This window comes from Aeromicrobium sp. 636 (genome assembly GCF_024433585.1).
GTDB classification, from domain to species: Bacteria; Actinomycetota; Actinomycetes; order Propionibacteriales; family Nocardioidaceae; genus Aeromicrobium; species Aeromicrobium senzhongii.
In genome coordinates this window covers 57672-168862 of the sequence record NZ_WNJU01000003.1, presented here as the reverse complement: position 1 = coordinate 168862, position 111191 = coordinate 57672, and the positions used below count along the sequence as shown (strand labels likewise).

At 69.7% G+C, this 111191-nt stretch carries 112 protein-coding genes and 1 riboswitch (2 of these 113 cut by a window edge); of the genes, 57 read left to right on the top strand and 55 right to left on the bottom strand.

What is annotated here, in order from left to right; all coding sequences use genetic code 11:
- From recF to dnaA, 4 genes are all read right to left on the bottom strand, one after another.
- A protein-coding gene (gene recF, locus GL325_RS11580; RefSeq protein ID WP_187769666.1) for a DNA replication/repair protein RecF crosses the window boundary here: on the bottom strand, positions 1 to 636 show its 5' portion. It extends 492 nt beyond the left edge of the window; only the first 636 of its 1128 coding nucleotides appear in the window; its start codon is at positions 634 to 636; the stop codon falls past the left edge of the window.
- Between the two features lie 117 nt (positions 637 to 753).
- Positions 754 to 1656: a phosphogluconate dehydrogenase (NAD(+)-dependent, decarboxylating) gene (gene gnd / locus GL325_RS11575; protein WP_187769665.1), complete on the bottom strand. Its 903-nt coding sequence runs from the start codon at positions 1654 to 1656 to the stop codon at positions 754 to 756.
- 27 nt (positions 1657 to 1683) lie between these two features.
- Positions 1684 to 2829, bottom strand: coding sequence for a DNA polymerase III subunit beta (dnaN, locus tag GL325_RS11570; protein ID WP_187769664.1), 1146 nt, complete (start codon positions 2827 to 2829; stop codon positions 1684 to 1686).
- A gap of 330 nt (positions 2830 to 3159) precedes the next feature.
- Positions 3160 to 4629 (bottom strand): chromosomal replication initiator protein DnaA, encoded by a 1470-nt coding sequence (gene dnaA / locus GL325_RS11565; protein ID WP_373681481.1) that lies wholly within the window; start codon positions 4627 to 4629, stop codon positions 3160 to 3162.
- A 440-nt stretch (positions 4630 to 5069) separates the two neighbouring features.
- Between dnaA and rpmH the strand changes: the two genes are divergently transcribed.
- The 8 genes from rpmH (at position 5070) to GL325_RS11525 (ending at position 9810) form a co-directional block, all read left to right on the top strand.
- Entirely contained in the window at positions 5070 to 5207 is a 138-nt protein-coding gene (rpmH, locus tag GL325_RS11560) for a 50S ribosomal protein L34 (protein ID WP_187411626.1), read from the top strand.
- A gap of 18 nt (positions 5208 to 5225) precedes the next feature.
- Positions 5226 to 5564 carry a ribonuclease P protein component gene (gene rnpA, locus GL325_RS11555; RefSeq protein ID WP_255467099.1) on the top strand — a complete coding sequence of 113 codons (339 nt, stop codon included), beginning with the start codon at positions 5226 to 5228 and terminating at the stop codon, positions 5562 to 5564.
- Positions 5564 to 5812, top strand: coding sequence for a membrane protein insertion efficiency factor YidD (yidD, locus tag GL325_RS11550; RefSeq protein ID WP_154597537.1), 249 nt, complete (start codon positions 5564 to 5566; stop codon positions 5810 to 5812). The genes rnpA and yidD overlap by 1 nt, the downstream gene beginning before the upstream one ends.
- The gene (gene yidC, locus GL325_RS11545; protein ID WP_154597278.1) at positions 5797 to 6813 is read left to right on the top strand and encodes a membrane protein insertase YidC; all 1017 of its coding nucleotides are present in this window, start codon (positions 5797 to 5799) and stop codon (positions 6811 to 6813) included. Before yidD ends, yidC begins: the two co-directional genes overlap by 16 nt.
- Positions 6806 to 7270, top strand: coding sequence for a R3H domain-containing nucleic acid-binding protein (locus GL325_RS11540; protein WP_187769662.1), 465 nt, complete (start codon positions 6806 to 6808; stop codon positions 7268 to 7270). The genes yidC and GL325_RS11540 overlap by 8 nt, the downstream gene beginning before the upstream one ends.
- On the top strand, positions 7267 to 7878 hold the full coding sequence (rsmG, locus tag GL325_RS11535) for a 16S rRNA (guanine(527)-N(7))-methyltransferase RsmG (protein ID WP_187769661.1): 612 nt from the start codon (positions 7267 to 7269) through the stop codon (positions 7876 to 7878). The genes GL325_RS11540 and rsmG overlap by 4 nt, the downstream gene beginning before the upstream one ends.
- 85 nt (positions 7879 to 7963) lie before the next feature.
- Entirely contained in the window at positions 7964 to 8908 is a 945-nt protein-coding gene (locus GL325_RS11530) for a ParA family protein (RefSeq protein ID WP_373681482.1), read from the top strand.
- A complete protein-coding gene (locus GL325_RS11525; protein ID WP_154597280.1) occupies positions 8905 to 9810 on the top strand; it encodes a ParB/RepB/Spo0J family partition protein in 906 nt (301 codons plus the stop codon). The genes GL325_RS11530 and GL325_RS11525 overlap by 4 nt, the downstream gene beginning before the upstream one ends.
- A gap of 72 nt (positions 9811 to 9882) precedes the next feature.
- On the opposite strand, the gene trxA is transcribed toward GL325_RS11525, so the two are convergent.
- The 6 genes from trxA to GL325_RS11495 form a co-directional block, all read right to left on the bottom strand.
- Positions 9883 to 10209, bottom strand: coding sequence for a thioredoxin (gene trxA, locus GL325_RS11520; RefSeq protein WP_187769660.1), 327 nt, complete (start codon positions 10207 to 10209; stop codon positions 9883 to 9885).
- Positions 10210 to 10235: 26 nt separating this feature from the next.
- Positions 10236 to 11210 carry a thioredoxin-disulfide reductase gene (gene trxB / locus GL325_RS11515; RefSeq protein WP_154597282.1) on the bottom strand — a complete coding sequence of 325 codons (975 nt, stop codon included), beginning with the start codon at positions 11208 to 11210 and terminating at the stop codon, positions 10236 to 10238.
- 75 nt (positions 11211 to 11285) lie between these two features.
- Positions 11286 to 12857 (bottom strand): protein kinase family protein, encoded by a 1572-nt coding sequence (locus tag GL325_RS11510; RefSeq protein WP_154597283.1) that lies wholly within the window; start codon positions 12855 to 12857, stop codon positions 11286 to 11288.
- A 75-nt stretch (positions 12858 to 12932) separates the two neighbouring features.
- Positions 12933 to 14576 (bottom strand): murein biosynthesis integral membrane protein MurJ, encoded by a 1644-nt coding sequence (gene murJ, locus GL325_RS11505; protein WP_187769659.1) that lies wholly within the window; start codon positions 14574 to 14576, stop codon positions 12933 to 12935.
- The gene (locus GL325_RS11500; RefSeq protein WP_154597285.1) at positions 14569 to 16623 is read right to left on the bottom strand and encodes a DUF6049 family protein; all 2055 of its coding nucleotides are present in this window, start codon (positions 16621 to 16623) and stop codon (positions 14569 to 14571) included. The genes murJ and GL325_RS11500 overlap by 8 nt, the downstream gene beginning before the upstream one ends.
- 44 nt (positions 16624 to 16667) lie before the next feature.
- The gene (locus tag GL325_RS11495; RefSeq protein WP_255956122.1) at positions 16668 to 18092 is read right to left on the bottom strand and encodes a CCA tRNA nucleotidyltransferase; all 1425 of its coding nucleotides are present in this window, start codon (positions 18090 to 18092) and stop codon (positions 16668 to 16670) included.
- A 152-nt stretch (positions 18093 to 18244) separates the two neighbouring features.
- Between GL325_RS11495 and GL325_RS11490 the strand changes: the two genes are divergently transcribed.
- Together GL325_RS11490 and GL325_RS11485 are read left to right on the top strand one after the other, a co-directional pair.
- The gene (locus tag GL325_RS11490; RefSeq protein WP_255499531.1) at positions 18245 to 19405 is read left to right on the top strand and encodes an FAD-binding oxidoreductase; all 1161 of its coding nucleotides are present in this window, start codon (positions 18245 to 18247) and stop codon (positions 19403 to 19405) included.
- A 99-nt stretch (positions 19406 to 19504) separates the two neighbouring features.
- Positions 19505 to 21073, top strand: a complete 1569-nt coding sequence (locus GL325_RS11485) for an ABC-F family ATP-binding cassette domain-containing protein (protein ID WP_187769658.1) — start codon at positions 19505 to 19507, stop codon at positions 21071 to 21073.
- 58 nt (positions 21074 to 21131) lie between these two features.
- On the opposite strand, the gene GL325_RS11480 is transcribed toward GL325_RS11485, so the two are convergent.
- The 6 genes from GL325_RS11480 to GL325_RS11455 all read right to left on the bottom strand — a co-directional run bounded on the left by GL325_RS11480 (position 21132) and on the right by GL325_RS11455 (position 28027).
- Positions 21132 to 22430, bottom strand: coding sequence for an ABC transporter substrate-binding protein (locus GL325_RS11480; RefSeq protein ID WP_230081692.1), 1299 nt, complete (start codon positions 22428 to 22430; stop codon positions 21132 to 21134).
- A gap of 66 nt (positions 22431 to 22496) precedes the next feature.
- Entirely contained in the window at positions 22497 to 23636 is a 1140-nt protein-coding gene (locus GL325_RS11475; RefSeq protein ID WP_154597288.1) for a branched-chain amino acid ABC transporter permease, read from the bottom strand.
- Positions 23633 to 24529, bottom strand: a complete 897-nt coding sequence (locus tag GL325_RS11470) for a branched-chain amino acid ABC transporter permease (protein WP_154597289.1) — start codon at positions 24527 to 24529, stop codon at positions 23633 to 23635. Before GL325_RS11470 ends, GL325_RS11475 begins: the two co-directional genes overlap by 4 nt.
- Positions 24526 to 26397, bottom strand: coding sequence for a long-chain fatty acid--CoA ligase (locus tag GL325_RS11465; RefSeq protein WP_154597290.1), 1872 nt, complete (start codon positions 26395 to 26397; stop codon positions 24526 to 24528). The genes GL325_RS11470 and GL325_RS11465 overlap by 4 nt, the downstream gene beginning before the upstream one ends.
- Positions 26394 to 27200, bottom strand: a complete 807-nt coding sequence (locus GL325_RS11460) for an ABC transporter ATP-binding protein (protein WP_187411623.1) — start codon at positions 27198 to 27200, stop codon at positions 26394 to 26396. Before GL325_RS11460 ends, GL325_RS11465 begins: the two co-directional genes overlap by 4 nt.
- Positions 27201 to 27247: 47 nt before the next feature.
- The gene (locus GL325_RS11455) at positions 27248 to 28027 is read right to left on the bottom strand and encodes an ABC transporter ATP-binding protein (protein WP_154597292.1); all 780 of its coding nucleotides are present in this window, start codon (positions 28025 to 28027) and stop codon (positions 27248 to 27250) included.
- A gap of 148 nt (positions 28028 to 28175) precedes the next feature.
- Here GL325_RS11455 and GL325_RS11450 point away from each other — a divergent pair, with 148 nt between their 5' ends.
- Positions 28176 to 28760, top strand: coding sequence for a TetR/AcrR family transcriptional regulator (locus tag GL325_RS11450; protein ID WP_154597293.1), 585 nt, complete (start codon positions 28176 to 28178; stop codon positions 28758 to 28760).
- 12 nt (positions 28761 to 28772) lie between these two features.
- Here GL325_RS11450 and ppgK read toward each other — a convergent pair whose 3' ends face one another.
- On the bottom strand, positions 28773 to 29522 hold the full coding sequence (ppgK, locus tag GL325_RS11445; protein ID WP_154597294.1) for a polyphosphate--glucose phosphotransferase: 750 nt from the start codon (positions 29520 to 29522) through the stop codon (positions 28773 to 28775).
- Between the two features lie 99 nt (positions 29523 to 29621).
- Here ppgK and GL325_RS11440 point away from each other — a divergent pair, with 99 nt between their 5' ends.
- Positions 29622 to 30557 (top strand): DUF808 domain-containing protein, encoded by a 936-nt coding sequence (locus tag GL325_RS11440; protein ID WP_154597295.1) that lies wholly within the window; start codon positions 29622 to 29624, stop codon positions 30555 to 30557.
- 138 nt (positions 30558 to 30695) lie between these two features.
- Here the strand turns inward: GL325_RS11440 and GL325_RS11435 are convergent, their stop codons facing one another.
- Together GL325_RS11435 and GL325_RS11430 are read right to left on the bottom strand one after the other, a co-directional pair.
- A complete protein-coding gene (locus GL325_RS11435) occupies positions 30696 to 31796 on the bottom strand; it encodes an inositol-3-phosphate synthase (RefSeq protein ID WP_154597297.1) in 1101 nt (366 codons plus the stop codon).
- 7 nt (positions 31797 to 31803) lie between these two features.
- On the bottom strand, positions 31804 to 32385 hold the full coding sequence (locus GL325_RS11430; protein WP_154597298.1) for a PadR family transcriptional regulator: 582 nt from the start codon (positions 32383 to 32385) through the stop codon (positions 31804 to 31806).
- A 166-nt stretch (positions 32386 to 32551) separates the two neighbouring features.
- On the opposite strand from GL325_RS11430, the gene GL325_RS11425 reads away from it, so the two are divergent.
- From GL325_RS11425 to GL325_RS11415, 3 genes are all read left to right on the top strand, one after another.
- Positions 32552 to 34789: a transglycosylase domain-containing protein gene (locus GL325_RS11425; RefSeq protein ID WP_187769657.1), complete on the top strand. Its 2238-nt coding sequence runs from the start codon at positions 32552 to 32554 to the stop codon at positions 34787 to 34789.
- 193 nt (positions 34790 to 34982) lie between these two features.
- The gene (locus tag GL325_RS11420; protein WP_187769656.1) at positions 34983 to 35417 is read left to right on the top strand and encodes a hypothetical protein; all 435 of its coding nucleotides are present in this window, start codon (positions 34983 to 34985) and stop codon (positions 35415 to 35417) included.
- Between the two features lie 50 nt (positions 35418 to 35467).
- Positions 35468 to 35920 (top strand): hypothetical protein, encoded by a 453-nt coding sequence (locus GL325_RS11415; protein WP_187769655.1) that lies wholly within the window; start codon positions 35468 to 35470, stop codon positions 35918 to 35920.
- A gap of 3 nt (positions 35921 to 35923) precedes the next feature.
- Here GL325_RS11415 and GL325_RS11410 read toward each other — a convergent pair whose 3' ends face one another.
- Together GL325_RS11410 and GL325_RS11405 are read right to left on the bottom strand one after the other, a co-directional pair.
- Complete coding sequence (locus GL325_RS11410) at positions 35924 to 36958, bottom strand: alanine racemase (protein ID WP_187769654.1); 1035 nt, start codon at positions 36956 to 36958, stop codon at positions 35924 to 35926.
- A gap of 64 nt (positions 36959 to 37022) precedes the next feature.
- A complete protein-coding gene (locus GL325_RS11405; protein ID WP_187411621.1) occupies positions 37023 to 38135 on the bottom strand; it encodes a peptidoglycan bridge formation glycyltransferase FemA/FemB family protein in 1113 nt (370 codons plus the stop codon).
- 103 nt (positions 38136 to 38238) lie between these two features.
- Between GL325_RS11405 and GL325_RS11400 the strand changes: the two genes are divergently transcribed.
- The gene (locus GL325_RS11400) at positions 38239 to 39129 is read left to right on the top strand and encodes a siderophore-interacting protein (protein ID WP_187411620.1); all 891 of its coding nucleotides are present in this window, start codon (positions 38239 to 38241) and stop codon (positions 39127 to 39129) included.
- Between the two features lie 98 nt (positions 39130 to 39227).
- Here GL325_RS11400 and GL325_RS11395 read toward each other — a convergent pair whose 3' ends face one another.
- Positions 39228 to 39662: an HNH endonuclease gene (locus tag GL325_RS11395; protein ID WP_154597304.1), complete on the bottom strand. Its 435-nt coding sequence runs from the start codon at positions 39660 to 39662 to the stop codon at positions 39228 to 39230.
- A gap of 156 nt (positions 39663 to 39818) precedes the next feature.
- Here GL325_RS11395 and GL325_RS11390 point away from each other — a divergent pair, with 156 nt between their 5' ends.
- The 12 genes from GL325_RS11390 (at position 39819) to GL325_RS11335 (ending at position 51926) form a co-directional block, all read left to right on the top strand.
- Positions 39819 to 41309 (top strand): circularly permuted type 2 ATP-grasp protein, encoded by a 1491-nt coding sequence (locus GL325_RS11390; RefSeq protein WP_154597541.1) that lies wholly within the window; start codon positions 39819 to 39821, stop codon positions 41307 to 41309.
- Positions 41309 to 42235, top strand: coding sequence for an alpha-E domain-containing protein (locus tag GL325_RS11385; RefSeq protein WP_154597305.1), 927 nt, complete (start codon positions 41309 to 41311; stop codon positions 42233 to 42235). The genes GL325_RS11390 and GL325_RS11385 overlap by 1 nt, the downstream gene beginning before the upstream one ends.
- A gap of 76 nt (positions 42236 to 42311) precedes the next feature.
- A complete protein-coding gene (locus GL325_RS11380) occupies positions 42312 to 43154 on the top strand; it encodes a transglutaminase family protein (protein ID WP_187769653.1) in 843 nt (280 codons plus the stop codon).
- 42 nt (positions 43155 to 43196) lie between these two features.
- Positions 43197 to 44270: an L-glyceraldehyde 3-phosphate reductase gene (gene mgrA / locus GL325_RS11375; RefSeq protein WP_187769652.1), complete on the top strand. Its 1074-nt coding sequence runs from the start codon at positions 43197 to 43199 to the stop codon at positions 44268 to 44270.
- Positions 44271 to 44323: 53 nt separating this feature from the next.
- Positions 44324 to 45067 carry an ABC transporter ATP-binding protein gene (locus GL325_RS11370; RefSeq protein ID WP_154597308.1) on the top strand — a complete coding sequence of 248 codons (744 nt, stop codon included), beginning with the start codon at positions 44324 to 44326 and terminating at the stop codon, positions 45065 to 45067.
- 1 nt (position 45068) lies between these two features.
- Positions 45069 to 47627 (top strand): FtsX-like permease family protein, encoded by a 2559-nt coding sequence (locus tag GL325_RS11365; protein WP_187769651.1) that lies wholly within the window; start codon positions 45069 to 45071, stop codon positions 47625 to 47627.
- A gap of 135 nt (positions 47628 to 47762) precedes the next feature.
- On the top strand, positions 47763 to 48056 hold the full coding sequence (gene rpsF, locus GL325_RS11360) for a 30S ribosomal protein S6 (RefSeq protein ID WP_154597542.1): 294 nt from the start codon (positions 47763 to 47765) through the stop codon (positions 48054 to 48056).
- A gap of 76 nt (positions 48057 to 48132) precedes the next feature.
- A complete protein-coding gene (locus GL325_RS11355) occupies positions 48133 to 48705 on the top strand; it encodes a single-stranded DNA-binding protein (RefSeq protein WP_187769650.1) in 573 nt (190 codons plus the stop codon).
- A 36-nt stretch (positions 48706 to 48741) separates the two neighbouring features.
- Positions 48742 to 48978 carry a 30S ribosomal protein S18 gene (rpsR, locus tag GL325_RS11350; RefSeq protein ID WP_143914296.1) on the top strand — a complete coding sequence of 79 codons (237 nt, stop codon included), beginning with the start codon at positions 48742 to 48744 and terminating at the stop codon, positions 48976 to 48978.
- Between the two features lie 19 nt (positions 48979 to 48997).
- A complete protein-coding gene (gene rplI, locus GL325_RS11345; RefSeq protein WP_154597311.1) occupies positions 48998 to 49444 on the top strand; it encodes a 50S ribosomal protein L9 in 447 nt (148 codons plus the stop codon).
- 50 nt (positions 49445 to 49494) lie between these two features.
- Positions 49495 to 51147, top strand: coding sequence for an ABC transporter family substrate-binding protein (locus GL325_RS11340; protein WP_187769649.1), 1653 nt, complete (start codon positions 49495 to 49497; stop codon positions 51145 to 51147).
- Complete coding sequence (locus tag GL325_RS11335) at positions 51147 to 51926, top strand: siderophore-interacting protein (RefSeq protein WP_187769648.1); 780 nt, start codon at positions 51147 to 51149, stop codon at positions 51924 to 51926. The genes GL325_RS11340 and GL325_RS11335 overlap by 1 nt, the downstream gene beginning before the upstream one ends.
- Positions 51927 to 51948: 22 nt before the next feature.
- Here the strand turns inward: GL325_RS11335 and GL325_RS11330 are convergent, their stop codons facing one another.
- Positions 51949 to 53256 carry an MATE family efflux transporter gene (locus GL325_RS11330; protein ID WP_255956110.1) on the bottom strand — a complete coding sequence of 436 codons (1308 nt, stop codon included), beginning with the start codon at positions 53254 to 53256 and terminating at the stop codon, positions 51949 to 51951.
- 467 nt (positions 53257 to 53723) lie between these two features.
- On the opposite strand from GL325_RS11330, the gene dnaB reads away from it, so the two are divergent.
- Both dnaB and GL325_RS11320 read left to right on the top strand, forming a co-directional pair.
- Positions 53724 to 55061, top strand: a complete 1338-nt coding sequence (gene dnaB / locus GL325_RS11325) for a replicative DNA helicase (protein ID WP_154597315.1) — start codon at positions 53724 to 53726, stop codon at positions 55059 to 55061.
- Between the two features lie 268 nt (positions 55062 to 55329).
- The gene (locus tag GL325_RS11320; protein ID WP_154597021.1) at positions 55330 to 55689 is read left to right on the top strand and encodes a hypothetical protein; all 360 of its coding nucleotides are present in this window, start codon (positions 55330 to 55332) and stop codon (positions 55687 to 55689) included.
- 159 nt (positions 55690 to 55848) lie between these two features.
- Here the strand turns inward: GL325_RS11320 and GL325_RS11315 are convergent, their stop codons facing one another.
- The 4 genes from GL325_RS11315 to GL325_RS11300 form a co-directional block, all read right to left on the bottom strand.
- On the bottom strand, positions 55849 to 56289 hold the full coding sequence (locus GL325_RS11315) for a hypothetical protein (RefSeq protein WP_187769646.1): 441 nt from the start codon (positions 56287 to 56289) through the stop codon (positions 55849 to 55851).
- Positions 56290 to 56435: 146 nt separating this feature from the next.
- On the bottom strand, positions 56436 to 56837 hold the full coding sequence (locus tag GL325_RS11310; protein ID WP_187769645.1) for a VOC family protein: 402 nt from the start codon (positions 56835 to 56837) through the stop codon (positions 56436 to 56438).
- Between the two features lie 172 nt (positions 56838 to 57009).
- Positions 57010 to 57399: a hypothetical protein gene (locus GL325_RS11305; RefSeq protein WP_187769644.1), complete on the bottom strand. Its 390-nt coding sequence runs from the start codon at positions 57397 to 57399 to the stop codon at positions 57010 to 57012.
- 357 nt (positions 57400 to 57756) lie between these two features.
- A complete protein-coding gene (locus tag GL325_RS11300; protein WP_187769643.1) occupies positions 57757 to 58065 on the bottom strand; it encodes a hypothetical protein in 309 nt (102 codons plus the stop codon).
- Positions 58066 to 58362: 297 nt separating this feature from the next.
- Between GL325_RS11300 and GL325_RS11295 the strand changes: the two genes are divergently transcribed.
- Together GL325_RS11295 and GL325_RS11290 are read left to right on the top strand one after the other, a co-directional pair.
- Positions 58363 to 59763 carry an alpha/beta fold hydrolase gene (locus GL325_RS11295; protein WP_223111236.1) on the top strand — a complete coding sequence of 467 codons (1401 nt, stop codon included), beginning with the start codon at positions 58363 to 58365 and terminating at the stop codon, positions 59761 to 59763.
- A gap of 68 nt (positions 59764 to 59831) precedes the next feature.
- Entirely contained in the window at positions 59832 to 59981 is a 150-nt protein-coding gene (locus GL325_RS11290; protein ID WP_187769642.1) for a hypothetical protein, read from the top strand.
- Between the two features lie 145 nt (positions 59982 to 60126).
- Here the strand turns inward: GL325_RS11290 and GL325_RS11285 are convergent, their stop codons facing one another.
- Together GL325_RS11285 and GL325_RS11280 are read right to left on the bottom strand one after the other, a co-directional pair.
- Positions 60127 to 60630, bottom strand: coding sequence for an RNA polymerase sigma factor (locus GL325_RS11285; RefSeq protein ID WP_255956106.1), 504 nt, complete (start codon positions 60628 to 60630; stop codon positions 60127 to 60129).
- Positions 60627 to 61145: a hypothetical protein gene (locus GL325_RS11280; protein WP_187769640.1), complete on the bottom strand. Its 519-nt coding sequence runs from the start codon at positions 61143 to 61145 to the stop codon at positions 60627 to 60629. The genes GL325_RS11285 and GL325_RS11280 overlap by 4 nt, the downstream gene beginning before the upstream one ends.
- Before the next feature lie 677 nt (positions 61146 to 61822).
- On the opposite strand from GL325_RS11280, the gene GL325_RS11275 reads away from it, so the two are divergent.
- A complete protein-coding gene (locus tag GL325_RS11275; RefSeq protein ID WP_187769639.1) occupies positions 61823 to 63607 on the top strand; it encodes a CocE/NonD family hydrolase in 1785 nt (594 codons plus the stop codon).
- Between the two features lie 96 nt (positions 63608 to 63703).
- Positions 63704 to 63922, top strand: a complete 219-nt coding sequence (locus GL325_RS11270; RefSeq protein ID WP_187769638.1) for a hypothetical protein — start codon at positions 63704 to 63706, stop codon at positions 63920 to 63922.
- A 10-nt stretch (positions 63923 to 63932) separates the two neighbouring features.
- Here the strand turns inward: GL325_RS11270 and GL325_RS11265 are convergent, their stop codons facing one another.
- The 3 genes from GL325_RS11265 to GL325_RS11255 all read right to left on the bottom strand — a co-directional run bounded on the left by GL325_RS11265 (position 63933) and on the right by GL325_RS11255 (position 67654).
- The gene (locus GL325_RS11265) at positions 63933 to 64826 is read right to left on the bottom strand and encodes an SGNH hydrolase domain-containing protein (protein ID WP_187769637.1); all 894 of its coding nucleotides are present in this window, start codon (positions 64824 to 64826) and stop codon (positions 63933 to 63935) included.
- Between the two features lie 93 nt (positions 64827 to 64919).
- The gene (locus GL325_RS11260; protein WP_187769636.1) at positions 64920 to 65909 is read right to left on the bottom strand and encodes an SGNH hydrolase domain-containing protein; all 990 of its coding nucleotides are present in this window, start codon (positions 65907 to 65909) and stop codon (positions 64920 to 64922) included.
- 80 nt (positions 65910 to 65989) lie between these two features.
- Positions 65990 to 67654 carry an FAD-binding dehydrogenase gene (locus tag GL325_RS11255; RefSeq protein WP_187769635.1) on the bottom strand — a complete coding sequence of 555 codons (1665 nt, stop codon included), beginning with the start codon at positions 67652 to 67654 and terminating at the stop codon, positions 65990 to 65992.
- Positions 67655 to 67739: 85 nt separating this feature from the next.
- Between GL325_RS11255 and GL325_RS11250 the strand changes: the two genes are divergently transcribed.
- On the top strand, positions 67740 to 68918 hold the full coding sequence (locus GL325_RS11250; protein WP_187769634.1) for a CdaR family transcriptional regulator: 1179 nt from the start codon (positions 67740 to 67742) through the stop codon (positions 68916 to 68918).
- Positions 68919 to 68933: 15 nt separating this feature from the next.
- The gene (locus tag GL325_RS11245; protein WP_187769633.1) at positions 68934 to 69554 is read left to right on the top strand and encodes a GyrI-like domain-containing protein; all 621 of its coding nucleotides are present in this window, start codon (positions 68934 to 68936) and stop codon (positions 69552 to 69554) included.
- Positions 69555 to 69557: 3 nt separating this feature from the next.
- On the opposite strand, the gene thiD is transcribed toward GL325_RS11245, so the two are convergent.
- From thiD to thiM, 3 genes are all read right to left on the bottom strand, one after another.
- Positions 69558 to 70985 (bottom strand): bifunctional hydroxymethylpyrimidine kinase/phosphomethylpyrimidine kinase, encoded by a 1428-nt coding sequence (thiD, locus tag GL325_RS11240; protein WP_187769632.1) that lies wholly within the window; start codon positions 70983 to 70985, stop codon positions 69558 to 69560.
- Positions 70982 to 71623: a thiamine phosphate synthase gene (gene thiE, locus GL325_RS11235; RefSeq protein WP_187769631.1), complete on the bottom strand. Its 642-nt coding sequence runs from the start codon at positions 71621 to 71623 to the stop codon at positions 70982 to 70984. Before thiE ends, thiD begins: the two co-directional genes overlap by 4 nt.
- A complete protein-coding gene (thiM, locus tag GL325_RS11230) occupies positions 71620 to 72411 on the bottom strand; it encodes a hydroxyethylthiazole kinase (RefSeq protein ID WP_187769630.1) in 792 nt (263 codons plus the stop codon). The genes thiE and thiM overlap by 4 nt, the downstream gene beginning before the upstream one ends.
- Positions 72401 to 72497, bottom strand: a riboswitch (TPP riboswitch). (Overlaps the previous gene by 11 nt.)
- Positions 72498 to 72541: 44 nt before the next feature.
- On the opposite strand from thiM, the gene GL325_RS11225 reads away from it, so the two are divergent.
- Entirely contained in the window at positions 72542 to 73321 is a 780-nt protein-coding gene (locus GL325_RS11225; protein WP_187769629.1) for an inositol monophosphatase, read from the top strand.
- Positions 73318 to 74004, top strand: a complete 687-nt coding sequence (locus GL325_RS11220) for an NAD-dependent deacylase (protein WP_255956100.1) — start codon at positions 73318 to 73320, stop codon at positions 74002 to 74004. The genes GL325_RS11225 and GL325_RS11220 overlap by 4 nt, the downstream gene beginning before the upstream one ends.
- A 9-nt stretch (positions 74005 to 74013) precedes the next feature.
- Here GL325_RS11220 and GL325_RS11215 read toward each other — a convergent pair whose 3' ends face one another.
- Positions 74014 to 74856, bottom strand: a complete 843-nt coding sequence (locus GL325_RS11215; RefSeq protein ID WP_255956098.1) for an MOSC domain-containing protein — start codon at positions 74854 to 74856, stop codon at positions 74014 to 74016.
- A 37-nt stretch (positions 74857 to 74893) separates the two neighbouring features.
- On the opposite strand from GL325_RS11215, the gene GL325_RS11210 reads away from it, so the two are divergent.
- Complete coding sequence (locus GL325_RS11210; RefSeq protein ID WP_187769626.1) at positions 74894 to 76072, top strand: sensor histidine kinase; 1179 nt, start codon at positions 74894 to 74896, stop codon at positions 76070 to 76072.
- A complete protein-coding gene (locus tag GL325_RS11205) occupies positions 76069 to 76725 on the top strand; it encodes a response regulator transcription factor (RefSeq protein WP_154597335.1) in 657 nt (218 codons plus the stop codon). Before GL325_RS11210 ends, GL325_RS11205 begins: the two co-directional genes overlap by 4 nt.
- Before the next feature lie 233 nt (positions 76726 to 76958).
- On the opposite strand, the gene GL325_RS11200 is transcribed toward GL325_RS11205, so the two are convergent.
- A complete protein-coding gene (locus tag GL325_RS11200) occupies positions 76959 to 77432 on the bottom strand; it encodes an SRPBCC family protein (protein ID WP_187769625.1) in 474 nt (157 codons plus the stop codon).
- A 39-nt stretch (positions 77433 to 77471) separates the two neighbouring features.
- On the opposite strand from GL325_RS11200, the gene GL325_RS11195 reads away from it, so the two are divergent.
- Genes GL325_RS11195 through GL325_RS11185 form a run of 3 tightly spaced genes read left to right on the top strand, consistent with a single transcriptional unit; the run spans position 77472 to position 80032 of the window.
- Entirely contained in the window at positions 77472 to 78044 is a 573-nt protein-coding gene (locus GL325_RS11195) for a uridine kinase (RefSeq protein WP_187769624.1), read from the top strand.
- A gap of 53 nt (positions 78045 to 78097) precedes the next feature.
- On the top strand, positions 78098 to 78850 hold the full coding sequence (locus GL325_RS11190; protein WP_187769623.1) for an MFS transporter: 753 nt from the start codon (positions 78098 to 78100) through the stop codon (positions 78848 to 78850).
- 48 nt (positions 78851 to 78898) lie between these two features.
- Entirely contained in the window at positions 78899 to 80032 is a 1134-nt protein-coding gene (locus GL325_RS11185) for an aminotransferase class I/II-fold pyridoxal phosphate-dependent enzyme (protein WP_187769622.1), read from the top strand.
- Positions 80033 to 80041: 9 nt separating this feature from the next.
- Here GL325_RS11185 and GL325_RS11180 read toward each other — a convergent pair whose 3' ends face one another.
- The gene (locus tag GL325_RS11180) at positions 80042 to 81427 is read right to left on the bottom strand and encodes a hypothetical protein (protein ID WP_187769621.1); all 1386 of its coding nucleotides are present in this window, start codon (positions 81425 to 81427) and stop codon (positions 80042 to 80044) included.
- Positions 81428 to 81495: 68 nt separating this feature from the next.
- On the opposite strand from GL325_RS11180, the gene GL325_RS11175 reads away from it, so the two are divergent.
- Positions 81496 to 82137 carry a DedA family protein gene (locus tag GL325_RS11175; RefSeq protein ID WP_154597547.1) on the top strand — a complete coding sequence of 214 codons (642 nt, stop codon included), beginning with the start codon at positions 81496 to 81498 and terminating at the stop codon, positions 82135 to 82137.
- Between the two features lie 16 nt (positions 82138 to 82153).
- Here GL325_RS11175 and GL325_RS11170 read toward each other — a convergent pair whose 3' ends face one another.
- A complete protein-coding gene (locus GL325_RS11170) occupies positions 82154 to 83830 on the bottom strand; it encodes an alpha/beta-hydrolase family protein (RefSeq protein ID WP_187769620.1) in 1677 nt (558 codons plus the stop codon).
- A 53-nt stretch (positions 83831 to 83883) separates the two neighbouring features.
- Between GL325_RS11170 and GL325_RS11165 the strand changes: the two genes are divergently transcribed.
- On the top strand, positions 83884 to 85281 hold the full coding sequence (locus tag GL325_RS11165; RefSeq protein ID WP_154597342.1) for an NAD-dependent succinate-semialdehyde dehydrogenase: 1398 nt from the start codon (positions 83884 to 83886) through the stop codon (positions 85279 to 85281).
- Positions 85282 to 85296: 15 nt separating this feature from the next.
- Here GL325_RS11165 and GL325_RS11160 read toward each other — a convergent pair whose 3' ends face one another.
- The 7 genes from GL325_RS11160 to GL325_RS11130 all read right to left on the bottom strand — a co-directional run bounded on the left by GL325_RS11160 (position 85297) and on the right by GL325_RS11130 (position 92258).
- Positions 85297 to 86640 (bottom strand): hypothetical protein, encoded by a 1344-nt coding sequence (locus GL325_RS11160; protein WP_187769619.1) that lies wholly within the window; start codon positions 86638 to 86640, stop codon positions 85297 to 85299.
- A gap of 60 nt (positions 86641 to 86700) precedes the next feature.
- Complete coding sequence (locus GL325_RS11155) at positions 86701 to 88677, bottom strand: ABC transporter ATP-binding protein (protein ID WP_255956093.1); 1977 nt, start codon at positions 88675 to 88677, stop codon at positions 86701 to 86703.
- A gap of 5 nt (positions 88678 to 88682) precedes the next feature.
- Positions 88683 to 88976, bottom strand: a complete 294-nt coding sequence (locus tag GL325_RS11150) for a YbaY family lipoprotein (protein WP_154597344.1) — start codon at positions 88974 to 88976, stop codon at positions 88683 to 88685.
- A gap of 98 nt (positions 88977 to 89074) precedes the next feature.
- Entirely contained in the window at positions 89075 to 89491 is a 417-nt protein-coding gene (locus GL325_RS11145) for a hypothetical protein (RefSeq protein ID WP_154597345.1), read from the bottom strand.
- A gap of 60 nt (positions 89492 to 89551) precedes the next feature.
- Positions 89552 to 91729 (bottom strand): cation-translocating P-type ATPase, encoded by a 2178-nt coding sequence (locus tag GL325_RS11140; RefSeq protein ID WP_187769618.1) that lies wholly within the window; start codon positions 91727 to 91729, stop codon positions 89552 to 89554.
- A complete protein-coding gene (locus GL325_RS11135; RefSeq protein ID WP_154597347.1) occupies positions 91729 to 91959 on the bottom strand; it encodes a heavy-metal-associated domain-containing protein in 231 nt (76 codons plus the stop codon). The genes GL325_RS11140 and GL325_RS11135 overlap by 1 nt, the downstream gene beginning before the upstream one ends.
- Positions 91960 to 91964: 5 nt before the next feature.
- Positions 91965 to 92258 carry a metal-sensitive transcriptional regulator gene (locus GL325_RS11130; RefSeq protein ID WP_154597348.1) on the bottom strand — a complete coding sequence of 98 codons (294 nt, stop codon included), beginning with the start codon at positions 92256 to 92258 and terminating at the stop codon, positions 91965 to 91967.
- Between the two features lie 78 nt (positions 92259 to 92336).
- Between GL325_RS11130 and GL325_RS11125 the strand changes: the two genes are divergently transcribed.
- Positions 92337 to 92765 (top strand): PaaI family thioesterase, encoded by a 429-nt coding sequence (locus GL325_RS11125; protein ID WP_154597349.1) that lies wholly within the window; start codon positions 92337 to 92339, stop codon positions 92763 to 92765.
- 191 nt (positions 92766 to 92956) lie between these two features.
- Entirely contained in the window at positions 92957 to 94201 is a 1245-nt protein-coding gene (serA, locus tag GL325_RS11120) for a phosphoglycerate dehydrogenase (RefSeq protein ID WP_222865799.1), read from the top strand.
- Here serA and GL325_RS11115 read toward each other — a convergent pair.
- The 4 genes from GL325_RS11115 to GL325_RS11100 all read right to left on the bottom strand — a co-directional run bounded on the left by GL325_RS11115 (position 94149) and on the right by GL325_RS11100 (position 98097).
- On the bottom strand, positions 94149 to 94973 hold the full coding sequence (locus GL325_RS11115; protein ID WP_187769617.1) for a Sir2 family NAD-dependent protein deacetylase: 825 nt from the start codon (positions 94971 to 94973) through the stop codon (positions 94149 to 94151). The genes serA and GL325_RS11115 overlap by 53 nt on opposite strands.
- Positions 94966 to 95490 (bottom strand): DUF1697 domain-containing protein, encoded by a 525-nt coding sequence (locus GL325_RS11110; RefSeq protein ID WP_187769616.1) that lies wholly within the window; start codon positions 95488 to 95490, stop codon positions 94966 to 94968. The genes GL325_RS11115 and GL325_RS11110 overlap by 8 nt, the downstream gene beginning before the upstream one ends.
- Before the next feature lie 175 nt (positions 95491 to 95665).
- Entirely contained in the window at positions 95666 to 97687 is a 2022-nt protein-coding gene (locus GL325_RS11105) for an NADPH-dependent 2,4-dienoyl-CoA reductase (RefSeq protein ID WP_187769615.1), read from the bottom strand.
- Complete coding sequence (locus GL325_RS11100) at positions 97684 to 98097, bottom strand: nuclear transport factor 2 family protein (RefSeq protein ID WP_154597353.1); 414 nt, start codon at positions 98095 to 98097, stop codon at positions 97684 to 97686. Before GL325_RS11100 ends, GL325_RS11105 begins: the two co-directional genes overlap by 4 nt.
- 33 nt (positions 98098 to 98130) lie before the next feature.
- On the opposite strand from GL325_RS11100, the gene GL325_RS11095 reads away from it, so the two are divergent.
- Positions 98131 to 98361, top strand: a complete 231-nt coding sequence (locus GL325_RS11095) for an SCO4848 family membrane protein (RefSeq protein ID WP_223111234.1) — start codon at positions 98131 to 98133, stop codon at positions 98359 to 98361.
- Here GL325_RS11095 and GL325_RS11090 read toward each other — a convergent pair.
- Positions 98330 to 98869: a PadR family transcriptional regulator gene (locus tag GL325_RS11090; protein ID WP_187769614.1), complete on the bottom strand. Its 540-nt coding sequence runs from the start codon at positions 98867 to 98869 to the stop codon at positions 98330 to 98332. The two genes, GL325_RS11095 and GL325_RS11090, sit on opposite strands and share 32 nt — an antisense overlap.
- Positions 98870 to 98966: 97 nt before the next feature.
- Between GL325_RS11090 and GL325_RS11085 the strand changes: the two genes are divergently transcribed.
- Genes GL325_RS11085 through GL325_RS11075 form a run of 3 tightly spaced genes read left to right on the top strand, consistent with a single transcriptional unit; the run spans position 98967 to position 101426 of the window.
- Positions 98967 to 99833: an ABC transporter substrate-binding protein gene (locus GL325_RS11085; protein WP_230081694.1), complete on the top strand. Its 867-nt coding sequence runs from the start codon at positions 98967 to 98969 to the stop codon at positions 99831 to 99833.
- A 4-nt stretch (positions 99834 to 99837) separates the two neighbouring features.
- On the top strand, positions 99838 to 100701 hold the full coding sequence (locus GL325_RS11080) for an amino acid ABC transporter permease (RefSeq protein WP_255467086.1): 864 nt from the start codon (positions 99838 to 99840) through the stop codon (positions 100699 to 100701).
- A complete protein-coding gene (locus GL325_RS11075; RefSeq protein ID WP_187769613.1) occupies positions 100701 to 101426 on the top strand; it encodes an amino acid ABC transporter ATP-binding protein in 726 nt (241 codons plus the stop codon). Before GL325_RS11080 ends, GL325_RS11075 begins: the two co-directional genes overlap by 1 nt.
- On the opposite strand, the gene GL325_RS11070 is transcribed toward GL325_RS11075, so the two are convergent.
- The gene (locus tag GL325_RS11070; protein WP_187769612.1) at positions 101423 to 102376 is read right to left on the bottom strand and encodes a hypothetical protein; all 954 of its coding nucleotides are present in this window, start codon (positions 102374 to 102376) and stop codon (positions 101423 to 101425) included. The genes GL325_RS11075 and GL325_RS11070 overlap by 4 nt on opposite strands.
- 28 nt (positions 102377 to 102404) lie before the next feature.
- Complete coding sequence (locus tag GL325_RS11065; protein WP_187769611.1) at positions 102405 to 103244, bottom strand: alpha/beta fold hydrolase; 840 nt, start codon at positions 103242 to 103244, stop codon at positions 102405 to 102407.
- Positions 103245 to 103412: 168 nt separating this feature from the next.
- Between GL325_RS11065 and GL325_RS11060 the strand changes: the two genes are divergently transcribed.
- The 5 genes from GL325_RS11060 (at position 103413) to GL325_RS11040 (ending at position 108398) form a co-directional block, all read left to right on the top strand.
- On the top strand, positions 103413 to 104576 hold the full coding sequence (locus GL325_RS11060) for a CaiB/BaiF CoA-transferase family protein (protein ID WP_255956085.1): 1164 nt from the start codon (positions 103413 to 103415) through the stop codon (positions 104574 to 104576).
- Positions 104576 to 105718, top strand: a complete 1143-nt coding sequence (locus GL325_RS11055; protein WP_187769610.1) for an acyl-CoA dehydrogenase family protein — start codon at positions 104576 to 104578, stop codon at positions 105716 to 105718. The genes GL325_RS11060 and GL325_RS11055 overlap by 1 nt, the downstream gene beginning before the upstream one ends.
- A gap of 17 nt (positions 105719 to 105735) precedes the next feature.
- Positions 105736 to 106719, top strand: a complete 984-nt coding sequence (locus tag GL325_RS11050; RefSeq protein ID WP_187769609.1) for an alpha/beta hydrolase — start codon at positions 105736 to 105738, stop codon at positions 106717 to 106719.
- Between the two features lie 77 nt (positions 106720 to 106796).
- Positions 106797 to 107357: a hypothetical protein gene (locus GL325_RS11045; RefSeq protein WP_187769608.1), complete on the top strand. Its 561-nt coding sequence runs from the start codon at positions 106797 to 106799 to the stop codon at positions 107355 to 107357.
- A 105-nt stretch (positions 107358 to 107462) separates the two neighbouring features.
- Complete coding sequence (locus GL325_RS11040) at positions 107463 to 108398, top strand: adenosine deaminase (RefSeq protein ID WP_187769607.1); 936 nt, start codon at positions 107463 to 107465, stop codon at positions 108396 to 108398.
- Positions 108399 to 108599: 201 nt separating this feature from the next.
- Here the strand turns inward: GL325_RS11040 and GL325_RS11035 are convergent, their stop codons facing one another.
- Positions 108600 to 109343 carry a nitroreductase family protein gene (locus GL325_RS11035; protein ID WP_187769606.1) on the bottom strand — a complete coding sequence of 248 codons (744 nt, stop codon included), beginning with the start codon at positions 109341 to 109343 and terminating at the stop codon, positions 108600 to 108602.
- A gap of 469 nt (positions 109344 to 109812) precedes the next feature.
- Complete coding sequence (locus GL325_RS11030) at positions 109813 to 110979, bottom strand: nucleotide sugar dehydrogenase (protein ID WP_187769605.1); 1167 nt, start codon at positions 110977 to 110979, stop codon at positions 109813 to 109815.
- 148 nt (positions 110980 to 111127) lie between these two features.
- Between GL325_RS11030 and GL325_RS11025 the strand changes: the two genes are divergently transcribed.
- Positions 111128 to 111191, top strand: the beginning of a protein-coding gene (locus GL325_RS11025; protein WP_187769604.1) for a glycosyltransferase. It continues 1043 nt past the right edge of the window; 64 of the gene's 1107 nt are visible here — the first part of the coding sequence; it begins with the start codon at positions 111128 to 111130; the stop codon falls past the right edge of the window.

The window sequence follows — 111191 nt, the reverse complement described above, 5'->3', positions numbered from 1 at the left end:
GTAGGCCTCGGTGGCGTGGGGAGCCAATGCGTCCAGCAACGCCAGCCGTGCGGCGATCAGCTGGCCGCCGGTGCGCGCGAGGTTCTCGTCCCAGATGTCCAGGGTCGAGATCTCGACGTTGCTGCGTCGGCCGGCGGTCTTGAGCAGCGTGTTGCGCTGACGCAGGACGCGGTCGTAGTCGGCCTTGACGCCCGCCAGTCGCGGTGCCCGCATGACGATCAGGTGGTCGAGGAAACGCCGGCGGTCGGACGGGTCGCCCTTGACCAGGGCCAGGTCCTCGGGCGAGAACAGCACCGTCCGCGCGATGCCGACGATGTCACGGACCCGCGGCAGGGGATTGCCGTTGACCCGCGCGCGATTGGACTTGCCGGGCGTGATCTCGAGCTCGAGCAGGGCCGATCGGTCGTCGCGCTGGAGCTGCACCCGGACGATCGCCCGCTCGGTACCCGCACGCACGAGCGGGGTGTCGGACGAGACCCGGTGCGAGTCCAGCCCGGCGAGGTAGTCGATCGCCTCCACGAGGTTGGTCTTGCCCTGCCCGTTGGCCCCGATGAACGCCACCGGACCGGGCCGCAGGTCGATCCCGACGGACTCGTACGACCTGAAGTCGGTGAGTTCCAGCCGAGTGACGTGCATGCGCTCAGCCTACGGCCGACCAGATGTGTAGCGGTGTCCACCCGTTTGAACCGTTTTCGGCCCGAATCGGGTGGTTACCGCTACACATCTCGGGCGCGGGACGGGACTGCTCGAGGATCAGGCCGGCGGGACGTCCGGGCTCTCCTGCGTCGCACGGACGGCGTGGCCACCGAACTGCTGACGCATCGCCGCGACCGCCTGCATCGCCGGCGACTCGTCCTGGCGCGACACGAAGCGGGCGAACAACGAGGCGGCGATCGTCGGAGCGGGGACGGCGTTCTCGATGGCGGCCTCGACCGTCCAGCGTCCCTCGCCCGAGTCCTCGGCGTAACCGCGGATCTGCGAGAGGCCCGGGTCGTCCTCGAGGGCCTTGACCAGCAGGTCCAGCAGCCACGAGCGGACGACCGTGCCGACGCGCCACGAGTTGAGCACCTCGGCGACGTTGTCGACCATGTCGACCTTCTCGAGCAGCTCGTAGCCCTCGGCGTAGGCCTGCATCATGGCGTACTCGATGCCGTTGTGGACCATCTTGCTGAAGTGCCCGGCGCCGGTCTTGCCGGCATGGACGAAGCCGTTCTCGGCATCAGGGCGCAGGGCGTCGAACGCCGGCTGCACCTTGGCGATGTCCGCAGCGTCGCCGCCGGCCATCAGCGCGTACCCGTTCTCGAGGCCCCAGACGCCACCACTGACGCCACAGTCGACGAAGCCGATCTTCTTCTCGCCCAGCATCTCGGCGTGAAACTCGTCGTCGGTCCAGCGCGAGTTGCCGCCGTCGACCACCACGTCGCCCTCGGAGAGCAGCTCGTTGAGCTCGGCGATCGTGCTGTGCGTGGGCTCGCCGTGGGGCACCATCACCCAGACCACCTTGGGGCTGGGCAACTGCTCGACCAGCTCGGCCAGCGAGCCGACGTCACTGACGTCCGGATCGCGGTCGTATCCGACCACGGTCAGACCGGCGTTGCGCATGCGCGTACGCATGTTCCCGCCCATCTTCCCCAGTCCGACGAGTCCGATGTGCATGGCGCCTCCCGACGTCGTTGGCGCGATTCAGTTCTGGAGCCGTACCGGCATGATCAGGTAGCGGAACGCGCCATCGGGATCCGCTCCCACCTCCGCGACTCCGGACATCGCGGCAGGCTTGGTGTGCTGGGTGAACGACAGGTGCACGACCGGCTCGGTCATGACCGAGAGTCCTTCGAGCATGTAGTTCGGGTTGAAGCCGATCGAGATGTCGTTGCCGTCGATCGTGGCCTCGACGCTCTCGGAGGCCTGGGCCTCGTCACCGCTGCCGGCCTCGAGCAGGACCTGGCCCTCGGAGAACGTGAGCCGGACCGGGGTGTTGCGCTCGGCGACGAGGGCGACACGCTTGACGGCGTCGACCAGAGCGTGGGTGCTGACGTACGCGACCGTCTCGGCCTGGGCCGTGAACAGCTGGCGGACTCGCGGGAAGTCGCCCTCGAGCAGACGCGTGGTGGTGCGGCGCACGCCGCCGCCGACGGTGCCCTCGAAGCCGATGAGTCCGTCGCCGGTCTCGCTGGTGGAAACCGCGATCGTGATGTCGCCGCCCGCGGTCAGTGCCTTGGCGGTGTCGGACAGGACGCGCGCCGGGACGAGGGCGCGCGCCGAGATGTCGGAGGTCTCGGGGTACCAGGACAGGTCGCGCAGGCTGGCGCGGAACCGGTCGGTGGCCATCAGCGAGATCGTCGAGCCCTCGAGCTCGACCCGGATTCCGGTCAGCAACGGCAGCATCTCGTCGCGCGAGGCGGCGGCGCTGGCCTGGCCGACCGCCGTGGCGAAGTCGTCGGCCTTGACGGTGCCGGTGGAGGTGGGCATCGCTGGCAGCTGCGGGTACTCGTCGACCGGCATCGTCTGCAGGCTGAAGCGCGAGCTGCCGCACGTGACCTGGACCTTGGTGCCGTCATGGACGACGTCGACCGGCTTCCCAGCGGGGAGCGCGCGCACGATCTCGGCCAGGAGACGGCCCGAGACGAGCGCCTTGCCCTCGTCGTTGACCTCCGCGGGCAGCGATGCGCGCGTGGAGGTGTCGTAGTCGAAGCCCGACAGGTGGAGCTCGTCGCCGACGGTCTCGAGCAACAGCCCGGTCAGCACCGGCACGCTCGGGCGGGTCGGCAGGCTGCGGGCGGTCCATCCGACAGCGTCGGCAAGGGTGTCGCGATCGATGCGGAACTTCACGTTCTGGGGCCTCTCATTCGTCAGTCGAATCCTGCCACGGTGGGCGGTCATCCACACCTATGGGGCGTCGTGACTTCTACTCGGATTTGGCTCTTTGTACTTTCCGTCGTCGTAGTAGGGCCTGTGGATTCGGTGGACAACCCTTGTTTGTGCTGGTCAGCGGTGTTTTCTGCCTGTGGATGAAGTTGTGGTGGGCGCAGTGGGGGGACTCGGTCGGGCTGTGGACGAACGTTTGTCGTTCACATCGTGTTCACACCCTGAGAGCTCCGGTGCACCGATTCTGGCGGTTCATCCACACCCGTGTCCCCAGGTGGGGAAGAACAAAAGTCGTCAGGACTGCCGTGCCTGCTGGCGGATGCGTGCCGTGAGCTCGGTGACCTGGTTGTAGACGGCGTGCTTCTCGGCCATGAGCTTGCGGATCTTGCGCTCGGCGTGCATCACGGTGGTGTGGTCGCGCCCGCCGAACTCGCTGCCGATCTGCGGCAGGGACATCTCGGTGAGCTCGCGGCACAGGTACATCGCGATCTGGCGGGCGAGGACGAGGTTGCGCGAGCGGTTGGGGCCGCACAGCTCCTCGATCGTGTACTCCGAGTAGGCCGCGGTCTGCGCCATGATCATGCCGGCGGTGATCTCGGGGTCGTCGCCCTCGGCGATCAGGTCCTTGAGCACGATCTGCGCCAACTGCAGGTCGACGGTCGTGCCGTTGAGGTTGGCGAACGCGGTGGCGCGGATGAGGGCGCCCTCCAACTCACGGATGTTGGTCTGCACCTTGCTGGCGATGAACTCCAGCACGTCGGCCGGCGCGGTCAGCTTCTCGGTGGCGGCCTTCTTGCGCAGGATCGCGATGCGCGTCTCGAGGTCGGGCGGCAGCATCTCGGTCTGCAGGCCCCAGCTGAATCGGTTGCGCAGGCGCTCCTCCAGCGTCCGCAGCTCCGACGGCGGCCGGTCGGACGTCATGACGATCTGCTTGTTCTCGTTGTGCAGCGCGTTGAAGGTGTGGAAGAACTCCTCCTGCGTCGCGTCCTTGTTCTCGATGAACTGGATGTCGTCGACGAGCAGCACGTCGATCTCGCGGTACTTGCGGCGCAGCGCGGGGGTGCGGTTCTCGCCGATCGCGTTGATGACGTCGTTCACGAACTCCTCGGAGCTGACGTACCGGACGCGCGACGAGGGGTAGAGGTTGATGACGTAGTGCCCGATGGCGTGCAGGAGGTGCGTCTTGCCCAGGCCGGAGTCGCCGTGGATCACCAGGGGGTTGTACGCCTTGCCCGGTGCCTCGGCCGCGGCGACCGCGGCGGCGTGGGCGAAGCGGTTCGACGAGCCGATGACGAAGTTCTCGAACTGGTAGCGCGAGTTCAGTCGTGCCTCGGCGATGTTCGCGCGATGCGACGGGCCCGGCCCGCCCTTGGAGGCGGCCGGCCGGCTGACCCAGCTGGGGGTGAGGCTGTCGTCGTCCTCCTCGATCTCGTCATCCCTGTCGACAAATCGACTTGACGACTTGTCGATGTCTGTGGGCTCCTCGGCGACGGTGATCGCGGGGGAGAAGAGCTCGGGTGCGTCGTCGACGACCTCGGGGTCGATCGTCACCACGAGGCGGATGTCCTCGCCGGCCTGCGTCGTGAGCGCCTGTTCGAGGGCCGGGCGGACGCGCGATTCGAGCTGCGCGCGCGAGAGGTCGTCCTGGACGGCGACGATCAGGATGCCGTTGTGCAGCGAGAGAGGCTTGGCCCCGTAGACGAAGACCTTCGCCCCTGGCGACAAGGTGGCGACCGAATCGCGCCAGACGGACTCCAAGTCCACTTCAACCTCGTCGCGCACTGCACAGCCTTCCTTCCGCCACAGCGGGCGGGTTTCCCGGGATTTTTTCGTGAGCGGCCGAGAGCAGGGCGGGCCGCCCGAGGGGTTGTTCACACTGTTGTCCACACGTTGTGTACGAAACGGTTCGATCTGCCGCCGTCCCTGACGCGGCGCCTGTGGATATCCTGTGACGCTAGCAGCCGGTGCCGATCCGTCACAAGCGGATCCGGACATTTGTGGAGGCCGTTCGGCGTGTCGTGTGGACCCTGCCCCACACTCAGGATAAGACTTGCGGCTTTGGGTCGGTTTGACCACGTCAGGCCGCCCCCGTACCGTTGAGGGGTCGTCTCGAACGACGTCTGCCGCGTGCCCATGAACAGTTCCGGTCGTGGGCGAGCGGTGGCCCCTCCCCGTTGGGTCACGATCCGTAAGAAGGACCTCCTGTGAGCAAGCGCACTTTCCAGCCGAACAACCGTCGCCGCGCCAAGAAGCACGGCTTCCGCCTCCGCATGCGTACGCGTGCCGGTCGCTCGATCCTCGCGGCCCGTCGCCGCAAGGGTCGCGACAAGCTCTCGGCCTGATTCATCGTGCTGGCGCGCGTGCACCGCATGCGCGACGGTGAGGAGTTCCGCCAGGCGATGCGCCGTGGTGGCAAGGGTGTTCAACCCGACCTCGTCGTTCACGTGGGTGGGCCTGTCGAACCGGCGGACGTCACGTCCGTCGGTTTCGTCGTGTCCAAGAAGGTGGGCCGTGCCCACGAGCGCAATCTCGTGAAGCGACGCCTGCGCCACCTCATGCGCGACCGGATCGACGCGGTTCCCGCGGGATCTCGGGTCGTCGTGCGGGCCCTCCCCGGTGCGGCCTCCCGCCCGGCCGCCGCCCTGGCACCGCAATTGGACCAAGCACTGCACACGGCCGTGTCGCGGGTGCGACGATGATGCGTTGGATCGTGGCGAGTCTGCTGCGGGCCTATCGCTTCGCCATCAGCCCGATGTACGGGCAGGTGTGCCGCTACTACCCGAGCTGTTCGGCATACGCCCTGGATGCGGTCGAGACGCATGGCGCCCTGCGGGGTTGCTGGCTCGCGATCCGTCGCCTCGGCCGGTGCCACCCCTGGGCCGCCGGCGGGTACGATCCCGTGCCGTCCGGCGCCCGTGAACGAGGAGAAGCATGTTCGACTTCCTAGGCAGCATCGGTGGCGCCATCATGACGCCGCTGTACTACTTCACGTCCGGCATCGTGCTCGCGTGGCACTGGCTGTTCGAGCAGATCGGCATGAACCCGGACGGCGGCTGGACGTGGGCCCTGTCGATCGTCGGCCTGACGCTGACGATCCGCGCCATGCTGATCCCGCTGTTCGTCAAGCAGATCAACTCCAGCCGGAACATGCAGTTGATCCAGCCGCAATTGCAGGAGTTGCGCAAGAAGTACGGCCACGATCGTGAGCGCTTCGCCCAGGAGCAGATGAAGCTGTTCCAGGAGACGGGCACCAACCCGTTCTCCTCCTGCCTGCCGCTGCTGCTGCAGATGCCGATCTTCTTCGCCCTCTTCCGCGTCATCGACCAGGCGTCCCGCAACGGCGCCGAAGGTGCACGCGGCTTCCTGTCCGGTGCGCAGGCCGAATCCCTGGCCAACGCCGAGTGGCTCGGCGGCCGCATCGCCGACACCTTCATGTCGAGCGAGCACCTCGAGACCAAGATCATCGCTATGACCATGGTCATCGCGATGTGCGCCACCCAGTTCTTCACGCAGAAGCAGCTGATGGCCAAGAACATGCCGGAGTCGGCGCTCAACGGCCCGTTCGCCCAGCAGCAGAAGATCCTCCTCTACGTGCTCCCGGTCGTCTTCGCCGTCTCCGGCGTGGCGTTCCCCCTCGGCGTGCTCGTCTACTGGACCACGTCGAACCTGTGGACCATGGGCCAGCAGTTCTGGGTCATCCGCAACAACCCCGCGCCCGGCACGCCGGCCTTCAAGGCCAAGCAGGAGCGCGACCAGGCCAAGGGCAAGACGGTTCAGCCCGATCCGGCGCTCCCCGTCGAGACCGAGACCGAGGCTCAGCGCCTGAAGCGCCAGCAGCCGAAGAAGCAGACGCGCGACCAGCGCCGGAAGAGCGGCTCCCCCCAGCCGAAGCAAGCGAAGCCGAAGCCGAAGCCGAACAAGCCTGCCCAGGAGGATCCCGATGAGTGACAGCGATCTGGAACGCGAAGGTGACATCGCGGCCGACTTCCTCGAGGAGCTCCTCGACATCGCGGACCTCGACGGCGACATCGACATCGATGTCGACGGCGATCGCGCCGCGGTCGAGATCATCGGCGGCGATCTGCGTCACCTGGTCGGGCCGGACGGCGAGGTCCTCGAAGCGCTCCAAGAGCTCACCCGGCTGGCGGTCTACCGCGAGACCGGTGACCGCAGCCGTCTGATGCTGGACGTCGACGGACACCGGGCCGCTCGCAAGGCCGCGCTCGTCGAGGTCGCTGCCGGAGCGATCGAGCAGGTCAAGGCGGACGGCGAGCCGCTCGCTCTCGATCCGATGTCGCCCTTCGAGCGCAAGGTCATCCATGACGCGGTCGCCGATGCGGGACTGCGCAGCGAGTCGGACGGCGCCGGCCCGACGCGCCACGTCGTCGTGCTGCCGGCCGAGTGACTGTTTCACGTGAAACGGCAGCGTTCGGCGAGCGTCTTCCGCTCGCAGAACGCTATGCCGAGATCCTGGCCACGACCGGTGTCGAGCGCGGTCTGATCGGTCCCCGCGAGGTCGACCGACTGTGGGACCGACACCTGCTCAACTGCGCCGCCCCGGTGGTCCGCGTTCCTGAGAACGCCACCGTCGCGGACGTCGGCGCCGGCGCTGGACTCCCCGGCCTGGTCTGGGCCATCGCGCGTCCTGATCTGCACGTCACCTTGATCGAGCCCCTCCTGCGTCGAGCGACCTTCCTCGAGGAAGCCTCCGCGGAGCTGGACCTGGACAACGTGACGGTGCTGCGAGCGCGCGCCGAAGAGGTTTCCGAGAAGTACGACGTCGTCACCGCGCGTGCGGTGGCGGCCCTCGACAAGCTGGGACGCTGGTGCATGCCCTTGGTGAAGCCGGGCGGATTCCTGCTCGCGCTCAAGGGACGCAGTGCCGCAGAAGAGGTCGAATCCGCGCGCGCCACCCTCAAGCGTCTGAAGGCCGGCGATATCGTGGTGGCGACGTACGGGCAGGACTGGGGACTCGACGTTCCCACGACTGTCGTCGAAGTCCAGCGCAGATGAGCATCCGTGGAACGGCCTGACGTTCCACGTGAAACATGACGTGGGGCGCCCTGACGTTCCACGTGAAACATGACAGGGAGCCGTAGTGACGATTCCGACAGCCGCGGACTTTGCCGAGGAGCCGGTGGAGGCGTCCGCCTCCACCCCCCTCGCCGACCAAGCGAGCCAGCACGTCGAACTCATGGAGCGCCTTGCGCGCAGTGGCCGGTACGAACGCCCGTCCCACACCCGGGTGTTCGTCGTGGCGAACCAGAAGGGTGGCGTCGGCAAGACGACCACCTCGGTGAACTTGGCCGCGGCGATGGCCGCGCGCGGGTTGTCCGTCCTGTTGATCGACCTGGACCCGCAGGGCAACGCCTCCACGGCAGCGGCGATCCCGCACGCCTCCGGAACACCGGGCACGTACGAGGTCCTGCTCGACGAACTACCCATCGAGGACGCGGTCCAGGCAAGTCCTGACATCCCGGCATTGCGCGTCGTTCCAGCCACGATCGACCTCGCGGGCGCCGAGATCGAGCTCGTCGGACTAGAGCAACGCGAGCGTCGCCTGCGCACGGCCATCGACACGTACCTGGCCGGCCCGGGAGCCGACATCGACTACGTCTTCATCGACTGCCCGCCGTCGCTGGGACTGCTGACGATCAACGCGATGGTGGCAGCGCGCGAGGTGCTGATCCCGATCCAGTGCGAGTACTACGCCCTGGAAGGACTGAGCCAGTTGCTCGGCAACATCGGCCTGGTCCAGCAGCACCTCAACCAGGATCTCGACGTGTCGACGATCCTGCTGACCATGCACGACGCCCGGACGAACCTGAGTTCGAGCGTGGCGGCCGAGGTGCGCGGCCACTTCGGGGATCGGGTCCTCTCGACCGCGATTCCCCGCTCAGTGCGGATCAGCGAGGCGCCGGGCTACCAGCAGACGATCATCACGTACGATCCGAACTCGACGGGAGCGTTGTCCTACATGGAGGCGGCCCGTGAGATCACCCAACGCGGCGCGGCCCCGGCCGACCAAGGAGCATCGTCATGAGCACACCTCGCCCCGGCCTCGGCCGTGGACTCTCCGCCCTGATCCCCACCTCGCCGGCCCAGGCAAAGGAGTCGGGCCTCACCGAGGTCGCGGGTGCCCGACTGCGCGAGCTGCCGGTGGGCCAGATCTCGCCCAACCCGCGTCAGCCCCGCAAGGTGTTCGACGAGGAGGCGATGTCCGAGCTCGTCCACTCGATCAAGGAGATCGGACTGCTCCAGCCGATCGTCGTGCGATCGACCGGGCCGGATCGCTACGAGCTGATCATGGGGGAGCGGCGTTGGCGCGCCACCCAGAAGGCCGGCCTCGAGACGATCACCGCGGTCATCCGCGAGACGACGGACGAGGACCTGCTGCGTGACGCACTGCTGGAGAACCTGCACCGGTCGGAACTGAACCCGCTGGAAGAGGCAGCGGCGTACCAGCAGCTCCTGGAGGACTTCGGCTGCACGCAGGAGGAGCTCTCGGAGCGCATCGGGCGGTCGCGCCCGCAGATCACCAACACGATCCGGTTGCTGAAGCTCCCTCCGGCGGTCCAGCGACGCGTCGCGGCGGGCGTGCTGTCCGCCGGCCACGCACGGGCCCTGCTCGCGGTGCCGAACCCGGAATTGCAGGACAGATTGGCCTCGCGGGTGGTCGCTGAGGGGATCTCCGTGCGTCAGCTCGAGGAGATCGTCCGCTTCGGGGACGAGGACGCGACGCCTGCGGCACGCAAGCTGTCGACGCGTCCCACCTCGGCGAGGGTGGGCGAGTTGGCGCACCGGCTCTCCGAGCGTTTCGACACGCGGGTCAAGGTCGACTTCGGCAAGTCCAAGGGCAAGATCGTCGTCGAGTTCGCGACGATCGGCGACCTGGAGCGCATCGTTGAACTGATGGACCCCGCCTCCGCTCAGAAAGTCGACTAATCTACTGAACGACTTAACAACAAAGCCACTTGTCGATAAGTCGACAAGTGGCTTTGCTGGTTACAGCAGGTGTCAGGCGACGAACTCCGAGATCTCGGTGAGGATCGCCGACTTGGGACGGACGCCCACGATGGAGCGGACGAGCTCGCCCTGGTAGTAGAGGTTGATCGTCGGCAGGCCGGTGACCCGGTAATGCGCCGGCGTGACGGGGTTGGCGTCGGCGTCCATCTTGACGACGGTCAGCGCGCCTTCCTTCTCGGCAGCGATCTCCTCGAGGATCGGGGCCAGCTGGCGGCACGGGCCGCACCAGGAGGCCCAGAAGTCGACGAGGACGGGCCCTTCGGCCTTCAGGACGGTGGACTCGAAGTCGGCGTCCGTGACGGCGGTGATCTCAGCCATGTTTCTCCTTGGGTGGGTGCGGATGGTCAGTCGGTCAGGGCGACCGCGGGCTCGGGGAACCCGGCGGCCTCAATGTCGGCGAGGAAACGCTCGGCGTCGAGGGCGGCCTGGCATCCGGTGCCGGCCGCGGTGATCGCCTGACGGTAGGTGTGGTCGACCAGGTCGCCGGCGGCGAAGACGCCGCGCAGGTTCGTGGCGGTCGAGCCCGGCTGCGTGAGGACGTAGCCCTCGTCGTCCAGGTCGACCTGACCCACGAGCAGCTCGGAGCGCGGGTCGTGGCCGATGGCGATGAACAGGCCGCTGATGTCGAGACGGCGGGTCTCGCCGGTCTCGGTGTCGCGCAAGGTGACGCCCTCGAGCATGCCGTCGCCGTGGATCTGGTCGACGGCGCTGTTCCACGCGAACTCGAGCTTGTCGTTGGCCAGGGCGCGCTCGGCCATGATCTTGCTGGCGCGCAGCTCGTCGCGGCGGTGGATCAGCGTGACCTTGTCGGCGAAGCGCGTCAGGAACAGGGCCTCCTCGACGGCGGAGTCGCCACCGCCGACCACGGCGATGTCCTTGCCGCGGAAGAAGAAGCCGTCACACGTGGCGCACCAGCTGACGCCGTGGCCCGAGAGCGTGTCCTCACCCTCGATGCCGAGCTTGCGGTAGCCCGAACCCATGGCGAGGATCACCGCGTGGGCGCGGTACGTCGAGCCGTTGGCCAGCTGCACGGTCTTGATGTCGCCGGTCAGGTCGCACGACGTGACGTCGTCGGCCACGAGCTCGGCGCCGAAGCGCTCGGCCTGGGCGCGCAGGTTGTCCATCAGGGCCGGGCCCATGATGCCGTCGGGGAAGCCCGGGAAGTTCTCGACGTCGGTGGTGTTCATCAACGCGCCACCGGCGGTCACGGAACCCTCGAAGACGAGGGGGTTGAGATTGGCTCGCGCGGCATAGATGGCAGCCGTGTACCCGGAGGGGCCGGAGCCGATGATGATGAGACTACGGACGTCGTCGGTCATGGAGAAACGCTTTCGATCGGGTTCACGTGGTGCAACGGATTCTAGGTGCTGGATGTTCCCGCACGGCGGTGTCAGTCATCGGCCGCGCACGATCACGCTGCGGATCTCGCCGCGGAACTCCCCGGGCTCGACCTGCGGCAGCGAGCGCAGCCACACCACCACGAACCGGGTGCGGTCGTCGCGGGGCATCGCGATGGAGAGGTCCTCGGTGGCACCGTTGAGCGTGGAGACCTCACGCAGGTCGTCCAGGGAACGGGGCAGGGTGGTCATCGTCGCCGGCGCGGTCAGGATCGACAGGTCGGTCGGGCTGCCGCCCAGACGCAACCGCACCTGCTCGACCTGACGGACGGCGCCGAGGTCCAGGATGAGCCCCACCCCGTCCTTGAGGCCACCCAGATCCGCCCGCCCGTAGTACGTGCTGGTGCGCCAGCCGGTGTTCGGGTCGTCGTCGATGGCGGCCCCGGTCTGGTCGGGACTCTCGGCACCGTCGCTGCCCTGGGGATCGAAGTCGACGACCCGCTCGACGGGCAGGACGCGCACCGGCGCATCCGGCGCGGACTGCGCATAGGGGTCGCCCTCGCGTCCGGACTCACGGCCCACGAGGAACGCCAGCACGCCGGACAGCACGATCGCGGTGACCAGGCCCAGCAGGATCAGGGCGCGATCACCGTGGGTCATCGCCTGCATGCGCGTGGCGAATCGCTCGCGACGCGTGGGCGGCTTCGGGGCGAAGGCCTTGGGCCGGCGCCGCGGCGGCTCGAGCCCAGGCGGCGGCCCGGACGGCTCGACGACGGGGTCCATCCGCAGCAGGTCGGGCGAGGTCACGTCGTACCCGAGCGGCTCGTCGAAGAGGTCCTCGTCGCCCTCCGCCGCCTGGTAGAGCACCCGGGCGATCTCGTCGGCGGTCGTCAGGGCGTCGTGCGGGTGGCGTGCGGGCTCGAGGATCCGGTCGCAGATGTCGTCGAGCTCACGCAGCACGCCGGCGCGCACCTGACGCGGGCGCAGGAGGTGGCCGTGCACCGTGGGCGCGGCCCGCAGGCCGTCGACGTGGCCCCCGGGCCAGCGGCTGACCAGGCAGGCGTAGAGCAGCTTGCCCAGGGCGTTCACGTCCGCGGCGCGGTAGGCCTCCATGTCGTCGGCCGAGTCCTGGTGCTCCACCGGAGCGAGCGCCGTGGCGACGCCGAGGCCGACGATGCGGACGGCGCCGGACTCCTTCAGCAGGACCTGGTGCGGCGTCAGCCGGCGGTGCACCAGCCCGCGGTCGTGGGCATGTGCGATCGACTCCGCGACCTCGGCGACGACCGTGGCGGCACGCCGGTTCGGCAGGGGCGACTGGGCCAGCACGCGGCTCAGCGGCATCGCCTTCGCCCACTCGCGAACGACGACGTGGACCCCGTCCTCGTCCTGCAGCAGGTCCAGGACACGCAGGAACCGGTGGTCCGTCACGCTGGTCGAGCGCCGGGCCGCCTGCAGGAAGTTCTCGCCGCGCGGATCGTCGGCGGGCAGCATCTCGACGCGCACGTTGCGGTGCAGGATGCGGTCGACGGCGCGCCAGTTCGAGGCGCCGAGGCTCTCACTGACCAGATCGGCGAGCTCGTACCGCGAGGCGAGAACGTCGCCGGAGACGTGGGGCCTCCGGTCACTCATCGGTCCTCAGTCCTCCTCGGCACGCAACGGGCGGTGCTGCCCACCTCATCGTACGGGGGTCGTGTCGGCGCCGGGTCAGTTGCGCCGCAGCACACTGGTGACCACGTACCGCAGTTCCTCGACCCGCAGCAGACGTGCCATGAGAACCGTGGTGGCCGCGCCGAGCAGGCCGACGACCACGAGCTCGCCCATCGCCGAGAGGGGCGAGAGCGCGCCGCTGTCGACGAAGTGGCCCCAGCCCCACCGGCCGGCCAGCATGACGGCGGCCGCGGCCGCGCACACGAGGGCCAGCCGCGCGACGAACCGGACCGTCTCGGGATCGGCGAGCGTGCCGATCCGCCGCGACAGGACCGTGGCGGAGATCGCCAGGCCGAGCGTGTAGGCCAGCCCGTAGGCCAGCGCGAGCCGCGTGGAGACCTCGATCGGGGCCGCCCCGGTGGTCAGCAGGACGGCCAGGACGATGTTGCCCGCGGCGATGGCGACCTGGATGAAGAACGGGGTGCGCGTGTCCTCGAGCGCGTAGAAGCCCCGCAGGACCACATAGTGCAGGCTGAACATCACCAGCGCGAGCGCGAACGCCGAGATCGTCATGCCGATCGCATCGGTGTTGGCGCGCGCCGCACCGAAGCCGGCCACGACGGAGGCCAGCGGCAGGCCCAGGCACGCGACGGCGACGGCGATCGGGGCGATGAGCATCAGGGCCAGGCGCAGCGTCCGGGTCAGCTCGAGGCGCATCCGGCCGAAGTCCCTCTCGGCGGCGCGCGCGGCGAGCGTGGGGATGATCGCGGTGGCCAGCGACACGGTGATGACACCGTGCGGCACCTGGCTGATCAGGAAGCCGACGTCGTAGACCACCTGGCCGGCACTGTCGACGCCACGCCTGCGGCCCTCGATGTCGGCGCCGGAGGCGAGCCGCACGATGACGAAGAACGAGATCTGGTTGACGACGATGAACGCCAGCGTCCAGGCCCCGAGCTTGAGGGTGTGGCTCAGGCCCACCCCGCGGAAGTCGAACCGCGGGCGGTACCGGAAGCCCACCTGGCGCAGGAACGGGACCAGGACCAGGGCCTGCACCGCGATGCCGAGGGTGGAGCCCAGGCCCAGCAGCCAGGCCTCGCCCGAGCTGAAGCCGTCGCCGGCGCCCGGCTGAGCGACGCCGAAGACGACGGCGTACGTCCCCAGCACCCCCAGCGCCACCAGGTTGTTGACGATCGGCGCCCACATCATCGGGCCGAACCGTTGGCGGGAGTTGAGGATCTGCCCCACCAGGACGAACGCGCCGTAGAAGAAGACCTGCGGCATGCACAGCAGCATCAACAGCTGCGCGGACTCGCGTTGGCGGGTGAGCTCCTCGGTGAACAGCTCGGCGCCGAAGAGCATCCGGACCAGCAGCGGCACGGCGATCATCAGCGCGATCGTCGCGACGCCGAGCACGAGCAGGCCCAGCGTGACGATGCGGTTGGCGTACGCCTCGCCGCCGTCGGGGTCGTTCTTCATCGCGCGGACGAGCTGCGGGACCAGGACGACGTTGAAGATGCCGCCGGCGACCAGGATGTACAGCGAGTTCGGGATCGAGTTGGAGACGTTGAAGATCGAGCCGTTCAGGGCGCTGCCGATGACGGCCAGCAGCACCAGCGAGCGCAACAGCCCGGTCACGCGCGAGACGATCGTCCCCAGCGCCATCCACGCACTGGACCGCGCCAGGTTCGGATCACTCATCGTCGTCCTCGGGGGTCGCGGGGGTGTCGGCTGCCTCGCTGCGCCGACGACGACGGCCGAGGAAGCGCCGCGCCCACGTCGCCACGACGAGCAGGCCGGCGGCGGCCATCGCGGCCCACACGATGAGTCCGACGTTGCTCGACCGGATGTTGAAGTCGGCCGGGGTGCCGAAGGTGGCGCCCGAGTCGGTGGACAGACGGGCGGTGACCGTGCTGGAGGTCTGGTCCTCCAGGTCCACCTCGACGGTGAAGGTGTGGCGCTCGCCGGCGTCGATCTCGACGGGCTCGACGTCGTCGAGGTCCAGCGCCGGGTTGTCCGCGGACAGGTCCAGGCCGACGAGCACCGGCTGCTTCGTCCCGTTGGAGATCGTCAGCGGGAAGCCGCCGCGGCTGCTCGAGAGTGTGATGGTGGACGGGCTGTCGATCGTGATGGCGTCGAGGGCGGACGTCAGCTTGGACGTCTCTCCGCGCACGGCACGGTCCAGCAGGGCCGGTTCGGACCGCCACCGCACCGACATCAGGCTCGCGATGTCGCGCGCCTGGTCCGAGCGCTGGGCGGGGACGGTGACCTCGTCGTAGCGGTCGGCGATGTCCGAGAGCGTCGCCAGGCGATCGAGCACGCTGGCGCTCAGTGACGTGGTGTCGACCTCCTCGGGGACGCGGCCCGAGTACGAGGTCGGCGCGGTGCGCAGCAGGTCGGTGGCCGTCACGGGGCGCGTCAGTCCACCGCTGCCCCGCTGCGTGACGGCCTGGCCGATGACCGCGCCGCCGCCCGCGCCGGGGTTCCAGCTGGGGTCGACGATGGTCAGCGCGTCGGCCCGGGACGCCGCGTCGCTCTCGCGCGAGAGCGTGCCCAGGGCCGCGTGCGCCAGGACGCGCTGGCGCAGGGTCACGGGGGTCTCGGCGCCCGGGATGTCGGGGAGGGTGCCGTTGACCAGCAGCGGCAGGGGGCCGTTGAGCGTCTCGAGCTTGACGACCGAACCGAGGCGCGGCTCCCAGTCGGGCACGCTCTCGCGGGACACGAGGACCGGGCCGTCTCCGCGACTGCGGATGTCCTCGAGCATCTCCAGGGTCGTGCCCGAGATCGTCGGCCACGAGGCCCGCGAGCCGGTCAGCGCGTAGTCGACCAGCGACTGCGACGTCGCCTCGTCGACCCGCTTCCACAGCGTCTCGGCGTTCTCGGGGTAGCGGCTCAGGGCCAGCTCGTCGGGGCGGGCGTAGCCCACGATCCAGGTGGTGGAGTCCAGGGCCAGCTCACGCAGGTCGGAGATCCACGCCTTCACGGCGGCGCCGCGCGACTCGGGGATGTCCACACCCTCGGGCAGGTTCTGGGGGCGGGTGACCCGGTTCAGCTCGTCGAGCAGCGAGGGATCCAGCACGATCGTGCGGCCCTCGCGGGGGGTCGCCCGGGCGGCGTCGAGGTAGTGACGCAGCTGGCCGGACTCGGCCGAGATCGCGATCTGCTCGAGGTCGGTCTCGGCGGGCCGCCAGGTCGGGGTGAACGGCCACACGAGTCCGGCCGGCACGGGCTGGGCGGGATCGGGGACCCACGGCAGGAAGGTCGTCGCGCGCGAGACCGCGTCATTGGACCGCTGGCCCGCCGCGTCCGTGGCCAGGATCTGGACGCCGACCGGGTACACGCCACCCGGGCCGGCCAGGCCCAACCGGGACACGGGGACCTTGATCTCGAAGCGCTTCCACGCGCCCGGTGCGAGGTCGCCGACCTCGGCGAACGTGCCGGCCTCGACGACGCGCTCGCCGGTGTACGAACGGCCGTCCTCGATCGCGGTCTCGATCTGCTCACGCGATTCGAAGGGACTGCGCGGGATCACCAGGTACGCCTGCACCGAGGTCCAGGGCGTGGAGCCGGTGTTGCGGACGATGCCGCTCATCTGGATCGTGGCGTCCGCGGACAGCCGTGAGGGGCTCAGTCCGTCGATGCGGACGGACAGCGATCCGGCGTCGTCTGCGGTCGCCGTGGAGGTCGGGGCACCCACGAGCAGCGACACCGCGACCACGACGGCAGTGAGCCACGCGCGGATCGACACCACGTCATCGTAGTGGGCGCGGTCGCGGAACCGGGCCCGACGACTCAGCGGGCGGCCCACCAGGACCGCAGCGCCTCGATCGCCTGCTCCTCGGGCAGCGGTCCGCGGTCCATCCGCAGGTCCAGCAGGAAGCGGTACGCCTCGCCCACCTCGCGGCCCGGTCCGATGCCCAGGACCTCCATGATCCGGTTGCCGTCGAGGTCGGGCCGGATGGACTGCAGCTCCTCCTGGGCGGCGAGCTGGGAGATGCGGGTCTCGAGATCGTCGTAGGTGCGCTGCAGCCGCAGCGCCTTGCGCTGGTTGCGCGTGGTGCTGTCGGCACGGGTCAGGATGTGCAGACGCTCGAGCTGGTCGCCGGCGTCGCGCACGTAGCGGCGCACCGCCGAGTCGGTCCACTCGCCGGTGCCGTAGCCGTGGAACCGCAGGTGGAGCTCGACCAGCGTCGCGACGTCGTCGGTGATGTCGTTGGGGTACCGCAGCGCCCGCATCCGCTTGCGCACCAGCTTGGCGCCGACGACGTCGTGGTGGTGGAACGTGACGGTGCCGTCGTCCTGGAAGCGCCGGGTGCGGGGCTTGCCGATGTCGTGCAGGAGGGCCGCCAGCCGGATCGTCAGGTCGGGGCGCTCGTCGAGGCGGTGCTCGAGGTCGATCGCCTGCTCGAGCACGGTCAGCGAGTGCTCGTAGACGTCCTTGTGACGGTGGTGCTCGTCGCGCTCGAGCTGCAGGGCCGGCAGCTCGGGCAGCACCCGCTCGGCCAGACCGGTGTCGACCAGGACGCGCAGGCCGTCGACCGGGTGGTCCGAGAGCAGCAGCTTGTTGAGCTCGTCGCGCACGCGCTCGGCCGAGACGATCTCGATGCGGTCGGCCATCGCCGTCATCGCCTCGGCGACATCGGGCGCCGTGATGAAGCCGAGCTGGCCCACGAACCGGGCGGCGCGCATCATCCGCAGCGGGTCGTCCCCGAACGAGATGGCAGGGCCGATCGGGGTGCGGATCGTGCGGTCGGCGAGGTCGTCGATGCCGCCGTGGACGTCGACGAACTCCAGGTCCGGCAGTCGCACGGCCATCGCGTTGACGGTGAAGTCGCGCCGAGCGAGGTCGTCGTTCAGGTTGTCGCCGAAGGCGACGACCGGCTTGCGGGAGTCGGGGTCGTACTCATCGGCGCGGTAGGTGGTGATCTCGAGCGTCTCGTGGCCCTTGCGCAGCGCGATGGTGCCGAAGTCGCGTCCCACGTCCCACGTGGCGTCGGCCCAGCCCTTGACCGCCTGCTCGATCTGGTCGGGCGTGGCCGAGGTGGTGAAGTCCAGGTCGGTGACCCGGCGGCCCAGCAGCGCGTCGCGCACGGGCCCGCCGACGAGGGCGATCTCGTGTCCGGCCTCGGCGAAACGGGCACCCAGCTCGGTCAGCACCGGGTGGGTGCGGCGCAACTCGTCGAGTCGCGCCCTCTCGTGCGGGGTCAGTTCGGCCACAAGGGTCGAGTCTATCGGGCACCGCGACGACGGCGGTCGCGCGCGGCGAGCCCTCGCGAGGCGAATCCCCGGCGCCAAACCCTCGACCCGCGCCGTCCCCGCCTCGATGATGGAGCTGCGCCCCGATCCGGCACCGGCGCGAGGAGGAGCAGATGGGCAACATGGCCGTGCCGCCCCGGGCGGACGTCGTGGTCGTCGGTGGCGGCGTCATGGGACTGAGCACGGCCTTCCACCTGGCGGCCGCCGGCGTCGAGCGCGTTGTTCTGGTCGAGCGGGACGCGCTGGGCGCGGGGTCGACCTGCAAGGCGGCCGGAGGCGTGCGGTCCCTGTTCTCCGACGAGATCAACATCCGGCTCGGCCAGCGCGGACTCGAGACCTTCGAGCGCTTCGGCGCCGATTTCGACCAGGAGATCGACCTGCACCAGGTCGGCTACCTGTTGCTCGCCCAGGACACCGCGACGATGGAGGCGTTCGAGCGCAACGCCGAGCTCATGACGGCTCTGGGACTTCAGGCCCGCCTCGTGGACGTCGCCGAAGCGGCACGACTCTCGCCGCTGATCAGCACGGAGGGACTCGTCGGCGGCCTGCTCTCGCCCCGCGACGGCCACTGCACCCCGGAGTCCGTCGTCCAGGGTTACGCCCGGGCGGCCCGGCGCGCCGGCGCCACCGTCCACACCGGGACGCGCGTCACCGGGATCGAGGTCGAGGACGGTGCCGTCACTGCGGTGCAGACCTCACGAGGCACCATCACCACCGACACGGTCGTGTGCGCGGCCGGCGCCTGGTCGCGCGAGGTCGGCACGTGGGTCGGCGAGGACCTGCCCATCGAGCCCTTGCGCCGCCAAATCGTCGTCACCGAGCCCGTGCCCGAGGCGCGAGCGGACACGCCGTTCACGATCGACTTCGCCACGGGCTTCTACTTCCACGCCGAAGGGCCGGGGCTGCTGATGGGCGCGCCGGAGTCGACGGACTCCTGGAGCTTCGACGTGAGCCGGGACCCGGCGTGGCTGGACGACCTCGCCACCTGCATGCAGCGGCGTGTGCCGTCGCTCGCCGACGTCGGAATCCGGACCGGCTGGGCGGGCCTGTACGAGATGACGCCCGACCACAACGCGGTGATCGGCCGGTCCGAGACGGTCGACGGCTTCCTCTACGCCGCGGGATTCTCGGGGCACGGCTTCCTCATGGGCCCGGCGGTGGGCGAGGTCATGCGCGACCTGTACCTCGGCAAGCGACCGTTCGTCGACGTTGCGCCGTTGCACGCCTCCCGCTTCGCGGCCGATGCCGGCCGACCCGAGCTCAACGTCATCTGACGGCCCTCGTTCGGTGGCGCCGCCGGATCCGGCGGTCGTAGGCTGGCGACATGGAGAACTGAGATCCCGCCACGCCCACCCGCGACCCGGAGATCTCTCATGTCCTGCTCCCTCACTCTCTCCCATGCCTCGTTCGTGCTGCCCGAGGGCCGCACGCTGCTCGAGGACCTCACGTTCTCGCTCGGTCCCGGCCGCCACGGCGTGGTCGGCGACAACGGCAGCGGCAAGTCCACGCTGCTGCGTCTCCTGACGGGCGCGCTGCCGCCCACGACCGGCACCGTCCAGGTGCACGGACGGCTCGCGCACCTGCAGCAGACCCGCGCTCCCGGCGCTGCCACGGTCGCCGACGTCCTGGGCGTCACGCCGGCGTTGGCCGCGCTGGGCCGGATCGAGGCGGGCTCGGTCGACCCTGCCGACTACGAGCTGATCGGCGACGACTGGGACCTGCCCGACCGCGTCGAGCGCTGGCTGGATCGGGTGGGCCTCGCGGGCCTGGAGACCACCCGCCCCATCGAGGCGGTCTCGGGCGGCGAGGCGACGCTGTTGCGCCTGGCCGGGCTGATGCTCGCCGATCCGGAGGTCCTCCTGCTCGACGAGCCCACGAACGACCTCGACCGGCCGGCGCGGCACCGCCTGGAGCAGATCGTGGACGACTTCACGGGCGTGCTGGTCGTCGTCAGCCACGACCGCGGGCTGCTCGAGCACATGCAGCACATCGGCGAGGTCCGCTGCAGGCAGGTGCGCTGGTTCGGAGGTCCGTTCAGTGCGTGGGCGCGGTCCGTCGAGCTCGAGCAGGACGCAGCCCACCGCGCCGTGTCGGCGGCGCGGGCCGACGTGAGACGTCAGCGCCAGGACCTCGTCGACCAGCAGACCAAGCAGGCCCACCGGGACCGGCAGGGCCGGGCGAACGCCGGCAGCCTGCCCAAGATCGTGGCCGGCGCGTACCAGCGCCGGGCCGAGGTCAGCGCCGGACGCCTGCGGGGGATGCACGAGGACCGCCTGGCAGCCTCGCGCTCCGCACTGGAGTCGGCGCAGGATCGGGTGCGCGACGACCGGCGCATCCGTGTCGACCTGCCCGACACACGAGTACCGGCCCGGCGCGAGGTGCTGCGCGCGGTCGGCGTGGTCCCCGCCCACGGGACCGACCGGCCGTTCGACCTCGACCTGCGTGGACCCGAGCGGATCGCGCTGGTCGGGCGCAACGGCGCCGGCAAGTCGTCGCTGCTGCGCGCCCTGCTCGGCCTGCAGGCCCCGCGGGCGGGCCGCGTCGAGGTGCACGTGCCGTGGCGGTACCTGCCGCAGGGCGTGGACCTGCTCGACCCCGGACTCTCGGTGCTCGAGAACGTCCGGCGGGCGGTACCCGGTGCCGATCCCGCGCGGGTGCGCGCGCAGCTGGCCCGGTTCCTGTTCCGTGGCGGATCGGTGGACCAGGTCACGGGGACGTTGTCGGGCGGCGAGCGCTGGCGGGCGACCCTGGCCAGCCTGCTGCTGGCCACCCCTGCGCCGCAGTTGCTGGTGCTGGACGAGCCGACCAACGACCTCGACCTGGCCAGCATCGCCCACCTCGCGGAGGCGCTGGAGTCCTATCGAGGCGCCCTGCTGGTGGTCAGTCACGACGAGTCGTTCCTGGCCGACCTCGATCTCGACCGCACCCTCACCGTGCCGTGACGGTCCCGGGCACGCGAAAGGGGCCGGCCCCAGCGGGCCGGCCCCTCTCAGCTGTGCGTCAGCCCTGCAGGGCGAAGCAGGGCTCGGTGTAGTCGTAGCCCTCGGCCGTCGGTCCGGCCGCCATCTCCTTGGTGATCGAGACGCCGGTGGGCGCCTTCGGGTCGACCTTGGAGATGACGCTCTGGCGCCACGCCACCTCGTTCGGCTCGCCGTTCTTGTTGAACGACTCGTCGGGCAGCATGCCCTCGTAGTCGACGCTCTCGAGCTCGGACGCCGCCTTGACGACGTTCTCGCGCGTGACGCCGCCGTCCATGTCGGCCGCCGACTTCAGTGCCGCCAGCAGCGGGTACTCCCACACCCAACCGGCGGTGTAGCCGTCGCTGGGCGACTCGACGTCGGCCAGCGCCTTGCGCATGGCGTCGTGACCGGGCGAGTCGGTGCCCCACGGGCCCCACGGGCCGGCCTGGAAGTACATGGCCTGGAGCGCCGGAGCGGCCTCGGTCTTCAGCAGCGCCGGGTTCCACGTCGGGCTGGAGCCGACGACGGTGCCCTTCCAGCCCTGGGCGGCCGCGCCACCGAGGATCGTGGCCATCTCGGCCGGACCGGTCGTGATGTAGAGCAGGTCGGGCTTCTGCTTCAGCACCGCCGCGACCGCGCCGGCCTGGTTGTCCTGACCGGTGGCGGTCTCGACGGACGCGAAGTCGAGGTTGTTCGCCTTGGCGGCGGCCTCGACACCCGCGGCCGCGTCTCCGCCGTAGTCGTTCGGGTAGTGGATCGCCAGGACCTTCTGCTTGACGCCGCGCTCCTGCACCGCCCAGTCGACGCCGTTCATGGCCTCGAAGCAGTAGCTGGCACCGGACTGCATGATCTGATCCTCGAAGTCCCACGCCGAGTTCCACGACGCCGGAACGCCGATGACGTTGTCGGCCTTCATGTCCTCCAGGATCGCCAGGGTCTGCGAGGAGCCGAGCGTCTGGCCGAGCGCCAGGATGTCGTTGCGCATCTCCTGGTACTTCTTGTTGTGGATCTCGGGGTTGTACTCGGCATCGGCGATGTACTTCTCGATGTTGACGTCGTAGCCGCCCACGCCGCCGTCCTCGTTGACCTTGTTCCAGAACGCCTTCTGAGCCTCGGTGATCGGCACCGCGAGCGGCGCGAACGGGCCCTTGGTGAGGTCGGAGATCACGCCGAGGTAGATGCAGCCGTTGTCCTTGTTCACCGCGTCGGGACACGCCTCCTCGGTGATGCCCGGTCCGGCACTGCTCTCTTCGTCACCGCCGCTGCGGCAGCCCGTCAGTACGAGGGCCGCCACCGCCGCACCGGCGACCACGCGGGTCAGCCTTCGGTGTTGCTTCATCTTCATTTCCTCCTGGGGGGTGGTTCGACGATGCGGTCGCACCGTCAGCGGCCTCGCGGCCGGGGTCTAGTAGGAGAAGGGCCAGCCCTTCCAGTAGTTCCGGATCCGGGTCCAGATCCCGAACAGTCCTCGTGGCTCGAAGATCAGGAAGCCCATGATCAGCAGGCCGTAGAGGATCGCCTCGAGCTGGAACACGGTCAGCAGACCTTCGGGCACGTAGTGCGCGATGAACTGGCTGATCCGCGGCAACAGCGCGATGAACAGGGCGCCCATGATCGATCCGCTGATCGTGGCCACGCCGCCGATCAGCACCATCGCGAGGTACTGGATCGACAGCAGCAGGCTGAACGCGCCGGGCTCGAAGACGCCGATCACGGCGTAGTAGAGGGCGCCGGTGACGCCGGCGAAGAACGAGGACATCGCGAACGCCATGACCTTGTACTTGGTCAGGTCGACGCCGATGACCGCCGCGGCGACGTCGCGGTCGCGCACGGCCCCGAACGCCCGGCCCACGCCGGAGCGGGCGATGTTGCGGCCCAGGATCGCGAAGACGATGAGGAAGGCCAGCGCCAGGAAGAACTGCGCCTGGCCGCGGGTCAGGCCCGAGATGGGCTCCATCGAGGCGAAGTCGATGCCGAACAGCTCGAGCTCGGCGCCGCGGCGACCCACGCCGGGACCGCCGGTGATGGTGCGGGCCTCGCGGAAGATGTGGTCGCCCAGGAACACCAGGCCCAGGGTGACGATCGCGAGGTAGAGCCCGCGCAGCCGCACGGCCAGCGGGCCCACGATCAGACCGGCGACGGCCGCGACGACGCCGGCGGCCGGCAGCCAGATCCACATCGGCAGCCCGTAGCCGAGCATCGCGCCGTCGGGATCGCCGCCGAGGACGGCGCCGGTGTAGGCGCCCACGCCGATGAAGAAGGCGTGGCCCAGCGAGACCTGTCCGGCGTAGCCGGTGACGAGGTTGAGGCCGATGGCGCCGACGGCCGAGATCATGCCGAGCGCCAGCACCTGCAGCAGGTCGTCGGTGAGCAGGAACGGCACGACGAACGAGGCGATCACCAGGGCGACCACACCGCGGCGCTTGGCTCCGGTGTTGGCCAGCGTCAGGTCCTGGTCGTAGCTCGTGCGCAGCAGAGGGCGACCGCGGACGCCGGTCGACTTCCTGCCTCGGGTGGAGGGCGTGGTGCGCAGCAGGGTCGTCATACCCGCTCCACCTCCTTCGTGCCGAAGAGTCCATAGGGTTTGACCAGCAACACCAGGAACATCAGGGCGTAGGGCGCGACCAGGGCGAAGTTGTTGCCCAGCCAGGGGGCGACGTCCGGCTGGAAGACCGCGGTGATCGACTCGACGAGGCCGACCGCGAGGCCGCCGATCACGGCGCCGGGGATGCTGTCGAGGCCGCCGATGATGATCGCCGGCAGCGCCTTGAGCGCGATGATCCAGGTGTTCTGCTCCATGCCGGCGCCCGTGGCGGCCACGAACGTGCCGGCGATGGCAGCCAGCCCGCCCGCGATGGCCCAGGCCAGCGCGAACATCGTGCCGACCCGGATGCCCTGGGCCAGCGCCGTCTCCTGGTTCAGCGCGGTGGCCCGCATCGCCAGACCGGTCTTGGCGTACCGGAAGAACAGGGCCAGCGCGGCCACGGTCACCGCGGTGACGACGATGAGGCCCAGGCGCTGCTGGGAGATCGACAGGCCCCAGAACTCGAGGCGCTGGCTGCCGCTGGGGTAGGGCACCGAGCGCGGGTCCGGGCCCATGTACCGGTTCGCGAGGATGCGCAGCACGATGTCGACGCCGATCGTGATGATCGCCAGCGTGAACACCGGCTTGCCCACCATCGGCCGCAGCGCCAGGCGCTCGACGAGCATGCCCAGCAGTGCACCGAGCAGGACCGCGACGATCAGGGCGGGCCAGAAGGACATGCCCCACTCGCTCGTGGCGTGGTAGGCGAACAGGCCGCCACAGACCATCAGCGCCGGCTGGGCGAAGCTGATCACGTGCGTGGCCTTGTAGATCATCACGTAGCCCAGGGCCAGCAGGGCGTAGATCGATCCCTGGGCGAACCCGTTGAGGACGGACTGCAGGAACGTGGTCATGCCGACACCTCTTTGCTGGAGGCGACCCGGTCCGCGTCGGAGTAGAGGCCTTCGATCGCCTCGGCGAACCGCTCGCTGATCGCGGAGCGCTTGATCTTCTGCGTGGCCGTCAGCTCGCCCTGCTCGTGGTCGAGCTCCTTGGGCAGCATCGCGAAGCGCTTGATCGTCTCGACGCTGGCGAACTTGCGGTTCGTCTCGTCGACGATCGACTGCACCAGGGCGATGACCTCGGTCTTCTCGGACAGGTCGCGGTAGGTCGTGAACCCGAGCTTGCGCTCCTGGGCCCAGTTGCCGACCGTGTCGAGCTCGATCCCGATCAGGGCCGTCAGATACTTGCGACGGTCGCCGATCACGATCGCCTCCTTGATGTAGGGGGACGCCTTGAGGCTGTTCTCGATCTCGCTGGGGCTGATGTTCTTGCCGCCTGCGGTGATGATGATGTCCTTGATCCGGTCCGTGATCTTGATGTGCGTGCCGTCGACCCACTCACCGACGTCGCCGGTGTGCAGCCAGCCGTCGGGGTCGATCGTGCGAGCCGTCGCCTCGGGGTTGTTCCAGTAGCCGACGAACGTGCCGCGGTGGCGGGTGAGGATCTCGCCGGTCTCGGCGTCGATCCGGACCTCGGTGCCGATCTGGGGCTCGCCGACCGTGCCGACCCGCACCCGCCCGGCCATGTTCGCCGTGGCGATCGCGGAGTTCTCGGTCATGCCGTAGACCTCGTGCATGCGCACACCGATGCCCATGAAGAACTCGAGCACCTCCGGCGCGATCGGCGCCGCACCCGAGGCGGCGTAGCGAACCTTCGCCAGGCCGAGCCGCTCGCGCAGCGGCCGGTAGAGGCACACCCAGCCCAGGGCGTAGACCGCACGCGTGGCGGGGGTGTGGTTGCCCTGGTTGGCCACGAGCGTCTGGCCGATCCACGCCGCGCGCTTCATCCAGAAGTCGAAGTTCTTGCGCTTGAACCAGGAGGCGCCGCTCATGCGGATGTGGACGCCGGCGGCGATCTTCTCCCAGATGCGGGGCACGCCGAACAACAGCGTCGGCTGCACCTCGCGCAGCGCCTGCTGCACGGTCTCGATCGACTCGGCGAAGTTGACCTGCGAGCCGACGGCGGCGTTGAACCACGTCGTGAAGACGCGCTCGGCCACGTGGCACAGCGGCAGGTACGACACGACGAGGTCGCGGTCACCGGCCGGCGGGTCCACGAAGGCGCCGCCGCTCTGCAGCGTCTCGATGACGAACTCGATGTTCGAGATCGACAGCATCGCGCCCTTGGGCGGACCGGTCGTGCCGGACGTGTAGACCAAGGTGGCCAGGTCGTCGGGCTGGACCGCCTCGAGCCGCTCGGTGACGGCGTCGGGGTGATCCGTGCGGTGCTGCTCGCCCAGCGCGATGAAGTCGTCCCAGGCCATCAGTCGCGGGTCGTCGTACCGGCCGCGGATGCCGCGGGGGTCGATGTAGACGACGGTGCGCAGGTCGGGCAGCTCGTCGGCGATCTCGAGGTACTTGTCGACCTGCTCCTGGTCCTCGGCGATGAGGACGCACGACCCGGAGTCGCGCAGCACGTGCAGCACCTCGGGGGCCGGGTTGGTCGGGTAGAGGCCGACGGTCCCGGCGCGCACGGCGGTGATACCGATGTCGGAGTACAGCCATTCGCAGCGGTTCTCGCTGTGCACGGCGACCCGGTCGCCGGGCTCCACACCGAGCGCCAGCAGGGCGTGGCCGACGAGTGCGGCCCGTTCCCAGTAGTCGGCCCAGGTGACCTCTTCCCAGAGGCCGAGGTTCTTCTCGCGCATGGCCACCCGGTCGGGGGCGTCCTGAGCGCGCTGGCGGATGCGCAGCGGAAGGCTGTTCGTCGCGGTCGTCATGCCAGTTCCCCCTGCACCTCGGCGAGCGTGGCTTCGTCGACGGGTCCGAGGTAGGCCCGGATCACATCGGGGTGGGACTGGACCTCGTGCGGCGTCCCCGTGGCGACGGGCTTGCCGAAGTCCATCGCCATCACGCGGTCGGCCAGGTCCATCACGAGGCCCATGTCGTGTTCGACGAGGATCATCGGGATCCGCAGCTCGTTGCGGATGTCGAGGATGAACCGGGCCATGTCCTCGGTCTCCTCGCCGTTCATGCCGGCGACCGGCTCGTCGAGCAGCAGCAGCTTCGGCTCCATCGCCAGGGCGCGGCCCAGCTCGATGCGCTTCTGGATGCCGTACGGCAGCATGCCCACGGGCAGCTGGCGGTAGCCCTCGATCTCGAGGAAGTCGATGATCTCCTCGACGCGCCGGCGGTTGGCGACCTCGGCGCGCTTGGCCTTGCCGAACCACGCCACCGCGGCGGCCCAGCCGTAGCCCAGGTGGGCGTGCCGGCCGAGCATGAGGTTGTCGACCACGTCGAGGTTCTCGAACAGCTCGATGTTCTGGAACGTGCGAGCCATGCCGAGATTGGCGATCTGGTGCGGCCGCATGCCGCGGATGTCCGTGCCGGCGAACTCGACCGACCCCTGCTGGGGGCGGTAGACGCCCGACAGGACGTTGAAGATGGACGTCTTGCCGGCACCGTTCGGGCCGATGACGGCGAAGAGCTCGTTGTCGAAGACGTCGAAGTCGACGCCCTGGAGGGCCTTGACCCCCGAGAACGCGAGCTCGACTCCTCGCACGCTGACGACTGGTTCGGACACAGGACCCTCCGGGGCGGGGTGGTGTGGGTGGGCGACGGGGGAAGCGGTCACGAAAGCCAGCGCTTCCGTCGCTTGTAGTGCTTGATGTCGCGGTAGCTGGTGGCCAGGTCGCCACGGCCCAGGTAGAAGTCCCGGATGTCCTCGTCGTCGAGCAGTTCGGCGGCGGGACGGTCCATCACGATCTTCCCGTGCTCCATGACGTAGCCGTGTTGGGCGATCGAGAGCGCCATCGTGGCGTTCTGCTCGACCAGCAGCACGGTGGTCCCGCGCTCGTTGATCTGGACGATGATGTCCTTGATCTGCCCGACGATCCGCGGGGCCAGGCCCAGGCTGGGCTCGTCGAGCAGCAGGATCTCGGGCTGGGCGACCAGGGCGCGGCCCATGGCGAGCATCTGCTGCTCGCCGCCGGAGAGGTAACCGGCGGTGTTCTTGCGGCGTTCCTTCAGCACGGGAAAGAGCTCGTAGACCTCCTCGATCCCCTCGGCGAGACCGCCGCGGCGGGTGTGGCCGCCGACGCGCAGGTTCTCCTCGACGGTGAACTCGCTGAACACCCGTCGGCCCTCGAGCACCTGGCCCAGGCCCGCGGCCACGATCTTGGGCGCGTCGTATCCCTGGATGGGCGTGTCGCGCAGGCGTACCTCGCCCTTGGTGATCGCACCGTCGTGGATGTCGAGCAGGCCCGAGAGCGCTCGCAGCAACGTCGTCTTGCCGGCGCCGTTGGCACCCAGGAGAGCCACGATCTGGCCCTCCGGCACCGTCAGGCTCACGCCGCGCAGGACCAGGATGACGTCGTTGTAGACGACTTCCAGGTTCTTGACCGTCAGCAACCTTCACTCCCTCTGATCGACAGCAGCCCCTCGTGCGAAGGTGACGACATCCTCACATACCTTGTGAGGCAAGTCACTACCTATCTACACTCGGTGTGTCGAAAGTTGGAGCCGACCTCCTCTCGGCCACGATGGAGCGGTGGGAGCGATGGAGTACCGACAGACCGACGGGCGCATGCAGCGCAGCGAGCGCACGCGTGCGTCGATCGTGCAGGCGCACGCCGAGCTCCTGCGCGAGGGCGTTCTCAAGCCCACGGCCGCGCTGATCGCCGAGCGGGCGGGCGTGTCGCGCCGGACCCTGTGGTCGAACTTCCGCGACATGGAGAGCCTGCTGGGCGCCACCGTCGAGTACTGGTTCCGCACCGACGACGAGCTGCGCACCGAGATCGAGCCCGGGGCGCCGCTGGAGGACCGCATCGTGCGGTTCTGCGCCGAGCGCGAGCGCCGACTGGTCAACATCGCGCCGGCCGCCCGCGCGGCAGTGCTCGGCGAGCCCGACTACGAGGCGTTGCGCGCGAGCCGCCACGGGCACATCGCCCGGGTGCGCTCGGACGTGCAGAAGACCTTCGCACCCGAGCTGGCGGCCTCGACCGCGCCCGAGGTGCTGATCGACTCGCTCACCGCCGCCACCAGCTGGAACTGCTGGTCACTGATGTTCGACGACCACGGCTATCCCGCCGAGCGGTGCCGCCACATCATGGAGACGACGGTGCGGGCCCTGCTGGAGGGCTGAGCCCGCGCGTCCTCAGCCGCGCGCGCCGAGGGCCGCGGCGCCGATGATCCCGGCGTTGTTGCGGTGCTCGGCCGGCACGATGGGGGTGCGCAGGTCCAGCAGCGGCAGGAACTTCTCGCTGTTCTTGCTGACACCGCCGCCCACCACGAACAGGTCGGGCGACAGGATCCGCTCGAGGTGGCTGAAGTACACCTGCAGCCGCTCGGCCCACTCCTGCCAGGACAGGTCCTCGCGCTCGCGGGCGCTCGTGGCGCACCACTTCTCGGCGTTGGGGTGACCGGCGACCTCGAGGTGGCCGAACTCCGTGTTCGGGACGAGGGTGCCGCCGCTGATCAGCGCCGAGCCGATCCCGGTGCCGAGGGTGATCACGCAGACCAGACCCTCCTCCTCGCGCGCCGCCCCGTGGTCGTTCTCGGCGACGCCCGCGGCGTCGGCGTCGTTCACGACGTGGACCTCACGGCCCAGGACCTCGGTGAAGAGCGCGTCGACGTCGGTGTCGATCCAGGACTCGTCGATGTTGGCCGCCGACCGGGCGACGCCGCGCTGCACGACCGCCGGGATGGCGACGCCGATCCGGGGCACCTCCTCGGTGTCCGGAAAGTGCGCCACGATCTGCGCAGCCACCTCCGCGACGGCCCGCGGGGTCGCCGGCTGAGGAGTGGGGATGCGGAAACGGTCGCCCACGAGCCTGCCCGCGTCGAGATCGACCGGCGCGCCCTTCGTGCCGGTCCCGCCGATGTCGATGCCGAAGCCCATGACCATGGCAGCACCCTATCCGCGTCGGTGGCCCCGGGCGTGGTGGTCAGCGCTGTCCACCCCGCCCACCCGGTGTCGTGAAGCGTGCGGTCGTACGCTGTGCGCATGGCTGGAGGACTTGTCGCACTGCTCGACGACGTGGCGGCACTGGCGCGGATCGCGGCCGCGTCGATCGACGATGTCGCGGCAGGCGCCGGCAAGGCGAGCATCAAGGCCGCCGGCGTCGTGGTCGACGACGCGGCGGTCACGCCCCGCTACGTCCACGGCGTCGATCCGAAGCGCGAGCTGAGCATCATCGCGCGGATCGCGAAGGGCTCGCTGCGCAACAAGCTGCTGTTCATCCTGCCCGCGCTGCTGGTGCTGAGCCAGTTCCTGCCGTGGGTGCTGACGCCGGTGCTGATGCTCGGTGGCGCCTATCTGTGCTTCGAGGGCGCCGAGAAGATCTGGCACGTGCTGCACCCGCACCACGAGAAGGTCGAGGAGCCGGCGAGCGCCCAAGGCCCCGAGGCCGAGGACCAGGTCGTCAAGAGCGCGATCACGACCGACTTCATCCTCTCGACCGAGATCATGGTGATCTCGCTCAACGAGGTCGCCGACGAGTCGTTCTGGTCGCGGGCGATCATCCTGGCCGTCGTCGCGCTGGGCATCACGGCGCTCGTCTACGGCGTCGTCGCGCTGATCGTGCGGATGGACGACGTCGGCGTGGGCCTGGCCCAGCGCACGTCCACCCTGGCCCAGCGCACCGGCAAGCTGTTGGTGAAGGCGATGCCCAAGGTGCTGTCGGCCCTGTCGGTCATCGGCATCGCGGCGATGCTCTGGGTCGGCGGGCACATCCTGCTGGTCGGCACCGACGACCTCGGCTGGCACTGGCTCTACGGCAAGGTGCACGACCTCGAGCACTGGATCGCCGACGTCATGCCCGTCGCCGACGGCGCCTTCGAGTGGGTCGGCAACACCGCCGCCTCGGCTGTGCTGGGCCTCGTGGTCGGCGCGGTCGTCGTGGCTCTGGTCACCGGGGTCAAGCGCCTCCGTCGCCACTGACCCCGCCCCGCCCCGAGATTTGCTCCCAATTCCCCCTTTGAGAGGGATTCAAAGGGAGGAATCAGAGCAGATCTCGTGGCACAAACAGAGACGCACCGGACCTTTCGGTCCGGTGCGTCTCTCGTGGGGTGCTGGTGCTCAGCGCTCCAGGGTGCCGTCGATGAAGGCCTCGAGGCTGGCGCGGCCCTCGTCGTCGGGGCGCTGCTCCGGCGGGGACTTCATCAGGTAGGACGAAGCCGACAGCAGCGGACCTGCGACGCCGCGGTCCTTGGCGATCTTCGCCGCGCGGATGGCGTCGATGATGATGCCGGCCGAGTTCGGCGAGTCCCAGACCTCGAGCTTGTACTCCAGGTTCAGGGGGGCGTCACCGAAGGCGCGACCCTCGAGGCGGACGTAGGCCCACTTGCGGTCGTCGAGCCACGCCACGTAGTCCGACGGACCGATGTGGACGTTCTTGTCGTGGACCTTGCCCGACAGCGAGCCGTGCAGGTTCGACGTGACGGCCTGCGTCTTGCTGACCTTCTTGGACTCCAGACGCTCACGCTCGAGCATGTTCTTGAAGTCCATGTTGCCGCCGACGTTCAGCTGGTACGTGCGGTCCAGGGCGACGCCCCGGTCCTCGAACAGCTTGGCCATGACACGGTGCGTGATGGTCGCGCCGACCTGGCTCTTGATGTCGTCGCCGATGATCGGGACGCCGGCGTCCTCGAACTTCTGGGCCCACTCGGGGTCCGAGGCGATGAAGACGGGCAGCGCGTTGACGAAGGCGACCTTCGCGTCGATCGCGCACTGCGCGTAGAACTTGTCGGCCTCCTCCGAGCCCACGGGCAGGTACGAGACCAGCACGTCGGCCTGGGTGTCCTTGAGGACCTGGACGACGTCGACCGGCTCGGCGTCGGACTCCTCGATCGTCTCGCGGTAGTACTTGCCGAGGCCATCGAGCGTCGGACCACGCTGGACGGTCACGCCGGTGGGCGGGACGTCGGTGATCTTGATGGTGTTGTTCTCGCTGGCCAGGGTCGCCTCGGCCAGGTCGAAGCCGACCTTCTTGGCGTCGACGTCGAAGGCGGCGACGAACTCGACGCTGTTGACGTGGTAGCCGCCGAGGGCGACGTGCATGAGCCCGGGGACGTCGGCCGTCGGGTCGGCGTCCTTGTAGTACTCGACGCCCTGGATCAGGGACGTGGCGCAGTTGCCAACGCCGACGATGGCCACGCGGACCTTGTTCTCGGAACTCATGGAGCCCTCACTTTTCCTTGTCTGTCGTGCTGATTTCTTCGTACTCCGTGAACGCGTCGGCGCGCTCACGGTCGATCAACTCGGTCAGCCAGTTGATCTCGCGCTCCACGGACTCCAGGCCATGGCGCTGGAGCTCGCGGGTGTAGGCGTCCATGCGTTCGCGGTGGTTGACCGCGGCCGATCGGACGTTCTCGAGTCGCTCTTCCAGGCGGGACCGGCGTCCTTCGAGGATCCGGACCCGGGTGGGAGAGCTGGTGCGCGCGAACAAGGCGAACCGCACCCCGAAGTTCTCGTCGTCCCAAGCCGACGGGCCACCGTCCTCGAGCAGGGAGCTGAAGTACTCCTTGCCCTCGGCCGTGAGCCGGTACACGATCCGGGGGCGCTTGCCCCGCGCGGTCGTCTCGGTGTCGGCGGCGATGTAGCCGGCACGCGTCAGTTGCTTGAGACAGGGGTAGAGCGTCCCGTAGGACAGCAGGCGGGTCCAGCCGAGCAGGTGGTTGACCTGCTTGCGCAGTTCGTACCCGTGCATCGGCGAGTCGGCGAGCAGACCGAGAACGGCCAACTCCAGCGCTGCGCCACGTCGGGCCATCGCTGCCGCCTCCCCCCGTATCGTTCCGTTCGATGTCACGAACGGCTATATCGGTACGATACATCGGGTTGGCTGTTTTGGGGACCCCGCCCCATGCGGTCAGCGCGTTCTCAGGAAGACCCGTCAGACTGGATCGTTGAAGTCGTCGTCCGAAAGGGGCCGATTCGTGGCGAAAACGCGCGCGAAGAACAAGCAGGGAGTGCTCGGCCGAGTCTCCCGCAGGATCGGTGGCACCGGGTCGCTGCCGGTGCGGGTCCTGCGCTGGCTGCTGTTCCTGATGGTCGCGGGATTCATCGCGGGAGCCCTGGTGTTCGCCGTGCTCTACGCGACGATCAAGATCCCCGACCCGAACGCCGACTTCCAGACCGAGACGACCAACGTCTACTACTCGGACGGCAAGACCAAGATCGGCAGCTTCGCGACCCAGAACCGCGAGCGGCTGGAGTACGAGGAGATCCCCGAGGTCATGCGCGACGCCGTCGTGGCCGCTGAGGACCGGACCTTCTGGGAGAACCGCGGTATCGACCTGCGCGGCATCGTCCGCGCGGCGCGCAACAACGCCACGAGCGGGTCGATCACCGGCGGCGGTTCCACGATCACCCAGCAGTACGTCAAGATCCTCTACCTGAACCAGGAGCGCTCCTACACCCGCAAGGTGAAGGAGGCGATCCTCTCGGTCAAGATCCACAACCAGCTGACCAAGCAGGAGATCCTCGAGGGCTACCTCAACACGATCTACTACGGCAACGGCTCCTACGGCGTCGAGGTGGCCTCGCGCACGTACTTCGGCAAGCCGGCCGCGAAGCTCAACATCGGCCAGGCCGCGTTCCTCGCGACCGTCATCAACAACCCCTCGTACTTCGACCCCTACGCCGAGGGCGCCCGTGAGCGCGTCCTGCCACGGTTCAACTACGTCCTCGACGGCATGGTCAAGCGCGGCTCCATCACCGCCGAGCAGGCCGCGGCCCACAGGGGCAAGTTCCCCAAGTTCAAGAAGCAGCGCGCCAACCAGCGCTTTGAGGGCCCGAAGGGCCACCTGCTGGAGCTGACCCGCAAGCAGTTGCGGGCCGAGGGCTTCCTCGACTCCGAGATCGAGGGCGGCGGCCTGCGGGTCGTGACGACCTTCGACAAGAACATGCAGAAGGACGCCGTCGAGGCGGTCAAGCAGGTCCGTCCCGACGGTCTCGATGAGCTCAACACCGCCGTGGTCTCGGTGCAGCCCGGCACGGGCGCGGTCCGCGCGATGTACGGCGGCCCCGACTACCTCAAGAGCCAGCTGAACTGGGCGACGCTGGGCACGCAGCCGGGGTCGACCTTCAAGGCCTTCGCGGTGGTCGCGGCGCTCGAGAACGGTTACAGCCTGCAGACCCGCCTCAACGGCAACGCTCCGCTGAAGATCGGCAACGACGAGATCCAGAACCAGGGCGACAGCGGCGGCAAGTCCTACGGCTTCATCAACCTCGAGACGGCGACCCAGTTCTCGGTCAACACCGCGTTCGTCGACCTGACCGACCAGATGGAGGACGGACCGGAGAAGATCCTGAAGGCTGCGCGCGAGGCCGGCATCCCCGAGTCGACGGTCAACCAGATCCAGCCGGTGCTCGGCGTCTCGCTGGGCTACGAGAAGGTCGCGCCGATCGACATGGCCAACGCCTACGCGACGCTGGCGGCAGACGGCAAGCGCGCCGAGTGGTACGTCATCGACCGCGTCGACGACTCCCGCGGAGCCCGCGTGTTCAAGCACAACGTCGCGACGACCCAGACGATCGACGAGGACGTCGCGGCCGACACGCTCGCGGCGCTGCAGGCCGTGGTCCGGGCGGGCTCGGGCACCAAGGCGCGGACGTTCTGCCCCACCGTGGGCAAGACCGGCACCGCCACGGCCAACGACGGCAAGGACGGCGAGGACCGGGTGTCCTCCTCCTGGTTCGTCGGCGCGACGCCGAAGCTGGCCACGGCGGTCATGTACAACCGCGGCAAGGGCAACGAGGAGCTCGAGGGCTACCTCAACCCGTTCTTCGGCGGCACCTACCCGGCCACGACCTTCGGCACCTACATGAACCGGGCGCTCGAGGGCACCGAGTGCGGGACGTTCCCCAAGCGCGCGAACATCAAGGCTGACAAGGGCACGGCGGTCTACACCAACCCCGGCAATGGTGGCGACAAGAAGAAGAAGACGCCGAAGCCGGAGAAGAAGGAGACCAAGCCGACGCCGAAGCCGACGCGGCCCGCTCCCGAGCCGACGACTCCCGCGCCCACGGCCCCGGCTCCCGAGCCGGAGCCGACCGCGACGCCGCCGGTCACCCCGCCCCCGGCCACCACGTCACCGGGGGCCGCGGGCGGCGGCAGTGGCAACGGCGACGGCACTGGTGGTGGCGGTGGCGGCGCCGACGATCGCGACTGAGCCGCGGAGCGGCCGGCTCCCCATGCCTCGGCGACTGGCCCAGGTCCTGCCATCGGGCTTCTTGTGGAGGACGACGGGTTCCCGCTAGCGTGCGGCGTGCTCGGCGGGCCGGTGTGTGTCCGGCCCTGATGTCGCTGAGCGTCATCGGGGGTCCGACATGTCCGGTACGCCGACGCGGCCGTCAGGACGCCGCGTGGGTTGGGGCTGTGGAGCCGGGGCCGCCGCGCTCCTGCTGGCCGTCGGGGGATGCTCGACCGGCGACCCGGAGACCGCCGTCGACGACGCCTACCCCCGCCTGGAGGAGACCGTGTCGGCGATCCGGGCCGACGCCGACGTCATCTTCGCCCAGAGCGGCGACGACCCGACGGCCGGCATGGCGACGGCCCACCAGGAGCTCTATGACGTGCCGTCGCGGGACCCGTTGACCTGGCGCTTCTACCTCAGCGACATCGGCACGACGAGCGGTGGCAACCCCCAGGCCCACCTGGTCGGTGGCTGCCTGGAGATCGTGGATGCCGACGGAGAGACCGCCGCCTCCGCGTTCCGGTGCCCGGCGTCGGTCCAACGGGAGTTCCACACGTACCTGGACTTCGACATCAACCTGCTCACGGGCGAGCCGTGGGACTGAGCGGCACAGAGCTCAGCACGTCACGGGCTCCACGAGCCCGGGCCTTCTGCGTGGGCTGGGCAACCAGGACCACGACAGCGGCGGTCCTCGCCGCGGCCGTGCTCGGCGGCTGCGAGAACCGCAGCTCGGACGAGAAGGCGATCGACAACGCCACGGAGACGCTGCGCGAGCGGGCCGCCGAGATCATCGAGGAGGCCGAGTTCGTCCTCGTCGACCGGGGCCTCGGCGACAAGGATCCGACGACCGGCATGGCGACGGCGTTCCCCGAGTTGGTCGACGTGCCGTCGCGCGACCCGATCACGTGGATCTTCTACCTCCACGAGGTGGGCTCCTCCGGCGGATGGATGGAGACGACCAGCGTGCAGGTGGGCGGCTGCCTGCGGATCGTCGACGACAGAGGCGACCTGGAGAACACCGCCATCCGGTGCTCGACGCTGCCCCAGGAGAGGCGGCGGCTGCCCATCGACACCGAGATCGACGTGCTCACCGGCGAGCCGTGGTGACGCTCAGACCTCGCTGATCGAGTCGAACTGGGCGATCGTGTAGCGGACGGCCGCGGGGAGGCGGTCGCCCACGGCAGGCACCGGCACGCCCTCGGGCAGCAGGATCATGCTGGCCTGCATGTGCGGGGGCTCCACGAACCAGCGCTGCTTGCCGGCGATCGTGAACGGCGACAGCGCCAGCCCGGCGGCCGCGAGCCCGCCCTTGGCGACGGCCTTGCCGCGACCGGCGACGCCGGTGACCGCGCGCGGGGCCTCCAGGCCGATCCCGTGGCTGGTGCCGCCAGCGACCACGAGGACGTGACCGTCGCGGGGCACCCGGCCCTGGCGGTAGCCGACCCGCTCGCCGCGCTGCACGGTGTGGACGTCGAGGACGGTCGAGCGGACCTCGAGCGTGTCGAGTCGGCCCAGCCACAGCGCGGTCCCGACGCGCGGCCGGATCGTGAGGTTCGGGCGCTCGGTGCGCAGCTGCTCGAGCTCGGGGACGGTCAGGTGCGAGCAGAAGACCGTGGTGGCCGGCAGCGCCGAGGTCTCGAGGATCGCGCACCAGGTGCGCGCCTCGGCCAGGTTCGCACCGGCCATCGGCAGGTGGATCGCGAATCCCTCGACGACCAGGCCGGCCTCGCCGATCAGGCGCGCGGCCTCGGTGATGTGGTGACGGTCCAGTCCGTGCCGCGCCATGGAGGTGAGGCCCTCGACGACGACCCGCGCACCCGGCAGCTGGGCGGCCAGCGGCGCGATGTCCTCGAGGCGGCTGACGGTGTGGATCAGCCGGCCGTCCGCGACGCGCGGCGAGAACGGTCGCCAGGGCGTCAGGACCTGCACGTCGCCGGTGAAGGCACCGAGCAACTCGGCGGCCTCCTCGTACGTGCCGACAGCGATCATGTCGGTACCGAGACGGAACGCCTCGCCGGCCAGACGCTGGCGACCGAGGCCGTAACCGTTGCCCTTGATGACCGGCACGATCGCGGGATGGGCGTCGCGGGTCGCGACGAGGTGGCTCCGCCAGTCGGCGGCGCGGATCTGCAGGTCGAACGCCATGGGTCCATCATCGCGCTCCGGGCGTGGTCCGCCTCCGGCGGTGTCCGGCTGGTGGGCGGGTGGCTCAGCCGCGGCGCTTCATGTACGCGGTGAACGCCGTGTACAGCGGGCGGTTGATGGGCAGGTCCCACTCGCCGAGGTGCTCGACGGCCTCGCCGCCGGTGCCCACCTTGAACTGCAGCAGGCCCACGTGGGGGTCGTCGGAGTCGATGGTGTCGGTGATGCCGCGCAGGTCGTAGACCTCCGCGCCGGCGGCCAGCGAGTCGCGGATCATCTGCCACTGGACGGCGTTCGAGCCGCGCACCTCGCGCTTGGCCGTGGTCGACGCGCCGTAGGAGTACCAGGCGTGGGTGCCGACCTGGACGAGCGTCGTGGCGGCGACCAGGTCGCCCTCGTGCCGGCCCAGGTACAGCCGCAGCCGCTGCGGGTCCTCGGCCGTCATGGCGTCCCACATGGTCTGGAAGTACGACAGCGGTCGCGGCGTGAAGTGATCGCGCTCGGCGGTCTCGACGTACACGCGGTGGAAGTCGACGAGGTCGTCGCGGCCGCCCTCGGTGACCTCGACGCCCTGCTTGGCGGCCTTGCGGATGTTGCGGCGCCACTGCTGGTTCATGCCGGCGAGGACGTCCTCCTCGGTGCGACCGGCCAGCGGGATCTGGAAGTTGTACTTCGGCTGGCCCGCGGTGAAGCCGCCCTCGGCGGACTGCTCCTTCCAGCCCAGCGAGCGCAGCGTGCCGGACAGGGCGATCGCCGCCTCGTCGGTGTGATCGGCCGGGACGTCGCCGAGCCGGGTCAGCACCTCGTCGGCGAGGGCGGCCTTCAGGGTGGCGGCCTCCCAGCGGCGCGTGACGACGGGCGGACCCATGCGGATGCCGAAGGCGCCCTGGGTCCGGAGGTGGTCGCGCATCGCCTCGAGTGCGGGCGCGACGTCGCCGCTCCAGTCGAGGTCGGGACCCTCGGGCAGGTACGCCAGGTAGCGCTTGAGCTTGGGCACCTGGCGGTACAGGACCAGCCCGGCGCCGACCAGCGCATCTCCGTCGAACCACCCCAGCGACTCGCCACGCCACTCGCTCTTGACCGCCGCCCAGGCGGGGGTCTGCAGGAAGCTGGCCGTCCCGCGGGACGCGATGAAGGACAGGTGGTCCTCGGAGGAGATGGGACGAACGCGGATGGTCACGCTCTTGAGGCTATCCAACAGGTGTTGTTAGCCTGACCTAACCGGGTTGATTTCCGGTGGGTGCGCCCGGACCGGTGCGCGCCCGTCCAACGAAGGGGAACCCGTGAAGACCTATGCCGCGACCGTCCTGGGTCGCCGCCAGCTGACTCCGCACCTCGTGTCCATCACGTTGGGTGGTCTCGAGGGCTGGCAGTCCACCGGCATCCCCGACGAGTACGTGCGGCTGTTGCTGCCGCCGCACCCCGGCGCGAAGATCGCGTTGCCGACGATCAACGAGGACTGGTCCTACACCTACCCCGAGGGCGCCGAGCCGCTCGTCCCGCGGGTCTACACGATCTCGGACCACCGGGTCGTCGACGGCGATGTGCGCGTGGACGTCGACATCGCGCTGCACGAGCAGGGAGCCGGCTCGGACTGGGCTCGCACGTGTCAGCCCGGCGACCGCGTGGGCGTCCTCGAGCCCCACGGCCTCTACCGCCCGGCGGCGGACGCGCGGCACCAGCTCCTCGTCTGCGACATCACCGGCGTCCCGGCGCTCGCCCGGATCCTGCGCGAGCTCGACCCGGGGGTCGTCGCAGAGGTGCACGTCGTCGTCAGCGACGCGGCCGACGAGGTTCCGTTGCCGTCGGCCGCCGACGTGCACGCGCACTGGGAGGTCGTCGAGGACGAGCACCTGATCCCGAACGCGCTCGAGGCCGCCGTCACCGGGCGCGACCTGCCCGCCGACTGGTCGGGGCGCTACGTCTGGCTCGCCGGTGAGGCCCGCGCCAGCCGCGCCGTCCGCAAGCACCTGCGGCGGGGACTGGGCTGGCCGCAGGCGGCGTTCTACACCTGTGGCTACTGGCAGATCGAGGCCGAGAAGTGGAACGCCCGCTACGAGGAGGTCGCCGAGATGATCCGCGTCAAGGCCCTCGCCGCGTACGAGCGGGCCGGCCAAGACGAGGGCGCGTACCTCGACGAGCTCGACGACATCTACGAGTCCGTCGGCCTCTGACGGGTTCCCCGCCCCAGATGTGTAGCGGTGCGCACCTTCTGAGCCCGAAAAGGGTACGGAAAGCCACACATCTCGCGCGCCGGAGGCGTGAGGCGCGGTCAGGCCACGAAGGTCTTCGGCCGGGCCGGTGTGATGAGCAGAGCCATGCCGGCCTCGGTCGGGGTGCGGTTGCCCTTCTTGTGGTTGCAGCGCAGGCACGCGGCGACGGCGTTCTCCCAGGTCAGCTCACCGCCGCGCGAGCGAGGGACGATGTGGTCGACGGTCTCGGCCGAGCCGCCGCAGTAGGCGCAGGCCTTGTCGCGGGCCTTGATCGCGGTCTTGGTGCACAGGTGCGCGCGCCGGTGCATCCACCGCGTGACGACGTACCGCACCAGGCGCAGGACCTTGGGCCGGGGAAAGGGCCCGAAGGTCTCGTCGTGGGACTCCTCGATGACCGCCACCTCGCGTACGAGCATCTTGATGGCGTGGCGCAGGGACACGCGCTGCAGAGGTTCGTAGCTCGCGTTGAGCACCAAGACGTCACCTGCGGTCATGGGCGCGCCCCTTTCCGGTACGAATCGTAGCCGGGAGAGGGCGTTTTCGGCACTGCCGACGGTCGAAACGTGCGCGAAGCAAATCGCCTCTAGGGTGGTCCCGTGACACAGGCGCAACTGTTCGAGGGATACGGACCTGTCGCGGGCTACGACGAGATGTACGGCGAGTCGGGCCTGCGCGACCTCTATGCCGCCGTGCACGCGGCATTCGGCAAGATGCCGCCCGAGGAGGTGCGACAGCGGGCCGAGGGTCTGGCGTCGTCCTACCTCGAGCAGGGCATCACCTTCGGCGTCGCCGGTGAGGAACGCCCGTTCCCGCTCGACATCGTGCCGCGCATCATCGAGGCCGATGCCTGGGATGAGGTCGAGGCCGGCGTCAAGCAGCGCGTCAAGGCGCTCGAGGCGTTCCTGGCCGACGCGTACGGCGCCGGAGAGCTGTTCCGCGACGGAGTCGTGCCGCGCAAGACGGTCGTGACCTCGAGCCACTACCACCGCGTCGTCGCGGGCATCGATCCCGCGAACGGGGTCCGGATCCACGTCGCGGGCATCGACCTGATCCGCGACGGCCACGGCGACTTCCGCGTGCTGGAGGACAACGCGCGCGTCCCGTCCGGCGTCTCGTACGTCATGACGAACCGCCGCGCGATGTCCGGCGGCCTGCCCGAGGTCTTCGCGCACCACCGCATCCGCCCCGTCGCTCGCTACTCGCGCCAGTTGCTCTCGGCGCTGCGCGCGGCGGCGCCCGCCGGTGTCAGCGATCCGACCGTCGTGGTCCTGACGCCCGGCGTCTACAACTCGGCCTACTTCGAGCACACCCTGCTGGCCCGCACGATGGGCGTCGAGTTGGTCGAGGGCCGCGACCTGGTGTGCCACGGCGGGCGCGTCATGATGCGCACGACCGACGGCCTGGCGCCCGTGCACGTGATCTACCGCCGGATCGACGACGAGTTCCTCGACCCGCTGGCGTTCCGCGCCGACTCCACGCTGGGCGTCCCCGGGCTCATCAACGCGGCGCGTGCGGGCAACGTGACGATCGCGAACGCGGTCGGCAACGGCGTGGCCGACGACAAGCTGCTCTACACCTACGTCCCCGACCTGATCCGCTACTACCTGCACGAGGAGCCGATCCTGCGCAACGTCGACACATGGCGCTGCGGCGACGCCGACCAGCGCGAGGAGGTCCTGGACCGCCTCGACGAGCTCGTGCTCAAGCCGGTCGACGGCTCGGGCGGCAAGGGCATCGTCATCGGCCCGGCGGCCACCCGCGAGGAGCTCGACGAGCTGCGTGCCAAGGTCATCGCCGCGCCGCGCGACTGGATCGCCCAGCCGGTGGTCTCGCTGTCCACGGTGCCGACCCTGGTCGAGGACGGGATCCGTCCCCGGCACGTCGACCTGCGGCCGTTCGCGGTCAACGACGGCGACGACGTCTGGGTGCTGCCCGGCGGCCTGACCCGCGTGGCCCTGCCCGAGGGCGAGCTGATCGTGAACTCCAGCCGCGGCGGCGGCTCGAAGGACACCTGGGTGCTGGCCCGGCCGACCGAGCCGATCGAGGTCGATGACGACGACCTCGAGTCGCACGCCTCGTCGCAGTCCCAGTCGCAGACCATGGCGCCCGTCCCCGTTCCCGTCCCCTCCAGGGAGGCCTGATGCTCAGCCGGATCGGTGAGTCGCTGTTCTGGATCGGCCGCTACCTCGAGCGCGCCGACGACACGGCCCGCCTGCTGGACGTCCAGATGCAGATGCTGGTCGAGGACCCGTCGACCGACGAGGTCACCAGCTGCCAGCAGCTGTTCGCGGTCATGGGCATCGAGGACTTCGAGGGGGTGCCGAACCGCTGGTCGATGCTCGACAACCTGGCGTACGACCAGAAGTCGTCCACGTCCATCGCGGCGGTCATCGGCTCGATGCGCGAGGCCGCCCGCAGTGCGCGCGAGACCCTCTCGACCGATGTCTGGTCGGCCATCAACACCACCTGGCAGGGCGTGCCGGCGGCCACCTCGATGCGTCCGGTCGAGATGTTCAACTGGGTCCGCCGGCGCACCGCGATGATCTCCGGCTCGGCCGACGACTCGATGCCGCGCGACCAGGGCTGGTACTTCTACGTGCTGGGCCGCAACATCGAGCGCGCCGACATGACCGCGCGACTGTTGTCGACGGCGGCCAGTGCCGGCGGATCGGGCGTCGCGTGGCAGAACACGCTGCGCGCCTGCGGTGGCTACGAGAGCTTCCTGCGCACGTACCGCGGGATCGAGCGCGACAGCGCGGCTGCCGAGTACCTGCTGCTGGACCGCTGGTTCCCACGGTCGCTGGTCTCCAGCCTCAGCGAGGCCGAGCGGGCGCTGACCCGTCTGGACGTGGCCGGGCGTCGTGCCGGCTTCTCCGACGAGGCGTTGCGGCTGCTCGGGCGGGCCCGTACCGAGATCGAGTACCGGCCGCTCAATGAGCTGCTCGAGACCATGCCGTTCGAGATGGAGCGCCTGCAGCGCGCCTGCTCGGCGGCCAGCGACGCCATCACGGCGCGCTACTTCGCCCAGGAGAACTGGCACATGTGGACTGGAAGGGTGTCTCTGTGAGCGAGCGACAGCGAGTGAACGAGGGGTACGCAATGCCGGTGCCGCCGTATCGTCGTCTCTTCTCGGAGGTTCCGGCATGAGCATGCGCATGCGCGTCCGGCACGCGACGACCTACACGTACTCCGTGCCCACGCGGGCGTCGTACAGCGAGGCCCGGCTGACCCCGCAGACCACGTCCGACCAGTACGTCCGCCGGTCGCGGCTCGAGATCGTCCCGACGGCGTGGTCGCAGGAGTACCGCGACTACTGGGGCGCCACCGTGACGGCGTTCGAGGTCACCGACCCGCACGACGAGCTGCGGGTCGTGGCGACCTCGGTCGTCGACACCGCCGATCCGGCCGAGCCCGGCCGCTCCATCGGCTGGGACGACCTCGACCCGTCCACGCTCGACCGGTACTGCGAGTTCGTGCACCAGCAGGACAAGGTGCGCCCGTCGCCCTCGCTCGTCCCTTTGCTGGACGCGATTCGCGCCACCGCCGCGACGCCGGGGGCGTACGTGGAGGCGGTCGTCGAACTGCTGCGGGACCGGGTCAAGCGACTCGTCGCGGCCACCCACGTCAGCGCCACCGCCGAGGAGGCCTGGGACACCGGCCGCGGCGTCACGCACGACATCACCCACGTCGCGATCGGCGCCCTGCGTCACGCATCGATCCCGGCCCGCTTCGTCGCGGGATACGTCCACCCCGAGACCGAGCCGCAGGTCGACGTCCCGGTCGAGGCCGAGCCGCACGCGTGGCTGGAGTGGTGGGACGGACGCTGGGTCGGCTGGGACGTCACGCACGGAGAGTCCCCGGGCGAGCGTCACATCATCGTCTCGCGTGGGCGCGACTTCGACGACAACCCGAATCTGCGGGGGATCTACTCGACCGACGGCGAGGTCAGCACCACCGTCGACGTCGAGATCACCCGTCTGCTCTGAGGGCGTCGTGCCGCCGTCGGCGCGGCGGCATACCGTGAACGCATGAGCACCGACTGGACCCGCAACCGCGTCGACGAGACCCACCGCCCGTGGCAGGCCGACGCCGACCGCTACCAGAGCCTGGAGTACCGGCGGGTGGGCCGGTCGGGCCTGCTGCTGCCGCCGGTCAGCCTCGGCCTGTGGTGGAACTTCGGTGACAACCGCACGTTCGACAGCCAGCGCGAGATCCTGCGCCACGCCTTCGACCTGGGCATCACGCACTTCGACCTGGCCAACAACTACGGCCCGCCGCCGGGCTCGGCCGAGGAGAACTTCGGCCGGATGATGCGCGGCGACTTCGCGCCCTACCGCGACGAGCTGATCATCTCCACGAAGGCCGGCTGGGACATGTGGCCCGGCCCGTACGGGTTCCTCGGCTCGCGCAAGTACCTGCTGGCGAGCCTCGACGCGTCGCTGACCCGGATGGGGCTGGACCACGTCGACATCTTCTACTCACACCGTGCCGATCCGGACACGCCCGTCGAGGAGACGGTGGGGGCGCTCGACACGGCGGTGCGCCAGGGCAAGGCGCTCTACGTCGGCATCTCGTCGTACTCGGCCGAGCGCACGCGCCGCGCCGCCGAGGTGGCCGCCGACCTGGGTACGCCGCTGGTCATCCACCAGCCGGCCTACTCGATGGTCAACCGCTGGGTCGAGGACGAGCTGTTCGCCACCCTCGAGGACGTCGGCATGGGCTCGATCGCCTTCACCCCGCTGGCGCAAGGGCTGTTGACGGACCGCTACCTCGGCGACGAGCCGGTGCAGCGGGCCGGCGGCCGGTCCTCGTTCGACGACTCGGTGGTCGAGGGCAACCGCGATCGCCTGCGTGGCCTGGCCGACGTCGCCCGCGAGCGCGGCCAGACCCTGGCCCAGCTCGCGATCTCCTGGGTGCTGCGGCCCGGCGCGGCCACCTCGGCCCTCATCGGCGCCTCGCGCACCGAGCAGCTCGACGAGAACATCCAGGCGGCGGCGAACACCGATTTCACCGCCGAGGAGCTCGATCGGATCGACGAGCTCGTCGGTCACGACGCCGACGCGCGGGTCGACCTGTGGGGCGGATCGGCTGACATCGTGTAACTCACAGTGACACTCCGGTCGAAAACCTGGTCCTGTCGCCTAGGCTCTGGCCCATGGAAAAGACCGTCGCGGCGCACGCGCACGAGCTCACGAAGACGTACGGCAAGGGCGACGCCCAGGTCCGGGCGCTCGACGGGGTCTCGCTGGAGATCTACGAGGGTGAGTTCACGGCGGTCATGGGCCCCTCCGGATCGGGCAAGTCGACGCTCATGCACTGCATGGCGGCACTGGACACCCCCGACGGTGGTCGCGTGACGATCGGTCCCACCACGCTGGCCAAGCTCGACGACAAGGCGCTCACCGTGATGCGCCGCGAGAAGATCGGCTTCGTCTTCCAGGCGTTCAACCTGGTGCCCACGCTGACGGCCGAGGAGAACATCCTGCTGCCGCTGTCGATCGCCGGCCGCAAGCCCGATCCGAAGTGGTACGCCAACGTGATCGAGGCCGTCGGCCTGGCCGACCGGCTCAAGCACCGTCCCAACGAGATGTCCGGCGGTCAGGCCCAGCGCGTGGCGTGCGCCCGCGCGCTCGTCAGCCGTCCGTCGATCGTGTTCGCCGACGAGCCCACCGGCAACCTCGACTCCACGTCGGGCGCCGAGGTCCTGTCGTTCCTGCGCCGCAGTGTCGACGAGTTCGGCCAGACGATCGTCATGGTCACGCACGATCCCGTCGCCGCCAGCTACACCGACCGGGTCGTCTACCTGGCCGACGGCCGCGTGGTGTCCGAGCTGCGTCACCCCACGGCCGAGAAGGTCCTCGAGCGCATGAGCGTCGTCCAGCGCCGGATCGGCGTGTGACGTGCGCAGAGTCACCTGGCGCAACCTCGTAGCTCGCAAGGTCCGTCTGTTCCTGAGCGCCTTCGCGATCGTGCTGGGCATCGCGTTCCTCTCGGGCTCCCTGGTGTTCACCGACACGATCGGCGAGAGCTTCGACCAGATCGCGTACGGCACCGTCACCGACGTGGCGGTCCGGCCCGAGACGGGCAACGGCGACGCCATCGCGATGAGCGTCAACCGCGAGGCCCGTTCCATCCCGGCCTCGGTCATCGAGGAGATCTCCGCCCTGCCCGGCGTCGAGCGCGCGGAGGGTGCGGTCAACGGCGGCGGCCTGTTCGTCGTCAAGAAGAACAACCGTCTGCTCGGCGGCACCGGTGCGCCCACGATCGCCCTCAACGCCGGCGACGGCGACCCGATCCCGAACGCCGCCGGCGACCAGATGCTGAAGTGGGAGCAGGGCCGCGCTCCGACCCAGGACGGCGAGATCGCCCTCGACGCGCGCTCGGCCGAGGTGGCCGGCTATCGCCTGGGCGACACCGTCAAGATCGCGCTGCCCAGCGAGCCGCCCATCCTCAAGGCGAAGCTCGTGGGCATCTTCGACTTCAGCTCCGGCGGCCTGGCCGGCGCGACGCTCGTGATCTTCGACGATCTCAGTGCCCAGAAGTACTTCCTCGAGGGCAAGGACGCCTTCAGTGTCATCCAGGTCGAGGCCAAGGCCGGGGCGACCCAGCGCGAGGTGGCCGACCAGGTTGCCAAGGTCATCCCCGAGGGCACGGAGTCGGTCACGGGCGACTCGGTCGCCGAGGAGTCCAAGGACCTCTTCGACCAGCTGCTCGGGTTCCTCAACACCTTCCTGCTGGTCTTCGCCGGCATCGCCCTGGTGGTCGGCACCTTCCTGATCGTCAACACGTTCTCGATCCTGGTGGCCCAGCGCAGTCGCGAACTGGCCCTGCTGCGCGCCCTGGGCGCCTCGCGTCCCCAGGTCAGCCGCTCGGTGCTGACCGAGGCGTTCGTGATCGGCGTCATCGGCTCGACGTTGGGCCTGGCGATGGGCTTCGGCCTGGCGCTGCTGCTCAAGGTCCTGTTCAGCCGCTTCGGCCTCGATCTGTCGGGCACGTCGCTGGTGTTCCAGCCGCGGACGGTCATCCTGGCCTACGCCGTCGGCGTCCTGGTGACGATGCTCGCGGCGTGGATCCCCGCCCGTCGCGCCGCCCGGGTGCCCCCGGTCGCGGCGATGCGCGACGAGGTCGCGATGCCCGAGTCGTCGCTGCGGTGGCGGCTCGTGATCGCGTTGCTGTTCGGCCTGGCCGGTGCCGGGTCGATGGCGGCCGGCTCCTGGCTCGACGTCCCCCGCCCCATCGTCTGGGTCGGTGCGGGCATCTTCGGCGTGCTGATGGCGGTCGCGCTGGGCAGCCCGATCATCGCGTCGCCGGTCCTGGCCGCCTTCGGCGTCCTCTATCGGACCGTCTACAAGTCGGTGGGTCAGTTGGCGGCGCAGAACGCGCGGCGCAACCCGCGGCGCACGGCCGCGACCGCGTCGGCGCTGATGATCGGTCTCGCGCTGGTCACGACGATGTCGATCCTGGGCGCCTCGATCAACACGTCCATCGACAAGGGCGTCGAGCGCGAGTTCTCGGCCGACTTCATCGTCCAGAACGTCAGTGGCCAGCCGTTCTCGCCCGAGATCTCGCAGAAGATCGGCGCGGTCCCGGGCGTCGCGGCCGTCTCGCCGGCCCAGTCGATCGTGTTCGAGGCCGACGGCACGCAGGTCTTCGCGTCGGCGACCGACGCCGAGCAGTTCGCGGAGGTCTTCGAGCTGGCGTTCTCCGATGGCACGGCGCCCACCGGCGAGAACATGATCGCGCTCAGCGAGTCGATGGCGGAGTCGATCGACCGCTCGACGGGCGACGTGGTGAAGCTGGCGTTCAGCTCCGGTGAGTTCGACGCGACGGTGACGGGTGTGTACGCCGACAGCAACGTCGTCGGCCAGGCCATCGTGCCGCTGACCACCGTCGCGGCGGCGGGCATCAAGCGCGGCGACACCTCGCTGGCGATCAACGCCACCCCCGGCACCGGCACGCGCACCGTGCGGGCCAACCTCGAGCGGGCGGTGGGCGACAACCCCACGATCGTCGTGCAGGACAAGGAGAGCTACGCCGAGGCGCAGCGCTCGCAGGTCAACACGCTGCTGTACCTGATCTACGCGCTGCTGGGTCTGGCGATCGTCATCGCCGTGCTGGGCATCGTGAACACGCTGGCGCTCAGCGTCATCGAGCGCACCCGCGAGATCGGACTGCTCCGCGCGGTCGGCCTGACCCGTCCGCAGTTGCGGCGCATGGTGCGCCTGGAGTCGGTGGCGATCGCGATCCTGGGTGCGGTGCTGGGGATCGGAGCGGGGCTGCTGTTCGGCATCGCCCTGCAACGCTCCTTCCAGAACGACGGCATCAGCGACCTGGCCATCCCGATCGGCTCCTTGGCGGTGTTCGTGGTGGTCTCGGCGCTCGTCGGCGTCCTCGCGGCCGTGCTGCCGGCACGTCGTGCCGCCAAGCTCGACGTGCTGAAGGCGATCACCGGCGAGTGATCCCCGGGGCGTCCGATCGAGGATTGGTCCGCAACGACGGGCCACTGCTAGACTCGTGAGGTTGCCGTTCGAGGCGACACCTCCTGTGACGGAAAGCCCGTCACCGCCCAGTCCAAAGGAGAACCCGCAGTGTCACTGCGCAAGTACGAAGTCATGGTCATCCTCGATGCGGACGTCGATGAGCGTTCCGTCGAGAAGAGCCTCTCGACCTACCTCAACAACACGATCGTCGCCGACGGCGGTTCCGTCGACGCCATCGATGTGTGGGGCAAGCGCCGCCTGGCCTACGAGATCAACAAGAAGTCCGAGGGCATCTACGCCGTCATCGGTCTGTCCGCCGAGCCTGCCTCGGTCAAGGAGCTGGACCGTCAGCTGTCGCTGAACGAGTCCGTCGTCCGTACGAAGGTCACGCGTCCCGACGTGAAGTGATTCTGTGGACGGAGACATTCCGTCCCCTGAATCCGACACACTCGTCGCGAGAGCACCTCGAGAGAAGGCTGATTCCATGGCAGGCGAAACCACCATCACCCTCGTCGGCAACCTGACCCGTGACCCCGAACTGCGGTTCACGCCGTCGGGTGCCGCGGTCGCCGACTTCACCGTCGCGTCCACCGCGCGCACGTTCGACCGTCAGACGAACGAGTGGAAGGACGGCGACACGCTGTTCATCCGCTGCTCGGCCTGGCGCCAGCTGGCCGAGAACGTCGCCGGCTCGCTGACCAAGGGCACCCGCGTCATCGTGACCGGTGCGCTGAAGGTCCGCGAGTACGAGCGTCAGGACGGCGGCCGGGGCACGAGCGTCGAGATGACGGTCGACGAGGTCGGCCCGTCGCTGCGCAACGCCACCGCCCAGGTCACCCGCACGTCGGGTGGCGGCGGCGGTCAGGGCGGCGGCTTCGGCGGCGGGAACTCCGGCGGCAACGCCGGTGGTTTCGGTGGCGGCCAGCCTGCTGGTCAGCAGTCGAACGCCAGCGCGTGGGCCCAGCCCTCGCAGCCGCAGGCGCCGGCCGGGGGCAACGACCCCTGGGGCGGCGGCGGCGGCAGTGCCGGCGGTTCGACCGACGAGCCCCCCTTCTGATCCATCACACGTAGCAAGAAATTTTCCAGGAGCATCATGGCCAAGCCCGTTGTCCGGAAGCCGAAGAAGAAGAGCAACCCGCTCGCGGTTGCCGGCGTCACCACCATCGATTACAAGGACACCGCACTGCTGCGGAAGTTCATCTCCGACCGCGGCAAGATCCGCGCTCGTCGCGTCACCGGCGTGTCCGTCCAGGAGCAGCGTCAGATCGCCAAGGCGATCAAGAACGCGCGCGAGATGGCGCTGCTGCCCTACACGTCCAGCGGTCGCTGAGTACAGGAGCAACGAACAGATGAAGCTCATCCTCACGCACGAGGTCTCGAACCTCGGCCAGCCCGGCGACATCGTCGAGGTCAAGGACGGCTACGGCCGTAACTTCCTGCTGCCGCGCAACTTCGCCATCCGTTGGACGAAGGGCGCTGCCAACCAGGTCGAGTCGATCAAGGCTGCTCGCGATGCGCGCGCCGTGCACGATCTCGAGACCGCCAAGTCGATCAAGGGCAACCTCGAGTCGTCCGCGATCAACGTCTCGGCGCAGGCCGGCGAGGGCGGTCGCCTCTTCGGCGCCGTCACCGTCACCGACATCGCCGACGCGCTGGCCGAGGCCGGCGCGCAGGTCGACAAGCGTCGCATCGAAGTCGGCAACCCGATCAAGAGCCTCGGCTCGCACACGGTCTCCGTCCGCGTGCACCCCGAGGTCGTCGCGACGGTCAAGCTGAACGTCGTCGCCGCCAAGTGATTCTCAAGTCGCCGGGTCCCGCTTCACGCGGGGCCCGGCGGTTTGCTGTTGTGGCGCTGGCGAGCACGCTGCTCGCCGGCTGCTTCGGTGGGGGCGATGACTCCTCCGACGAGAAGACCGCGAGCTCGCAGAGCCCGAAGACCTCCGCCGACACGTCGCTGCCGTTGGCCGACGTGCACCCGGCCGGTGAGGACGACGTCCGGTTCGGCGGCACCCTGCGGCTCGGCATCGGCTCGTTCCCGGCCACGTTCAACCCGGTCCACACCGCCGGTGTCGCCAGTACCGCGCCGCAAATCCTCGCCCCGACCCTCGGCAGTGCCGTCCGGGTCCGGGCTGACGGCTCGTGGGTGGTCGACCCGAACTACGCCACCGACGTCGACATCATCGACCGCTCCCCGCTGACCGTCCGGGTCGAGCTCAATCGCCAGGCCGTGTGGCAGGGCGGGTCGCCGATCACCGCGGCCGACATGGTGTCGTTCGTCAAGGCGATGCAGGACGACGACTACGCCGCCGCGCGCGTCCCGGCGATCGACGCGGTCGACGAGGTCCGGGCCGACGGTGCGTTCGCCTACGAGGTCGTCTTCGACGAGCCGACCGCCGACTGGCCCGCCGCGGTCTACCCGACGCTGCCGAAGGCCTACACGAAGTCCGTCAAGACGTTCAACCGTGGACTCACCGCCAAGGCGCCCTCCGCGAACGGGCCCTACATCGTCTCGGGGATCGAGCGCCGCACCGGCACGATCACCCTCGAGCGCAACCCGCGGTGGTGGGGCAGTCGCCCCAAGCTGGACTCGATCGTGTGGCGCATCGGCCCCGACGACGTCCTGGCCGCCGCCCACGTGGCCGGCGAGCTGGAGTCGGCTCCCGTCACGCCCGCCAACCGCAAGGCGCTGGCGGACGCGGACCTGCGGGCCTCGCTCGGGTCGGACTGGTCGCAGCTGACGATCAACGGCGGCACCGGGCCGCTGGCCGACGCCGACGTGCGCCGCGCCGTGATGCTGGCGGTCGACGCCGAGGGCGTCGTGAAGGACACGTCCAAGCGTTACGGCGTCAGTACGGTGCCGATGAGCTCGGTCGTGCTGCTGCCCGGTCAGGTCGGCGACCCGAAGACCAAGCCGCTGGCGCGAAACGTCGACCGCGCCGCTGCGCTGCTCGCGAAGGCCGGCTGGAAGCGCGAGGGCGGCAAGGGCCTGGTCCGCCGCAAGGGCCGTCCCCTGACCCTGACGTTGCCGGTCCCGAACACCCGGTCCGGCGCCGTCGAGCGAGCTGAGGCGATCGCCGATGATCTCGCCGAGGTCGGCGTCCGGGTCAAGGTCCAGGAGGTGCCCGGTGACACGTTCTTCGAGAAGGTCGTGATCCCGCTCGACTTCGACCTGACCACGTTCACCTGGTCGGTCGAGCCGTTCGGCCTGGGCGAGGTCAAGCGCCTCTTCACTCCGATCGACAGCCCGCTGAACTTCACCGGCAAGTCGTCGAAGGCCACGGCGAAGGCGTTCGACGCGGCGATCGCGCAACTCGACGTGAAGAAGCGCACGGCCGCGATCGCCAAGGTCGACAAGGTCACGCGCGCCCAGGCGTCGATCATGCCGCTGGCCGTGGTGCCCGAGGTGCTCGCCGTCGATCCCGACGTGCGCAACTACGGACCCACCGCCCTGGCCGACCTGGACTGGACCCGGGTGGGCTTCGCGGAGGGCAGCGACTGATGGCCCGTACCCGGCGCGAAGTGGTGGGTTGGCCGACGATCCTGCGCGAGCTGCGCGTCGTCCGGGTCGCCGACGTCTCTGAGACGACCCGGCGGGTCACGCTGACCGGCGAGCAGCTTGAGGCGTTCCCCGTCGCCGGTGGCACGGCGGCGCCGTTCCGCTCCGAGGGCTTCGACGACCACGTGAAGCTGCTCGTCCCCCTCGAGGGCACCGATCGTCCGCCGCTGCCGGTGCAAGGGCCCGACCGGCTCGAGTGGGGTGGCGCCGGCGGTCGCCCGGTGGCCAAGGACTACACGCCGCGGCGCTTCGCCGATGGCGAGCTCGACCTGGACTTCGTGCTGCACGAGGGCGGGTTCGCCGCCGGTTGGGCCCGTCGCACGCAGCCGGGGGACCCGGCCTGGATCGTCGGCCCCACCCGGTCGCTGCTGCTGCCGACCGGGGTCGACCGGTTCGTGCTGGCGGGCGACGAGACGGCCCTGCCCGCCATCGCGCGGCTGCTCGACGAGTGGACCGGCACGATGATCGCCGACATCGTCATCGAGGTGGCCTCGCCGGCCGGGATCCAGGACCTCCCGTCCCTCGAGGGCGTGACGATCCGCTGGGTCCACGGCGCGGACGCCTGGATCGACGCGATCCGCGAGCTGCCCTGGCCCGACGTGCCGACGTTCTGCTGGGTCGCCGGCGAGTCCGGCGCCGTGCGCGAGGTGCGCCGCCACCTCGCCGACGAGCGCGGCGTGCCCCGCGACTGCCTCGACGCCACCGGCTACTGGCGGCGCTGACGGCTCCCCGGCCGCTCGCGCCTCAGGTCGAGCCGAGCACGAGCCAGCGGTCACTGCGTTGGCGCAGCCACAGCGTCACCCACCGCGTGGCCTGGAACAGCGCGTACGCGGCCCACAACCAGGTGAAGCCCGCGTCCGTCGCCCGGATCAGCAGCGCCACCGGCGCGTAGATCAGCAGCGTGATCAGACTGGCCCACGCCAGGTACACGCCGTCCCCGGCGCCGATCAGCACGCCGTCCAGCACGAACACGACCCCCGAGATCGGCTGGATGAGCGCGACCAGCAGGAGGGCGGGCACCGCGGCCGCGCGCACGTCCGCGTCGGGGGTGAAGGCACGCGCGACCCACGGCGCGGTCAACGCCAGCAGAGCGCCGGCGACGATGCCGAAGCCGAGCCCCCAGGCGATGACCCGTCGCGTGACGTGACGGGTGCCCTCGGCGTCGCCGGCCCCGAGCGAGTGACCCGTCAGCGTCTGCGCCGCGATCGCGAAGGCGTCGAGCGCGAACGCCAGGAACATGACCAGGGTGGTGGCGATCTGGTGCGCGGCGAGCGAGGCGTCGCCGAACCCGGCCGCGACGAGGGTGGCCAGCAGCAGGACGGCGCGCAGGCTCAGCGTGCGCAACAGCAGGGGGACGCCCTCGCGCGCGGCGCGGGCGACGTCGTCCCACCGCAGGCGGGGCGAGGCCTCGGTCTCGCGGCTTCGGCGCAGGACCTGGGCCACGAGAGCGAGGGCGGCGGCCCACTGGGCCAGCACCAGGCCGAGGGCGGCGCCGCGCAGGTCCAGGCCCGCCCCGTAGACCAGCGCGACCGTCAGCACCACGTTCAGGACGTTCGCCGCGACCATCACGACCAGGGGCGTGCGCAGGTCCAACACCCCGCGCAGGGCGCCGGTGGCGGCCAGGACGAGCAGCACGGCGGGGATGCTCGCGGCGGCGATCCTCAGGTACTCGGTGGTGAGGTCCGCGACCGCGGGCGAGCTGGACAGTGCCCGGGCCATCGGCCGCGCGGCCACCGACGTGACGGCACCGAGCACGAGACCGATCAGCAAGGCCAACCAGACGCCTCCCAGGGCCGCCTCCAGGGCCCGGCGGGGCTCCCCGGCGCCCTGGTGCCGGGCGACCGTGGCGGTGCTGCCGTAGGCCAGGAAGACGCACAGGCCGACGATGGTCGACAGGACCGTGGAGGCGGCCCCGAGCGCGGCCAGCTCGGCCCGGCCGAGGTGACCCACGATGGCGGTGTCGGCCATCAGCATGAGGGGCTCGCAGATCAGTGCGGCGAAGGCCGGGACCGTGATCGCGAGGATTCGACGGTCGAGAGAGGAGATCCGCACGGGGCGACGATACCGCTGTGACCAGTGAGGTGAATTTGTCGACATGTCGGCCCTCGCTTGCGACACGCCCGTGGATAACCCGATCCACGAAAATCACACCCGGCTATCACAACTCCACACCTTGTGACTCACGTTTGCGCAGGTCAGAGGCCCTTGTGACCTGCGCCACACACGATTGTCCACAGGGTGATCCACCGGCTGTGCACACGCGCGACCGGCGTTTTCCACAGGTTTGCGTGACTTCTGCACACCCCGTGTGCATGACCGTCTGTACCCGCGTGCCGGGGCCCCGTATGGTCACCGGAAGGGAACACCAGAACCGAGGGGAAGTCGGTTCTGTCGGACCTCACACGTAGTTTCAAACCCAGCTGCCGATCACGTCGAGGAGTGCCGTGAGCGTTACCGATCTGTATGAGTCCGAACATCCATCGGACTCCGCGGGATCGGGCTACGTTCCGCCCCAGGACATGGCGGCCGAGCAGAGTGTTCTCGGCGCGATGCTGCTGTCGAAGAACGCGATCGACCCGGCCACCGACCTGCTCGAGAGCCGTGACTTCTACCGCCCCGCCCACGAGCTGATCTTCGACGTCATCTGCGACCTGTCCGGTCGCGGCGAGCCGGCCGACGCGATCACCGTCGCGGCCGAGCTGACCCGCCGGGGCGAGATCGCCCGCATCGGCGGCGCGGCCTACCTGCACGACCTGGTCCAGGGCGTGCCGATCGCCGCCAACGTCGACTACTACGCCGAGATCGTCCACGAGAAGGCCGTGCTGCGGCGCCTCGTCGAGGTCGGCCAGCAGGTCGCCCAGCTGGGCCAGTCCGGTACGGGCGAGATCCAGGACATCGTCGACCGCGCGCAGAAGGCGGTCCTGGACGTCGACGGCACCAAGTCCGGCGAGGACTACAACGTCCTGTCCGACCTGATGTCGTACACGATCGACGAGCTCGAGGAGCTCGAGACGCGTTCCGGCGAGGTGCACGGCGTGATGTCGGGCTTCCCCGACCTCGATCGCCTCACCACGGGCTTCAAGCCCGGCCAGATGATCGTCGTCGCGGCGCGACCCGGCGTCGGCAAGTCGACCCTCGGCCTGGACTTCGTCCGCAACGCCTCGATCCGCCAGGGACTCACCTCGGCCATCTTCAGCTTGGAAATGACCGGCTCGGAGATCGCCATGCGTCTGCTGTCCGCCGAGGCCAAGGTCGCCATCCACCACATGCGCGCCGGCTCGATGTCCAGCCGTGACTGGGACGCGATCGGCCGGGCGATGGCCACCGTGCAGGCCGCGCCGATCATCATCGACGACAGCCCGAACATGACGATGCCCGAGATCCGCTCGAAGGCGCGTCGCATCAAGAAGCAGCACGGCCTCGACTTCGTCGTGCTCGACTACCTGCAGCTGATGACCTCGGGCAAGAAGGTCGAGAACCGTCAGGTCGAGGTCTCGGAGTTCTCCCGCCAGATCAAGCTGCTGGCCAAGGAACTCGGCGTCCCCGTGGTCGCGATCAGCCAGTTGAACCGTGGCTCCGAGCAGCGCACCGACAAGACCCCGCAGATCTCCGACCTGCGTGAGTCCGGCTCGATCGAGCAGGACGCCGACATCGTCATGCTGTTGAACCGTCCCGACGCCCACGGAGCCGGCGAGTCCGAGCGCCCCGGCGAGGCCGACATCATCGTGGCCAAGAACCGTTCCGGCCCGGTCAACAAGGTCGCCGTGTCCTTCCAGGGCCACTACTCGCGCTTCACCCCGATGGCGCGCGAGCCCGAAGGCGCCGGCGGCGGCGCATCGGGTGCCGACTTCGCCTGATCCCGTTGTTGTCGAGATGCAGCGAACTTCATACAAACGAGTTCTGTTTATTCAAAACACGGCTGACTGTTTCTTTTGTGCCAGGGAGAGAGTTCTGCTCAGGTCTGGGGTTGGCTATCTAAGCCACCAACTGAACACTGGGTCGCAGTTCTGCATCCCAGCGGACGGTGAACGGGCATGCGTCCATCCGCCCAGAATGCAGCAGAATCTGTCGCAAGGAGATCCTCAATCCACCGATCTAGGCGCCCGCCTGATGAAACACTCGAGCATGCGCACACTCCTCGTGACGATTGCGTGTGCAATCTCGCTCGCGGGATGCACCGCCTCGAGCGACGGGAGCTCGAGTGATGAAACGGACAAGTACACCCAGACGTGGACGAAGTCTTATTCGGAGACGACGTGCGAAGACTGGAACAGCGCGATGACCGACGCGCAACAGTTCGCCGCGGCGGCTGACATGCTCACCGGGGCTCGAAACAACGGCGATGGCGGAACCGGGCTCCCCGCTGACTCTCTCATCGAGCAATTCCAGGCCGGAATGACGACAGCTTGCGTTGTGCCAACCGTGAACCTCGCCGAGATGAGCGCGATGTTATATCTCACCGAGCGGCAGACGTTCAGTCCCTAATTGACAGAGCCCTCAACCCTCCTATCGAGCGACACCGCCGACCCGGACCACTCGCGAAGATGATGGGTGGACTCATACCCACGAGCTCGGAAATGAGTCATTCCAACGCGTAGCGTTCCGCAAGCGGCCGTGCATTCCGGCGCGATTTCGACGACGCGACTACGAAGCTGGACGATGCTGGCGTAGCAGATGGTCGAACTCGCGGATGACGTCGTGGACGGCTGCTGCGATTTCGGCGTTCCAGTGATCGGCGGTGGGAGTGAACTGGGACCAGTGGCCGTCGCGGAGGTGGCTGAGGGTCAGTTCGCACGTTCCCAGGCTGCTGTCGACGTTGATCCAGAGCTCGACACTGAGCACACCTTCGTAGGAACGGCTCGGAAGTCGGAGGTCCGCGGGCACGTGCGCGTAGAAGTCGCTGGTCTCGGCCTCGTACAGGACCGAGGTGGTCGTTGAAGGGCTCCAACCCTGTGCGCCGAACCAGAATCCGTAGCGATGCAGCACCGGGCCCGCAATGTCGTGGACGGCCCGCTGAACCTCGTCTTGCGCACGCTCGGAGGCTTCGGCACGTTCACGACGGGCTCGGCACCTGAATGAGTCCATGCCTCATGGTGCCGGAGAAGATGGACGCCATGCCATCGCACACGGCTGTCGCGTCTATCCACCGCTATTGGGGCGACACGTGCGCTCGGGGGCCGTGCCGGGCTCGCGCCGATGTCAGGTTGTCGATAGGGAACCGCCTGGTCCGCTTAACCCGCGAACGTTGCGAAGGTCCAATGGTTGCCGTCAGGGTCGGCCACCGTGAAGTCACGCGATTGATAGTCGGTCTGGTCGACGATCTCGCGCACAACCCTCGCCTCCAACTCGAGCGCCCGAGCCAGCACCACGTCCGGATCTGCGGTCACCACGTGCAATGACGCCGTCCCGGGCAGGCACGGCGTGGGCCGCTCTCCCGTGCTCGAGAGCAGGATCCGGCCGCCCTCCGGCCAGTCAAGTTGGCAGTGGTGGATCGCATCCTCACGTTCGCCGGGAATCAGCAGGTCTTCGGTGAACTCGAGCCGGAGCAGCCAACGGTGAAGGGCCCGGGCGTCGTCACTGACGACGCTCGCCCAAACGCTCTGCTGTCGCACCCCGCTCACTCGAACAGCCATGATCGTCAGCGTACGACCCAAACTGTTCAGCAGCATCCACGATCGGCTCCAAGGCGCTTCGGCCGTTGTCAACCGACGACCGTGGGGTCCGGGGCGACTGGCCCGAGCTGCGTCATTCCGCCGCGATTGCCTCATCCCGCCGTGCGAGTGAGCGCCGGCTTCGATCCAAGGATCAGGCCGGAGGCACCACCGGGCCGTCGGCGGTTGATGCACTCTGAACCTCAAGTGCCTGCGACGGCTTGAAGTCTCCGGAGGCGCGTACGAGAAGTCGACCAACCACGTAGTCGTACTCTGCACCAAGGCCGAAGTCCTTCAACTTCCGTTGAATGTCCTCCCCTCGCGCCTGGGCGGCCTTTCCTGAGGGCCAGCGCTCGACTTTTACGCCGCACGCGGTGTCCAAGCTCTCGTAGTCGGCAGCGCCGCAGTCGAGACGGTCATCGCCTAGGAACATCACTTGGTCGTATTGTCCGGGACGCCCGAACAGGTAGTTATCGTCATTGTCCTCGGTCATTTGAATGCGCACCTTAAGTGCCGGAATCGCTGCTTGCAGGGCGTCCGCCATCTCTTCCGCATCGTCCCCGAGTGCAGGCGCGGCCGTTGTCGCCCGCGCTGTCGTGGTGGGGCTTGACGAACGGGCACTCGTATCCGCATTCGAGGCCTTATCACCGCCACCGCAGGCAACGAGGCTGAAAGAGAGCAGTGGAGCGGCGGCGGCGGCGAGTGCAACACGAGTCCGAGAAGTCGTCATGGCGCCACAGGTTAGCGGCTCGAGGACTGTTTTCGGTCGGGATCGCGACGGGCCGAATTGGACCCTCGCGTCGCGTCTTTCCGCCGCGAAGATCGCACACAGTCAGCGATCGACAAGATCTGTGCAGACTTCACCGCGTGAGGCTGTGCGATCTTCACTGCAACTCGACAATCACGGTGGAGGGGCTTCGAAGTGGAGCAGGCAGTCCGCTACGTCTTCACCCCAGTCGATCGGGGTCTTTCCGGTCAGCCGCCAACCCAGCTGACCGTAGAGCGCGATGGCACTGGAGCAGTTCTCGGCCACGTCGAGAGTCAGCCGAGAACGACGATGAGCAGCCCGACCATTCGCGTGACCAAGAGCGTTCTGTGCCAAGTCGACCGCTTGCGACTTCGCGCACTGGTTGATGACCGGGCATTGATCGCAGATCGAGGTGAATGAGGGTGCGAGCTCGGCGGCCGCGACCTCGCGCGGGCTGCTCACGGGTCAGCTCTCGGCGGCGAGGCGACTGCGGCGCGCACCGACTGCGCTGACGACCGCCTCGCTTTTCGCCGAAAGTCGTCCGAGCGAACGTTGAGGGGTGACGGGCGCGCACGGGGAGCGGGGCGCCCGAACTCACCTGGATCGGACCTCGGATACACCTTCTGGGGAGTGCACGTAAGGGGCGTCCCAATCCCCAGACTGTGACCTTGACCACAATTCAAGGGCGTCATTAGTGTGCGAGCGTCCTGGAATCAGGTTCGCGACGGTCGCTGACCGCCGCTCGGGGGAAGAGGCGCAATGACACTGAAGCGCAGGTTGTGGGCCATGGCCGGCGCCGCGGCAATGATGGCGGCGGGACTGCCCGGGGCAGCCGTCGCCGCCACTGCAGAGCCGACTTCCGCACCGGGTAAGCCCAAGGTCGCGGGGAAGGAGCCACTGCGTCCCATCGTCTTCGTCCACGGCTCCCAGGGCTCCGCGAACCAGTTCCAGACCCAGGGCAAGCGGTTCGCCGCCAACGGCTACCCGTCCACGTACATCGACGGCCTGGACTACGACTCCACCTTCGAGGTGCAGAAGTCCGCGGAGATCTTCGCCGAGCTCGACCGCAAGATCGACGCCCTGCTGAAGAAGACCGGGGCCGACAAGGTCGACCTGCTCGGCCACTCACTCGGCACCTACATGTCGCAGACGTACCTGAAGAGCGACCCGGCCCGCGCCAGGCGCGTCGCGCACTACGTGAACCTCGACGGCCTCCCGGCATCCGAGCTCCCGGGCGGCGTGAAGACGCTCGCCATCTGGGGCGAGGGGTCGCCCGACCGCACGGTCGTGGGCGCCAAGAACGTCCAGTTCCCCGGCCAGGGCCACACCGAGACGGTCACCTCGAAGGAGTCCTTCGCCGAGGCCTTCACGTTCTTCCGGGGCAAGGCGCCCCGGACCACGGGCGTGCCGCTCCAGCTGGGACTCATCCAGCTCGCCGGACGCGCCGTGCAGTTTCCGAGGAACGTCGGTGTGACCGGCGCGAAGCTGGAGCTGTTCCGGGTGAACCCGAGCACCGGCCAGCGCATCGGCAAGGCCATCGGCACCCAGAAGCTCACCGGTGACGGCTCGTTCTCCTTCCTGGCGAACGGCATCTCGCACTACGAGTTCGCGATCACCCGGCCGAGTGGGCACGTGCACCACTTCTACAGCCAGCCCGCCCGTCGTACGGACCGTCTGATCCGCCTGCTCACGTCCGAGCCCGGCACCGGTCTCGACGCCGTCACGGACAAGAGCGACAACCACGTGAGCGTGACCGTCTCGCGGAACAAGGAGTGGTGGGGCGACCAGGGCGCCGGCAGCGACTCTCTGACCGTCAACGGCACCAACGTGCTCAACGCCTCCACGGCCCCGCGCACTAAGCGCATGCTCGGCATCTTCGCCTACGACGCGGGCAAGGACGGCGAGAGCAACCTGGTCCAGCTGCCGGCCTTCGCGGGCCTCCCGTTCATCGGTGGCACCGACCTCGTCATCCAGGCCGACCCGCAGGGCAAGGGCACCGTGAAGGTGGCCCAGAAACAGCGCAACGGCCGCGCCACGGAGACCCTCAACGTGCCGAACTGGCCGTCGAGCAAGCACCGGATCAGCATCGCGTTCAACGACTACCTGCGCCAGCGCTGGGCGGCCACGGGGTGCGCCTCAACAGCGAGACCTCCCTGCTGAGCACCGTGCGCGAGGCCGGGGCAGCTCGATCGTCCTCTCTGCCAAGCCGAATCGGAGATCATCGCAGAATGAGCCACAAGCTCGGGGCGCTCGGCTGGCCATTCGTCGCGGATGAACTGATCCTCCGCTCGGCCGAACCGGCAGACTCCGCTCTTGCTGAGGTTCGTTGCAGCTCGATACCGACGCGACAGCTCTGCGACAGCGAGCAACTCTCCTGAAGGCACGGAGCCGGGATCGTCGTCGCTTACTGAACGCCGCGTCCTTGCGCCGCGTAGGCGACGTGGGCGGGTGTGATGCCGTGGGTCGAAACTCCCTGGACAGCACGCCCCGCACAGTCACTCATGCTTGACGTCCACCTCACAATCAGCCCGTGCGGGCAGAGTCCGCAATCTCGATCAGAGACACACGGAGCGCTTCGCGGGCGGCGGAGTAGCGGCTGCGTGCGGTCGAGGGGTTGAGGCCCAGGAGTTCAGCGGCCTCGGCCAGGCTGAGTCCGTCCCAGTGCACCAGCATGATGAGCTCCCTGTGCGCCACCGCGAGGTCGCGTACTGCTGCTTGGACCGTCAGTGCCTCCGCGTGGTCTGGCTCGTTCACTTCCGTCAGGTGCTGTCGAATGCGATCCGCCAAGGCAGCCCGTCGCCGTGACGAACGCCGCTGGTTCGCCAACACGTGAGCGGCGATGGTGAACAGCCACATCCGGCGTCGCTCAGGCGCCTGCGGGAGTGAGTCGACTCGCCGCCAGGCCTGCAGCATCACCTCGGCCAGGAGGTCCGCCGCGTCCTCGCGCACCAGCACACGGCGCTCGAAGTAGGCCAGCAGGTCAGCCGAAGTCGCGTCCAGTGCCGCGCTCAGCGAGTCGGCGCTCACTCGGCGCACCCGGCCGAGCTGCCGACGCCGGAGTTGATCAGGTGGGGATCCATCCCGAGACCCTCCAGGTGTGCCGTCAGGTCGCGCACGACCTTGCTGTAGACCGCGTGCATCTCGAGATCGTCGCCGACCAGGAGCGGCTGGGCCTCCTCGGGATCAGTCTCAGCGATGATGCGGCGCTGCGTAGCGTCGGTCTCCGCGATAGCGGCTTTCCGATCGATGGCGTCGAAGTCGTAGTCAGCCAGGTACTGGCGAGCTGCCTCAGCGACCTCCTCCTGCTCGGAGGCGCTGGGCCACGCCGTCCGCCCATCCATGATCGTCGCGCGCTCGCCGCTGGCAGCGTCCTCCGGACCAACCGGATGGACGGCGAACTCCATCTCGCACGAGTCGCCCGAGGACGTACTGGTGAACCACAGCGCGCCGTTGTTGATCACTGCGGCCGCGCCCACCGTGCCCAGGCCGAGGACGCCGGCAGCGATGCCCGCGCCCACCGTCAGGCGCATGGGGCGACGCATGCGAGACCGAGGTCCGCTGGCGCGAGTCATGGCGCGCAGGTCTTCGTCGAGTTCTGGGCTTCGCGGCGTCACCGTCGGCGCCGAACGGGCAAGCAGGTCATCGAGGCCCATCGGGGTGCTCCTTCGTCTGGGTTACAACCCCTACATGTCCGGACCATCATGATCTGTCCACCGACCACACGAACATGAGCGCGAGCCTGCCGTCGCACTTGGCGCGTTCGCGACTCCACCACGAAGGTCGCACCAGGTCGCGTATCGGCGTGATCTGTACCGAGTCGGCCGCGCCGTCTCGTGCAATCTTCGTTGCATCTCGACACTGATCGAGGAACTCCGCTTCTCAGCGGTTGAGGACGTGGACTTCAGACCGGACGTTGGTATCACCAGGGTCCCGGCCCCGAGGTGATCGATGCCGCAGGCGGGGACGAGTAATAGCCGAGATCAGGGCGGTTGTCATGAGATTCCAGAAATTGAGCATTGCCGACCCCTCGACCGTGCACCAGACTCCCGTTATGAGAGAGACGAACGTCGCGTGGCGCGCACGCAGATCCCGGACAGCACTAGGTGCATTCCTCGCCTTCACCCTCGCCGGCTCGGGGTTGCTCGCGACCACCGCGGGTACCGCTTCCGCAGCGCCTGCGCCGAAGCCGTACGTGCTGAAGGGGGGTGAGTCATCCCCGGTGTACAGCTATGCGGACGCGATCCGCGAGACGGTGTGGGTCATCGCGCCCGACTTCGACGGTGACGGCGAGAAGGACCGGATCGCGGTCGACATCGTTCGTCCGCGCGAGCTGGACGCCAAGCGGGTCAAGGTGCCGGTCGTGATGGATGCGAGCCCGTACTACACGAGCGTCGGACGCGGCAACGAGTCAGAGTTCAAGTCGTTCGACGCCGAGGGCAACCTCATCAAGTTCCCGCTGTTCTACGACAACTACTTCGTCCCGCGCGGCTACGCCTATGTGGCACCCGACATCGCAGGCACCTCGCGGTCGACCGGTTGCGTCGACACCGGCGGCAAGTCCGACGTCGGCTCGGCCAAGGCCGTCGTGCAGTGGCTCAACGGCCACGCCGAGGCGGTCGACGCCGACGGCAAGGCCGTCAAGGCCGGCTGGAGCAACGGCAAGACCGGCATGATCGGCAAGAGCTATGACGGCACCCTGGCCAACGGCGTTGCCGCCACCGGCGTGAAGGGACTGGAGACCATCGTGCCGATCAGCGCGATCAGCTCCTGGTATGACTACAGCCGTTCGCAGGGTCTTCCGTACAGCTGGAACTACTCCAGTGGCCTCGCCAGCCGCGTCGCCGGCAACCGCACGCAGCCCCAGGACTGCTCGGCGACGCTCGCGCGGATGGACGCCGAGGACGCCGACGAGACCGGTGAGCACAACGCGTTCTGGGACGAGCGCAACTATCGTGACTCCGCCAAGCTCAACGCCAAGAAGGTCAAGGCGAGCGTCTTCATCTATCACGGCCTGCAGGACACCAACGTCAAGACACGTCACTTCTCCCAGTGGTGGAAGGACCTGGGCAAGGCCGGGGTCACCCGCAAGCTGTGGTTGAGCCGGGTCGGGCACGTCGATCCGTTCGATGTCGACCGTGACGAGTGGGTCCGCACGTTGCACCGGTGGTTCGATCACGAGCTGATGGACATCAAGAACTCGATCATGCTGGAGCCGCCGGTCAAGGTGGAGACCAAGCCCAACCGCTGGGTCAACTCCTACTCGTGGCCCACGCGGCTCACGACGACGACCCTGCGCCCCCAGGCCGACGGCTCTTTGGCCCGGTCGGTCGAGAAGACCAAGCAGAGCTGGGTGAACTCACCCAGCCAGCGTGAGAACGTCGCCGTCGCTGAGGGCGACAACCCCAACCGCCTCCTGTACGCGACCTCTCCGCTGCTCACCGACGCCCGGATGAGTGGCTCGATGGTGGCGAAGCTGCGGGTGACGTCCGAGGTGCCGACCGGGCAGGTGGGCGTGATGCTCGTCGACTACGGCGAGGGTGATCGCGTCCTTGCCACGGGCGACGGTGCGTCGACGACGACCACGGAGACCTGCGTCGGGCAATCGACCGCGAACGATGACGCGTGCTACTTCACGATGACCCGCAACGTGGGCACGACGCCGCTTCAGGTCCTGGGGCGCGGGTGGGCGCGGCTCGACGGCGCTGGGACGCACGATGTGACGGTGACGCTGGACCCCGACGACGCCGTCGTCGCCAAGGGTCACCGGCTCGGAGTCGTCGTGGTGGGCGCGGCCAACGGTCGCGTGCGCAACATCGACACGACATCGTCGACGTACACGCTCGATCTCGCGAAGTCGAAGTTCGTGCTGCCGGGCCTGGCCGTGCCGCACCCCACGTGGGCGTCGAACTGGAACTGGTTGCCGAAGCGCAGCGAGATCGTGCCCGGCACCCTGCCCGGCACCGGGAAGAACGTGCTTCCGGTCCTGATGGACACGCCTCGCTGAGGTGATCTCCAGGGGCGGGCACGGCTTCGGCCGTGCCCGCCCTCAACCTGAGCCGCGCGCATGGTTGCAAACGCCCGGGCCGGGTACCTCCCGGGCATGACTGACTCGAACATCGATCTCGAAGCCATCCAGACCGTCGTCGACCGCGTCACGTCCTGGCAGGACGGCGCCACCGAGGGCACGGTCGAGGAGGAGCTGCAGAAGGGCTTCTCCGAGGTGGGCATCGACGTGTCCGACGACCACGTCACCGCCCTCGCGGAGGCGATCCAGAGCCGGCACGGCACCGTCGACGCCGCCGACGTGCTCGGTCGCTGACCTCTGCGGACTACGAGGCCCTGAAGACCACCCCGGTGGCGCGCAGCCGTCGCTCGATCAGCGGCGCCAGCGACCGGGCGTAGGTCGCCGTCAGGTGCTGGTGGTCGCGGTACATGATCTGGCCCTTCGGCGTCACAACCCGGCAGACCCGCTTCGGGCAGTGCGCGGCGCGCAGGTTGATGCGGAACGCGGCGCGCGAGCCGTACTGCCGCCGAGCCAGCTTCACCGACGGCACGGACCAGTCGAACGTGATGACCTTCCGCTCGGGTGCCGCGCAGTTCCTCCACTGCCTTGGGGCGCGGTTCTTGCGCAGGCACTGGGTGGGCGAAGGGCCGGCGGACTTCCAGTTCGCCGCGCCCGCCAGCGCGATGACGGGGATCCGGCGCTTCAGTGCGACGCGCCACGACCTCACCGTGTCCGGACCGCGCTGGGCATACGTGCCCGCCATCGTCGAGGCGCGGTGGTGGGTGACGATCGCCCGCACGTTCCGCTGCTTGCGGATGTACCGTTCCACGTTCCTGCGCCAGGTCTGGCAGTCGTCGCGGATCCACTTCGCATCGTTCTTGACGACCCGCGACGACCACCCGCAGCGTGAGCGGATGATCAGCGTGACGCGGATCTTCCCCTGGTCGGCCAGTCGTCGGAAGGCCGGCGACAGAGCCCGCATGTGCGAGTCGCCGATCACCAGCAGGCGCGGCCCCTTGCGCCCGTAGTGGCAGGTCAGGACCTTCGTCTGGCCCGGACGCGAGCCGTTGAAGCACGCCTTCGTCCCCCGCGCGACGTCCTTCTCGGCGGCCGCGATGCTCGACAACCGTGGCTGGTCGGCGGCAGCGGGCACGGCCGATCCCAGCAGCACGACCAGGGCAACGCCGGTCGCGCGACGGACGAGTCGGGCAGCAGGCATCGGCACCTCCGGGTCAGGACGGATGTGCCCACCAAGATGCCGCCGGACGGACCGGTTGTCGAGACGCGCACGCCTCAGCCAGATCGCGGCGACTCACACGACGGCGACCACCACGGCCGTGCGCGCGACGATGGCGCTCAGCACGCCGATCAGGTGGGCGAGGATGGCCGTCCCGGGTTCGCGCGGCGGAGAGAAGACCACCCCGGTGGCACGGAGCTTCTTCTCGAACAGCGGCGCGAGGGACCAGGCGTAGGTGGCGGCCAGGTGCTGCTCGTCGCGGTACATGATCTGGCCCTGCGGCGTCACCGTCCGGCACACCCCGCCCGGGCAGTAGACGTCGCGCAGGTCGATGCGGAACGCCGCGTTCGTCCCGTACTTCCGGCGGGCCAGATCGACCGCCGGGACGGTCCAGTCGAACGCCATCACCTCGCGCGCCGGTGCGGTGCAGTCGTCCCACTGCTGCGGCTCGGGGTTCTTGCGCAGGCAGTCCGGAGGGGTGGAGGGCCAGTGCGGCGCGCCGGACACGGCGATCACTGGGATCTTCCGCTCCAAGGCGCCGCGCCATGCCTTGACGGTGTCCGGGCCACGCTGCGCCTCGGTGCCCTCCATCCACCGGGCGCGATGGTTCGTGATGATCGCGCGCACGTCCTTCTGCTCGCGGACGTAGCGCTGGACCTGCTCCCGCCACACCTCACACTCGGTCGGCACCCAGGGCAGGTCGTGGTCGAGCCGGCGCGTCGTCCAGCCGCAGCGCGAGCGGGTGAGCAGGGTGACCCGGATCTTCCCCTCCTCGGCGAGTCGCCGGAACGCGGGCGACAGGGCCCGCATGTGCGAGTCGCCGATGAGCAGCAGACGCGGGCCGCGGTCCCCGTATTCGCAGGTCAGCAGCTCGGTCTCACCGGGATTGGCGCCGGGGAAGCACGCGTGCGTTCCGGGCGCGACGTCCCACTCGGCGGCCGTGATGCTCGACAGCTGCGGCTCGTCGGCTGCGGCGGGGGTCCCGGCGGGCGTCAGGGACGCCGCGAGAACCAGCAGGGCGAGGCCTGCCAGCGCGAGCACCTCGCAGATCGCTCGTACGGTCATCGTCCCCGCCCCGGTCCAGTCGCCACCACGGCTCTTCCGGACAGATTGACACGGGACGCCGCGCGTGGCGAGTGCTCCGCTCAGGCCCGGGCGAGAGCCCGTCCGGCGGCACGACCGGAGAAGATGCAGCCGCCCAGGAACGTGCCCTCGAGGGCGTTGTAGCCGTGGACGCCACCGCCACCGAACCCGGCGACCTCGCCCGCGGCGTAGAGGCCCGGCACGGGCAGGCCGTCGGCACCGAGCACCTGCGATGCGAGGTTGGTCTGCAATCCGCCGAGCGTCTTGCGCGACAGGATGTTGAGGCGCACCGCGATGAGCGGACCGTGGGCCGGATCGAGGATCCGGTGCGGCTTCGCGACGCGCACGATCTTGTCCATCCGCGAGCGACGGGCGTTGTGGATCGCCATCACCTGGACGTCCTTGGTGAACGGGTTGTCGAACTCGCGGTCACGCGCCACGATCTGGCGTTCGAGGATCGTCGGGTCGAGCTGGGGCCCGCGCGCGATCTCGTTCATCCCTACGACGAGGTCGTCCAGGGAGGGGGCCACGACGAAGTCGACGCCGTGCTGCTTGAACTTCTCGACCGGTCCGGGGGCGCCCTTGGCCAGCCGGCTCTTGATGAGGAACTTGATGTCGCGGCCGGTGAGGTCGGGGTTCTGCTCCGAGCCCGACAGGGCGAACTCCTTCTCGATGATCGACTGCGTCAGCACGAACCACGAGTAGTCGTGGCCGGTCGCCAGGATCTGCTTCATCGCACCGTTGGTGTCCGCACCCGGGACCCCGGACATGCCGGTCAGTCGCTGGCCGTTCGCGTCGAACCACATCGACGAGGGGCCGGGCAGGATGCGGATGCCGTGGTCGGGCCAGATCGGATCCCAGTTGGTGATGCCCTCGGTGTACGCCCAGAGCCGGTCGCGGTTCACGATGCGGCCACCGGCGCGCTCGGTGATCTCGAGCATCCGTCCGTCGACGTGGGCGGGGACGCCGGAGATCAGGTGCTCCGGGGCCTCGCCGAGTCGCTCGGTCGGCCAGTTGGCGCGCATCAGCGCGTGATTGTGGCCGATGCCGCCCGACGTGACGACGACCGCTCCGGCACGGTGCTCGAACTCGCCCACCACGGTGCGCGAGGACTTCACCCCGCGCTCGGACTCGTCCGGCTCCAGCACCGATCCGCGGATGCCGACCACGGCGCCCTTCTCGACGATCAGGTCGTCGACCTGGTGGCGGAAGGCGAACTGGACGAGTCCGCTCGTCTCGGCCTTCAGCACCGGCTCGGCGAACGTGTCGACCAGGCGCGGCCCGGTGCCCCACGTCAGGTGGAACCGGGGCACGGAGTTGCCGTGTCCGGTGGCCGAGCCGCTGCCACGCTCGGCCCAGCCCACCATCGGCATGACCCGGTGGCCCAGTCGCCGCAGGTAGTCGCGCTTGCCGCCGGCCGCCCAGGTCACGTAGGCCTTGGCCCAGCGGCGGCCCCACAGGTCCTCGTCCTGGAGGCGGTCGAAGCCGGCCGAGCCGAACCAGTCCTGCATCGCCAGCGCCGGGGAGTCCTTGATGCCGGTCCGGCGCTGCTCGGGACTGTCGACGAAGAACAGCCCGCCGAGGGACCAGAAGGCCTGCCCGCCGAGGTTGTTGCGGTTCTCCTGCTCGACCACGAGGACGCGCTTGCCGGCCTGTGCCAACTCGTGGGTGGCGACCAGTCCGGCCAGGCCGGCGCCGACGACGATGACATCAGGGGTGAACGACATGCGCACACGTTCTCCCACGCGAGGGCGAGACGCCAGTATGGTGAGCGCAGGTGACAAACTACTTTGTCACGACCTGAGGAGTCCCATGACGGACGTGAGCGCCCACCGCCGGGCCATCGCCGCCAGCCTGACCGAGGGCGAGGCCGCACTGGTCGACACCTTCCTGGTCACGATCGCCAGCGAGATCCCGGCGTACGAGTCCCTCGACGAGCGACAGCTGCAGGAAGTCCGCTCGATCATCGTGTGGACCCTGCGCCGCGTGCTGGAGCTCTGGGCCGAGGACGGGACGCTGACCGACGACGACATCGCGCTGTTCCGCGGGGTCGGGGCCGTCCGCGCCCGCGACGGCCGACCGCTCTCGGCAGTGCTACGGGCGTACCGGGTCGCCGCGGGGGAGTTCCTCGACCAGATGGCGGATCGCTTCCGTGGCGACCTGGCCGCCGAGGACGTGACCTCGCTCGTGCGGGTCTGGTTCGCCGTCCTCGATGCGCTGTCCGAGGCGATCTACGACGGGTACGAGGTCACCGGCCGGTCCCTGGGGGCCGACCGCGAGAGCTCGCTGCGGGCGCTGCTCACCGATCTGCTGCTGGGACGCCAGAGCCATGCCGCGTCGCTGGCCGCGCGACTGCGCGAGCTCGACGCGCAACTGCCGACCACGTTCGACCTCGTCGTCGTCGAGCCGTCGCGGGACGCCAGTGCCGAGAACGCGGCGATGCTGGTCGAGCAGGCGCTGGAGGAACACGACGACGCACCGTCGGTGGTGGCCTCGATCCACACGGTCCAGGACGGCGTCGGCGTCGTGCTCCTGCGGTCGGTCGACGCGGCGCGCCTGGCCGAGATCGTGACCGCACACGCCTTGCGCGCCGTCCGTCACGGCCGGGTGACGGCGCGGACGGCGCCCCGGGCCTACCGACTGGCCGCCCACGCGCTGCGCTCGGCGCCGGACCTGGCGTGGTCCCAGCGTGGCGTGCTCGACGACGGCGACCTGGAGGTGCTCGCGCTGGTCGCGGGACACGGCGACGCCGACCCCTCCCGTGCCGGTGACGCCGTGCTCGGGGCCCTGCCCGACGACCCCGAGGTGCTGACCACGCTGTGGGCCGTCCTCGAGGCCGGCGGAGCGGCGCCGGCGGCGTCCCGGTTGCACCTGCATCCCCAGACCGTGCGCTACCGGATGCGTCGTGTCGCGGCGCTCACCGGGCGCGATCCGCGGCTACCGTGGAATCGCTACGTCCTGCAGACCGCACTGCTGGCCGCATCACGCTGAGACCGGGGGGTCGCTGTGAAGCTCGACGTGAAGAAGCAGATCGCGACGTACAGGGCGCCCCGAGGCAGGTTCGAGATCGTCACCGTGCCTCCGCAGACCTTCCTCATGGTCGACGGGCACGGCGATCCCAACAGCGACCCGCGGTACGAGCAGGCTCTCGGGTCGCTGTATCCCGTGGCGTACGCGTTGAAGTTCCTGAGCAAGACCGAGCTGGACCTCGACTACGTCGTGCCGCCGCTCGAAGGGCTGTGGTGGTCGGACGACCCGGCCGCGTTCACCAGCGCGCGCGACAAGTCCCGGTGGTCCTGGACGATGATGATCCTGGCGCCGGACTGGATCACCGACTACCACCTGGACCGGGCCTGCTCGAGCGTGGCGGCGAAGGGTGGCGCTCCGTTGCTCGACGAGGTGCGGCTCGAGTCGCTCGACGAGGGACGCTGCGTCCAGACCCTGCACGTCGGTCCGTACGACGCCGAGGGTCCCGTGCTGGCGGCCATGCACGACGAGTTCATCCCGGCGCACGGACTGCGGATGACCGGCCGCCACCACGAGATCTACCTCGGCGACCCGCGCCGGACCGCACCCGAGCGCCTGCGGACGATCCTGCGCCAACCGGTCGAGGCGAACGAGCCCTGACCCTCACGGCGCCTCGAAGAACGCCAGCTCGTGGCGCATCGAGGCGTCGAACGCGGCGGCCATGGTGGTGCGTCGATCCGGTGGTGCCGCATCGGCGACGCGGTCGACGATGCTGCGTGCCGCCTCGGCCGCCTCGAGGAACGCCGGATCGGCATAGGTCCGCAGCCAGTCCCCGAACGGATGGCCCGGACGGCCCTGCGCTGCCAGCCGCCGGCCCAGGTCGGCGTAGAGCCAGTAACAGGGCAGCAGCGCGGCCACCAGGGCCTCGTGGCCGTCCCGTCGCGCCGTGGCGTGCAGGTGGTCGAGGTATGCGCGGGTCGCCGGCGCGGGCTCCGGCAACTCGGTGACCCACGTCCGGTGCAGTCGAGCTTCCTCCACGGCCGCGACGCTGCCGTGTTCCCAGAAGGCCCGCTCCTCGGGCGTACCCGCCAGCTCGCCCGCGTGGGCCAGCAGCTCGGCGTACTCGGCCAGGTAGAGGGCGTCCTGGCCGAGGTACCAGGCGAATCGGTCGGGTTCGAGCGAGCCGTCCCCGAGGCGCCGCACGAACTCGCAGGCATCGACCCTCGCGCGGATCGGCTCGCTGTCGCGCCAGGCGCGTGCCGTCCACGAGTTGGTGCCCCTGAGGTGCGGCACGTGCTGGCGCAGCTGGTGGAAGTGGTCGATCGGTCCGTTGCCGCGACCGACCTCGAGCTCGGCTCCGTGCTCGATCGCCCCGGTCAGCCACTCCTTCGCCTGGCCGAGAGCGTCGAACCACGAGAGCCCGGACGCCGCCAAGGTCGCCATCGCCGACGACAGCGAGCATCCCGTGCCGTGGGTGGTCGTCGTGGTCACCCGGCGGCCCTCGACCGGCAGCACCGCGTCCGCGGTCACGACGGCGTCGGCCGAGCTCGCCCCCTCGAGATGTCCGCCCTTCAGCAGCACGACCGTGTCGGCCGCGGCGGCGAGCGTTCGTGCCTGGGCGACCGCCCCGGCCCACGTCGTCGCCTCCGGGCCGCCGACGAGGACGGCCAGCTCGGGCAGGTTCGGCGTCACGAGATCGACCCGCTCGCAGAGTCGTCGGATCGCGACCTCGGCCTGCGCGTCGAGCAACCGGTCGCCGCTCGTGGCGACCATGACCGGATCGAGCACGACGATCGGCGGCCGAGCACGCTCGAGCCAGGCCATGACCACCTCGATGAGGGGCGTCGAGTGCAGCATCCCCAGCTTGACCGCGTCGATCGTGACGTCGTCGGAGACGGCATCGAGCTGCTCGGTCAGGAAGGCCGGCGGTGGGACGTGGACCGACCTGACCCCTCGGGTGTTCTGGGCGACCAGGGCGGTCACCACCGCCATGCCGTACCCGCCGAACGCGGCGATCGTCTTGAGGTCGGCCTGGATCCCGGCACCACCGGTCGGGTCGGTGCCGGCGATGCTCAGCACGCGCGGGGTCATCGGGCACCGCCGATCGCCGCGACGAGGTCCGCGGCGGCACCTCCCGGATCGGCAGCCTCCGAGACGGCGGACACGACGGCGACCCCCGCCGCTCCGGCGGCCATGACGCCGGGGACGTCCTCCAGTCGCACGCCACCGATCGCGATGCACGGCAACGCCGCCGCCCGGGCGAACGCTCCGAACCCCTCGATCCCGAGGACCGCGGGGCCGTCGGCCTTCGACGTCGTCGGATGGATCAGGCCGACGCCGAGGTAGTCGACCGTCCCCGGCGGCAGTGCGCCCGCTACGGCCAGGTGCTCGGGCGTGTTCGCGGTCCAGCCGACGGTCGCGTCCGGTCCCAGCAGGGCCCGGGCGGCGACCGGATCGAGGTCGTCCTGGCCGAGATGGACGCCGTCCACGCGGGCCCCGCCGTGCCGGGCGGCGAGCGCCACGTCCACCCGGTCGTTGACCAGGACCAGCGCGCGACCGGACACCACGGCACTGACGGCGGCGACCGTCTCCGTGAGCTCTCGGGCGGTCGCGTGCTTGGCCCGGACCTGGACCACGGCCGTCCCGGCGGTCACCGCGGCGCCGACGACGTCCAGCAGCCGGTCGCGTGCCAGGCGCTCGTCGGTGACCAGGTGCAGCCCGGAGATCACGCGAGGCTCGAGACGCGGTCGCTCACGTCCTCGGGGCCGGTCGCCGCGAGCGCGTCGAGGAAGGCGACGGCGAACGATCCCGGCCCGGCGCACCCGGCCGCGGCACGCTCGGCCGCCACCGCGTGCACGACGGAGGCGCTGACGGCCGCCGACAGCGGGTCGCACACGCCGAGGAAGGCGGCCATCGTGGCGCCGAGCGAGCAGCCGCCTCCGGTCACGAGCGTCAGCAGGCGGTCGCCGCCGGCGATCCGAGCCACGCGGGTGCCGTCGGTGATGACGTCGACCTCGCCGGAGACCGCGACGACGGTGCCGTGCTCGCGCGCGATCTGTCCGGCCGCCTCCAGTGCGTCCTCGGACCCCGCGACGGAGTCGACGCCGCGCCCGCCGGTGCCGGCGCCCGCCAGGGCGATGATCTCCGAGGCGTTGCCGCGCACGATCGCCGGGCGGGCCCGGACCAGCTCGGCCGCCATGGCCGTGCGCACCGGCAGGGTCCCGATCGCGACCGGGTCCAGGACCCAGCGGTCGGTCGCCGCGACGGCGGCTCGGGCCGCGTCCTGCTGCTGGGCGTTCGGGGTGCCGAGGTTCACCAGCACGCCGTCGGCGACGCCCGCGAAGATCCCGGCCTCCTCGGGCAGGTCGACCATGGCGGGCGCCGCGCCCAGGGCGAGCAGAGCGTTGGCGGTGAAGTTGGTGACGACGCTGTTGGTGATGCACTGCACCAGCGGGGTGGTGGCGCGCAGGCGCGTCAGCGCCTCGTCGGTGAGGACGGGAATGGACAGGACGGTCATGGGACATCCCTTCGCGAGTGCGAACTCGAGCAGGTTCGACGGGTCTGATCTCAGCCCGCTCGGTACGGGCACCCCGTGTCTGTCCACCACTGTAGATCCGTTCGCAGGGTTCGCCTCTTACGGTTGAGACATGAACGTGACCCCGGACGACGTCAAGCTGGCGACCGAGCTGGTCGTCGAGGCGGCTGCCCTCGCCGCCCGGATCCGGGCCGAGGACGACCTGCAGACCCGCTCCAAGACCAGCGTCTCCGACATCGTGACCGCCGCCGACTACGCGGCCGAGGCGCGCATCGTCGAGCGCCTCGACCGCGAGCGTCCCGAGGACGGGCTGCTCGGCGAGGAGGGCACCGCCCGTGAGGGCACCTCCGGCCGCCGCTGGGTCATCGACCCGGTCGACGGCACGTACAACTTCGCCTCGGGCTTCGACTACTGGTGCTCGGCGATCGCCCTGGCCGACGGTGACCGGCCGCTGCTGGGCGCCGTCGCCCACCACGCGACCGGGACGGTCGTGGTCGGTGGACCCGGCGTGCCCACGACCATCAACGGCGAGCCGGTCACGCCCATCGAGGACGCCCCGGTGTCCCAGTTGGCCGTCGCCACCTACGCCCACCCGGCCTTCATCGTCGACCACCCCGGCTTCGCCGCCTGGCGCCGCGCCGCGGCGCTGCCGGCGACCATCCGGATGCTCGGATCGGGCTCGATGGACCTCGTCGGCGTGGCCACGGGTCGCCTCGGCTGCTGGTTCCAGCACAGCACGCCCGACTGGGACTGGCTGCCCGGAATCGCGCTGGTCCTGGGGGCCGGCGGCGTCACCGAGCGCATCGAGGTCGACGGCCTGCTGTGGTCGGTCGCGGGCGCACCGACCGGGGTTGGCCAGATCGTCGACGCGCTGCGGGGAGACGCCTCGTGAAGATCGTCGTCCTGACCGGTGCCGGGATCTCGGCCGAGAGCGGGTTGGCCACGTTCCGCGACGCCGACGGGCTCTGGGAGGGCCACCGGCCCGAGGACGTGGCCACGCCCGAGGCGTTCGGCTACGACCGGGCGCTCGTCCAGCGGTTCTACGACGAGCGCCGCGCCGCGCTCGAGCGCGTGCACCCGAACGCCGCCCACCACGCCCTGGTCGAACTGGAGAAGGAGTTCGGCGACGACCTGCTGCTGGTCACGCAGAACGTCGACGACCTGCACGAGCGCGCCGGCTCGCGCCGGCTGCTGCACATGCACGGCAGCCTGCGCCACGTCCGCTGCGAGGAGTGCGAGCACCGGTTCGAGTACGACGGCCCGCTCGAGCTCGAGCCCGAGTGCCCCGAGTGCGACACCGCCGCGCTGCGGCCCGACATCGTGTGGTTCGGCGAGATGCCGCACGGCATGGACGAGATCCACGAGGCACTGATCGAGGTCGAGGTCTTCGCCGCGATCGGCACCTCGGGCGTGGTCTACCCGGCCGCGGGCTTCGTCGACTACGCCCACGCCTCCGGCGCGCATACCTTCGAGCTCAACCTGGCCCCCTCGGGCGGAGGCTTCCACACGACCTTCGCCGGTCCCGCGACCGACGTCGTGCCGCGCTGGGTCGACCACCTGCTCGGGCGGGACTGACCCGAACGGCTACGCGCCGAGCGGCCCGCCGCCGGGCTCGGCCGCCTCGAGCACCTCGACCTCGTCGCCGATGCGGACCGTGACGCCGGCGACGTCGGGGATCAGGTTGACGCCGAACCACACGGCACCGGAGAACCGGCGGATGCGGGCCAGCGTGCGGATCGGCTCCTTGCCGCGCGCGACCTCGCCGGAGTCCTGCGGCTCGAGGGTGGTGATGACGCAGCGGGCGCAGCCCTTGACGGCGCGGAAGGTGGCGTCACCCACGCGGATCCGGCGCCAGTCGTCCTCGGACCAGGGCTCGTCGCCGTCGATCACGAGGTTGGGACGGAACCGGCTCATCGGCACGGGGTCGCCGCCGTCCTCCTCGATCGCGCGGTTGAGCGCCGCGAGGGACGTCTGCGTCGTGACCAGCAGCGGGTAGCCGTCGGCCAGGCTGACCCGGTCCTCGGGCTCGGAGCGCGCGGGGTTGACGGCCCGTCGGGTCGGGTCGTCCAGGTGCACGAGGCGCACCTCGCGGCCCAGCGTCTCGGTCAGCCACCCGGCGGCCGTGGTGGCCTCGGCGGCCGTGATGAGCGAGCTCCAGATCCGCACCGGGACCTGGCGCGCGGGATCGGGGTCGGGCACGTCGATCGCCGGGCGGCCGGGGACGCTGAGCCGGATCCCCGCCTCGGTCAGCCGGGCGTCGATGGCCAGGAGCCGGCGCTCCTCGCGGGCGGTGAGGAAGGTGCCCTCGGCGTCGACGACCATCCAGCGCCGGTCTCCGGCCAGTCCCCACGGGTCGACGGTCGCGGCGTCGAGGTCCTCGATCCGGCCGGACTTCAACGGGTGGCGGTGGAGGGACTTCAGCTGCACCGGCTCAGGGTAACGGCGATCTGGAACGATGACCGGCATGACCACCGTGACGGATGAGGCGCCGATGGGCGCCTCGGGGCGGCGGGCCGAGCGCGGCATCGCGCTGGTCGTCCCGGCGATGCGTGCGGTCGTGCTGCTCCAGATCCTGCTGAGCATCACGGCCGGCGCGCAACTGGCCGAGCACACGGAGGCTTATGTCGCCCTCGGCCTGTTCGTCTCGGCCGCCTCGGTCCTGCTGATCGTGCAGTGCCTGCTGACCGGCTCGGTGCGCCCCGGCTGGTGGCACGGGCCCGACATCGTGCTGGCGTGGGTGTCCGTCCCGGCGATGGTCCTGCTGCTGCCGTCCAGCCACGTGGTCGGCACGTGGGAGTCCTGGGCGTCGGGCTTCGCGATCAATGTGGGCGCACTGGCCTCGACCTGGCTGCGGCCCGCCCTCGCCGTGGCCCACGGCTTCGGCCTCGGCGCCTGGTACCTCGCCTGGATGGTCACGGTCGACTCCGCGTCGTGGGAGACGAACCTCAACAACGCGCTGACGATCCCGGGCTACGCGCTCGTCGTGGCGCTCACGGTCCACTACCTGCGCGCCCTCGCCGCCGACGCTGACCAGTCGCGCGAGGATGCGGTCGCGGCCACGCGCACCCTCGAGCTCGAGCGCTACCAGATGACGGTGCACGACGCCTCGAGCATTCTGCACCTGCTGTCCGACGAGGACACCCCGGCCGAGGTGCTGCCCGGCCTCCGGCGGCAGGCGCACCGTGAGGCGAACCGCCTGCGCAACTACCTCGCCGCCGAGCCGTCGCCCGAGCACGCGGAGGGCGCTCGCACCATCGCCACGATGCTGGCGGTGGCGCTGGAGGGGTTCGACGACCTGCCGCTCGAACTCGCCGTCGACCTCGGAGGCCACGCGCAGCTGAGCGAACCGGTCTGGCACGCCATGAGCCGCGCCGTCGCGACGATTCTGCACAACGTGCGGCTGCACGCGCGCGCCCACCAGGTCGTGGTGCACGCGGACTGTGACGACGACGGGTGGGAGATCGTGGTGTCCGACGACGGCGTCGGCTTCGACCAGGCCAATCAGCCGATGGGCTTCGGGCTGAACACCCAGGTCGGCCACGCGCTGCGCGAGGTGGGCGTCGACGCGCAGGTGCGGTCCGCGCCGGGCCGCGGCACGTCCGTGACGCTCGTCGGACCCGTCCACCGGCAGGAGGAGCCGTGACCGATCGCCCCCGCGTCGTCGTGATCGACGACAGCACCGTCATCCGTGGCGGCTTCGCGACCGTCCATCCCGAGGTCGAGGTCGTCGCCACGTACGCCAGCGTCGAGCAGTTCGAGGCGGCACCCGTCGAGTGCGACGTCGTCGTGCTCGACCTGTTGCTGCGCGGCCCGCAGGGCGCGGGCGCCGGGACGAAGCAGGGTCGCGCGGCGATCCGTGCCGTGCGCGCCCGGGGCCTGCCGGTGTGCCTCTACACCGACGAGCGACGCGCGATCGTCCTCGCGCTGTGCCTGCGTGCCGGCGCCCACGGCGTCGTGCACAAGTCCGACCAGCCGGCCGTCACCGTCCGCGCGATCGAGGACGTCCGGGCCGGGAACGTCGTCGTGACCCAGTCCCTCGTCGGGCTGACCGAGTTGTTGGACCGCCGCGGTGTCCCCCTCGAGCTGAGCCCGCGCCAGCGCCAGGTCATCTCGCGCCGCGCCCGCGGACGGCATTGGGCCGACATCGCCGGCGAGCTCTACATCACCGAGGACACGGCGCGCGAGCACTACCGGGCGGCCTGCGCCAAGCTGCGCGAGTACCTGCGGCACACCAGCCCGGGCGACATCGAGCGGGCTGTCGGGCTGGCGCCCGGCGATGTCCTCGACGAGGCGTGACCCCCCGTTTCCGGGGGTGTTGGCCGAGACGGGACCTGTGCGAAAGTGGCGTGGCACCTTGCGGGGTGCACCAGCGGTCCGGCCGACTCGGGCGCGAAGGCGACGGTGGACCGTCGCCGATCGGGCCGCTGGATCTCGGGGGGAGTCGACGGCCGGGACGCGTTATCGCGTCCCGGCCGTCTCCTTTGGACGGCCGTAGGTCCACGACCCGCACGGACGGCGATGGACGCGGTTCACCCGACCAGCAGGCGGTCGATGTTCTCGAAGGCCTGGCGGGCGTACCCGCGCCACATCCGGGAGAAGACCGGCATCGCCAGCGTGCCCGGGCGCCCGGCCGGACGCACCGTCCAGGTCCAGGCGATGCGGACGCCGGTGCCGGCCGGCTCGAAGCTCCAGGCGCCGTCGAGCGAGGAGACCAGCGGCTTCATCGGGCCGGTGATCCCCGAGATCCGGTAGGTGAATCGGTCCGGCCGCTCGACCGCGGTCAGCTCCTCGCGCATGGTTCCGCCGTCGGCCAGCCGGATCGTCCGGGTCTGGCCCGGCGTGGCCCACGGCCCGGCCTGGTCGAGAACCGCGCTGATCGGCGGGATCGCGGCATAGCGCCGGGAGAACAATGCCGGCAGCTCCAGCGCCAGGAGCCGGTCGAAGGCGTCGTCCACGGTCAGGGGATAGGTGCGGCCGTAGCGGAGCACCACGTCGTCGGTCATGCCCTGACGGTAGGCCGCAGGCGCCTACGATGACCAGCGATGGATCTCCAGGAGCTCGCCGGCCTCGTGACCGCCCGTCGCGCGGCCGTCGGCCGCCCGATCGTGGTCGGCATCTCCGGGTACGGCGGCTCGGGAAAGTCGACGCTGGCCCGAGAGCTCGTCGAGGCGCTCCCGGACGCCGTGCGGATGCGGGGCGACGACTTCCTCGACCCCGTGCGCGTCCACGAGCGATCCGCGGACTGGGACGGCGTGGAGCGCGACCGTCTCGCGACCGAGGTGCTGCGGCCGTTCCGCGAGGGGGTACCCGGCGAGTTCCGTCGCTTCGACTGGGACCTGGGCCGCTTCCGTGATCCGGAGCCCGTTCCGCGGGCCGACGTCCTGGTCGTCGACCTGATCGGCCTGTTCCATCCCGAGACCCTGCCGCTGCTGGACCTCACGGTCTGGTGCGAGGTCGACCTCGACACCGCGGTGCAGCGTGGCATGTTGCGTGACCGGCGCGCCGGTCACGACCACGACCGCGTCTGGACCGATGTCTGGGCGGCGAACGAGCGGGACTTCGAGAGCGCCTTCGGGCCACGCGAGGTCGCCGACGTCCGGTTCCCGACCGGCTGAGCCCGACCGGCGGCGCCATGCGGGGGACACTGGCCCCACCTAGCGTGGAGGGCATGAGCCCCACCGACGTGCGCACCGACCGCCGACTCGGCTGGGTCCTGCTCGCCGCCGCCGTCCTGCAGGCCGCGGCGCCGATCGTGCAGAGCCTGTCCGACGTCTCCCAACCCTCCGACGGCAGCGAGGACCTGCTGATCACGCCCGCCGGCTGGGCCTTCTCGATCTGGAGCCTGATCTACCTGCTGGCGATCGTGCACGCCGCGGTCACCGTGTGGCGCGGCGACGGGACCGGCAGTACCCGGTTCGTGGTCGACCTCGTCGCGCTCTACGTCGGCGCTGCGGTGTGGATCGCCGTGTCCGCCGCCGGCATCAGCTGGGCGACGTTCCTGGTGCTCGTGGTGATGACCGGGTTCGCCATCGACGCGGCTCGCATCGCCGCCCAGGCACGACCCAGCGACCCGGCCTGGATCGGCCATCTCGCGCGGGCCACCAGCGGCATCTACGCCGGCTGGGTCACCGTGGCGGTCTTCCTCAACTTCGCCACCGGGGTCGTCGAGCGGGACCTCGTCTCGCCCGAGCGCGAGAGCTGGCAGATCGCCGTGCTGGCCGGCGCGGCGATCTTCGCCCTCGGCGTCAACGTCCTGATGCCGCGCAGCCCGGGCTACGCCGCCGCGACGATCTGGGCGCAGATCGGCGTCATCGCGGCCGTGGCCGGCGAGTCGACGTGGGCCCTGGGTGTGGCGATCGCGGCGATCGTGCTGCTGCTCGCGCAGACCGCGTGGCAGTGGCGTCGCGTGGTCACCGACTGAGGGCCCCGAGCGCCCGCGCCGAGGCGCGTGGTGTTGGAGACTGGAGGCGTGTTCGACCTCACCGACGACGCCCTGCGCGACCGCGACAACATGAAGTGGACGACGACGCCATCGGGCGTGATCCCGGCGTGGGTCGCCGACATGGACGTCGAGGTTCCCGAGGTCGTGACCCGTGCGGTCCACGACCGCCTCGCGCGCGGTGACGTCGGGTACCCGGACTTCGACGCGCCCGACCCGCTCGTCGGCGCGTTCGAGCGACGCATGGCCGACCGTTTCGACTGGACGCCCGCTCCCGGTCGCGGGCGGCTCTTCACCGACGTCATCCAGGCGTTCCAGGTGATGCTGGACCTGCTCACGCAGGCCGGGGAGGGGATCGCCCTGCACGTCCCCAGCTACCCGGTCTTCCTGAACTCGATCGCCGAGTCCGGACGCCGGGTGGTGCCCCTGCCGTTCGGTGCCACGAGCGACGAGCTCGTCGAGCAGTGGCGGCGCGAGCAGGTCTCGCTCGTCGTGGTCGTCAATCCGCACAACCCGCTCGGCCGGATGCTCGGCGAGGACGAGCTGCGGCCGATCGCCGATGCCGCGGCCGCGCTGGACCTGGTCGTCCTGGCCGACGAGATCCACGCCGACCTCGCCCTGGACGGCCGCCGTCACGTGCCGTTCGCCTCGCTGGGACGTGACGTCGAGGACCGCACGGTCACCGTGACCTCGGCCTCCAAGGCGTTCAACCTCGCCGGACTGCACTGCGCGGTGGCGCACCTGGGCGCGGCCCGGGTGCGCGAGCCGCTGGCGGCACTGCCGTTCGCCTACCTCGGCGGAGTCAGCACGCTCTCGCGGGCCGCCGCCGTGGCCGCCTGGACCGAGGGCGACGCCTGGCTGACGGAGCTGCTCGGCGTGCTGCGGCGCAATCGGTTCACCATCACCGACTGGGCCGCCCAGGTCGGCGTGGACGTGCAGCCGGCCGAGGCCACCTATCTCGCGTGGCTGGACTTCGCCGGCACGCCGATCGCCGCCGATCCCGCCGGCCTGCTGCTGGAGCGCGGCGGGGTGAGGCTCGCGCCCGGACCCGAGTTCACGGCGCACACCGATCTGGAGTCCGGCACGTTCGCGCGGCTGAACTTCGGCACGAGCCCCGAGCGGCTCGAGCGGATCCTCGAGCGGATCACGGCGACGCTGGTCTGATCGGCATCCTCACTGGTAGGTGATCAGCTGCGGCCGCGGCCGGACCTGCGCCCACGTCTGCGCGACGCTCAGCATCGGCTCGTCCTCGTCCACGAAGTTCTTCCAGCCCCAGCCGACGCCCTCGGGCGCACCGGCCCGGATCGTGCGCCAGGTGCCGAACTTCGCGCCGGGACTGCCCTGTCCGTCGACGTGGATGACGGTCGCCAGCTCGGGGTGGTCGGTGCGCACCCGCTCGCGGTCGCGGATCATCTGCGTCTGGAACTGGTGCAGCACGAACACCTTCTGCGGCAGTGCGTGCTTGCGGGTCAGGGCCGCCAGCCACGCCGAGACGCGGTTCACCTCACCGACGCCGACGTGGCCGATCCGCTGCAGCGGCTTGTCCTTCGGGCCCAGCCTCCACTCCGGGTCCAGGGCCAAGCCGACGTGCGGGCGCCGCAGCAGCGACTCGTACTCGCGGGCCTGGGAGAGGAACGACGATCGTCCGGGCTGCAGGTCGAGGATGACCGCGACACCGGCACGCTCGGCCGCGTCGACGAGCGGTTGCAGCTCGGCCACGCGGGTGCGGGCGGAGTAGTCGCCGCGCGGGCCCTTGGCGGCGCTGGCGACGGTCGTGATGATCTCGAAGGCGGGGACGAACGTGGCGTCCGGATCGACCTGCTCGTACTGGTCCACCAGGCGGCGGACCCGCGCGATCGACTCCTCGGCGCCCTGTTCACCCAGCACGCCGAGGGCGGGGCCGGAGGGGTGTCCGTACATCGCCACGAGGTGCTTGCCGCGGGTTGCGAACCAGCCGCCGCCGACGGTCTGGGCGTCGGCGCGCACGACGCGCACGGCGTAGGGGGAGGCGCCGAGGGTCAGCAGGGGAGCGTCCGGCTCGCGCCGCAGCAACTTCGCCGACGGCCCGTGGCGTCGCGGGTCGCGCGCGATCCGGGCCAGCTCGCCGCCGCCCAGCGTGACGAGGTCGAGCAGTTCCCTCGAGGGCTCCGTGGCGGTGGCGATCGTGACCGGCGTCGAGCGTTCGATCGGCTTCGCCGGGTCGCGTGCCTCGTCGTCGGGGTCGAGCACGCGCGCGCCGAGCCGCTCGGCCTCGGCCCGTCCGGCGTCCGTGTCCGGCAGCGCCGGGACGCCGAGGTCACGCGCGCGGTCGAGAGCGGCCGCCCGGTCCTGCTCGGTGACGAGCACGACGGCCGAGGCCGACTCCAACAGGAACCGGGACACGGCGGCGACGTCGTCGGCGCGCGCGGTGATCAGCCCGGAGGGTGTGGCCGCCTCCACCGATTCGGTGGACTCCACCTCGAGGCCATCGCGCTCGTTCCCGGAATCGCAGGCCGAGAGCAGGGTCGCCAGCAGGACTGCGGCGCCGAGGGCGACGAGGAATCTGCGGAACACATGCACGTCAGCGACGGTACCCGTCTCGCCGGGAGGACCCCAGTCTGTGCGCCGCTCGTTATGCTCTGCGGGTGATGACACAGGCAGCCGACCAGCAGATCGACGGCCTCGCTGGCTTCATGGTGGACCTCATGGACCGGTTGGGCCTCTTCGGTGCCGCCCTGGCCGTGGGGATGGACAACCTCTTCCCCCCGATTCCCAGCGAGATCGTGCTGCCGATGGCCGGCCTGGCCGCCAGCCAGGGACGCTTCTCCCTGGCCGGTGCGCTGTTCGCCACCACCGCCGGATCGGTGATCGGCGCCTGCATCATGTACTGGCTCGGTCGGCTGTTCGGCCGCGACCGCACGGCGTTGGTGTTCGCGAAGGTGCCGCTGCTGAAGGTGCGCGACCTCGAGGTCACCGAGGAGTGGTTCGCCAAGCACGGCACCAAGGCCGTGTTCTTCGGCCGCATGGTGCCGATCTTCCGCAGCCTGATCTCGATCCCCGCCGGCGTCGAGCAGATGAACTTCACCGCGTTCCTCGGCCTGACCACGCTCGGCAGCCTGATCTGGAACTCGATCTTCGTCGGCGCCGGCTACACCCTCGGCGAGAACTGGCACGTCATCGAGCCCTGGGCCGACTGGTTCCAGCGGCTCGTCATCCTCGCCGTCGTCGTGGTCTGCGGCTGGTTCGTCGTCACCCGCGTGCGCGAGCTGCGCGATCCGCGGGAGCGCTGACAGGGACCTCTCTCGGTCAGTCCCGCAGGGACGGAGGGATGCCCGCGTTCTGGGCGTCCGCGTCGAGGATGCGCTCCTGGAGGCGGCGCAGGTCCTCGTCGGTCCAGCCCGCCGGCTGCAGCACGGAGGCCCACCCCGCGACGTGCTCGCCAACGAAGTCGTGTCCGTGACCCGACGGCACGGCCATGCCGACCGCCATGTCGGCCGAGGTCTGCCAGAACGTGGTGATCGGGTACCAGCGCATCGCAGCGGCGACGTCGGACCCGCGCGGCTCGGAGAGCCAGTCGGGCTTGTCCCAGATCAGGTCCGGACTCCACCACGTGATCGGGTCCGACGCGTGGACGAGGTAGAGCAGGTGCGGGCCGTCCCACGGGCGATCCGCCGGGATCACCGGGCTCCACGGGTCGTTCGTGAACCGCACGGTGCGCCCGTCGCGGAAGATCGGCTCGATCTCGCGACTGCCGGGGTCGCGCTGCTCGCGGAACTCGGTGAACAGCGAGTTGAACCCGGGGGGCCCGACGAACAGCCCGCCCGAGGTCCGGTTGCGCAGGTCGGCCTCGCCGCTGAAGGCGGTCTCGAGCGCGAACGACCCGAGGCTCTCGCCGAACAGGTAGAGCCTGGGCCGCGACTCGGCGGGGAGGGTCGACCAGCGCTCGTACACGGCGTCGAACAGGGCCCGGCCGGCATGGCGCGCGGCCTGCTGGTCGACCAGGAACGAGACCCACGAGGGCAGGTGCGAGTACTGCATCGAGACGATCGCCGAGTCGCCGTCGGTGAGGTACTCGAACGACTCCGAGGCGCTCGGCTCGACGAAGCCCGAGCCGGTGGTGCCGGCGACCAGCAGGTTGGCGCGCTCGAAGCCTCCGGCTCGCTCGAGGTCGTCGACCGCGAGCCGGGCTCGCTCCTCGACGTCCTCGGCGTGGGCCGTGCCCGCGTAGGCGCGGATGGGATCGAGAGCCGCGCGGCCGGTGAATGCCGTGATGTCCTCGGCTCCGGGTCCGCGCGCGACGAACCGGCGACCCTGGCGCCCGAGATCGTCCCAGGCCAGGTCCGACTCCGGGCTGCCCGACCGCAGTGGGCTCGCGGGTGGGTCCAGGCGTGAGGAGACCTGCTGGTCCCCGAGCGCGAAGGACGAGTCCACGGCGGCGATCACGTTGTCGTACACGAGGCCGCTGAGGGTGAAGAAGGTCAGCGTCGCCACCACGACCACCGCAGTGGCGCGAGCGGCCTGCGCCCCGATCCGGCGGGCCAGCAGGTCGGAGAGCCTGCGGGCGGCGCGGCGCAGTCCACGTCCCGCCGCCAGCAGCAGGCAGAACACCACGACCGCCACGACGGGCACCGAGACGAGCCGCCACGTGCTGGCGTCGCCCAGGCCCATGAGCTCGCGGATGCGGTCCTGCTGCCGGACGCTGACGACGTCGGCGACACCCAGCGCCACGACACCGATGGCGACGGCCCATCGCCACTGCCCGGCGGTTGGACGGCGTGCCTCGCGGTCGGCGAAAGCGCGCCAGACCCACGCCAACGCGACGGCGAGGCCGTAGCCGATCGCCGCGGTGACGCCCGTGACGAGTCCCTGGAACAGGGCCGGTCGCGGCAGCAGGGACGGCGTCAGTGACAGCAGCGCGAAGACGAACGCCCCGACGAGTCCCGGGAACGTGGGACGGAACAACCCCCGGAGGGTGGCGACCATGGCTGGAAGTGTGGCAGGTCGAAGGGATCGCCGGAGCGCTGTAGCGTCGACCCATGCCGAACCAACTCTTCATTGCAGGTCAGTGGCGCGACGCCGAGGGTGGCGCGACGTTCGAGGTCGAGAACCCGGCGACGGGTGAGACGCTGGCGACGGTGGCCGACGCCTCCGTGGCCGACGGGAAGGCCGCGTTGGACGCGGCCGTGGCGGTGCAGGACGACTGGGCCCGCACGGCACCACGCGACCGGGGCGAGATCCTGCGGCGCGCCTTCGAGATCATCACCGAGCGCACCGACGAACTGGCCGAGCAGATGACCGCCGAGATGGGCAAGCCCATCAGCGAGTCCAAGACCGAGATCGCCTACGGCGCGGAGTTCTTCCGCTGGTTCGCCGAGGAGGCCGTGCGCATCTCCGGCCGCTACTCCGTCGCGCCCAACGGCGCCACGCGCCTGCTGACGCTGAAGCAGCCGGTCGGCCCCTGCCTGATGATCACGCCGTGGAACTTCCCGCTGGCCATGGGCACGCGCAAGATCGGCCCGGCCGTCGCCGCCGGCTGCACGATGGTGATCAAGCCGGCGTCGCTCACCCCGCTGACCATGCTCAGCCTGGGCGAGATCATGGCCGAGGCAGGCCTGCCCGAGGGCGTGCTGAACATCGTCACGACCACGAGCACCGGCCAGGTCATGGAGCCGCTGATCCGCGATCCTCGCCTGCGCAAGCTGACGTTCACCGGGTCGACCGAGGTCGGCCGCAGCCTGATCGAGCAGTCGGCCGAGCAGGTGCTGCGCGTCTCGATGGAGCTCGGCGGCAACGCCCCGTTCCTGGTCTTCGAGGACGCCGACCTGGACAAGGCCGTCGAGGGCGCGATGCTGGCCAAGATGCGCAACATCGGCGAGGCCTGCACGGCTGCCAACCGGTTCATCGTCCACGAGTCGCTGGCCGATGAGTTCGCCTCGCGCTTCGCCGCGAAGATGGCCGAGGCGCCGATCGGCCCGCTGGTCGAGGCGAAGCAGCGCGACAAGGTGGCCGAGCTGGTCGACGACGCCAAGGCGCAGGGCGCGAAGGTCCTGACCGGTGGCGAGGTGCCCGACGGCGCCGGTTACTTCTACCCGCCCACGGTCCTGACCAACGTCCCGCAGCAGGCGCGGATGTGGCAGGAGGAGATCTTCGGTCCCGTCGCACCCGTGTTCACCTTCCGTGACGACGACGAGGCCCTGCGCATGGCCAACGACACCGAGTTCGGGCTCGTCGCGTACGCCTTCACCGAGAGCTACTCGCGGGCGATCAAGGTCTACGAGGGACTCAACACCGGCATGGTGGGGATCAACCAGGGCGTCGTGTCGAACCCGTCCGCCCCGTTCGGCGGCATGAAGTCCTCGGGCTTCGGCCGCGAGGGTGGCGACGAGGGCATCGAGGAGTACCTCGAGACGAAGTACGTCGGACTGGCGCTCTGAGGCACCGGCCGGGTCTCAGCCCTGGGCCGAGTCCCGGTTCAGCCCTTCCTCGGTCATCCTCCGGACGAACACCTCCGGTGGCTCGGCGGCGGCGGGTCGGTGGAAGGACACCAGCATGTCGAGGCCGAGGTCGTCGAGGGGGATCCGCGCCGGCACGCCCTCGAAGGTCGGATCGAGCATCGGCGCGATGAGGGTCCACGTGTCCAGCCGCGCCCACGGCACGTCCAGCCAGCCGCGCTCGGTGGCACGCGCCTCCATGCGCCGTGCGACGAGGAACATGACGTCGTCAGCGCGGCGTGGCGTGCGCGGGACCACGTCGATGCGCAGCATCTGCCGACCCTCCACCGCCGCGATCCGCAGCATCTCGAGGGCGGCCTTGCGGCCCAGCGTCTGGGTGGCCGGATCGTGCCCCTTGAGGGCGCCCGAGACGGCCGGGAACGATGAGCTCTCGACGGTCGAGCGCACGGGGCGCAGCATCACGACGCGGTCGCTCCCGCGCGCCAGTGGGTCGACGGGATGCACGGTGACGGCGGTGCGCAGCTCGCCGCCCTCGATCGGCAGGGTCACGGTGGACTCGTCCAGGAACGGCACGGACATCGCCAGGGCCGAGCTCACGTGGAGGCCCTGCTCGGCGGTGTGACCGGTGAGGCGCAGCAGGCTGGCGGCCGGGCCGTTCCAGTCCTGCAGCCGGCCGGCGCGGTCGATGACGAAGATGAAGACGCCGATCGAGTCCAGGAGGCGGCCCGCGCGCGAGGCCGAGCGCGACCACGCGGCGACATGGCCGGTGGTCCACGCCATCACCATCGCCATGGTGGCGACCGCCAGCGGAGTGAAGCCCGGAAAGAGGACCTGGGCCGTCAGCACCGACAGGGTCCCCACCTGGACGGCCATGACGACGTGACGCACGTGTGGCGAGGGGTCGTGCTGACGCGAGTTCAGGGTGAGGACGCCACCGCCGAAGAGCGCGAAGGAGTACGCCAGGTGCATGACGTAGACCGGGCTGGCGTAGTACGCATCACCGGTGGTGAGGCCCACCGAGGGGAGCATCCCGACGAAGCTCGCGGTGCCGAACGCGATGGCGACGGCCCAGAACCAACGCGACATGTGCCAACGCCCTTGGACGAGGCGACGGGTCGCGACGTAGAACGCGGCCGCGGTGATCTGGACGAACACGACGTTGATCGCGACGGCGATGCTGGGCGTCGGGTCGATGGGCCCCCGGTCGGCGCGCACCAGGTTCCACCCCGCGATGGCCAGGAGCATGATCGTGACCGGCACCGAGACCGACGATCGGTGATGACGCACCGCCGCGATGGTCAGCACCATCAGTGCCGACGTCACCAGATAGACGGTGGTCATGGGGGTGATTCTGGCAGTCCGCGAGACGCGTGACCATGCCTATCTTTCGCCCCCCTGGAATCACAGGGATACATCGGCACGCAGGAAGCCCACGGGTCCCTCGCCGCGGCCGGACCCCGGTGCGGGACGCCGGCTGGCGAACTGCTCGCGGTACAGCCGGCCGTACAACCCGTCGGGGTCGTCGACCAGTTCTTCGTGGGTTCCGCGCTCGACGACGCGGCCGTCCACGAGGCCGAAGATGACGTCGGCGTTCTGGATGGTGCTGAGTCGGTGGGCGATGGCGAGGGTCGTGCGGCCGGTCGTGGCGCGCTCGAGTGCCTCCTGCACGAGGCGCTCGGTCTCGTTGTCGAGCGCGCTCGTGGCCTCGTCGAGGATGAGGATGCGCGGGTTCTTCAACAGCACGCGGGCGATCGCGATGCGCTGCTTCTCGCCGCCGGAGAGCCGGTACCCGCGTTCGCCGGTGACGGTCTCGTAGCCGTCGGGGAAGCTCATGATGCGGTCGTGGATGTTGGCGTCGGTGGCGGCCGCGACGATCTCGTCGGCCGTCGCACCGGGCTTGGCGTAGGCGATGTTCTCGCGGATCGTCCCGTGGAAGAGGTACGGCTCCTGGGTGACCATGCCGACGCAGTCGGCCAGCGAGGACAGCGTGATGTCGCGGACGTCGATCCCGTCGATCAGCACCTGCCCGCGCTGCACGTCGTAGAACCGCGGCACGAGGTAGGTCGCGGTGGTCTTGCCCGAGCCGGACGGCCCCACGATGGCCGCCAGCTGGCCGCCCTCGATCGTGAACGACAGCTCCGACAGCGCCCACGCGTCGGCGTCGGCCGTGGACGCCGCGTCGACCGGTCCGGTGGAGTCGCCGAACCGCTCCTTGGCGGTCTCGCCGGTCAGCACGCGCGGCTGGGGGTAGCGGAACCACACGTCGCGGAACTCGATCCGGCCCTGCAGGTCGGCGGGCGTGACCGTGCGCGCGCCGGGCCGGTCGACGATGGCCGGCTCGAGATCGAGGTACTCGAAGATGCGGCGGAACAGCGCCAGCGAGGTCTGGACGTCGAGCGAGACGCGCATGAGCTGCAGCAGCGGCATCTGCAGGCGGGCCTGCACGGTGGTGAACGCCACGAGCGTCCCGGCCGAGAGCGACTCGGCGCCGCCGGGCAGTCGGCCGCTGATGATGAACCCGGCCGCCAGGTAGATCAGCGCGGGCGTGATGGCGAAGAACGTCTGCACGGTCGCGAAGAACATCCGGCCGGTCATCGCCTGCTCGACCTGCAGCCGCGTCTGCTGGAGGTTGGCGTCGCGGTAGCGCTGGGCCTCGGACGTGCTGCGGTTGAACACCTTGGCCAGCAGGATGCCGGAGACGCTGAGCGACTCCTCGGTGATCGCCGTCATCTCCGACAGGCTCTCCTGGGTGCGCCGCGCCAACTGCTGGCGCCGGCGTCCGACCTTGAGCTGGAGCCAGATGAACAGCGGCATCAGCACGACCGTCAGGATCGTCAGCTCCCACGACAGGATCACCATCGAGATGAACGCCGCGGTGACGGTGACGGTGTTCTGCAGGATCGACGTGGCGGTGTCGGTGAGCACGGTGCGCACGCCCGCGACGTCGTTGGCCAGCCGGGACTGGATCGCGCCGGTCTTGGTCGTCGTGAAGAACGCCAGCTCCATCTTCTGCAGGTGCGCGAACAGCTCGCTGCGCAGATCGGCCATGGCCGAGTTCCCGATGGTGGACGTGAGCCAGTTCTGGGCGATGTTGAGCATCGACGCCAGGATCGGCAGGGCGCACATGCCCGCGACGAGCCAGCCCAGCAGCCCCAGGTCGGGGCCGCCCGAGCCGAAGAGGGCGCGGTCGAAGACGGCCTGGGTGAGGAACGGGACGATCGAGGTGAGGATGGCCGACAGCACGACGATGACGGCGACCGACGCCATCTTGGCGCGGTAGGGCCGCAGCAGGATCGTGATGCGGCGAAGGACCGGGCCGTTGTTCGCGGCGAGCTCGGCGTCGCTCAGGTGAGTGACCGCGGGACCCGGTCGGGGCACTCTGGTCAGTCCCCGATCCGGTTCAGCTCGACGGTGCCGAGGTCGGCCGGGACGAGCTCGAGCGTGCCATACCCGCTGCCGTCGGAGGCGCGCAGGAACGCCCAGACGAACAGGTCGCCACGGACCATCTCGTCGTCGAGGGTGACGCTGAACGGCGCGGGCACCTCGTCGGTCTCGAGGGCGGCGGCCGCGAGGACCTCGCCGGCGTCGTCGACCACCTTGACCGTGGCGATCGCGCCGGGCGGGATCTCGGAGACTTCACGCACGAGCAGGGAACCGGACACGGTGAGCAGGGGCATGCCGACCAGCCTAATCCCGGCCTCCGGCGGTCGCCTCGACGGACGACGACGCCGCGGGTCCCCGTGAGGGACTCCGCGGCGTCGGATGCTGCGAGGGCTCAGCCGCAGAGCTCGTCGAGCTTCTCGCCCTTCTTCTGGATGTCGGTGGAGATGGTGCTCATCCGCTCCGACACCTCGGTCAGCTTGGCGGTGTCCTTGTCGGCCGCCTTGAGGTCCGCGAAGGCGGTCTCGAGCTTGTCGAACTCGGCCGACAGGTCGCCGACGGCGGTCTTGACCTTCTCGTTCTCGAGCTTCTTCTCGGTCTTGTCCAGAGCGTCGCCCATCGACGAGATCGACTTCGTGGCCTCGTCGGTGTCGCTGGGGTTGATCCCGTTGAGATCGCCCATCGCGTCCTTGACTTCCTTCTCGGCGACCTTGCAGGCGTCGGCGACGGACTGCTCGCCACCGCCACACGCGGTGAGGCCGAAGGACAGGGCCACGGCGGCGAGTGCGGCAGCGGGCTTGCGGTAGTTCATGGATTCCCCTCGTTGGACGGCGCCGCCCCGATGCGGACGCCGCGTTTCACCGGAATCGTGTCACGCCGAGACCGTTTCGGCATCGTGGACTCGCCCGAAACGCCGCAGGCGCAACGAGTTGGTGACCACGAACACCGAGCTGGCGGCCATGGCGAAGCCGGCGATCATCGGGCTGAGGAACCCCAGCGCCGCGAGCGGGATGGCCGCGACGTTGTAGGCGAAGGCCCAGAACAGGTTCCCCTTGATCGTGCGCAGGGTCGCGCGGGACAGGTCCACGGCGACGACCGCGGTGGCCAGGTCGCCGTGCACGAGCGTCAGGTCGCTGGCCGCGATCGCGACGTCCGTGCCGGTGCCCATCGCGATGCCCAGGTCGGCCCCGGCCAGTGCGGCGGCGTCGTTGACGCCGTCGCCCACCATCGCGACGACCCGGCCCCGGGCCTTGAGGTCGTTGACCACGTCGAGCTTGTCCTGCGGGGTGACCCCGGCGTGGACGCGGTCGATCCCGACCTCGGTCGCGACGGCCTGCGCCACGCGCTCGTTGTCGCCCGTGAGCAGGATCGGCTCGAGGCCCAGGCGGCGCAGGTCGGCCACGGCGGCCTTCGAGGTCTGCTTGACCTCGTCGGCCACGGTGATCGTGCCCAGCACGCGGTCGTCGCTCGAGACGGCGATGACCGTGCCGATGCGATCGGGCCGGTCGTCGGCCCCGATCCAGCCGGGGCGTCCGGCTCGCACGAGGTGCCCGTCGACGATGCCCTCGACGCCCTGCCCCGCGTGGCTGCGGAACTCGGACACGGGCAGTGGAGTCGCCAGCGACGTGATCGCCCGCGCGACCGGGTGCTCGCTGGCGGACTCGACCGAGGCGGCCAGCCGGCGCAGCTCGTCCGGGTCGACGCCGTCGGCGGGATCGACGTGGGAGACCGTCATCGTGCCCGTCGTGACCGTGCCGGTCTTGTCGAGCACGATGGTGTCGACGGCGCGGGTCGACTCCAGGATCTGCGGGCCCTTGATCAGGATGCCCAGCTGCGCGCCGCGTCCGGTGCCCACCATGAGGGCGGTGGGCGTGGCCAGGCCGAGGGCACAGGGGCAGGCGATGATCAGGACGGCCACGGCCCCCTCGAACGCACCGATCCCGGGCGCGACCAGCAGCCACACCAGCAAGGTCACGGCCGCGATGGCGATGACTCCGGGGACGAACCAGGCCGAGATCCGGTCGGCGAGCCGCTGCACGTCGGCCTTGCCCTCCTGGGCCTCCTCGACGAGGCGGGCCATCTGGGCCAGTTGTGTGTGCTCACCGACCGCGGTGGCGCGCACGACGAGCCGGCCCGACTGGTTGACCGTGGCACCGGTGACCGTGTCGCCGACGGCGACGTCGACCGGGACGGACTCGCCGGTCAGCATCGACTCGTCGACGGCGGAGCCACCCTCGGTGACCACGCCGTCGGTGGCGATCTTCTCGCCGGGGCGGACGACGAACAGCTCGCCCTCGTGCAGCTCCTCGACGGGCACCTCGACCTCGGTCCCGTCGCGCAGGACGGTGACGCGCTTGGCACCCAGGTCCATCAGGGTGCGCAGCGCGGCACTGGAGCGGCGCTTCGCGCTGGCCTCCAGGTAGTGACCGGCGAGGATGAACGTCGTGACGGCGGCGGCCGTCTCGAAGTAGTAGTGACCGTGCTCGATGCCGTGGCCGGTCACGCCCAGCCAGAGCTGGACGATCGACCACAGGTAGGCCGCGCCGACGCCCATGCTGACGAGCGTGTCCATCGTGGCCGCGCCGTGACGCAGGTTGAGCCACGCCGACCAGTGGAACGGGTAGGCCGCCCACAGCACGACGGGCGTGGTGAGCGCGAGGACGACCCACGGCCAGCCGCTGAACTGCAGGGCCGGGATCATCGAGATCGCCAGCACCGGCACGCTCAGGATCGCCGCGACGACGAGCCGCCGGCGCATGGACTCGGCCGAGTGCAGGCCGCCGTGGGCCGCGTGCTGGTCGTGTCCGGCGTGCGGGTCGTGCACGTGCGCGGTGTAACCGGTCTTCTCGACCGTCTCGACGAGCGTCTGGGGATCGACGTCACCGTGGGCGTGCACCGTGGCCTTCTCGGTGGCGTAGTTGACCGTGGCCTCGACGCCGTCGAGCCGGTTCAGCTTCTTCTCGATCCGGGCCGCGCACGAGGCGCAGCTCATCCCGCCGATGGCCAGACGGTAGGTGGTGCCCGTGTCGGTGCCCGTCTCGGTGGTCATCAGATCAGCGGCAGGTCACGCGGGCCTGCCAACGCGTAGCCGGCCTCGTCGATGGCCTCGGCGACGGCGCTGTCGTCGAGCGGGGCCGCACTGGTGACGGTGACCGCGCCGGTGGCGACGTCGACCTGGACGTCCTCGACGCCGGGCAGGGTGGTCACCTCCTGCGTGACGGCCGCGGCGCAGTGGCCGCAGGTCATGCCGGTGACGGTGTAGGTGGTGGTGGTGCTCATGGCTGTCAGCTCCTCACCAGACGCGCGATCGCGTCCGACGCTTCCTTGATCTTCTGATCGGCTTCGGGGCCGCCCTTGGCCGCGGCGTCCGCCACGCAGTGGGCGAGGTGCTCGTCGAGCAGCTTGAGGGCGACGGCCTCGAGGGCCTTGGTGGTCGCGCTGATCTGGGTCAGCACGTCGATGCAGTACGTGTCGGCCTCCACCATCCGGTTGATCCCGCGGACCTGGCCTTCGATCCGCGCCAACCGCTTCAGGACTGCCGCCTTGTCGTCCGCGTATCCGGGGTGCGAGTGGCTCATGCCTTCGACGATACCCCCTAGGGGTATGAAAACCCAGCCCTCCGGACCGGCGTCCTGCGCGCTGGCTAGAGTCCCGGCATGAGCGAGATTCCCGGACTGGACGGAGTGCTCGGTGTCGAGCACGTCGAGCTGACCCCCGACAAGGTGGTCGTGCGGTTCACCATCACCGACCGCCACCTGCAGCCCTTCGGCATCCCGCACGGCGGCATCTACTGCGCGGTGCACGAGTCGACCGCCAGCATGGCCGGCCAGATCTGGCTCGGCACGAAGGGCGTCGTGGTGGGCACCAACAACTCCACCGACTTCCTGCGCCAGGCGCGCAACGGCGACACGATCACCACCACGGCCACCCCGATCCACCGCGGCCGCACGCAGCAGTTGTGGCACCTGGACTCGGTCAACCAGGAGGGCAAGCTGATCGCGCAGGGCCAGGTGCGCCTGGCCAACCTCGACCAGGAGGTCCCGCCCGAGGCCGTGGCCGCCATGCAGGGCAATCTGACGGGCTGACCGGCCGCCATCTGGACGCGGCGGCCACCGCTGGCCCGAGCCGCTACCATGGGGTGGTCCGCGCGCGACTGGCGTTGAGGTGGTTACCACCAGGGAGCCGCGGCAGCACGACTTCGGGACCGTTCGCCTGGGCCCCGCGTCAGCCCGAATCACCGCTGACCCGGAGGCCCCACACGATGACGATGATGACCATGAATTTCGACGTGCACGCACCGTTCACCCAGCTCGACGACCAGGACGTCAAGGTCCTGCTCCTCGAGAACATCCACGCCGACGGCGTGGAGTTCCTGCGCAACAAGGGCTACCAGGTCGAGACGCGCTCGGCCGCCCTCGGCGAGGACGAGCTCATCGAGGCGATCAAGGGCGTGCACCTGCTCGGCATCCGCTCGACGACCTACATCACCGAGAAGGTCCTGCAGAACGCCCCGGACCTGTTGGCGATCGGCGCCTTCTGCATCGGCACGAACCAGATCGACCTGGCCGCCACGAAGCGTCACGGTGTCGCCGTCTTCAACGCGCCGTACTCGAACACGCGCAGCGTCGTCGAGCTGGCGATCGCCGAGATCATCTCGCTGGCGCGCCGCCTGCACGAGAAGTCCACGGCGATGCACAACGGCGTCTGGAACAAGTCGGCCGCCGGCAGCCACGAGGTCCGGGGCCGCACGCTGGGCATCATCGGCTATGGCAACATCGGCAGCCAGCTGTCGGTGATCGCCGAGGCGCTGGGCCTCTCGGTCGTCTTCTACGACATCGACGACAAGCTCGCGCTCGGCAACGCCAAGAAGTGCGCCACGATCGACGAGCTGCTGTCGATCTCCGACGTCGTCTCGCTGCACGTCGACGGGCGTCCCGGCAACGCCGGCCTGTTCGGTGACGAGCAGATGAAGGCGATGAAGCCTCGCTCGCTGTTCCTCAACCTGTCGCGGGGGATCGCGGTCGACACCACGGCGCTGCGCAAGCACCTCGAGTCGGGCCACATCGCCGGTGCCGCGCTCGACGTGTTCCCGGTCGAGCCGAAGGCCCAGGGCGACCCGTTCGAGAGCGAGCTGCGCGGCGTGCCGAACGTCATCCTCACGCCGCACGTCGGCGGCTCCACCGAGGAGGCGCAGCAGGACATCGGGCGCTTCGTCGCCTCGAAGCTGCGCGCCTACGCCAAGGCCGGGACGACGAACCTGTCGGTGACGTTCCCCGAGCTGAACCTGCCCAGCGACCCGGCCCGCCACCGGCTGGCCCACGTGCACCGCAACGCGCCGGGCGTCCTGGCCGCGATCAACACGATCCTGGGCGACCACGGCGTCAACATCGAGGGTCAGCAGCTGGCCACGCGTGGCGAGCTCGGCTACGTCGTCACCGACGTGTCGGCCGAGGTCGGCCCCGAGGTGCTCAAGGAGCTGGCCTCGCTGCCCGAGACGGTGCGGCTGCGTCAGCTGAGCTGAGCCGACGCAGCGTCTCGGCGACCCCGTCGTCGATCCGCACGTCGGCCAATGCGTCGCCGCGGGTCGGCCCTCGGTTGACGATGACGACCTCGGTGCCGTTCTTGGCGGCGCGGCGGACGAATCGCAGCCCGCTCATGACCTGCAGCGACGAGCCCAGCACGACGAGCGGGGCGCCTTCGCTCCCGGCCCGGTCGACGAGGTCGAAGCAGTGGTGCACCTTGGGCTTGGGCACCGACTCGCCGAAGAAGACGACGTCGGGCTTGAGCCGTCCGCCGCACTGCGTGCACTCGGCCACCACGAAGTCCGAGGTGTCCTCCAGCTCGACGTCGCCGTCGGGGGCGATCGTGACCTCCTGGTCGGTCCACCCCGGGTTCAGGGCGTCGAGGCGGGCCTGCAGCTCGTCGCGGGTGGTCATGTCGTGGCAGTCCAGGCACACGACGCGATCCAGTCGCCCGTGCAGGTCGACGACCTCGCGCGAGCCGGCGCGCTCGTGCAGTCCGTCGACGTTCTGGGTGATGAGGCCGACGAGCCGGTCCTGGTGCTCGGCCAGGAAGCGGTGCGTGAAGTTGGGCTCGGCCGAGCGCATGCGGCTCCAGCCGAGGTGGGCGCGCGCCCAGTACCGCTGACGGTTGGCGGGCGAGGCGATGAAGTCCTGGTACGTCATCGGTTGCCGGGGCACGGAGTCCGGCCCGCGGTAGTCGGGGATGCCCGAGTCGGTGCTGACGCCGGCGCCGGTGAGGACGAGCCAGCGCCGGTCGAACCAGTCACTCATGGGCGAGTTCGGTCAACTTCTCCACAGTGTTGAGGTTACGTCCGGTGCCGTGACTGCCCAGGGTCTTGAGGATGAACGCCGGTGTCAGCTTGGTGTTCGCGACGCCCTCGGCGTAGCGGATGTGCAGGTCGCGTCCGATGACGGCGAGCGCGTCCGGAAGCCCTTTCGCGAGCAGCGCCTCGACCTGCTCGGCCGCGGGAGGTCGCAGCAGGAAGTAGACGTGGTTGGCCTTCGTCTCGGTGTCGATCTCGAACGGGTGGGCGGCGAGCGCCTCACGCAGCTCCTGCGGCGATCGGCTGATGGCCTCGCGGAAGAAGCCGAACCGCTCCTGGATCGCCTGCTCGAGGGCCCGGTCGAACGCCTCGTGATCATCGACGTCGCACAGCAGGTTCCCCGACGCGATGAAGGTGGAGACGTCGCGCGCGCCCAACCGTTCCGCGACCTCACGCAGCTGAGCCATCGGCAGCCTCGCGCCGCCGACGTTCACCGCTCGCAACAACACGACGCGCTTCGTCATGCCCTCAGTCTCATCGGTGGAGGGGACAGTTTCCCAGGGTTCGGCGGGTTTTCCTTCAGGCCCGAAACGAGGGCCGGCCTCACGGCGGGGCACTTCCCCAGGCAAGCTGGCGCCTCCCCGGGGAAGCTTCCCTGGGGAGGCGCGGGTTTACCACGGTCCCGTGGTAAACCGCCACCTACAGCCGAGCAGCCAGCTCGGTCGCCTGCTTGATGGCCCGCTTCGCGTCGAGCTCGGCGGCGACGTCGGCGCCGCCGATGACGTGGACCGAGACGCCGGCGGCCTCGAGCGGCTCGACGAGGCCGCGCACGGACTCCTGGCCGGTGCAGAGGACGATCGTGTCGGCCGCGATGACGCGCGACTCGGGGGAGTCGCCGTCGGCGCCGATGGTCACGTGCAGCCCGGCGTCGTCGATGCGGTCGTACCGGACACCGCCGACGAACTCGACACCCGAGTCCTTGAGGGTCGTCCGGTGCACCCAGCCGGTGGTCTTGCCCAGGCCCTTGCCGAACGTCGTGGCCTTGCGCTGCAGCAGCGTGACCGCGCGTCGCGGCGGCGCCTTGACCTTCGTGGCCAGGCCGCCGCGCTCGACCTCGGGATCGGTGACGCCCCAGCGCTGCATCCAGTGCTCGAGGCTCTCGTCCGGATCGTGCAGCAGGTACTCGGAGATGTCGTAGCCGATGCCGCCGGCGCCCAGCACGGCCACGCGCTCGCCGGCGGGGACCCGGTCGCGGATCAGCTGCTGGTACGTCACGACCGAGGGATGGTCGATGCCCGGGATCGAGGGGACGCGCGGCTCGACGCCCGTCGCCAGCACGACCTCGTCGAAGGCGCTCAGATCCTCGACGGAGGCCGAGCGGTTCAGGTGCACCTTCACGCCGCGACGCTCGAGCATCACCGAGTAGTACCGGACGGTCTCGGCGAAGTCCTCCTTGCCGGGGATCTGCATCGCCAGGCGGAACTGGCCACCGATCTCGGGCAGTGCCTCGAAGAGCTCGACCTCGTGGCCGCGCCCCGCGAGCTCGACGGCGGCGGCCAGCCCGGCCGGGCCGGCGCCGACGACGGCGATCCGCTTCGAGGTGCGCGTCGGCAGCAGGATCAGCTCGGTCTCGTGCCCGGCGCGCGGGTTCAGCATGCAGCTGGCGCGCTGGTTCTTGAACGTGTGGTCCAGGCAGGCCTGGTTGCAGGCGATGCACGTGATGATCTCGTCCGAGCGGTTCTCGGCCGCCTTGTTGACGAAGTCGGGGTCGGCCAGCAGCGGCCGCGCCATCGAGATCAGGTCGGCCTCGCCGCTGGCGAGGATCTGCTCGGCCAGCTCGGGGGTGTTGATCCGGTTGGACGCGACCACCGGGACCGAGACCTCGGACTTGAGCTTGGCCGTGACCCAGGTGAACGCGCCGCGCGGCACGCTGGTGACGATGGTCGGGATGCGGGCCTCGTGCCAGCCGATGCCGGTGTTGAAGATCGTGACGCCCTCGGCCTCCAGCGCCTTCGCGAGGGTGACCGTCTCCTCCCAGGTCTGGGCGTTGTCGACCAGGTCGAGCAGGCTGATCCGGTACTGGACGATGAAGTCCTCGCCCACCAGCTCGCGGGTGCGCCGGACGATCTCGATGGGGAAGCGCATGCGCTTCTCGGCCGAGCCGCCCCACGCGTCGGTGCGGGTGTTCGTGCGCGCGGTGAGGAACTGGTTGATCAGGTAGCCCTCGGAGCCCATGATCTCGACGCCGTCGTAGCCGGCGCGCTGGGCCAGCGCGGCGGACTTCGCGAAGTCGGTGACGGTGCGGTCGACCTCGCGCGTCGACATCGGCGAGACCTTGAACGGCGTGATCGGCGACTTGGTCGACGAGACGCCCTTCTTGAACGGCGAGTAGCCGTAGCGGCCCGCGTGCAGCACCTGCAGGGCGATCTTGCCGTCGTGCTCGTGCACGGCGTCGGTGACGAGGCGGTGCTTGTCGGCGTGGCGCTTGCGCGACATCTCCGAGCCGAACGGCAGCAGCCAGCCGCGCCAGCTGGGCGCGAACCCACCGGTGATCGACAGGGCGACGCCGCCCTTGGCGCGCTCGGCGAAGTAGGCGGCCAGCTTCGGGATGTCCTTGGCGTGGTCCTCCAGGCCGGTGTGCATCGAGCCCATGACGACGCGGTTGCGCAGCGTCGTGAAGCCCAGGTCCAGCGGACTGAGCAGGTGCGGGTACTCGGTCACTGCTGGGCCTCCATGTACGCCACCGCGTCCGCCTGGATCTGCGGGAACTGGGCCGCCATCGCGTCCATCAGCGCCTTGGCTCCGGACATCGGCCGGACCATGACGGTGAACTCGCTGATCAGCCCGTCCTCGTTCGTCGTGATGAAGTCGCAGCCGTTGACGGTGACGCCGTCGACCGTCGCTTCGAAGACGAGCGCGCTGCGGTTGTCCTCCTCGATCGAGCTGACGTAGCGGAAGTCCTCGAACACCCGCGAGACGCCGTTGAGGATGGCCGTGGTGATCGCCTTGCCCGGGTAGGGCTTGAACGCGACAGGGCTGCGGAACACGACGTCGTCGGCCAGCAGGCTGTCGACGCCGACGAGCGATCCGGTGGCGATGCTGCTCTCGACGAGATCTCGGAAGGCCTTCATGGGCGGGTTCCCTTCGAATGGGAGAATGGAGGGGTGATCGGAAAGTTCGCTGCATGGCTGCTCATCGCGGCCGGAGTCTTCAACGTCATCATCTGGCCGCGCTTCTTCAAGGCGATCGTCGACGACGACCGCGCCTGGGGTGGCGCCGAGAAGTGGCAGGATCCCCAGGGGTTCTTCTGGGTGCACCTGGTCCTGATCGTCACGGCCATGACGCTGGGCATCATCGTGCTGGTCATCGGGATCCGGGCCCTTCGAGGGCAGTGAGGATCTCGTCGCACCACTCGATGCCGCGGCGCTCGGTGTGGATGCCGCCGCGCAGCGCCAGCCAGGCGCCCAGGTCGGCGCCCTCGAGGGCCGAGGGGTCGGGGTAGAACCGGGCCTCGCTGGCCTCGTACTCGGTCAGTCGCGCGACGTGGTCGGCCCGGCGGACCCGCGTGTCGGCGATGATCGCGTCGCGGTCCCGGAACCCGCGCAGCTTGACGGCGAAGTCGCTGCGCACCGCCTCGCGGCCGCTGGGGCCGGCTGCCCAGCGATCCAGCTCGGCCTCGCCCGCGGGGGTGATGGCGTAGGTCTTCTTGTCGGGCCGCCCGTCCTGCTCCTGGACGGTGCTCTCGACCCAGCCGGCCTCCTGCATGCGGGCCAGCACGCGGTAGATCTGCTGGTGGCTGGCCGGCCAGAAGTGGCCGATCGACGCGTCGAAGCGCCGGGCCAGGTCGTAGCCGCTCGCGGCGCGCTCGGTCAGCGACACGAGGATCGCGTGGTCGAGGGCCATGGAGCGACAGTAGGGCCCGGGCCGGTCCATATGCAACGAAGTTCATAGATTGGTACGAGCGTCGGGCCGGAAATTGCGCGGAACTAGGATGCAGCCCATGAAGCGATCCCTGCTCGCCGTCCCCCTGGCGCTCATGTTCTCCGTCGCGGCCGCGTGCGCGCCCGCCGACGACTCCGACGACGCGAAGTCGTCCGAATCCACCACCTCCGCCTCGCAGTGCGCCGTCGACCAGCTGCCGCTGACGACGAAGGGCAAGCTGACCATCGGCACCGACGACCCGGCCTTCGAGCCCTGGTTCTCCGACAACGACCCGAGCAACGGCAAGGGCTTCGAGTCCGCCGTCGCGTACGCCGTCGCCGAGCAGATGGGCTTCGCCAAGGACGACGTCGTCTGGACCAAGGTCCCGTTCAACACCGCCTACCAGCCCGGCAAGAAGGGCTTCGACTTCGACATCAACCAGGTCTCGATCACCGAGGACCGCAAGAAGGCCGTCGACTTCAGCAAGCCGTACTACTCGGCCAACCAGGCCATCATCGTCATGGACGACTCGAAGTTCGCCGACGTCGACAGCCTCGACGACTTCAAGGCCGCCAGCCTCGGCGCCCAGATCGGCACCACCTCCCTCAAGGCCATCGAGAGCCTCGGGACGCAGGACGCCCCGCTGGTCTACGACGACACGACCAAGGCGGCGCTCGCGCTGACCAACGGCCAGGTCGACGGCATCGTGGCCGACCTGCCCACCGCGTTCTACCTCGTCGCCGCCGAGATCGAGGGCGCGAAGATCGCGGGCCAGTTCGAGTACGCGGGCGACGAGCCCGAGGAGTTCGGCCTGCTGCTGCAGAAGGACAGCGAGCTGACCTCCTGCGTCGACGCGGCCGTCACCGCCCTGACCGAGGACGGCACGTTCGCCGACCTCGAGCAGAAGTGGCTGTCGTCGTCGCAGGACGTTCCCGTCCTGAAGTGACCCGGTGACCTCACTCACGGGCCTGGCCGGCCCGACCGAACCGTCCACGCGCCAGCAGCAGCGCAACGCCTACCGGCGTCGGCGCACGCTGCGGCGCGTGGCCGCGGGCACGATCTCGAGCATCGTCGTGCTCACCTTGGCCGCCTGGTTCATCACCCAGGCGCCGGGGTGGCCGCGCGTGCGCGAGGTCTACTTCAGTGCCGACCACGCCCGTGAGTCGTTCCCGGCGATCCTCGACGCCTTCTGGCTGAACGTCCGCCTCTTCCTGACGGTCGAGGTGCTCGTGCTGCCGCTGGCGCTGCTGGTGGCCGTCATCCGCGTCGTCCCGTCCGCGGCGATGGCGCCCTTCAAGTTCCTCGCCGCCGCGTACACCGACATCTTCCGCGGCATCCCGACGATCCTGGTCGTCATGCTGGTGGGCTTCGGCTTCCCGGCGCTGGGCATGGCGGGCGTCCCCACGAGCCTGTTCTGGCTGGGCGTCATCTCGCTGACCCTCAGCTACGGTGCGTACGTCGCCGAGGTGCTGCGTGCCGGCATCCTCTCGATCCACCCGACCCAGTGGGCCGCGGGCCGGGCGCTGGGCCTGGGCTACGGCCAGACGCTGGTCCGCGTGATCCTGCCGCAGGCGGTCCGCAACGTGACGCCGCCGCTGATGAACGACTTCGTGTCGTTGCAGAAGGACACGGCGCTGGTGTCGGTCATCGGCCTGGTCGAGGCGCTGCGCGCCGCGCAGGTCTACCAGGCCACCACGTTCAACGTGACCTCGATGTGCGTCGCCGCGGTGTTCTTCATCGTCGTGACGATCCCGCTGGCGCGGTTCACCGACTGGTTGACGATCCGGTCCATGCGCCGGCAGGGAGGCCGCTGATGTTGCGCATCGAAGGAGTCCACAAGTCGTTCGGTGACCACGTGGTGCTGGACGGCATCGACCTGAACGTGCAGCGCGGCGAGGTCGTCTGCCTGATCGGCGCGTCCGGGTCGGGCAAGTCCACCCTGTTGCGCTGCATCGATCTGCTCGAGCTGACCGATGACGGTGACATCCACCTCGGCGACCTCGAGCTGACCGACCCGGCGATCGACGAGAACGCGGCCCGCGCCCGGATCGCGTTCGTGTTCCAGGCGTTCAACCTGTTCCCGCACCTGTCGGTGATGCAGAACCTGACGATCGGCCCGCGTCGGGTGAAGGGCGTCTCGAAGGCGCAGGCCCAGAGCCGGGCGCTCGAGCTGCTCGAACGGGTCGGCCTGGAGTCCAAGGCGCACGCCTACCCCGACTCGCTGTCGGGCGGCCAGCAGCAGCGCGTGGCGCTGGTGCGCGCCGTCGCGATGGACCCGGAGCTGCTGCTGCTCGACGAGGTCACGTCCGCGCTCGATCCGCTGCTCGTGGCCGAGGTGCTCGACGTGGTGCGCGAGCTCAAGAACGAGGGCCGGACGATCGTCATGGCGACCCACGAGATGAGCTTCGCGCGCGAGTGCGCCGACCGGATCGTGTTCCTGGCCGACGGACGCATCGTCGAGTCGGGTCCGCCCGAGCAGCTCTTCACCGCACCGCGCGATCCGCGCACCCGGGCGTTCCTCGAGCGCCACCTGTCCTAGGCGGGGGTCGGCATGACGCGGTCGGCGTAGCCGTCCTCCCACAACGTGTGGTGGACGACGCGGTCGACGCCGCCCTCGCTCTGGGCCAGGTCGGCCAGCTCGCGGAGGGCGGTCTCGATCTCGTCCATCCTCAGGGGCACGCGGTCCCAGAAGTCGGCGGCGGCCTCGGCGAACGCCCGGCGGACGCGCGAGCCGAAGAACCACAGCAGCGGCCGGCCGAGACCCCTGGCCCGCACGGTGGCACCGGCCGTCACGTCCCAGGCGCGCGCCGAGGTCTTGAGGTCGACCGAACCGTCGCCGCGGAAGCGGTTGAACCGCCCGCTCGCCTCCGCCAGGGTGGTCCTGCCGCGTTGCTCGAGCGTGGCGAGGTCGATGCTCGCGGTGCCCGTCGCGATCCCGCCGAACAGCCGTGCGAGGCACCCGGGGGCTCCCTCGGCGGCGATCATCGCGGTCGCGTCGTGACGACCGGTGACGTCCACGCGAGGCAGCTTCCCGTGCACCACGTCCACCTCCAGCGACCAGACCCCCGCGGGGTCGGCGACCGAGAACGCGAGGTGGCGTGAGTCGTCGGCGATGAGCGTGACGGACGTCGTCGACTCGGTCGTGCCGGTCTGCACGCTGATGGCGCCGATCCGGGCGGCGTAGGTCTCCCAGTCGATGTCCGCGTTGATGTCCTTCCCGTCCAACATCTCGGCGTTGAGGACGCGCAGCTTCTCGGGGTCCGCCTCGAGCACCGGGGTCCGCGTGATCAGCTCGTACCGCGCCCCGGGCGTCCGGTGCCGTCCGTCGGCCAGGACGAGGTCGCGGAACGGCTCACCCGTGATCGGGTTCAGGAGGGCACCGTCAGGGCCGAACGTGAGCCCTGCCCACTCGTCGCGCAGGGTGTTGACCACGGTGGACACGAGGGTCAGGTCGATCCGGCGGACCGTCCCGGACGTGGAGAAGCGCATACCCGACCTTAAGCGGGGTCGTGCGCGATCAGGCGACGAACGCGTCGTCCTGCGCCACGGTCAGGTCGGCGCGCTCGGCCGTGCGCAGGATCGCGGCGACGACCTGCTCGGGGTCGTCGCCCATGGGCACGTGTCCGCAGTCCTTCAGGGTCACGAACTCGGCGCGCTTCATCCGCTTGGCGGCCAGCTTGGCCTGCGACCTGTGCAGGATCTTGTCCTTGTCGCCCCACGCGATCGTGAGCGGCACCCGGGCCGACCCGCGGAACGACTCGGGCGAGGTGAAGCCCAGCGGGATGCAGCGGAAGAAGTAGGGCCAGAAGCCCGACCCCTTCTTCATCGCCAGCGAGTCGCCGTAGACGCGCTCGGGGGCGTAGCGGCCGGGCCGGTGGTAGAGCGACCAGCCGATGAAGAACCGGCCGAAGGTGGTCTTCGAGACCAGGCGCAGGATCGGCTTCGGCAGGTACGAGCCGATCTTGAGCGGGATCAGGGTGACACCGGCCTGCAGCAGGCTCCACGGGCGGAAGTAGCCGGCCGGGGCCAGGCAGGTGGCGGAGCGGGCGTGCCCGTTCTGGGCCAGCGAGATCGCCAGCAGGCCGCCGAGGGAGTTGCCGACGACGTGCGGGTTCTCGATGCCCCACTTCTGGAAGTTCTCCACGATGGCGGCGGTGACGTTCTCGGCCGAGTAGCCCGTGCCCTTCGGCAGTGGCGGCGAGTCGCCCAGCCCCGGCAGGTCCGCCGCGATGACGTCGTAGGACTCCGCGAGGTCGTCGAAGATCGGCTCGAAGGCCGCGCGGCGGTGTCCGATGCCGTGCAGCAGGACGAGCGGCTCACCCTGTCCTCGTCGCGTGTACGCCAGTTCGCTCAGCATGGGACTCCCGTTCTCGCACACCGACCCCCGCCGATGTGACACTTGCGATGTCGCATCGCAGCATGGCACAGAATTCCCGCACTGTGAACCGACGCACAGGCGGGGTTGACGCGGCGAGCGCCCGGTTCCTGTTGCCACTGTGACAGCGATGGTGTCAGAATCGCACGCGTGACCCAGACCACAGGACCGCTCGCCGGCGTACGTGTCGTGGAGATGGTGGGGATCGGCCCCGGACCGTTCGCCGCCATGCTCCTGGCCGACCTCGGCGCCGATGTCATCCGCATCGATCGCCCCGGCGGCAACGCCTTGCAGGTGGCGCCCCCCGAGCGCGACGTCCTCGGCCGGAACCGGCCCAGCGCCGCGATCGACCTGAAGAGCGATCAAGGTGTCGACGTGGTGCTCGACCTCATCGAGCGCGCCGACATCCTCATCGAGGGCTTCCGTCCCGGCGTGATGGAGCGGCTCGGTCTCGGACCGGACGTCGCCCTGGAGCGGAACCCGCGCCTGGTCTACGGCCGCATGACCGGCTGGGGCCAGACCGGCCCCCTGGCCGACCGTGCCGGGCACGACATCAACTACATCGCCGTGTCCGGTGGGCTCGACCCGATCGGCCGGGCCGGCGGACCTCCGCAGGTGCCGCTCAACCTGCTCGGCGACTTCGCCGGCGGCTCGATGTACCTCGTCACCGGGGTGCTGGCGGCGCTGACCCACGCGCGCGCCACGGGCGAGGGACAGGTCGTCGACGCGGCGATCACCGACGGGGTCGCGCACCTGATGTCGATGATCGTCAGCATGCAGCAGTCGGGAGTGTGGTCGCCGCGTCGCGGCGAGAACCTGCTCGACACCGGGGCCCCGTTCTACGACGTGTACGAGACGTCGGACGGCTACTGGATGAGTGTCGGCGGGCTGGAGCCGCAGTTCTGGTACGCGATGCAGGAGGTCTTCGCGTCGGTCGGGCTCGGCGACCTGCCCGACCGCAACGACCCGAAGAACTGGACCGAGCTGCGCGCCACGCTGCGCGGCTGGTTCCTCAGCCGCACGCAGGCCGAGTGGACGGCGCTGTTCGCCGAGACCGATGCCTGCGTCGCGCCAGTCATGCCGCTCGAGGAGGCGTTCGAGCACCCGCACAACGTCGCCCGCGACACCTACGTCACCGAGTACGGCGTCACCCAGCCGGCGCCCGCGCCGCGCTTCTCGGTCACCGAGACCACGATCCACCGCGCTCCGGACCGTCCGGGCGCCAGCACGCGAGAGGCCCTGACCGACTGGGGCATCGAAGGTGTGGACGACCTGATCCACAACAAGGTCGTCGTCGAGAACCAGGAGAGCTGATGCAGCGCACGCTGTTCGAGTCCGAGCACGAGTCCTTCCGCGACACGGTGCGCAACTTCCTCGAGAAGGAGGTCGTCCCGCACCACGAGCAGTGGGAGCGCGACGGCATCGTCCCGCGCGAGGTCTGGCTGAAGGCCGGCGAGCTGGGGATCCTCGGCTTCATGATGCCCGAGGAGTTCGGTGGCGGCGGCGTCTCGGACTTCCGGTACAACGTCGTGCTGCAGGAGGAGCTGACCCGCGTCGGCGCCAGCGGCGTGGGCTTCCCGCTGCACACCGACCTGGTCTCGGGCTACCTGCTCAGCTACGCCACCGACGAGCAGAAGCAGCGCTGGCTGCCCAAGTTCGTGACGGGCGAGATGATCACCGCGATCGCGATGACCGAGCCGGGCACGGGCTCGGACCTGCAGGGCATGAAGACGACGGCGGTGCGCGAGGGCGACCACTACGTCCTCAACGGCTCCAAGACGTTCATCAGCAACGGCATCAACGCCGACTTCGTGATCGTCGCCTGCAAGACCGACCCCGAGGCAGGCGCCATGGGCGTCTCGCTGATCGTCGTCGAGCGCGGGATGGCCGGCTTCGAGCGCGGTCGCAACCTCGACAAGATGGGGCTCAAGGCCCAGGACACGGCCGAGCTGTTCTTCGACGACGTGCGCGTCCCGGTCGAGAACCTCATCGGCGAGGAGGGTCGCGGCTTCGTCTACCTGATGGAGAAGCTGCCGCAGGAGCGCCTGACGATCTCGGTGGTCGCGGCCGCCGCGTGCCGCACGATGATCGACCAGACGCTCGAGTACGTGAAGAGCCGCAAGGCCTTCGGCAAGCCGATCGGATCGTTCCAGAACTCGCGCTTCGTGCTGGCCGAGCTGGAGACCGAGCAGCGCATCGCGCAGGTGTTCGTCGATCGCAGCATCGAGGCGCTCAACGCGGGCACGCTGTCGATCGACGATGCCGCCGCGGGCAAGTGGTGGACGACCGAGCTGCAGAAGAAGACGGCCGACTCCTGCCTGCAGCTGCACGGCGGCTACGGCTACATGAGCGAGTACCCGATCAGCAAGGCGTACCTCGACACCCGGATCCAGACGATCTACGGCGGCACCACCGAGATCATGAAGGAGATCATCGGCCGCTCGATGGGCATCTAGACCACTACGATCGGGCCGTGAGAATCGCGCGGCCGGTGGGTCGGTGGGTGCTTCGGGGCTTCCTGGTGCTGTTGGTGGCACTGCTCTCCGTCGGACTGTGGGCGCAGTTCAGCCCGCGGCCCGGAGTGTTCGTCATCAACTGGCTGTTCTCGCTGACCGACACCGGTGAGGTCAAGGGCATGTCGGCGACCGGCGTGACCGGTCGCACCGACCTCGCCTACGGCACGGGCAAGAACGAGACGTTCGACGTGTGGTCGCCCGAGGACCAGACGAAGCCGTTGCCGGCGATCGTGTGGGTGCACGGCGGCGCCTGGATCGGCGGTGACAAGTCGCAGCCCGCGCCGTACCTGCGGCTGCTGGCCCAGCACGGGTACGTCGGCATCGGCATCAACTACTCGCTCGCGCCGGACCACCACTATCCGCTGCCGCTGCGCCAACTCGGTGACGCGCTGCGGTACGTGCAGGAGAACGCGGACGAGCTGGGGGTCGACCCCGATCGCATCGTGCTGGCCGGCGACTCGGCCGGATCCCAGATCGCGGCCCAGTACGCGGCGGTGGTGACCAACCCGAAGTACGCGAGCGAGGTCGGCATCGAGTCCGCGCTCGAACCCGCCCAACTGCGGGGGACACTGCTGCACTGCGGGCCCTACGACCCGCCGATGGTGATGAACGCCGGCGGGGCGGGCGGCTGGTTCGTGCGCACGGTCGGCTGGGCGTACCTCGGGACGAAGGACTTCACCGATCCGCGAGTGAAGCAGGCGTCCATCGTCGACCACGCCACAGCCGCCTACCCGCCCACCCTGCTCAGCGGTGGCGACGACGACCCGCTGACCGAGCAGGGCCGTGCGTTCGCGAAGCGGCTGAAGGACCTGGGTGTCACACACGAGCCGTACTTCTTCCCCGGGCTGGGTCATGAGTTCCAGTTCGACCTGACGCGCCCGCAATCGCGCGAGGTGCTCGACGCCTCCATCGAGTTTCTGGGGCGTCTGGGACAAATGTGACAAAACGCGTCACAGGAGACGGTCCGCGTGGTCTCATGTATGACGGCGCAGGGGGCGCCGATGGAGGTGGAACACGAATGGCTTCGTGGTGGAGAGCGTCCAACCCAGAACTCGTCGTTGCGCCGACCGGCGCCCCGGCGATCGGATCGGTCCATGATCGGCGGTTCGTCGATCGCGAGCTCGTGCAGCCCGGCCCCAGCGGTCGCCTGTCACGCAAGCACGTCGCCGAGGTGCTCGGCGCCGTCGGTGACGTCGACCCGCTGAGCCTTTACGAGACCCGCATCGACGACGTCACACTCATCGACGGCCCGTCCGTGCACTGCTACTTCCGCTCCGAGGGTGACGTCGTGGTCGAGTCCGTCGACCCGGACGGCTGGCGCCGGTTCACCTTCGTGACCGCGCCGCGCGTGATGGCGCGCCTGGTCATCGACCTCGCGGCGATCATCCCCCGTGGCCCCGGCCGACTGGTCGCCTGCACGTTGGCCGAAGGCAGCGCGGTTCTGCTCTCGGACGGCATGAACGTGGTGCTGGGCGACCTGCCCGAGAGCCACGGCCCGGCGCACAACACCGTGCGCCTTGATCCGGAGGACATCCAGCTGCTGTTGCTGGCACGGCTGCGGACGCCGGCCCTGGCCTGAGCCACCGCACGTCGGGGGTGATGCCCACCCGGTCGGTAGCCTTGCGGGGAGCCCACGACGATCCTGTCGCGGGCTCGTGTCGCGCCATGGCGCCGAGAGGAACCGATGACCCTGTCACCTGCTGCCGAGCTCCACGTCCACATCGAGGGCACCCTCGAGCCTGAGCTCATCTACGAGCTGGCCGAGCGCAACGGCATCGACCTGCCGTACGCGGGTCTGGACGATCTGCGGGCACGGTACGAGTTCGACGACCTGCAGTCGTTCCTGGACCTGTACTACGCGAACATGCAGGTGCTGGTGACGGCGCAGGACTTCACCGACCTCGCGCTGGCGTACCTGCACCGGGCGGCGCAGGCGAATGTGGTGCGGGCCGAGTTGTTCTTCGATCCGCAGGCGCACCTGGTGCGCGGTGTCGAGCTGTCGACGGTGATGGAAGGGCTGGGTGCGGCCATCAAGCGGTCTCCGTCCGAGACGGGCGTCGAGGCGGCGCTGATCGCCTGCTTCCTGCGTGATCGTCCGCCGGCCGAGGCGGTCGAGGTGCTCTCCGAGCTGATCGCGATGGGTGCCCCGATCATCGGGATCGGCCTGGACTCGGCCGAACGCGACTACCCGCCGCGGCTGTTCAAGGAGGTCTTCGACCTGGCCGCCGAGCACGGGCTGCACCGGGTGGCGCACGCGGGCGAGGAGGGCCCGGCCGACTACATCCGTGAGGCGCTCGACGTGCTGGGGGTCGAGCGCGTCGACCACGGTGTGCGTTGCCTCGAGGATGACGACCTCGTCGAGCGGCTCGTGCGCGACCAGGTGCCGCTGACCGTCTGCCCGCTGTCGAACGTGCGCCTGAAGGGCGTCGCGCGGATGGAGGAGCACCCGCTCAAGCGCATGCTGCAGCTGGGCCTGAACGTCAGCGTCCACTCCGACGACCCGGCGTACTTCGGCGGCTACCTCGACGACAACGTCACGGCCGTGCGCGATGCGCTGGGACTGACGCCCGAGGACCTGGAGACGCTGGCGGCGAACTCGCTGGCGTCGGCGTTCCGCTGACGGTCAGTGCCGATGACCGCGGTCATCATGTGCTCGGGGTAGTCGGCGAAGTTCGCGCGCAGCTTGCTCGCCTCGGCGGCACCGGAGTCGGGAGCAGTACCGGGATGCCGGCGACTCGCCGCCTCGACGACGGTGCAAGTCGATGCGGAGGTCGAGGCCCACCTCGGTTGCGCCAGCACCGCTTCATGCGAGCCCCGGAACTCAGCGGTGGTGCTGAAAGATCTCAGAAACGGGGCGTTGAGGGGAACGAGCGACTCGATGATTGAGCGACGGATATCCGACCGCGATGAGAACGATCACGTCTTCTGTCGGCGGAATCCCGGCAGCTTCGCGAAGAGCATCCGTGCGAGCGTGTGTCTGGGACCAGTTCAGGAAGCAGGTGCCGAGACCCAGAGCATGCAGGACCCATACCAACGTCATGGAGAAGAGGCCGCCGTCGACCCAACGCTGGTTCCGTTCGCCCGGCCCGGCAAAAGCCGAGCGTTTTTCCGTGATCACGAACAACCCCGGCACCGTATGGCCAAATCCGGAGTTGCCGTTCTGCAAGGAGAGCAACGCGTCGATCGTGTCGCGAGAGTCGAAGTAGTGAGCTTTGAACGATCTCCGATTGCAGACGGAGGGGGTGGTACCAGCGAACTGCACAGCCTGCTGAATCAGGGGGTCCGGGACTGGGCGGGTAACGTCAAAGTTCCTGACGCTCCGCCGGGTTGTCACGAACCTCGTGATCGCGTCCAGGGGAATCTCCTCTAACGACGACTCGGCCCGCGGTGTTGTCTCGTCGGAGATCTCGCCCGTGGAGTTGAAACGGTCGAGCGCTTCGATCGCGGACATCGCTGGCGCGAGACTCGAGAGTTCCTGGCCTCCGGACTCAGCGATCGAGACCAGAGCGGCGAGTTCTTCGCGTCGCTCGATACCGTATGGACGCCGGGGTTTCGGGAAGGTCATCCCCTTCTCCAGAGCGTGATAATGGACGACAATCCGAGAGGACAGTGCCTCTGAATTGTCCCGGCGGGGTGTCCCAGCCTTGAGGTCACTCTCCCAGAGGGTGGATGCGGCATAGTCACGGAAGTCGCGGAGGAATTCCCGGCCGAGAGCCAAACCCTTGTAGGTCCTAACGGCCCAGAGTGGGGATACTGCTCGGATCCGCGCCTTAAGTCCCATTGCACTCCCTTTGCGTAGTTACAACTGTGCGGAGCGCGGCGAAGTGAAACCCGCTCTATTGCTCGCGATGGTCCTCATACTAGGTCGTGAGACAATACGCCCCGATGGGTGGATTGAAAGCTGCTCGGTGATTCGGCTCACGGATGTTGGCGCCGGTTAAGCGTCCCCTGATGAACAAGCGTTGCCTCGACTCTTACCCGAGTCCTCGCGTCCGCCGCTTCTCCGCCTAAGGATTCCCTCGCTGCAATTGAGGTCAGTCGCGTCCGTAGACGTCGCGCGTGTAGACCTTCGCGCTGACGTCGTCGAGCTCGTCGCTGACCCGGTTGGCGATGATGACGTCGGCGGCCTCCTTGAAGGCGTCGAGATCCTTGATGACGGTGGCGCCCTCGAACTCGTCGTCATCCCAGGACGGCTCGAAGATGACCACCGGCACGCCGCGGCGCTTGATGCGGGTGATGACGCCCTGGATGGCCGAGGCGCGGAAGTTGTCCGAGCCGGTCTTCATGACGAGGCGATAGACGCCGACCGTGCCGGGGTTCTGGCGCAGGATGTCCTCGGCAATGAAGTCCTTGCGGGTGCTGTTGGACTCGACGACGGCGGTCATGAGGTGCTCGGGGACGTCGGTGAAATTCGCGCGAAGCTGCTTGGTGTCCTTGGGCAGGCAGTAGCCGCCGTAGCCGAAGCTGGGGTTGTTGTAGTGCTGGCCGATGCGCGGGTCGAGGCCGACGCCCTCGATGATCTGGCGGGCGTCGAGGCCCTTGAGCGACGCGTACGTGTCCAGCTCGTTGAAGTAGGCCACGCGCAGCGCCAGGTACGTGTTGGCGAAGAGCTTGATCGCCTCGGCGGCGTCCGAGTCGGTCAGGAGGACGGGGATGTCCTTGGCCTCGGCGCCCTCGACGAGCAACTTGGCGAACACCCGGCCAGCCTCGCCCTGGTCGCCCACGACAATGCGCGAGGGGTGCAGGTTGTCGTACAGCGCCCGGCCCTCGCGCAGGAACTCGGGCGAGAACATGATCGAGGCGCCGGGATGCGCCGCGCGCAGGCCGGCGGTGTACCCGACGGGGATGGTCGACTTGATGACGATGTGCGCGTCCGGGTTGGCCGCCAAGGCCGTCTTCACGACCTCCTCGACTGACCGCGTGTCGAAGTAGTTGGTCTCGGGATCGTAGTCGGTGGGCGTGGCCACGACGACGTAGTCCGCGCCGGCGTACGCCGCCTCGGCGTCGAGCGTCGCGTCGAGCGACAGCGGGTGCGAACGCAGGTACTGCTCCAGCTCGGCGTCCTCGATGGGGGAGTGCCCCGCGTTGACGAGCTCGACCTTGGCCGGGTCGATGTCGACGAGATGGACGTCGTGGTTCTGAGCGAGCACCACGGCGTTCGAGAGCCCGACGTACCCGCTACCGGCGACGGCGATCTTCATGGGGGTAAGCGTAGGTGACGCGGGCCTCAACCTGCGCGGATGCTGCCCATCGTCGTGCCTCGTCCCCGGGCTGTGTGTCCCGACGCTCAGGAGCAGATGCGCTGGCCGCTAGCATGGCGCCCACTGTTTCGGTGATGGAGGGAGCGAGATGACCACTCTGCTTGCGCATGAGTGGCTTGCGCCGATTGGGGGTTCCGAGAACGTCTTCGAAG

What these genes read in the sequence shown, in the direction of transcription:
- GL325_RS11135 (WP_154597347.1), bottom strand. Translation starts at nt 91,959, where the DNA reads ATGAGCACCACCACCACCTACACCGTCACCGGCATGACCTGCGGCCAC.
- GL325_RS11465 (WP_154597290.1), bottom strand. Translation starts at nt 26,397, where the DNA reads ATGACGACCGCGACGAACAGCCTTCCGCTGCGCATCCGCCAGCGCGCT.
- GL325_RS11485 (WP_187769658.1), top strand. Translation starts at nt 19,505, where the DNA reads ATGTCCTGCTCCCTCACTCTCTCCCATGCCTCGTTCGTGCTGCCCGAG.
- yidD (WP_154597537.1), top strand. Translation starts at nt 5,564, where the DNA reads ATGCGTTGGATCGTGGCGAGTCTGCTGCGGGCCTATCGCTTCGCCATC.
- GL325_RS11490 (WP_255499531.1), top strand. Translation starts at nt 18,245, where the DNA reads ATGGGCAACATGGCCGTGCCGCCCCGGGCGGACGTCGTGGTCGTCGGT.
- GL325_RS11250 (WP_187769634.1), top strand. Translation starts at nt 67,740, where the DNA reads ATGACGGACGTGAGCGCCCACCGCCGGGCCATCGCCGCCAGCCTGACC.
- rpsR (WP_143914296.1), top strand. Translation starts at nt 48,742, where the DNA reads ATGGCCAAGCCCGTTGTCCGGAAGCCGAAGAAGAAGAGCAACCCGCTC.
- GL325_RS11305 (WP_187769644.1), bottom strand. Translation starts at nt 57,399, where the DNA reads ATGGCGGACGCCCTGCAAGCAGCGATTCCGGCACTTAAGGTGCGCATT.
- GL325_RS11170 (WP_187769620.1), bottom strand. Translation starts at nt 83,830, where the DNA reads ATGGTCGCCACCCTCCGGGGGTTGTTCCGTCCCACGTTCCCGGGACTC.
- thiD (WP_187769632.1), bottom strand. Translation starts at nt 70,985, where the DNA reads ATGACCCCGCGCGTGCTGAGCATCGCCGGCACCGACCCGACCGGTGGT.
- GL325_RS11255 (WP_187769635.1), bottom strand. Translation starts at nt 67,654, where the DNA reads ATGTCGTTCACCCCTGATGTCATCGTCGTCGGCGCCGGCCTGGCCGGA.
- GL325_RS11040 (WP_187769607.1), top strand. Translation starts at nt 107,463, where the DNA reads ATGACCCTGTCACCTGCTGCCGAGCTCCACGTCCACATCGAGGGCACC.
- GL325_RS11125 (WP_154597349.1), top strand. Translation starts at nt 92,337, where the DNA reads ATGAGCGAGATTCCCGGACTGGACGGAGTGCTCGGTGTCGAGCACGTC.
- GL325_RS11055 (WP_187769610.1), top strand. Translation starts at nt 104,576, where the DNA reads ATGCAGCGCACGCTGTTCGAGTCCGAGCACGAGTCCTTCCGCGACACG.
- GL325_RS11510 (WP_154597283.1), bottom strand. Translation starts at nt 12,857, where the DNA reads ATGAGTGACCGGAGGCCCCACGTCTCCGGCGACGTTCTCGCCTCGCGG.
- GL325_RS11210 (WP_187769626.1), top strand. Translation starts at nt 74,894, where the DNA reads ATGACCACCGTGACGGATGAGGCGCCGATGGGCGCCTCGGGGCGGCGG.
- GL325_RS11290 (WP_187769642.1), top strand. Translation starts at nt 59,832, where the DNA reads ATGAGCCACAAGCTCGGGGCGCTCGGCTGGCCATTCGTCGCGGATGAA.
- GL325_RS11540 (WP_187769662.1), top strand. Translation starts at nt 6,806, where the DNA reads ATGAGTGACAGCGATCTGGAACGCGAAGGTGACATCGCGGCCGACTTC.
- GL325_RS11150 (WP_154597344.1), bottom strand. Translation starts at nt 88,976, where the DNA reads ATGCCCCTGCTCACCGTGTCCGGTTCCCTGCTCGTGCGTGAAGTCTCC.
- GL325_RS11450 (WP_154597293.1), top strand. Translation starts at nt 28,176, where the DNA reads ATGGAGTACCGACAGACCGACGGGCGCATGCAGCGCAGCGAGCGCACG.
- GL325_RS11145 (WP_154597345.1), bottom strand. Translation starts at nt 89,491, where the DNA reads ATGAACTACCGCAAGCCCGCTGCCGCACTCGCCGCCGTGGCCCTGTCC.
- GL325_RS11395 (WP_154597304.1), bottom strand. Translation starts at nt 39,662, where the DNA reads ATGACCGCAGGTGACGTCTTGGTGCTCAACGCGAGCTACGAACCTCTG.
- GL325_RS11475 (WP_154597288.1), bottom strand. Translation starts at nt 23,636, where the DNA reads ATGACGACCCTGCTGCGCACCACGCCCTCCACCCGAGGCAGGAAGTCG.
- yidC (WP_154597278.1), top strand. Translation starts at nt 5,797, where the DNA reads ATGTTCGACTTCCTAGGCAGCATCGGTGGCGCCATCATGACGCCGCTG.
- GL325_RS11260 (WP_187769636.1), bottom strand. Translation starts at nt 65,909, where the DNA reads ATGACCGTACGAGCGATCTGCGAGGTGCTCGCGCTGGCAGGCCTCGCC.
- GL325_RS11270 (WP_187769638.1), top strand. Translation starts at nt 63,704, where the DNA reads ATGACTGACTCGAACATCGATCTCGAAGCCATCCAGACCGTCGTCGAC.
- GL325_RS11195 (WP_187769624.1), top strand. Translation starts at nt 77,472, where the DNA reads ATGGATCTCCAGGAGCTCGCCGGCCTCGTGACCGCCCGTCGCGCGGCC.
- GL325_RS11435 (WP_154597297.1), bottom strand. Translation starts at nt 31,796, where the DNA reads ATGAGTTCCGAGAACAAGGTCCGCGTGGCCATCGTCGGCGTTGGCAAC.
- GL325_RS11100 (WP_154597353.1), bottom strand. Translation starts at nt 98,097, where the DNA reads ATGAAGGCCTTCCGAGATCTCGTCGAGAGCAGCATCGCCACCGGATCG.
- GL325_RS11410 (WP_187769654.1), bottom strand. Translation starts at nt 36,958, where the DNA reads ATGGCGTTCGACCTGCAGATCCGCGCCGCCGACTGGCGGAGCCACCTC.
- murJ (WP_187769659.1), bottom strand. Translation starts at nt 14,576, where the DNA reads ATGAGTGATCCGAACCTGGCGCGGTCCAGTGCGTGGATGGCGCTGGGG.
- GL325_RS11045 (WP_187769608.1), top strand. Translation starts at nt 106,797, where the DNA reads ATGGCTTCGTGGTGGAGAGCGTCCAACCCAGAACTCGTCGTTGCGCCG.
- GL325_RS11385 (WP_154597305.1), top strand. Translation starts at nt 41,309, where the DNA reads ATGCTCAGCCGGATCGGTGAGTCGCTGTTCTGGATCGGCCGCTACCTC.
- GL325_RS11315 (WP_187769646.1), bottom strand. Translation starts at nt 56,289, where the DNA reads ATGGACTCATTCAGGTGCCGAGCCCGTCGTGAACGTGCCGAAGCCTCC.
- GL325_RS11190 (WP_187769623.1), top strand. Translation starts at nt 78,098, where the DNA reads ATGAGCCCCACCGACGTGCGCACCGACCGCCGACTCGGCTGGGTCCTG.
- GL325_RS11225 (WP_187769629.1), top strand. Translation starts at nt 72,542, where the DNA reads ATGAACGTGACCCCGGACGACGTCAAGCTGGCGACCGAGCTGGTCGTC.
- GL325_RS11320 (WP_154597021.1), top strand. Translation starts at nt 55,330, where the DNA reads ATGCGCACACTCCTCGTGACGATTGCGTGTGCAATCTCGCTCGCGGGA.
- GL325_RS11035 (WP_187769606.1), bottom strand. Translation starts at nt 109,343, where the DNA reads ATGACCTTCCCGAAACCCCGGCGTCCATACGGTATCGAGCGACGCGAA.
- GL325_RS11140 (WP_187769618.1), bottom strand. Translation starts at nt 91,729, where the DNA reads ATGACCACCGAGACGGGCACCGACACGGGCACCACCTACCGTCTGGCC.
- GL325_RS11090 (WP_187769614.1), bottom strand. Translation starts at nt 98,869, where the DNA reads ATGGCCCTCGACCACGCGATCCTCGTGTCGCTGACCGAGCGCGCCGCG.
- GL325_RS11370 (WP_154597308.1), top strand. Translation starts at nt 44,324, where the DNA reads ATGGAAAAGACCGTCGCGGCGCACGCGCACGAGCTCACGAAGACGTAC.
- GL325_RS11065 (WP_187769611.1), bottom strand. Translation starts at nt 103,244, where the DNA reads ATGCTGAGCGAACTGGCGTACACGCGACGAGGACAGGGTGAGCCGCTC.
- trxB (WP_154597282.1), bottom strand. Translation starts at nt 11,210, where the DNA reads ATGACCGACGACGTCCGTAGTCTCATCATCATCGGCTCCGGCCCCTCC.
- GL325_RS11440 (WP_154597295.1), top strand. Translation starts at nt 29,622, where the DNA reads ATGGCTGGAGGACTTGTCGCACTGCTCGACGACGTGGCGGCACTGGCG.
- GL325_RS11430 (WP_154597298.1), bottom strand. Translation starts at nt 32,385, where the DNA reads ATGGCCCGACGTGGCGCAGCGCTGGAGTTGGCCGTTCTCGGTCTGCTC.
- ppgK (WP_154597294.1), bottom strand. Translation starts at nt 29,522, where the DNA reads ATGGTCATGGGCTTCGGCATCGACATCGGCGGGACCGGCACGAAGGGC.
- GL325_RS11115 (WP_187769617.1), bottom strand. Translation starts at nt 94,973, where the DNA reads ATGAGTGACTGGTTCGACCGGCGCTGGCTCGTCCTCACCGGCGCCGGC.
- trxA (WP_187769660.1), bottom strand. Translation starts at nt 10,209, where the DNA reads ATGGCTGAGATCACCGCCGTCACGGACGCCGACTTCGAGTCCACCGTC.
- GL325_RS11070 (WP_187769612.1), bottom strand. Translation starts at nt 102,376, where the DNA reads ATGCGCTTCTCCACGTCCGGGACGGTCCGCCGGATCGACCTGACCCTC.
- GL325_RS11525 (WP_154597280.1), top strand. Translation starts at nt 8,905, where the DNA reads ATGAGCACACCTCGCCCCGGCCTCGGCCGTGGACTCTCCGCCCTGATC.
- GL325_RS11335 (WP_187769648.1), top strand. Translation starts at nt 51,147, where the DNA reads ATGGCCCGTACCCGGCGCGAAGTGGTGGGTTGGCCGACGATCCTGCGC.
- GL325_RS11175 (WP_154597547.1), top strand. Translation starts at nt 81,496, where the DNA reads ATGACACAGGCAGCCGACCAGCAGATCGACGGCCTCGCTGGCTTCATG.
- GL325_RS11160 (WP_187769619.1), bottom strand. Translation starts at nt 86,640, where the DNA reads ATGACCACCGTCTATCTGGTGACGTCGGCACTGATGGTGCTGACCATC.
- GL325_RS11380 (WP_187769653.1), top strand. Translation starts at nt 42,312, where the DNA reads ATGAGCATGCGCATGCGCGTCCGGCACGCGACGACCTACACGTACTCC.
- GL325_RS11390 (WP_154597541.1), top strand. Translation starts at nt 39,819, where the DNA reads ATGTACGGCGAGTCGGGCCTGCGCGACCTCTATGCCGCCGTGCACGCG.
- GL325_RS11265 (WP_187769637.1), bottom strand. Translation starts at nt 64,826, where the DNA reads ATGCCTGCTGCCCGACTCGTCCGTCGCGCGACCGGCGTTGCCCTGGTC.
- GL325_RS11355 (WP_187769650.1), top strand. Translation starts at nt 48,133, where the DNA reads ATGGCAGGCGAAACCACCATCACCCTCGTCGGCAACCTGACCCGTGAC.
- mgrA (WP_187769652.1), top strand. Translation starts at nt 43,197, where the DNA reads ATGAGCACCGACTGGACCCGCAACCGCGTCGACGAGACCCACCGCCCG.
- GL325_RS11200 (WP_187769625.1), bottom strand. Translation starts at nt 77,432, where the DNA reads ATGACCGACGACGTGGTGCTCCGCTACGGCCGCACCTATCCCCTGACC.
- GL325_RS11280 (WP_187769640.1), bottom strand. Translation starts at nt 61,145, where the DNA reads ATGCGTCGCCCCATGCGCCTGACGGTGGGCGCGGGCATCGCTGCCGGC.
- dnaB (WP_154597315.1), top strand. Translation starts at nt 53,724, where the DNA reads ATGGCGGCCGAGCAGAGTGTTCTCGGCGCGATGCTGCTGTCGAAGAAC.
- GL325_RS11295 (WP_223111236.1), top strand. Translation starts at nt 58,363, where the DNA reads ATGACACTGAAGCGCAGGTTGTGGGCCATGGCCGGCGCCGCGGCAATG.
- GL325_RS11110 (WP_187769616.1), bottom strand. Translation starts at nt 95,490, where the DNA reads ATGACGAAGCGCGTCGTGTTGTTGCGAGCGGTGAACGTCGGCGGCGCG.
- GL325_RS11030 (WP_187769605.1), bottom strand. Translation starts at nt 110,979, where the DNA reads ATGAAGATCGCCGTCGCCGGTAGCGGGTACGTCGGGCTCTCGAACGCC.
- gnd (WP_187769665.1), bottom strand. Translation starts at nt 1,656, where the DNA reads ATGCACATCGGACTCGTCGGACTGGGGAAGATGGGCGGGAACATGCGT.
- GL325_RS11480 (WP_230081692.1), bottom strand. Translation starts at nt 22,430, where the DNA reads ATGAAGCAACACCGAAGGCTGACCCGCGTGGTCGCCGGTGCGGCGGTG.
- thiM (WP_187769630.1), bottom strand. Translation starts at nt 72,411, where the DNA reads ATGACCGTCCTGTCCATTCCCGTCCTCACCGACGAGGCGCTGACGCGC.
- GL325_RS11075 (WP_187769613.1), top strand. Translation starts at nt 100,701, where the DNA reads ATGTTGCGCATCGAAGGAGTCCACAAGTCGTTCGGTGACCACGTGGTG.
- GL325_RS11165 (WP_154597342.1), top strand. Translation starts at nt 83,884, where the DNA reads ATGCCGAACCAACTCTTCATTGCAGGTCAGTGGCGCGACGCCGAGGGT.
- GL325_RS11310 (WP_187769645.1), bottom strand. Translation starts at nt 56,837, where the DNA reads ATGGCTGTTCGAGTGAGCGGGGTGCGACAGCAGAGCGTTTGGGCGAGC.
- GL325_RS11470 (WP_154597289.1), bottom strand. Translation starts at nt 24,529, where the DNA reads ATGACCACGTTCCTGCAGTCCGTCCTCAACGGGTTCGCCCAGGGATCG.
- serA (WP_222865799.1), top strand. Translation starts at nt 92,957, where the DNA reads ATGAATTTCGACGTGCACGCACCGTTCACCCAGCTCGACGACCAGGAC.
- GL325_RS11130 (WP_154597348.1), bottom strand. Translation starts at nt 92,258, where the DNA reads ATGAGCCACTCGCACCCCGGATACGCGGACGACAAGGCGGCAGTCCTG.
- GL325_RS11085 (WP_230081694.1), top strand. Translation starts at nt 98,967, where the DNA reads ATGAAGCGATCCCTGCTCGCCGTCCCCCTGGCGCTCATGTTCTCCGTC.
- rplI (WP_154597311.1), top strand. Translation starts at nt 48,998, where the DNA reads ATGAAGCTCATCCTCACGCACGAGGTCTCGAACCTCGGCCAGCCCGGC.